The sequence below is a fragment of the Terrabacter sp. P2_E3 genome (assembly GCF_056403915.1).
Window position 1 is genome coordinate 113,180 of record NZ_JBFUEN010000002.1, and the last position, 112,920, is coordinate 226,099.

Annotated in this window: 102 protein-coding genes, 3 tRNA genes and 1 pseudogene (2 of these 106 only partly in view); 60 read left to right on the plus strand and 46 right to left on the minus strand. The window is 71.7% G+C overall.

Annotated features, from left to right (window positions below):
* From AC1DW8_RS02305 to AC1DW8_RS02315, 3 genes are all read left to right on the plus strand, one after another.
* Positions 1 to 2,308: the 3' portion of a winged helix-turn-helix domain-containing protein gene (locus AC1DW8_RS02305; RefSeq protein WP_478091561.1), read on the plus strand. 722 nt of this gene lie to the left of the window's left edge; only the last 2,308 of its 3,030 coding nucleotides appear in the window; the start codon falls outside the window, past its left edge; its stop codon occupies positions 2,306 to 2,308.
* Between the two features lie 110 nt (positions 2,309 to 2,418).
* The gene (locus AC1DW8_RS02310; protein ID WP_056771338.1) at positions 2,419 to 2,625 is read left to right on the plus strand and encodes a hypothetical protein; all 207 of its coding nucleotides are present in this window, start codon (positions 2,419 to 2,421) and stop codon (positions 2,623 to 2,625) included.
* 110 nt (positions 2,626 to 2,735) lie between these two features.
* Positions 2,736 to 3,761: a lysylphosphatidylglycerol synthase domain-containing protein gene (locus tag AC1DW8_RS02315; RefSeq protein WP_478091565.1), complete on the plus strand. Its 1,026-nt coding sequence runs from the start codon at positions 2,736 to 2,738 to the stop codon at positions 3,759 to 3,761.
* Here AC1DW8_RS02315 and AC1DW8_RS02320 read toward each other — a convergent pair.
* Positions 3,736 to 5,541, minus strand: coding sequence for an SLC13 family permease (locus tag AC1DW8_RS02320; protein WP_478091567.1), 1,806 nt, complete (start codon positions 5,539 to 5,541; stop codon positions 3,736 to 3,738). The two genes, AC1DW8_RS02315 and AC1DW8_RS02320, sit on opposite strands and share 26 nt — an antisense overlap.
* Positions 5,542 to 5,659: 118 nt before the next feature.
* Between AC1DW8_RS02320 and AC1DW8_RS02325 the strand changes: the two genes are divergently transcribed.
* Entirely contained in the window at positions 5,660 to 7,177 is a 1,518-nt protein-coding gene (locus tag AC1DW8_RS02325) for a leucyl aminopeptidase family protein (RefSeq protein ID WP_478091570.1), read from the plus strand.
* Between the two features lie 83 nt (positions 7,178 to 7,260).
* The gene (locus AC1DW8_RS02330; RefSeq protein ID WP_478091572.1) at positions 7,261 to 8,700 is read left to right on the plus strand and encodes a carboxylesterase/lipase family protein; all 1,440 of its coding nucleotides are present in this window, start codon (positions 7,261 to 7,263) and stop codon (positions 8,698 to 8,700) included.
* Positions 8,701 to 8,754: 54 nt separating this feature from the next.
* Here AC1DW8_RS02330 and AC1DW8_RS02335 read toward each other — a convergent pair whose 3' ends face one another.
* From AC1DW8_RS02335 to AC1DW8_RS02375, 9 genes are all read right to left on the minus strand, one after another.
* Positions 8,755 to 9,204, minus strand: coding sequence for a pyridoxamine 5'-phosphate oxidase family protein (locus tag AC1DW8_RS02335; RefSeq protein ID WP_442275276.1), 450 nt, complete (start codon positions 9,202 to 9,204; stop codon positions 8,755 to 8,757).
* A gap of 59 nt (positions 9,205 to 9,263) precedes the next feature.
* The gene (locus AC1DW8_RS02340; RefSeq protein WP_056771317.1) at positions 9,264 to 9,662 is read right to left on the minus strand and encodes a nitroreductase family deazaflavin-dependent oxidoreductase; all 399 of its coding nucleotides are present in this window, start codon (positions 9,660 to 9,662) and stop codon (positions 9,264 to 9,266) included.
* A 55-nt stretch (positions 9,663 to 9,717) separates the two neighbouring features.
* Positions 9,718 to 10,266, minus strand: coding sequence for a copper chaperone PCu(A)C (locus tag AC1DW8_RS02345; RefSeq protein ID WP_056771314.1), 549 nt, complete (start codon positions 10,264 to 10,266; stop codon positions 9,718 to 9,720).
* 116 nt (positions 10,267 to 10,382) lie between these two features.
* Positions 10,383 to 12,002 (minus strand): LCP family protein, encoded by a 1,620-nt coding sequence (locus AC1DW8_RS02350; RefSeq protein ID WP_478091575.1) that lies wholly within the window; start codon positions 12,000 to 12,002, stop codon positions 10,383 to 10,385.
* Between the two features lie 149 nt (positions 12,003 to 12,151).
* Positions 12,152 to 12,490: an ANTAR domain-containing protein gene (locus AC1DW8_RS02355; protein WP_056771306.1), complete on the minus strand. Its 339-nt coding sequence runs from the start codon at positions 12,488 to 12,490 to the stop codon at positions 12,152 to 12,154.
* 343 nt (positions 12,491 to 12,833) lie between these two features.
* Positions 12,834 to 13,577 (minus strand): response regulator, encoded by a 744-nt coding sequence (locus tag AC1DW8_RS02360; protein WP_478091577.1) that lies wholly within the window; start codon positions 13,575 to 13,577, stop codon positions 12,834 to 12,836.
* Complete coding sequence (locus AC1DW8_RS02365; protein ID WP_478091579.1) at positions 13,553 to 15,337, minus strand: GAF domain-containing sensor histidine kinase; 1,785 nt, start codon at positions 15,335 to 15,337, stop codon at positions 13,553 to 13,555. Before AC1DW8_RS02365 ends, AC1DW8_RS02360 begins: the two co-directional genes overlap by 25 nt.
* Positions 15,338 to 15,539: 202 nt before the next feature.
* Positions 15,540 to 16,043 carry a pyridoxamine 5'-phosphate oxidase family protein gene (locus AC1DW8_RS02370; RefSeq protein WP_478091581.1) on the minus strand — a complete coding sequence of 168 codons (504 nt, stop codon included), beginning with the start codon at positions 16,041 to 16,043 and terminating at the stop codon, positions 15,540 to 15,542.
* Between the two features lies 1 nt (position 16,044).
* Complete coding sequence (locus AC1DW8_RS02375) at positions 16,045 to 16,692, minus strand: hypothetical protein (RefSeq protein ID WP_478091584.1); 648 nt, start codon at positions 16,690 to 16,692, stop codon at positions 16,045 to 16,047.
* A gap of 297 nt (positions 16,693 to 16,989) precedes the next feature.
* Here AC1DW8_RS02375 and AC1DW8_RS02380 point away from each other — a divergent pair, with 297 nt between their 5' ends.
* Positions 16,990 to 17,400 (plus strand): universal stress protein, encoded by a 411-nt coding sequence (locus AC1DW8_RS02380; protein ID WP_162263858.1) that lies wholly within the window; start codon positions 16,990 to 16,992, stop codon positions 17,398 to 17,400.
* 3 nt (positions 17,401 to 17,403) lie between these two features.
* On the opposite strand, the gene AC1DW8_RS02385 is transcribed toward AC1DW8_RS02380, so the two are convergent.
* The 5 genes from AC1DW8_RS02385 to AC1DW8_RS02405 all read right to left on the minus strand — a co-directional run bounded on the left by AC1DW8_RS02385 (position 17,404) and on the right by AC1DW8_RS02405 (position 23,145).
* Positions 17,404 to 18,267 (minus strand): glycosyltransferase family 2 protein, encoded by an 864-nt coding sequence (locus tag AC1DW8_RS02385; RefSeq protein ID WP_478091587.1) that lies wholly within the window; start codon positions 18,265 to 18,267, stop codon positions 17,404 to 17,406.
* A gap of 50 nt (positions 18,268 to 18,317) precedes the next feature.
* Complete coding sequence (locus AC1DW8_RS02390) at positions 18,318 to 19,439, minus strand: glycosyltransferase (protein ID WP_478091589.1); 1,122 nt, start codon at positions 19,437 to 19,439, stop codon at positions 18,318 to 18,320.
* Positions 19,436 to 20,518, minus strand: a complete 1,083-nt coding sequence (locus AC1DW8_RS02395; protein WP_056822209.1) for a glycosyltransferase — start codon at positions 20,516 to 20,518, stop codon at positions 19,436 to 19,438. Before AC1DW8_RS02395 ends, AC1DW8_RS02390 begins: the two co-directional genes overlap by 4 nt.
* Positions 20,506 to 21,600 carry a glycosyltransferase family protein gene (locus tag AC1DW8_RS02400; protein ID WP_478091595.1) on the minus strand — a complete coding sequence of 365 codons (1,095 nt, stop codon included), beginning with the start codon at positions 21,598 to 21,600 and terminating at the stop codon, positions 20,506 to 20,508. Before AC1DW8_RS02400 ends, AC1DW8_RS02395 begins: the two co-directional genes overlap by 13 nt.
* A gap of 186 nt (positions 21,601 to 21,786) precedes the next feature.
* The gene (locus AC1DW8_RS02405; protein ID WP_478091597.1) at positions 21,787 to 23,145 is read right to left on the minus strand and encodes a cation:proton antiporter domain-containing protein; all 1,359 of its coding nucleotides are present in this window, start codon (positions 23,143 to 23,145) and stop codon (positions 21,787 to 21,789) included.
* 245 nt (positions 23,146 to 23,390) lie between these two features.
* Here AC1DW8_RS02405 and AC1DW8_RS02410 point away from each other — a divergent pair, with 245 nt between their 5' ends.
* Entirely contained in the window at positions 23,391 to 24,146 is a 756-nt protein-coding gene (locus tag AC1DW8_RS02410) for an ANTAR domain-containing protein (protein WP_478091599.1), read from the plus strand.
* Between the two features lie 36 nt (positions 24,147 to 24,182).
* Here AC1DW8_RS02410 and AC1DW8_RS02415 read toward each other — a convergent pair whose 3' ends face one another.
* Complete coding sequence (locus AC1DW8_RS02415) at positions 24,183 to 25,019, minus strand: sigma-70 family RNA polymerase sigma factor (RefSeq protein WP_478091601.1); 837 nt, start codon at positions 25,017 to 25,019, stop codon at positions 24,183 to 24,185.
* Between the two features lie 154 nt (positions 25,020 to 25,173).
* Here AC1DW8_RS02415 and AC1DW8_RS02420 point away from each other — a divergent pair.
* Positions 25,174 to 25,611 (plus strand): annotated as a pseudogene (locus AC1DW8_RS02420) (SDR family oxidoreductase); the annotation flags it as partial.
* Positions 25,612 to 25,623: 12 nt separating this feature from the next.
* Here the strand turns inward: AC1DW8_RS02420 and AC1DW8_RS02425 are convergent.
* The 7 genes from AC1DW8_RS02425 to lysX form a co-directional block, all read right to left on the minus strand.
* Positions 25,624 to 25,995 (minus strand): hypothetical protein, encoded by a 372-nt coding sequence (locus tag AC1DW8_RS02425; RefSeq protein WP_056822192.1) that lies wholly within the window; start codon positions 25,993 to 25,995, stop codon positions 25,624 to 25,626.
* Positions 25,996 to 26,055: 60 nt separating this feature from the next.
* Positions 26,056 to 27,237: a zinc-dependent alcohol dehydrogenase gene (locus AC1DW8_RS02430; RefSeq protein WP_478091603.1), complete on the minus strand. Its 1,182-nt coding sequence runs from the start codon at positions 27,235 to 27,237 to the stop codon at positions 26,056 to 26,058.
* 44 nt (positions 27,238 to 27,281) lie between these two features.
* Entirely contained in the window at positions 27,282 to 28,964 is a 1,683-nt protein-coding gene (locus tag AC1DW8_RS02435; RefSeq protein ID WP_478091605.1) for an alpha-amylase family protein, read from the minus strand.
* On the minus strand, positions 28,961 to 29,974 hold the full coding sequence (locus AC1DW8_RS02440; protein WP_478091607.1) for a TIGR03885 family FMN-dependent LLM class oxidoreductase: 1,014 nt from the start codon (positions 29,972 to 29,974) through the stop codon (positions 28,961 to 28,963). Before AC1DW8_RS02440 ends, AC1DW8_RS02435 begins: the two co-directional genes overlap by 4 nt.
* A 145-nt stretch (positions 29,975 to 30,119) precedes the next feature.
* Positions 30,120 to 31,019: an SGNH/GDSL hydrolase family protein gene (locus tag AC1DW8_RS02445; protein ID WP_478091609.1), complete on the minus strand. Its 900-nt coding sequence runs from the start codon at positions 31,017 to 31,019 to the stop codon at positions 30,120 to 30,122.
* 91 nt (positions 31,020 to 31,110) lie between these two features.
* A complete protein-coding gene (locus AC1DW8_RS02450) occupies positions 31,111 to 32,226 on the minus strand; it encodes an alpha/beta hydrolase (RefSeq protein ID WP_478091611.1) in 1,116 nt (371 codons plus the stop codon).
* Positions 32,217 to 35,582, minus strand: a complete 3,366-nt coding sequence (lysX, locus tag AC1DW8_RS02455) for a bifunctional lysylphosphatidylglycerol synthetase/lysine--tRNA ligase LysX (RefSeq protein ID WP_478091613.1) — start codon at positions 35,580 to 35,582, stop codon at positions 32,217 to 32,219. The genes AC1DW8_RS02450 and lysX overlap by 10 nt, the downstream gene beginning before the upstream one ends.
* Before the next feature lie 246 nt (positions 35,583 to 35,828).
* Between lysX and AC1DW8_RS02460 the strand changes: the two genes are divergently transcribed.
* Genes AC1DW8_RS02460 through AC1DW8_RS02470 form a run of 3 tightly spaced genes read left to right on the plus strand, consistent with a single transcriptional unit; the run spans position 35,829 to position 39,930 of the window.
* Positions 35,829 to 37,352, plus strand: a complete 1,524-nt coding sequence (locus AC1DW8_RS02460; protein WP_478091615.1) for an FMN-binding glutamate synthase family protein — start codon at positions 35,829 to 35,831, stop codon at positions 37,350 to 37,352.
* Positions 37,349 to 39,070, plus strand: coding sequence for a thiamine pyrophosphate-dependent enzyme (locus AC1DW8_RS02465; RefSeq protein WP_478091617.1), 1,722 nt, complete (start codon positions 37,349 to 37,351; stop codon positions 39,068 to 39,070). The genes AC1DW8_RS02460 and AC1DW8_RS02465 overlap by 4 nt, the downstream gene beginning before the upstream one ends.
* Positions 39,071 to 39,072: 2 nt before the next feature.
* Complete coding sequence (locus tag AC1DW8_RS02470) at positions 39,073 to 39,930, plus strand: class II glutamine amidotransferase (protein ID WP_478091619.1); 858 nt, start codon at positions 39,073 to 39,075, stop codon at positions 39,928 to 39,930.
* 3 nt (positions 39,931 to 39,933) lie between these two features.
* Here the strand turns inward: AC1DW8_RS02470 and AC1DW8_RS02475 are convergent, their stop codons facing one another.
* Positions 39,934 to 40,527: a TetR/AcrR family transcriptional regulator gene (locus AC1DW8_RS02475; RefSeq protein WP_478091622.1), complete on the minus strand. Its 594-nt coding sequence runs from the start codon at positions 40,525 to 40,527 to the stop codon at positions 39,934 to 39,936.
* 97 nt (positions 40,528 to 40,624) lie between these two features.
* On the opposite strand from AC1DW8_RS02475, the gene AC1DW8_RS02480 reads away from it, so the two are divergent.
* The gene (locus AC1DW8_RS02480; RefSeq protein ID WP_478091624.1) at positions 40,625 to 41,179 is read left to right on the plus strand and encodes an NADPH-dependent FMN reductase; all 555 of its coding nucleotides are present in this window, start codon (positions 40,625 to 40,627) and stop codon (positions 41,177 to 41,179) included.
* Positions 41,180 to 41,279: 100 nt separating this feature from the next.
* Here the strand turns inward: AC1DW8_RS02480 and AC1DW8_RS02485 are convergent, their stop codons facing one another.
* The gene (locus AC1DW8_RS02485; RefSeq protein WP_478091626.1) at positions 41,280 to 41,810 is read right to left on the minus strand and encodes a MarR family winged helix-turn-helix transcriptional regulator; all 531 of its coding nucleotides are present in this window, start codon (positions 41,808 to 41,810) and stop codon (positions 41,280 to 41,282) included.
* A 74-nt stretch (positions 41,811 to 41,884) separates the two neighbouring features.
* Here AC1DW8_RS02485 and AC1DW8_RS02490 point away from each other — a divergent pair, with 74 nt between their 5' ends.
* From AC1DW8_RS02490 to AC1DW8_RS02500, 3 genes are all read left to right on the plus strand, one after another.
* Positions 41,885 to 42,070, plus strand: coding sequence for a hypothetical protein (locus AC1DW8_RS02490; protein ID WP_056771240.1), 186 nt, complete (start codon positions 41,885 to 41,887; stop codon positions 42,068 to 42,070).
* A 133-nt stretch (positions 42,071 to 42,203) separates the two neighbouring features.
* Entirely contained in the window at positions 42,204 to 42,530 is a 327-nt protein-coding gene (locus AC1DW8_RS02495) for a hypothetical protein (protein ID WP_056771237.1), read from the plus strand.
* 43 nt (positions 42,531 to 42,573) lie between these two features.
* Positions 42,574 to 43,818: a D-arabinono-1,4-lactone oxidase gene (locus AC1DW8_RS02500; protein ID WP_478091628.1), complete on the plus strand. Its 1,245-nt coding sequence runs from the start codon at positions 42,574 to 42,576 to the stop codon at positions 43,816 to 43,818.
* Between the two features lie 28 nt (positions 43,819 to 43,846).
* On the opposite strand, the gene AC1DW8_RS02505 is transcribed toward AC1DW8_RS02500, so the two are convergent.
* The gene (locus AC1DW8_RS02505; protein ID WP_056771230.1) at positions 43,847 to 44,326 is read right to left on the minus strand and encodes a MarR family winged helix-turn-helix transcriptional regulator; all 480 of its coding nucleotides are present in this window, start codon (positions 44,324 to 44,326) and stop codon (positions 43,847 to 43,849) included.
* A gap of 206 nt (positions 44,327 to 44,532) precedes the next feature.
* Here AC1DW8_RS02505 and AC1DW8_RS02510 point away from each other — a divergent pair, with 206 nt between their 5' ends.
* Complete coding sequence (locus tag AC1DW8_RS02510; RefSeq protein WP_056771227.1) at positions 44,533 to 44,724, plus strand: BldC family transcriptional regulator; 192 nt, start codon at positions 44,533 to 44,535, stop codon at positions 44,722 to 44,724.
* Here the strand turns inward: AC1DW8_RS02510 and AC1DW8_RS02515 are convergent.
* Together AC1DW8_RS02515 and AC1DW8_RS02520 are read right to left on the minus strand one after the other, a co-directional pair.
* Complete coding sequence (locus tag AC1DW8_RS02515; RefSeq protein WP_478091631.1) at positions 44,721 to 45,971, minus strand: AGE family epimerase/isomerase; 1,251 nt, start codon at positions 45,969 to 45,971, stop codon at positions 44,721 to 44,723. The two genes, AC1DW8_RS02510 and AC1DW8_RS02515, sit on opposite strands and share 4 nt — an antisense overlap.
* Positions 45,972 to 46,029: 58 nt before the next feature.
* Positions 46,030 to 46,572, minus strand: a complete 543-nt coding sequence (locus AC1DW8_RS02520) for a MarR family winged helix-turn-helix transcriptional regulator (protein ID WP_056772636.1) — start codon at positions 46,570 to 46,572, stop codon at positions 46,030 to 46,032.
* Positions 46,573 to 46,663: 91 nt separating this feature from the next.
* Between AC1DW8_RS02520 and icmF the strand changes: the two genes are divergently transcribed.
* Together icmF and AC1DW8_RS02530 are read left to right on the plus strand one after the other, a co-directional pair.
* The gene (icmF, locus tag AC1DW8_RS02525; protein ID WP_478091633.1) at positions 46,664 to 49,933 is read left to right on the plus strand and encodes a fused isobutyryl-CoA mutase/GTPase IcmF; all 3,270 of its coding nucleotides are present in this window, start codon (positions 46,664 to 46,666) and stop codon (positions 49,931 to 49,933) included.
* A gap of 30 nt (positions 49,934 to 49,963) precedes the next feature.
* Positions 49,964 to 50,725 (plus strand): helical backbone metal receptor, encoded by a 762-nt coding sequence (locus tag AC1DW8_RS02530; protein WP_478091635.1) that lies wholly within the window; start codon positions 49,964 to 49,966, stop codon positions 50,723 to 50,725.
* An 88-nt stretch (positions 50,726 to 50,813) separates the two neighbouring features.
* On the opposite strand, the gene AC1DW8_RS02535 is transcribed toward AC1DW8_RS02530, so the two are convergent.
* The 3 genes from AC1DW8_RS02535 to AC1DW8_RS02545 form a co-directional block, all read right to left on the minus strand.
* Entirely contained in the window at positions 50,814 to 52,061 is a 1,248-nt protein-coding gene (locus AC1DW8_RS02535) for a cupin domain-containing protein (protein WP_478091637.1), read from the minus strand.
* Positions 52,061 to 52,333: a hypothetical protein gene (locus AC1DW8_RS02540; protein ID WP_020143298.1), complete on the minus strand. Its 273-nt coding sequence runs from the start codon at positions 52,331 to 52,333 to the stop codon at positions 52,061 to 52,063. The genes AC1DW8_RS02535 and AC1DW8_RS02540 overlap by 1 nt, the downstream gene beginning before the upstream one ends.
* 97 nt (positions 52,334 to 52,430) lie before the next feature.
* On the minus strand, positions 52,431 to 53,252 hold the full coding sequence (locus AC1DW8_RS02545) for an MBL fold metallo-hydrolase (RefSeq protein ID WP_056822151.1): 822 nt from the start codon (positions 53,250 to 53,252) through the stop codon (positions 52,431 to 52,433).
* A 59-nt stretch (positions 53,253 to 53,311) separates the two neighbouring features.
* Here AC1DW8_RS02545 and AC1DW8_RS02550 point away from each other — a divergent pair, with 59 nt between their 5' ends.
* The gene (locus AC1DW8_RS02550) at positions 53,312 to 54,208 is read left to right on the plus strand and encodes a hypothetical protein (RefSeq protein WP_056822149.1); all 897 of its coding nucleotides are present in this window, start codon (positions 53,312 to 53,314) and stop codon (positions 54,206 to 54,208) included.
* A gap of 27 nt (positions 54,209 to 54,235) precedes the next feature.
* Here AC1DW8_RS02550 and AC1DW8_RS02555 read toward each other — a convergent pair whose 3' ends face one another.
* Entirely contained in the window at positions 54,236 to 55,612 is a 1,377-nt protein-coding gene (locus tag AC1DW8_RS02555) for an AI-2E family transporter (RefSeq protein WP_235508486.1), read from the minus strand.
* Positions 55,613 to 55,750: 138 nt separating this feature from the next.
* Here AC1DW8_RS02555 and AC1DW8_RS02560 point away from each other — a divergent pair.
* From AC1DW8_RS02560 to AC1DW8_RS02585, 6 genes are all read left to right on the plus strand, one after another.
* A tRNA-Thr gene (locus tag AC1DW8_RS02560) sits at positions 55,751 to 55,823 on the plus strand.
* A 59-nt stretch (positions 55,824 to 55,882) separates the two neighbouring features.
* Positions 55,883 to 55,959: transfer RNA gene (locus AC1DW8_RS02565), tRNA-Met, on the plus strand.
* A 170-nt stretch (positions 55,960 to 56,129) separates the two neighbouring features.
* The gene (rpmG, locus tag AC1DW8_RS02570) at positions 56,130 to 56,300 is read left to right on the plus strand and encodes a 50S ribosomal protein L33 (protein WP_020143294.1); all 171 of its coding nucleotides are present in this window, start codon (positions 56,130 to 56,132) and stop codon (positions 56,298 to 56,300) included.
* 112 nt (positions 56,301 to 56,412) lie between these two features.
* Entirely contained in the window at positions 56,413 to 56,859 is a 447-nt protein-coding gene (locus tag AC1DW8_RS02575) for an FAS1-like dehydratase domain-containing protein (protein ID WP_478091642.1), read from the plus strand.
* Positions 56,859 to 57,329 (plus strand): MaoC/PaaZ C-terminal domain-containing protein, encoded by a 471-nt coding sequence (locus AC1DW8_RS02580; protein WP_478091644.1) that lies wholly within the window; start codon positions 56,859 to 56,861, stop codon positions 57,327 to 57,329. The genes AC1DW8_RS02575 and AC1DW8_RS02580 overlap by 1 nt, the downstream gene beginning before the upstream one ends.
* 17 nt (positions 57,330 to 57,346) lie before the next feature.
* Positions 57,347 to 58,420, plus strand: a complete 1,074-nt coding sequence (locus tag AC1DW8_RS02585) for a UDP-N-acetylmuramate dehydrogenase (protein ID WP_478091647.1) — start codon at positions 57,347 to 57,349, stop codon at positions 58,418 to 58,420.
* Positions 58,421 to 58,508: 88 nt separating this feature from the next.
* On the opposite strand, the gene AC1DW8_RS02590 is transcribed toward AC1DW8_RS02585, so the two are convergent.
* From AC1DW8_RS02590 to AC1DW8_RS02605, 4 genes are all read right to left on the minus strand, one after another.
* Positions 58,509 to 59,192 carry a hypothetical protein gene (locus tag AC1DW8_RS02590; RefSeq protein ID WP_478091649.1) on the minus strand — a complete coding sequence of 228 codons (684 nt, stop codon included), beginning with the start codon at positions 59,190 to 59,192 and terminating at the stop codon, positions 58,509 to 58,511.
* Between the two features lie 125 nt (positions 59,193 to 59,317).
* Positions 59,318 to 60,346 carry an adenosine deaminase gene (locus tag AC1DW8_RS02595; protein WP_056771186.1) on the minus strand — a complete coding sequence of 343 codons (1,029 nt, stop codon included), beginning with the start codon at positions 60,344 to 60,346 and terminating at the stop codon, positions 59,318 to 59,320.
* A gap of 92 nt (positions 60,347 to 60,438) precedes the next feature.
* Complete coding sequence (locus tag AC1DW8_RS02600; RefSeq protein ID WP_056771184.1) at positions 60,439 to 60,960, minus strand: DUF5709 domain-containing protein; 522 nt, start codon at positions 60,958 to 60,960, stop codon at positions 60,439 to 60,441.
* On the minus strand, positions 60,957 to 62,339 hold the full coding sequence (locus AC1DW8_RS02605) for an aspartate aminotransferase type Ic (protein WP_478091652.1): 1,383 nt from the start codon (positions 62,337 to 62,339) through the stop codon (positions 60,957 to 60,959). The genes AC1DW8_RS02600 and AC1DW8_RS02605 overlap by 4 nt, the downstream gene beginning before the upstream one ends.
* 258 nt (positions 62,340 to 62,597) lie before the next feature.
* Here AC1DW8_RS02605 and AC1DW8_RS02610 point away from each other — a divergent pair.
* The 7 genes from AC1DW8_RS02610 to AC1DW8_RS02640 all read left to right on the plus strand — a co-directional run bounded on the left by AC1DW8_RS02610 (position 62,598) and on the right by AC1DW8_RS02640 (position 68,994).
* A tRNA-Trp gene (locus AC1DW8_RS02610) sits at positions 62,598 to 62,670 on the plus strand.
* A 116-nt stretch (positions 62,671 to 62,786) separates the two neighbouring features.
* The gene (secE, locus tag AC1DW8_RS02615; RefSeq protein WP_056771177.1) at positions 62,787 to 63,056 is read left to right on the plus strand and encodes a preprotein translocase subunit SecE; all 270 of its coding nucleotides are present in this window, start codon (positions 62,787 to 62,789) and stop codon (positions 63,054 to 63,056) included.
* Positions 63,057 to 63,135: 79 nt separating this feature from the next.
* On the plus strand, positions 63,136 to 64,014 hold the full coding sequence (nusG, locus tag AC1DW8_RS02620) for a transcription termination/antitermination protein NusG (RefSeq protein WP_478091656.1): 879 nt from the start codon (positions 63,136 to 63,138) through the stop codon (positions 64,012 to 64,014).
* 97 nt (positions 64,015 to 64,111) lie between these two features.
* A complete protein-coding gene (gene rplK / locus AC1DW8_RS02625; RefSeq protein ID WP_056771171.1) occupies positions 64,112 to 64,546 on the plus strand; it encodes a 50S ribosomal protein L11 in 435 nt (144 codons plus the stop codon).
* 149 nt (positions 64,547 to 64,695) lie between these two features.
* Positions 64,696 to 65,412 (plus strand): 50S ribosomal protein L1, encoded by a 717-nt coding sequence (gene rplA, locus AC1DW8_RS02630; protein WP_056771168.1) that lies wholly within the window; start codon positions 64,696 to 64,698, stop codon positions 65,410 to 65,412.
* A gap of 227 nt (positions 65,413 to 65,639) precedes the next feature.
* Entirely contained in the window at positions 65,640 to 67,523 is a 1,884-nt protein-coding gene (ggt, locus tag AC1DW8_RS02635) for a gamma-glutamyltransferase (RefSeq protein ID WP_478091660.1), read from the plus strand.
* 214 nt (positions 67,524 to 67,737) lie between these two features.
* Positions 67,738 to 68,994, plus strand: coding sequence for a choice-of-anchor P family protein (locus tag AC1DW8_RS02640; RefSeq protein ID WP_478091662.1), 1,257 nt, complete (start codon positions 67,738 to 67,740; stop codon positions 68,992 to 68,994).
* A gap of 93 nt (positions 68,995 to 69,087) precedes the next feature.
* Here AC1DW8_RS02640 and AC1DW8_RS02645 read toward each other — a convergent pair whose 3' ends face one another.
* On the minus strand, positions 69,088 to 70,029 hold the full coding sequence (locus AC1DW8_RS02645; protein ID WP_478091664.1) for a DUF3152 domain-containing protein: 942 nt from the start codon (positions 70,027 to 70,029) through the stop codon (positions 69,088 to 69,090).
* A gap of 319 nt (positions 70,030 to 70,348) precedes the next feature.
* On the opposite strand from AC1DW8_RS02645, the gene rplJ reads away from it, so the two are divergent.
* Complete coding sequence (gene rplJ / locus AC1DW8_RS02650) at positions 70,349 to 70,936, plus strand: 50S ribosomal protein L10 (protein ID WP_056771162.1); 588 nt, start codon at positions 70,349 to 70,351, stop codon at positions 70,934 to 70,936.
* Positions 70,937 to 71,005: 69 nt separating this feature from the next.
* Positions 71,006 to 71,392 (plus strand): 50S ribosomal protein L7/L12, encoded by a 387-nt coding sequence (rplL, locus tag AC1DW8_RS02655; RefSeq protein ID WP_056771157.1) that lies wholly within the window; start codon positions 71,006 to 71,008, stop codon positions 71,390 to 71,392.
* Between the two features lie 308 nt (positions 71,393 to 71,700).
* On the opposite strand, the gene AC1DW8_RS02660 is transcribed toward rplL, so the two are convergent.
* The 3 genes from AC1DW8_RS02660 to AC1DW8_RS02670 all read right to left on the minus strand — a co-directional run bounded on the left by AC1DW8_RS02660 (position 71,701) and on the right by AC1DW8_RS02670 (position 74,693).
* Positions 71,701 to 72,828, minus strand: a complete 1,128-nt coding sequence (locus AC1DW8_RS02660) for a pyridoxal-phosphate-dependent aminotransferase family protein (RefSeq protein ID WP_478091667.1) — start codon at positions 72,826 to 72,828, stop codon at positions 71,701 to 71,703.
* The gene (locus tag AC1DW8_RS02665; RefSeq protein ID WP_478091794.1) at positions 72,828 to 74,210 is read right to left on the minus strand and encodes an FAD-binding oxidoreductase; all 1,383 of its coding nucleotides are present in this window, start codon (positions 74,208 to 74,210) and stop codon (positions 72,828 to 72,830) included. Before AC1DW8_RS02665 ends, AC1DW8_RS02660 begins: the two co-directional genes overlap by 1 nt.
* A 114-nt stretch (positions 74,211 to 74,324) precedes the next feature.
* A complete protein-coding gene (locus tag AC1DW8_RS02670) occupies positions 74,325 to 74,693 on the minus strand; it encodes an RNA polymerase sigma factor (RefSeq protein ID WP_478091670.1) in 369 nt (122 codons plus the stop codon).
* A gap of 133 nt (positions 74,694 to 74,826) precedes the next feature.
* Between AC1DW8_RS02670 and AC1DW8_RS02675 the strand changes: the two genes are divergently transcribed.
* Positions 74,827 to 76,053, plus strand: coding sequence for a hypothetical protein (locus AC1DW8_RS02675; protein ID WP_478091672.1), 1,227 nt, complete (start codon positions 74,827 to 74,829; stop codon positions 76,051 to 76,053).
* Here the strand turns inward: AC1DW8_RS02675 and AC1DW8_RS02680 are convergent.
* Positions 76,029 to 76,505, minus strand: a complete 477-nt coding sequence (locus tag AC1DW8_RS02680) for a DUF4178 domain-containing protein (RefSeq protein ID WP_056822115.1) — start codon at positions 76,503 to 76,505, stop codon at positions 76,029 to 76,031. The genes AC1DW8_RS02675 and AC1DW8_RS02680 overlap by 25 nt on opposite strands.
* 150 nt (positions 76,506 to 76,655) lie before the next feature.
* On the opposite strand from AC1DW8_RS02680, the gene AC1DW8_RS02685 reads away from it, so the two are divergent.
* The 13 genes from AC1DW8_RS02685 to AC1DW8_RS02745 all read left to right on the plus strand — a co-directional run bounded on the left by AC1DW8_RS02685 (position 76,656) and on the right by AC1DW8_RS02745 (position 90,089).
* Entirely contained in the window at positions 76,656 to 77,624 is a 969-nt protein-coding gene (locus AC1DW8_RS02685) for an ABC transporter ATP-binding protein (protein ID WP_056771142.1), read from the plus strand.
* 1 nt (position 77,625) lies between these two features.
* Positions 77,626 to 78,396, plus strand: coding sequence for an MlaE family ABC transporter permease (locus AC1DW8_RS02690; protein ID WP_056752740.1), 771 nt, complete (start codon positions 77,626 to 77,628; stop codon positions 78,394 to 78,396).
* Between the two features lie 10 nt (positions 78,397 to 78,406).
* The gene (locus AC1DW8_RS02695) at positions 78,407 to 79,270 is read left to right on the plus strand and encodes an ABC transporter permease (protein WP_255358369.1); all 864 of its coding nucleotides are present in this window, start codon (positions 78,407 to 78,409) and stop codon (positions 79,268 to 79,270) included.
* Positions 79,267 to 80,598, plus strand: coding sequence for an MCE family protein (locus AC1DW8_RS02700; RefSeq protein WP_082619362.1), 1,332 nt, complete (start codon positions 79,267 to 79,269; stop codon positions 80,596 to 80,598). Before AC1DW8_RS02695 ends, AC1DW8_RS02700 begins: the two co-directional genes overlap by 4 nt.
* Positions 80,595 to 81,626, plus strand: coding sequence for an MCE family protein (locus tag AC1DW8_RS02705; RefSeq protein ID WP_056771134.1), 1,032 nt, complete (start codon positions 80,595 to 80,597; stop codon positions 81,624 to 81,626). The genes AC1DW8_RS02700 and AC1DW8_RS02705 overlap by 4 nt, the downstream gene beginning before the upstream one ends.
* Positions 81,623 to 82,654 carry an MCE family protein gene (locus tag AC1DW8_RS02710; protein ID WP_442296097.1) on the plus strand — a complete coding sequence of 344 codons (1,032 nt, stop codon included), beginning with the start codon at positions 81,623 to 81,625 and terminating at the stop codon, positions 82,652 to 82,654. Before AC1DW8_RS02705 ends, AC1DW8_RS02710 begins: the two co-directional genes overlap by 4 nt.
* The gene (locus AC1DW8_RS02715) at positions 82,654 to 83,868 is read left to right on the plus strand and encodes an MCE family protein (RefSeq protein WP_478091677.1); all 1,215 of its coding nucleotides are present in this window, start codon (positions 82,654 to 82,656) and stop codon (positions 83,866 to 83,868) included. Before AC1DW8_RS02710 ends, AC1DW8_RS02715 begins: the two co-directional genes overlap by 1 nt.
* Positions 83,865 to 85,103, plus strand: a complete 1,239-nt coding sequence (locus AC1DW8_RS02720) for an MCE family protein (protein ID WP_478091679.1) — start codon at positions 83,865 to 83,867, stop codon at positions 85,101 to 85,103. Before AC1DW8_RS02715 ends, AC1DW8_RS02720 begins: the two co-directional genes overlap by 4 nt.
* Complete coding sequence (locus AC1DW8_RS02725; protein WP_056771124.1) at positions 85,100 to 86,398, plus strand: MCE family protein; 1,299 nt, start codon at positions 85,100 to 85,102, stop codon at positions 86,396 to 86,398. The genes AC1DW8_RS02720 and AC1DW8_RS02725 overlap by 4 nt, the downstream gene beginning before the upstream one ends.
* Before the next feature lie 24 nt (positions 86,399 to 86,422).
* Positions 86,423 to 87,094 carry a hypothetical protein gene (locus AC1DW8_RS02730; protein WP_056771121.1) on the plus strand — a complete coding sequence of 224 codons (672 nt, stop codon included), beginning with the start codon at positions 86,423 to 86,425 and terminating at the stop codon, positions 87,092 to 87,094.
* Positions 87,078 to 87,893 (plus strand): hypothetical protein, encoded by an 816-nt coding sequence (locus tag AC1DW8_RS02735; RefSeq protein ID WP_478091682.1) that lies wholly within the window; start codon positions 87,078 to 87,080, stop codon positions 87,891 to 87,893. The genes AC1DW8_RS02730 and AC1DW8_RS02735 overlap by 17 nt, the downstream gene beginning before the upstream one ends.
* A 160-nt stretch (positions 87,894 to 88,053) precedes the next feature.
* Entirely contained in the window at positions 88,054 to 89,016 is a 963-nt protein-coding gene (locus AC1DW8_RS02740) for a nitrilase-related carbon-nitrogen hydrolase (RefSeq protein ID WP_478091684.1), read from the plus strand.
* A 62-nt stretch (positions 89,017 to 89,078) separates the two neighbouring features.
* Positions 89,079 to 90,089: an agmatine deiminase family protein gene (locus AC1DW8_RS02745; RefSeq protein ID WP_056823724.1), complete on the plus strand. Its 1,011-nt coding sequence runs from the start codon at positions 89,079 to 89,081 to the stop codon at positions 90,087 to 90,089.
* Positions 90,090 to 90,194: 105 nt separating this feature from the next.
* Here the strand turns inward: AC1DW8_RS02745 and AC1DW8_RS02750 are convergent, their stop codons facing one another.
* Positions 90,195 to 90,707, minus strand: a complete 513-nt coding sequence (locus AC1DW8_RS02750; protein ID WP_478091686.1) for a DUF4282 domain-containing protein — start codon at positions 90,705 to 90,707, stop codon at positions 90,195 to 90,197.
* 499 nt (positions 90,708 to 91,206) lie between these two features.
* On the opposite strand from AC1DW8_RS02750, the gene rpoB reads away from it, so the two are divergent.
* The 8 genes from rpoB to tuf all read left to right on the plus strand — a co-directional run bounded on the left by rpoB (position 91,207) and on the right by tuf (position 105,916).
* The gene (gene rpoB / locus AC1DW8_RS02755) at positions 91,207 to 94,689 is read left to right on the plus strand and encodes a DNA-directed RNA polymerase subunit beta (protein WP_056822101.1); all 3,483 of its coding nucleotides are present in this window, start codon (positions 91,207 to 91,209) and stop codon (positions 94,687 to 94,689) included.
* A gap of 121 nt (positions 94,690 to 94,810) precedes the next feature.
* The gene (locus AC1DW8_RS02760; protein ID WP_020143258.1) at positions 94,811 to 98,707 is read left to right on the plus strand and encodes a DNA-directed RNA polymerase subunit beta'; all 3,897 of its coding nucleotides are present in this window, start codon (positions 94,811 to 94,813) and stop codon (positions 98,705 to 98,707) included.
* A 207-nt stretch (positions 98,708 to 98,914) separates the two neighbouring features.
* On the plus strand, positions 98,915 to 100,471 hold the full coding sequence (dacB, locus tag AC1DW8_RS02765; protein WP_056771108.1) for a D-alanyl-D-alanine carboxypeptidase/D-alanyl-D-alanine endopeptidase: 1,557 nt from the start codon (positions 98,915 to 98,917) through the stop codon (positions 100,469 to 100,471).
* A gap of 34 nt (positions 100,472 to 100,505) precedes the next feature.
* Positions 100,506 to 101,135: a hypothetical protein gene (locus tag AC1DW8_RS02770; RefSeq protein ID WP_082619361.1), complete on the plus strand. Its 630-nt coding sequence runs from the start codon at positions 100,506 to 100,508 to the stop codon at positions 101,133 to 101,135.
* A 384-nt stretch (positions 101,136 to 101,519) separates the two neighbouring features.
* Positions 101,520 to 101,894 carry a 30S ribosomal protein S12 gene (gene rpsL, locus AC1DW8_RS02775; protein ID WP_020143255.1) on the plus strand — a complete coding sequence of 125 codons (375 nt, stop codon included), beginning with the start codon at positions 101,520 to 101,522 and terminating at the stop codon, positions 101,892 to 101,894.
* Positions 101,894 to 102,364 (plus strand): 30S ribosomal protein S7, encoded by a 471-nt coding sequence (rpsG, locus tag AC1DW8_RS02780; protein WP_020143254.1) that lies wholly within the window; start codon positions 101,894 to 101,896, stop codon positions 102,362 to 102,364. Before rpsL ends, rpsG begins: the two co-directional genes overlap by 1 nt.
* A 133-nt stretch (positions 102,365 to 102,497) precedes the next feature.
* Positions 102,498 to 104,615, plus strand: coding sequence for an elongation factor G (fusA, locus tag AC1DW8_RS02785; RefSeq protein WP_056771105.1), 2,118 nt, complete (start codon positions 102,498 to 102,500; stop codon positions 104,613 to 104,615).
* A 104-nt stretch (positions 104,616 to 104,719) separates the two neighbouring features.
* Positions 104,720 to 105,916, plus strand: a complete 1,197-nt coding sequence (gene tuf / locus AC1DW8_RS02790; RefSeq protein WP_020143252.1) for an elongation factor Tu — start codon at positions 104,720 to 104,722, stop codon at positions 105,914 to 105,916.
* 274 nt (positions 105,917 to 106,190) lie between these two features.
* On the opposite strand, the gene AC1DW8_RS02795 is transcribed toward tuf, so the two are convergent.
* The 4 genes from AC1DW8_RS02795 to AC1DW8_RS02810 all read right to left on the minus strand — a co-directional run bounded on the left by AC1DW8_RS02795 (position 106,191) and on the right by AC1DW8_RS02810 (position 109,578).
* Positions 106,191 to 107,021, minus strand: coding sequence for a class I SAM-dependent methyltransferase (locus AC1DW8_RS02795; RefSeq protein ID WP_056771102.1), 831 nt, complete (start codon positions 107,019 to 107,021; stop codon positions 106,191 to 106,193).
* A 62-nt stretch (positions 107,022 to 107,083) separates the two neighbouring features.
* On the minus strand, positions 107,084 to 107,575 hold the full coding sequence (locus tag AC1DW8_RS02800; protein ID WP_056771099.1) for a hypothetical protein: 492 nt from the start codon (positions 107,573 to 107,575) through the stop codon (positions 107,084 to 107,086).
* A complete protein-coding gene (locus tag AC1DW8_RS02805) occupies positions 107,572 to 108,720 on the minus strand; it encodes a WXG100 family type VII secretion target (protein WP_478091704.1) in 1,149 nt (382 codons plus the stop codon). The genes AC1DW8_RS02800 and AC1DW8_RS02805 overlap by 4 nt, the downstream gene beginning before the upstream one ends.
* A 108-nt stretch (positions 108,721 to 108,828) precedes the next feature.
* Positions 108,829 to 109,578: a DUF2785 domain-containing protein gene (locus AC1DW8_RS02810; protein WP_056771093.1), complete on the minus strand. Its 750-nt coding sequence runs from the start codon at positions 109,576 to 109,578 to the stop codon at positions 108,829 to 108,831.
* A gap of 409 nt (positions 109,579 to 109,987) precedes the next feature.
* Between AC1DW8_RS02810 and AC1DW8_RS02815 the strand changes: the two genes are divergently transcribed.
* From AC1DW8_RS02815 to rpsJ, 4 genes are all read left to right on the plus strand, one after another.
* Positions 109,988 to 110,491: a hypothetical protein gene (locus tag AC1DW8_RS02815; RefSeq protein WP_157623280.1), complete on the plus strand. Its 504-nt coding sequence runs from the start codon at positions 109,988 to 109,990 to the stop codon at positions 110,489 to 110,491.
* A gap of 68 nt (positions 110,492 to 110,559) precedes the next feature.
* Complete coding sequence (locus AC1DW8_RS02820; protein WP_056771089.1) at positions 110,560 to 111,864, plus strand: M18 family aminopeptidase; 1,305 nt, start codon at positions 110,560 to 110,562, stop codon at positions 111,862 to 111,864.
* A 127-nt stretch (positions 111,865 to 111,991) separates the two neighbouring features.
* Complete coding sequence (locus tag AC1DW8_RS02825; RefSeq protein WP_200961744.1) at positions 111,992 to 112,390, plus strand: thiol-disulfide oxidoreductase DCC family protein; 399 nt, start codon at positions 111,992 to 111,994, stop codon at positions 112,388 to 112,390.
* A 329-nt stretch (positions 112,391 to 112,719) separates the two neighbouring features.
* Positions 112,720 to 112,920: the 5' portion of a 30S ribosomal protein S10 gene (rpsJ, locus tag AC1DW8_RS02830; protein ID WP_009775966.1), read on the plus strand. 108 nt of this gene lie beyond the right edge of the window; 201 of the gene's 309 nt are visible here — the first part of the coding sequence; its start codon is at positions 112,720 to 112,722; the stop codon falls past the right edge of the window.

The window sequence follows — 112,920 nt, forward strand, 5'->3', positions numbered from 1 at the left end:
GGAGGGGTGGGCGGCCGGAGTCGCCCTGGCGGCCGTTTCGCTGGCGCGCGGCCGCGACGCCGACGCCTTCCTCCGCGAGTTCGCACGGAGCCACCGCGCGATGTCGGGCTACCTCGTCGAGGAGGTGCTGGCGAGCCTCGACGAGGAGGTGCGTGACTTCCTCGTCTCGACCTCGGTCCTCGAGGACCTCACGCCCGACCTCGCCGCCGCCGTGACCGGGCGCGACGACGCGGGTGCGCTGCTCGAGGCGCTCTCGTCGGACAACGCCATGGTCACCGCCGACCGGGTCGGGCCGCCGACCTATCGCTACCACGTGCTGCTGCGCAGCTACCTCGGCGCGATGCTCGAGTCCCGCAGCCTCCGAGGTGCCCGGGAGGTCCACGCCCGCGCCGCGCGGTGGTATGCCGCCCACGACGTCCCGGGACGGGCGCTGCGTCACGCCGAGGCGGCGGGGGATCTCGACCTCATGAGCGACGTGATCCACCACCACGCGCTCCACCTGCTGCTCGACGGCCGGGCCGCCGACATCGATGCCGCCGTGCGCACGGTCCCGATCGGTGACCCCGTCATGACCGCGGTCGCAGCCCTCGCGAGCCTCGACCTGTCGGACCCGGAGGCCGCCCGGATCCAGCTCGTGTCCCTCGCGACGCAGCCCGACACATGGCTCGCGGGCGAGGCAGATGGTGCCCAGGCCGACGTCGAGCCGGCGCCCGACGGCACCGGGCAGGACGATCCCGGTGCGCTGCCCCTCGAGCGTCTGCTGGCGGTCGGCCTCCGCTGGCTCTCCTTCGTCGGTGACGACGTGGGCCGACGCTCGGTCGCTGACACGGCAGCGCGCCTCGGCGCCCAGCCCAGTGGCGACGAGAGGGTCGCCGACGGGCTGGCCGCCGAGCTGTCCTCCACCTTCCGGACGTGGTCGGGCAGCCGGTCCACGCGCGGCCACGTCGTGCCTCCCCTCGACGATCCCGTCGCGAGCCCTCTTGTGGGAGAGAGGCTTTCGGAGCGGAGTCGGCAGACGGGTCGCGTGCCCCATGAGCATGCGCGGGCAGACCTCGACCTGCTCGACGAGCTGACGAGCGGTGGCGTCCTCTTCGGCGCCGGACGTCTCGACGACGCCCGGACGGCCTACGGTGCGGCCCTCGGGACCGCCCGCCGTGCCGGGCACCTGCTGTCCGCCCTTCAGGCCATGGTCGGGCTCGCGTCGGTCGCGGCCGGCAAGGAGGACCTCGTCGAGATGACGGCATGGTCCGAACGCGTGCTCGCCGAGGCGCAAGGCACGCCGTGGGCCCTGTCGCCCCGGCTGCTGCCCGCCCATGTCTTCGCGGCGTGGGGCGCCCATCAGGTCCTCGACATCGCGACCGCGCGGGACCGCAACGTGACCGCCCTCGCGCTGATCGCCGAGGTCTCGTCGATGATGCCCGCGCCCGCGCCCGCGCCCGGGGAGGGGGAGTCCGGTGACGACGCCTACACGACCGCGGCACGCGGCCTCGAGCAGCTGGGTCGGCTCGCGCGGATGCTCGAGGCCGACCTCGATCTCGAGGAGGCCGCGGACGAGCCCGGTGCCCGGCAGGACGTGGTCACCCGGGTCATGGCCGGAGCCAGGGACGTGTCGCGACTGTCGATGACCGCGGACCTCGCCGTGGGCGAGCTGTCCCGGGCGCATCGGATCGTGCTGCTCGCAGGCTTCCCGCGACTCGCCCTCGAGGTCGAGCAGCTGAGCGCCGGGCTGCCCGGGTGCGAGGTCGAGGTCGCCGTCATGTCGGGGGTGCGCCACCTGTGGGACGGCGACGACGCCGCTGCCCGATCGGCGGTCGCGCCCCTGCTCGCGGTCGACCCGGCGGTGCTTCCCCTGCGCGCGGCGGTCACGGCGCACCTCGTCAAGGCGGTGGTGGCCCACCGCAACGCCCAGGCCACCGTCGCGCACGAGGGACTCGTCGTCGCCCTCACCCGAGCCGCTCCCCAGCACGCGCTCCGGACCGTGCTCGAGGTCGCGCCCGAGGTCGCCGAGATCCTCGCCGTCGGTGCGGGACGGTTCGGCGAGCTCGAGCCGTTCGCCCTCGAGCTGCGCGAGCACTCCCGTCAGGCTCCGGACCTGCGGCCGGAGCCGCTGCTCGACGTCGCCCTCAGCGCCCGCGAGCTGAGCCTGCTGCGCGAGCTGCCGTCGCTGCTCACCGTCGCCGAGATCGCCGACGCGCGGGCCGTGAGCCGCAACACCGTCAAGACGCAGATGCGCTCGCTCTTCCAGAAGCTCGGTGTCGGGTCGCGCCGCGACGCGGTGGCCGCAGCGCGCCGCCTCGGGCTCCTCTAGGTCGCCGGCAGGTCGAGGTCACCCGCCCGGGGTGACGCGACGACGCACCCGGACCGGCACGATCGGATCAAGAGCCTTCGGCATCCGGTCCGACCCGCGAAGGGGGCGGCGTGCGCTACGAGTTCATCCTGGCCGAGCAGATCCCCGAGGTCGCCCGCGCGGCCTTCCCGGAGCTCGACGAGTCGACCGTCCAGGTCGGCGCGCTGGGCTCGGTCATGTACGGCGACGTCGTCGACGCGCCGCACCTGCACGGCATCCTCGACCGCTTCCAGGACCTCGGCTTCACGCTCCTCGAGCTGCGGCGACTCCCGGACTAGCGCCGGTGACCCAGGAGCCCGTGGGGGACTCTGCGGTTGGCCCCCCTGAGCCATGGCGGTCCGAGCAGCCGCAGGAGCCGCCGTCGCGAGCCGAGCGGTCGCTGCGGTCATTGCGTCGGCGGGCGCTGCTCGTCGGTGCCCTGCGGATCGGCCTGACGCTCGTCGCGCTGTGGTGGTTCTCCCGCGTCGTGCGACGCGTCAACTGGTCGGCCGTGTGGGACGCCGTCACCGGCCTGGCTCCGGTCCAGGTCGTGGCGTTGCTGTGCGTCGTCGCGCTGCGTCAGTGCCTCAACGCCGGCCCGCTCGCGGTCTTCGTGCCGTCCCTCGGACTGCGCCGGGCGGTGTCGAACGACCTGTCGGCCAACCTCGTCGCGACGGTCGCACCCCCACCGGGCGACGTCGTGCTGCGCCTCGCGATGCTCCGGTCGTGGGGGATCCCGTCCGCCGAGGGCATCGCCGGCATCTCGCTCAACACCCTGACCTACTACGTCGCGCGCTTCGGCGCGCCCGTCCTCGGGCTGGGACTGGCCGCGGTCGCGGGACAGGCCGAGCCGGCATACGTCTGGACTGCTGTCTCGAGCGGCGCGGTCAGCCTCGTCGTCGTCGCGGGGCTCGCCATCGCGTCGCGCGGTGAGCGGCCCGCCGCGCGTGCCGCTGGATGGGTCGGCCACCAGCTGCGGCGCGTCACCCCGCGGGTCGATCCCGCGGCGTGGTCGACCCGCGCCACCGAGTTCGTCCGGCAGGCCGGCGACGTGCTGCGCCGCGGCTGGGGCCGGGCCATGGCCTGCCAGGTCGGGCTGGTCCTCAGCGAGGCGCTGCTGCTCGTGCTGTCGCTGCGCTTCGCGGGCGTGCCGGCGCTCGTGGCCCCCACCGTCACCATCGTCGTGGCCCTGCTCGTCAGCTACCCCCTCACGGCGCTGCCCTTCGGCGGCGTCGGGGTGCTCGACGCCGCCGTCATCGCCATCCTCGGCCTGGAGCAGGGACCGTTCGAGACGAAGGCCGTCGCCGGGCTCGTCGTCTTCCGCGTGTGCTGGATGCTCGTTCCGCTCGCACTCGGAACCGTGACGGTCACGCGGTGGCGGCGCGCCCACGTCGCCGAGGCGGCAGCCGTCAGAAGCGCCACACGAGGGGAATGACGATGACGGCCACGACCAGCCACAGGAGCAGGACCGGCAGACCGAGGCGCCAGTAGTCGCCGAAGCGGTAGCCGCCCGGGCCCATGATCATCATGTTGGCGGGCGTCGCGATCGGGGTGAGCAGCGACGCGGCCCCGGCGACCGCGACGAGCATGAGGACCGGGAGCACCGAGACGCCGGTCTCCTGGGCCGCTGCGACCGCGATCGGCACGACGATGAGCACCGTCGCGGTGTTGCTGACGACCTGCCCGACGACCGCGGTGAGGCCGAAGAGCGCGACGAGGAGGAGGTAGGGCCGGCCCTCGCCCACGACGTCGATGAGCCCCCTGGCCACGAGGTCGGCCGCGCCGCTCGTCTCGATCGCGGTCGACAGCGGGATGAGGCCGCCGATGAGCACGACGGTCTGCCACGAGACGGCGCGGTAGGCCTGGTTGACGCTGACGACCCTCGTCAGCACCATCGCGGTGGCCGCGGCGAGGCCCGCGATCGCCGGCGGCACGAGTCCCAGTGCGAGCAGGACGACCATGACGAGGAGGACGGCGATCGCCCGGCCCGACCGTGGACCGAGCGGAACTGCCTGTCGCCGAACGAGATCCGGGGAGTCGACCAGGAGCACGTCACGGTCGTGCACGAGCTCCTCGATCGACGTCCACGTGCCGTGCAGCAGGAGGCTGTCCCCGGCCGTCAGCTCGTGCGGCGTCGCACCCAGGTCCTTCCCGAGCCGGCGGATCCCGAGCACGACGAGGTCGCTGCCACGCATCTGGCCGGGGAAGGACGTCTCACCGACGAGTGGCGAGCGTGGAGGGACGACGACCTCGGCCACGCCCACCTCGCGGTTCATGATGCCGGCCGACTCGACCGTGACCGGTCGCATCGCGACGGCGAGGCGCAGCTCGGGCACGAGGCGGCTCACGGCATCGCTCGCCCCGCTGACGACGACGACGTCGTCGTCCCCGACCGGGGTCGCTCCCGTCACGGCGTGACCGCCGGCACTCTGCACGCCGATGAGGGTCACCCCCGGGTATGCCGCGAGGTCGAGTCTCGACGCGGGCACCCCGACGACGGGCGACCCCGGGCGCACCCGGAGGCGGTAGAAGCCGTCGTGGAGCTCGTAGTAGGCGGCGAGCCGGCTCGCGTGCCGACCGAGGTCACGGACCGGCTGGGAGGAGGACCGGCGGGGCAGCACCCGTGGCCCGAGCAGGACCCCCAGCGTCACCGTGCCGATGACGAGGGGGAGGCCGACGACGGCGAAGTCGAAGAAGCCGAACGGCTCGACACCGGCGTCGACGGCAGCGTTGGAGACGATGACGTTGACCGGGCTGCCTGTCAGGGCGAGGAGGGATCCGGCGCTCCCGGCGAAGGCCATCGGCATGAGCATGAGCGAGGGCGACCGCCGGATCCGGGTGGCGAGCACGAGAACCATGGGCAGGAGGGCGGCGACCGAGCCGTTGAGGGTGATGACGGCGGTCAGGACCGCGCACAGACCGAGCACCGCGACCATGAGGCGCACCGCTCCGTCACCGACGACGTCGATGAGCCGTTGGCCCGCCCACGTCGTCACACCGGCCGAGTCGATGGCCTCGCTGACGACGAAGAGGGAGGCGATGAAGACGACGACCGGGTCGCCGAACCCGGACAGGGCCGTGTCCGCGTCGACGAGTCCCGTCGCGTAGAGCGCGAGGCAGGTGAGGACCGCCACCCCGCCCACGGGCAGGCGGTTCCAGATGAAGAGGACGACGGTCGCCGCGAGGACCACCAGGCTCGTCGTCGCGGGGCTCATCGCCCCATCGTCCGTGCCGGGAGGGGTGGTGCGGTCACCCACGACGGGTGAATCGGTCGCGGGGGCGGCGCGGCCATGCTCGGAAGGACCAAGACCAACGTCTCCGGAAGGAGTCGGCGTGAGCACTCCTGCCATGCGCACTCTGGATCCCATCCCGTCGACCCGGTCGTCCGTCACGGTCGACGTCGTCACCGACCTGCCCGGAGCCGACGAGGTCGGGGCGGTCGCGGTGCCGGTGGCGGAGGGCGCCGAGCCGCCGGCCGACCTCGGGCAGGACGCGGCCGCCCTCGGCGCCGCCGGCTTCACCGGCAAGCGCGGGCAGACGATCGTGATCCCCAGCGGTGGCCGAGCCCTCGTCGCCGTCGGCATCGGGGCGGTCGACGACATCGACGAGGCTGCGGTGCGTGACCTCGCCGCGACCTTCGCCCGGGCCGTGCCCCTGCACACCCGCCTCGCGGTCGAGCTGCCCGACCGGGAGATCGGCCTGTCGCCGGCCGACTTCGCCCGCGCCGCCACCGAGGGTGTCCTCCTCGCCCGATGGCGCTTCCGGATCAGCGAGACCGACGACGAACCAGTCCTCGAGCGGCTCGTCCTCATCGCCCCCGCCGAGCACTCCGAGGCCGTCGTCGAGGGCGTCCGTCGTGGTGAGGTGCTCGCGCGAGCGGCAGCGGTCGGCCGCGACCTCGCCAACTGTCCTGCCGCGGCGCTCACCGCGACCCGCATGGGTGAGGTCGCACAGGAGCTCGGCCCCGACGCCGGACTGGACGTCGACGTCGTCGGCCTCGACGAGCTCGTCGAGATGGGGTGCGGCGGGCTGCTCGGGGTCAACCTCGGCAGCGTCGAGGAGCCGCGCATGGTGCGTCTGCACTACGTGCCGGAGGGCGAGTCGCGCGGGCACCTCGCCCTCGTGGGCAAGGGCATCATGTACGACTCCGGCGGCATCAGCCTCAAGCCGAGCGACGAGTCGCACGCGCAGATGAAGAACGACATGACCGGTGCTGCCACGGTGCTCGCCGCCATGACCGCGCTGCGTGCCGTCGGCTGCCAGACCGAGGTGACCGGCTACCTCATGTGCACCGACAACATGCCCTCCGGCTCGGCGCTCAAGCTCGGCGACGTGCTCCGGATGCGCAACGGCAAGACCGTCGAGGTGCTCAACACCGATGCCGAGGGACGTCTCGTCATGGCGGACGCGCTCGCTCTCGCCGTCGAGCTCGACGTCGACGCCATCGTCGACATCGCCACCCTGACCGGTGCGTGCCTGCGGGCCCTCGGTGTCGACATCGCCGGTGTCATGGGCAACTCGGACGCGCTCGTCGACCAGGTCCGGGCAGCGGGGGCGGTGGTCGACGAGCCGGTCTGGCCGCTGCCGCTGCATCGCCGCTACCGGTCGCAGCTCGACTCGCCGATCGCCGACATGACCAACCTCGGCGGTCCGAACGCCGGCCAGATCACGGCGGCCCTCTTCCTCGAGGAGTTCGTCGGCGACAAGCCGTGGGCCCACATCGACATCGCGGGCACGGCACAGCTGCCGGAGGCCAGGGGCTGGCGCAACAAGGGGGCCACCGGCTTCGGGAGCCGGCTGCTCATCGAGCTCGCCTGCGCGTTCGAGAGGCCGGCCACGCCCGGCACGTGAACGCCGTCCGTGCCGCTCCGGCGCGGACCGACCCCGGCGAAAAGGGCTGGCCCCGCGGCCCGGGTCGCGGCGACAATCGTCGGGTGGACATCGACGTCGGGGTCACGGGTGGCGTCGTGCGCGGCGCCACCGAGGACGGCCTCGCCGTCTTCCGCGGCATCCCGTACGCCGCCCCGCCCGCTCCCTTCGCAGCCCCCGGACCGGTGCGGCCCTGGGCCGGCACCCGCCCGGCCCGCGCGTTCGGTCCACCGCCGCCGCAGTCGGCCGCCTTCGGCACGGACGCCCTGACCGACGAGGGCGACGACTGGCTGACCGTCAACGTCTGGTCGCCGGGGCTGGGGCGCCGGTCACCCGTCATGGTCTGGATCCAGGGAGGCGCCTACCTCTTCGGCACGTCCGGCCTGCCTGAGTACGACGGGGGCCTCCTAGCGCGCGGCGGGGTCGTCGTCGTGACCTTCAACTACCGGGTCGGCCTGGACGGTTTCGGCTGGGTCGACGGCACGCCGGCGAACCGTGGCCTGCTGGACCAGGTCGCCGCGCTCGAGTGGGTGCGCGACAACATCGGCGCCTTCGGCGGCGACCCCGAGCGGGTCACGGTCTTCGGCCAGTCCGCGGGTGGCGGTTCGGTGGCGGCGCTGCTCGCCATGCCCCGCGCCGCCGGGCTCTTCCACCGGGCCGTCGCGCAGAGCCTGCCCGGCACGTTCTTCACCCCTCGGTTGGCCGCCGACATCACCCGGGCCTGCGCGGCCGAGCTCGGACTGGACCCCTCCGAGCTGCCGGCGGCCGACCCCCGGACCCTGCCCGCAGCCGCCGATGCCGTGGCGGCGACGATGGGGCTGCACGCGGACCGCTGGGGGCGCGCGGCCCACGCACACGTCCCCCTGGCGCCGGTCGTCGACGGTGACGTGCTCCCGACGACCCCGTGGCTCGGGCTGACCGGGCGGGTCGAGCTGATGGTCGGCCACACGCGCCACGAGCAGCGGCTGCTCACGGCGCTGAGCGGGCAGCTGGGCGCGATCACCGAGGCGCAGGCCGTCGAGGCGGCCGAGATCTTCGGCCCCGACCCGGGGCGCTACCGCGAGAGCTTCCCCGACCCCGAGGAGCTCTACGACGTGGTGCGGTCGGACTGGCTCTTCCGGATGCCGTCCCTGCACCTCGCCGAGGCCCAGCTGGCCGCGGGTGGCCGGGTCCACCTCTACGAGCTGACCTGGCCGGCACCCGGCATGGGCGGGGTCCTCGGGGCCTGCCACGGGCTGGACGTGCCGCTCGTGTTCGGCACCCTCACGGCCGGTCAGCCGGCCCTGCTCATCGGCCACCCCACGGCGGAGGCCGAGGCGGTGTCCGAGCAGATGCGGAGCGCGTGGACGGCGTTCGCGACGAACGGCGACCCCGGGTGGCCCTCCTTCGACACCGGAGCGACGCGACTGTTCGATGCCGAGCCGGAGGTCACGAGCTATCCCGAGCAGGTCTCCCGCCGGATCTGGAGCGAGCCGCCTCAGGTGCTCGACCTGGCCCAGGTGTAGTCGGGTCCGGCGAGGCACGCCTGGGGCCCCGTGGGTGACGTCGCCGCCACCCGGTCACGCCGACGGAGGCGCCGTCCACCGTCGGCGGACGGGCATCTCCTCGTCGGTGTACTCCGTGGCCACGGCCTCCGCGACCGAGCACGCATAGTGGACCAGGCCGTATGCCGTCTGGCTCGGGCGCGCCACCACTGCGGGGTGCGAGGGAGCGAGCTCTTCCAGCGAGCCGCGTGCCATGAACTCCCCGTGGTCGCCGGTGTGGTCGTCCCACGGCTGCGCCGTGTGGAACGCGTACCGCGGGTCACGTCCCACCTCGCGGAGCCTCGGGCTGGTGTCGCGGAACGACACACACAGCAGCCCGGCCGCGAGCCACGGGGACACCGGGTGCACACGTGGGCCACCGTCGAGCCGCAGCGTGGCCAGGTAGACGATCCGACCCGCCATCCGCTCCCGAGCGAAGGCCGCGAGATCTGGTTCGGCGTCGGCGAACTCAGCCCACGTGGCCACGGCGGTCGCCGGCCCCTTCGTCGGTCCGGATCACGAGCGGCCGTCGACCGGTCGTGGGGTCAGTGGTCGGAAGAGTCATCGACCGTGAGCACGATGAGCGGGCTGTACCGGAGCATCTCCGGCACGTCCGTGCGCCGCCAACGTCTGGCGGCAGCCTCGATGAAGGGCCGGCGCTCGTCAGGGTCCGTGACGACGCGCGCCGTGGCGGGCACGTCGACGACGACCGACTGCTTCAGGTGGACCACGACGTGGGGGTCGGCCTCGATGTTGTGGATCCAGTCGCGCGTCCGGTCGGCCCGGGGCATCCCGGTGATGAAGAGCTGCCCGTTGTCATGGTGCAGAAAGATCTCGATACGCCGTCGTCGGCCGGTGCGCCGGCCTGTCGTCGTGAGGTCGATGAGCTGGCTGCGGGTCAACGCAGCCCGGGTGGCCTCACCCGGTGAGTGGTCGGGGTCCATGGCGCGATCCTCTCGACTGAGCTCGGCGCTCGCGGGTCTGGCGGGTCGGCCCCGGTCAGCTCGTCGCCGGTGCCACGGGGGAGACGGGCGAGACGGTCGGCAGACCGAAGCCGTCGACGAAGACGTTGACCGTGACGCTCCCGGCCTTCTCGAAGCGGAAGGTCACGGGCAGGAGCCGACCGGCCCGCACGTCGAGCTTGAGGTCGACCATCTCGAGGTGGAGGCCGCCGGGGTACTGCAGCGAGACCACCCCGTTGGCGGGGACGTCGACCTGGACGGGGCCCTCGGGCCCGTCGGTGCCCTGGCGCGTGATGACCTGGCTGGCGTAGGCGGTGCTCACGGCCACGAGCCGGTCCGCGGTGGCTCCGTCGTTGGCGAGCGTGGTGAAGAGCCCCGTGTTCGAGCCGGTGAGCAGCTTCCGGTCCTCCGGGGCGTCGATGCGCGTCGCGAGGAGCCGGAGGGAACCGACTTCGGCGTTGACGCTCGTGCCACGCGCCGGGTTGGTGATGCGCGCCTGCACGGGGTCCGGCTGCGAGGTGCACGCAGCGAGCGGGACGACGCTGACCGACAGGAGCGCGGCGACGACGATCGGGCTGGTCCTCATGGCCGTCACGCTAGGCGGGCCGCGCGTCGGGCGATTCCCCCGTCGAGGGTGATCCTCAGGCGGTGGAGGTGGTCGCCGGTGCGGGCGGACCCGGAGCCGCGGGCTCCGGGTCCGCCTCAGCACTGCGCGTACGGCGTCGTCGTCGGGCTCGGCGTCGCGGGGGTGCGCGGCGTCCGGGTCGCCGCGCCCGTGCCGCCCGCGGAACCGGGCGTCGTGGACGTCGGCGTCGGCGTCTTCGCCGGCTTCGGCGCGGCGATCCCCTTCCTGACGAGGGCGCGGACCTTGGCGTAGTCGGGGTCCCACGGCTTGATGCCGTCGTCGAGGGTCAGCGTCACACTGTTGACCTTGGCCTTCTGCACCCGCTCGACGAGGTCGACGAAGGCAGGCAGGCTCCGGGCCGGGATGTCGGTGTAGATGTTGTCGCGCGCGATGCGGGCCAGCTGGGGGTACTGCGCCACCATCTCGGCCGGGTTCACCTGCCCGACGATCGCCTGGACGACGCACCGCTGCCGGGCCTGCCGGAACGTGTCGCTGTCGGCGGCACGCGAGCGGGCGTACCAGAGCGAGTGCCACCCGTCGAGGTGCTGGCGCCCGGGCGTGAACCACGCCTTGACGCCGACGATGCGCTGGTCGGCGGTCACGCGCCCACCGATCGGCAGCGGGCCGCCCGTGCCGGCGTTCTTGACGTTGATGTCGAGCCCGCCCATGGCGTCGATGAGCAGCGAGAAGCCCTTGAGGTCGATGACGACGACGTGGTCGATCGTCAGCCCGACGATCTGCTGGACGGTGCCGCGGATCTCCTCCCGGCCCGGCACGACACCCTTGGGGTAGGCGCCCGGGTGGTCGACGGCATACGTCTCCGCCTCGCTGTAGAGGTTGGTGAGCATGCACTGGCCGGTCGCGCCGGGCTCGTTCTGGGCGCAGGACCGCTCGGGCGAGCCGAAGTGTCCGGACGGGTAGCGGGCGCGGAGGGGGCTGCCGGGGGCGAGCGGCGCCTTGAGCAGGTTGCGGGGCATCGAGATGAGCGTCGTGCGCCCGGAGTGTGTGTCGATGCTCGCGACGATCATCGAGTCCGTGCGGGTGCCGATGCGGTCGGAGCCCGCGTCGGAGCCGAGCAGCAGGAGGTTGACCCGGGCCTGCTCGGCCCACGGGTCGTCGCCCTCGACGACCCTCGCGCCCACGCCCGGTCGCGACGGCGGCGCCGAGAAGACGACCTCGACGGTGTCCTGGGTGATGAGGGCGTAGTCCGCGGCGGTGAAGGCCCCGCCGCCGACGACGAGCACCATGAGCGTCGTGAAGGCGGCGAGCAGGCCGGTGCGGCCGCGGTCGAGCGTGCCCGGTCGCGCCTGGACGGCCGTGAGGACGATCGACGCGCACCAGACGAGGCCCCAGAGCGCGATGACGACGACGGCTCCGCGGAGCAGGTCGGGCCTGGCGACGACCGTGAGCGCAGCACTCGTGACGCCCTGGGTCAGCACGGCGTACGCCGCCCCGGCGACCGCGGCCAGGGTGATGCCGAGGATGGTCCAGCCGACCCAGCGGCTGCGGGTCTGCGTCAGCCCGGCGCCCGGCAGGACGGTGCCGAGGGCGGTGAGACCGAGTGCGCGGCGGAAGCCGGACCCAAGCTCACGGCGCACCTGGCTGCGACCCCGCTCACCCGGCTCACCCGGCCCGGCCGCGGCCGGTTCCGGCGCGTCCTGCGGCCGCGGCTCGTGCGCAGCGCCGTCCGGCTGCATCCTGCTCCTCCCGGCCTGGCCACGTGCGCAGGTCACCGATCGACATCATGCCTCTCGGAGGCGCCCAGCAGAAGCACCTCGGCGAAAGGCTCATCCCGAGGGAGGGACGGGGACGTGCCGGGGTGCCGGCGGGGCGGCGGCCCCGCGGGTCACGACTGATCGATGCGCCCCGTCTCGACGACCTCGAGCGCGAGCACGTGCAGCTTGACGTTGCGCGCCATGCTGGCCCTCCGGAGCTCGTCGAACGCCTGCTCCCGCGTCACGCGACGCAGCGCCATGAGGATGCCGATGGCGGCGCCGATGTCACGGCTGTGGGCGAGGGCGGCCTCGAGCTGGAGGGCGCGTGACTCGGCGGCGTCGAGGCGCTCGAGCGCCTCGAGGAGGTAGGTCTCGACCGCGGTCAGCTGCTCGTCGGCGTCGTCGGACGCCCCGAAGACCGTGTCGACCCCGTGTCTGGGCGAGGTGCCCGCCACGACGTGTGGCTCCATGCGAAAACTCCTACTGGTACCCCGCCGGCGGCCTTTGCTCGACCGCGATTGGCGCGCGTCAAGCCTAGGGGACCGGTCCGACAGATGGGGTCGAGCGGGTGGGGCGTCCGGTTCGTCCGGTACGGCGGGACACGAGGCGGGCGACTGACGCGGCTCTCGCTGGGTACTCGTCACCCGGCGCCATCGTCGCTCTTCAACCAGCCAGGGGCGGCGGTGACGTCGCCGGCGGGACCGGCGCCGGAGGTGCAGCGAGACGGCACCCGCTCGGGGGATCGGGTGCCGCCTCACCCACACCATCGCGGCCCGCGTGCATCCGTTACAGCCTTCGGCTCGGCGTATGCCGTCACCTGCGTTCGTGGTGCTCCGCGCGTTCCGTGCCGTGCTGGGCGCCGTAGACCGCGGCCTGGGTGCGGCGCTCGAAGCCGAGCTTGGCGAGCAGGCCGGACACGTAGTTCTTGACGGTCTTCTCGGCGAGGTGCAGGCGGACGCCGATCTGGCGGTTGGTCAGTCCCTCGGCGATGAGGGTGAGGATCTCCTGCTCCCGGTCGGTCAGGGTCCCGGTGCGCGAGCCCGGTCGCGCCGACCCGACCCGCCCCGACGGGTGCTCACCGCCGCCGTCCGCGGAGTCGGCGCCCTGGGGTCGGCGGATCCGCTCGAGCAGGCGCTCGACGAGTGCCGGGTCGATGAGGGAGTGGCCGGCGGCGACGTGCGCGACCGCCTCGGTGAGGGACGTGCCGCGGATCTGCTTGAGCAGGTAGCCCGAGGCCCCGGCCATGACCGCGGCGAAGAGGGCGTCGTCGTCGTCGTAGGAGGTGAGGATGAGACAGCGCGTGCCGGGGCTGCTCACCTGGACCTCGCGGCACACGTCGATGCCGCTCCCGTCGGGGAGCCGAGCGTCGAGCAGCGCCACCTGGGGGGCGAGCGTCGGGATGCGTCGCAGGGCCTCGGCGGCGGTGCCGGCCTCCCCGACGACCCGGAAGCCGTCGTGCGACTCGAGCAGGTCGATGAGCCCTCGGCGGACGATCTCGTGGTCGTCGAGCAGGAAGACCGTGATCGGCGTCGTCACGGGGTCAGCAGGGCGGTCCATCTCAGCACCGTCTCCCTCTCGTCGGTCGTCATCGTGCAGTCCCCGCCGCGGTCGTGGGCGCGCTTCGTGAGGTTGTCGAGGCCGCGGTGCCGTCGCTCGGGCGGGCGCGTGGTCCGTCCGGCGCCGTCGGTGGCGTCGGCGGCGTCGGTGGCGTCGCGGTCTGCCGGTGTCCCCGAGCTGCCGCGGCGCGTGCCGTCGGCCCCCGCGCCCCGCGTGGCCGGGCCGTCGTCGGTCACCTCGACCGTGACGGCCTCCGCCGTGACGGCGACACGGACGGAGACGGCGGAGCACCGCGCGTGCTTGACGACGTTGGTCAGCGCCTCGCGGAGGACGGCCGTGACGTCGTGGAGCAGCACGGGGTCGATGACCGTCGCGACCGGCCCGTCGAGGCTCAGGGTCGGCTCGACGCCGAGACCTGGGGTCGCGGCGGCGACCACCTCGAGCAGCACGGCGCGGGCGTCGAGCGACGACGGGGGTTCCTGCAGCTCGAAGATCGAGGCCCGGATCCGTCGGATCGTCTCGTCGAGGTCCTCGACCGCTCGGCCCAGGGCCCCGCGGACCGTCGTGTCGGCGGTCCGCTCGGTGACCGCCTCGAGTGACAGGGCTGTCGCGAAGATGCGCTGGATGACGTGGTCGTGCAGGTCGCGGGCGATGCGGTGGCGGTCCTCGAGCACCGCGATGCGCTCCTCGTCGGCGCGGCCGTCGGCGAGCTCGAGTGCGAGCGCGGCGTGGGTCGCGAGCTGCTCGGCCATCTCGACGTCGGCACGGGTGAACGGGCGGCTCCCGACCCGTCGGGCGACGACGACGGCGCCGCGCACCCCGGCCTCGCCGACGAGCGGACAGGCCATGGCCGGCCCGCCCGACCCGGCCTCGGCGACCGAGACGAGGGTCGGGTCGGCCGGCCCGGACGCCTCGGCGAGGACCGCCCGACGCTCGCGCATCGCCGTGCCGGCCAGCGAGGGACCGGAGCGGTATGCCGTTCCGACGAGGCCGTCGGCACCCACCCCGCGCGCGACCCCGACGACGAGGCGGACGGCATACGCCAGGGGTTCGCCGGCGTCGGCGAGGGCGGCGTCGGTCTCGCGGTCGGGGAAGTCGAGGGTGACGACGTCGGCGTCGGCGAGGCGCAGCACCGCGTCGGCGATGCGGACGAGGACCTGCTCGCCGAGGCCGGGCCGGAGCAGGTCGCGGCTGATCTCGGCCGACGCCCGCAGCCACTCCTGGCGTCGTCGCGACTCCTCGTAGAGGCGAGCGTTCTCGATGGCCACACCGGCGCTCGCGGCGAGGGCGACGACGAGGTCCTCGTCGTCGGACGAGAAGTCCGAGCCGTCGACGCGCTCGGCCAGGTAGAGGTTGCCGAAGACCTCGCCCCGGGAGCGCACTGGCACCCCGAGGAAGCCGTGCATCGGAGGGTGCCCGGCCGGGAATCCGACGGACCGCGGGTCGTCGGAGATGGCGTGCAGCCGGATCGGCTCCGGCTCCTCGATGAGGGCTCCGAGCACGCCGCGCCCGGTGGGCAGGTGGCCGATCAGCTCGACCACCTCGGCGTCCATGCCCGAGTGGATGAACTGCTCGAGCCGGCCGTCGATCCCGATGACCCCGAGCGCGGCGTAGCGGGCGCCGGCGACGGCGCGTGCTGCCTCGACGATTCGGCGGAGCACGGCAGGGAGCGCGAGCTCCGAGACGACGGAGCGGTTGGCCGCGAGCAGCCCGCGCAACCGGTCCTCCGCCGAGCCGGTCGAGCCCGTCGAGGCTTCCACGCCTGCCGTGGGTGCCGAAGCGCCCGGGCCAGATGCGCCGGCCGGGCGGGGCGACGGGACACGCTCGACCATCAGCGTGTCGTCCGCCCCGACACGGCGGCCGTCCGCGCCCGTCGGCCGGTCGCGCGCGTCGCCGTCATCACCCAAGGCTAGGCCCGCGCGGCTGCGCCGGTGGCTCGTTGTCGCAGGACGGGGCGGGCCGTCAGCGGGCACTGCGTCGCGCGGCGGACGGCACGCGCTGCGATCCGAAGGAACGACCGGTGATCCGCTCGACGCTGATCCCGATGAAGACGTTGCGCACGCCACCGGCCCACGGCTCGGCACCCTCGACCGTCCACAGGTGCGTGAGCAGCGCGGGTGACGCGACGGCCTGGGCGCGACCGCGTGCGATGACGCTCCACCCCGTGTGTGCCATGTCGTCGAGGTCGTCGACCTCGAAGACCACCTGGGTCGGCCGCACGAGCTCCGAGAGCACGCCGAAGGGCGAGGTCCGGAAGACGATGAGGTCGGCCGCGCACGCATAGCTGACGGGGAAGATCTGGGGGCCGTGGCCGGCATTCCACCCGATGCGCCCGACGTTGCGGGACTCGAGCAGGGCCTGGCACTCGGTCGGGGTCAGGTCGGCATAGTTGATGCGTCGGCTCGACCGCTGCCCGTGGTCCGCGTGGTCCGCACTCTCGCCGGCCGGCCGGCCGGTCGTCGTCATGTCAGGACCTCGGCGTCGGCCCGGCCGAGGCCAGGCGCTGGGGGTGGTGGATGCGGCCTGAGTCACGTCCCACGGGCCGTCCGAGCTCGACGGCGCTGACCGGGCGCGGCTCGGGAGTCACGGCGCGGAGCATCGCTCGGCACCGGTCGAGCTCGGCACGCACCCGGGCCAGCTCGGTGCGCACCTCGAGGAAGTGCACGAGGTGGTCGCCGACGCTGCGCGCCCACGCGTCGACGGCACGCCAGTCGGCGCACCACGTCATCGGGATGGTGGACCGGCCGTCCTCCGGTCCCGCCTCGGCGCCGGCGCCCGGCGGCTCCGTGGGCCGGACGGGGACCGACGGCCGGCCGCTCCAGTGGCTGACGTGCAGGTGGTCGACGGCGACGACGAGGTCGAAGCCCTCCGTCGACGTGATCGCGACGCACGGGCGGCACGTGACGCGGTGCCCGGCGCGCGAGAGCTCATCGGCGATCGACGCGGCGATGGCCTCGTCGATCCCCGCGGTCGTCGCCGCGAACGAGGACGACGATGGGGGCGTGGCCGGCGCGCCCGTGGCCACTCCGGTCGGGAGGACGCCCGTGGCGTACGACTCGGGCGCCGCCTCCGGCGGGGGTGGTGGGGTCGAGTAGGTGATGAGGACGGTGCACATGGTGCTCTCCCTGGTCGGCGGCGCCGGGCACGGCGCTGCATCGATGGTGCGCGCCGGTGGGCGGGTCATGACACGGCCGAAGGTCGCCAGGGGCCGGGACCAAGGTCCCGGATCGGACAGGACCGATGCATCTGTCGGCAGTCCGGTCCGCGGCAGACGCTGGACCCAGAGGTGAGCACCATGGACGAGACGAGACAGCGCGACCCAGGTCCGGCGCGCCCCGGGGCGGCACGTGTGGCGACACGGCCCGCTGGGGCGCGGGGGGCTGACGCGCCTCGGCCGAGGGGCAGGATCGTCGTGGGGGTTGACGGCTCGAAGCAGAGCAGGGCCGCGCTGCGCTGGGCCTGTGCTGACGCCGACGCCAAGGGGGCCGTGGTCGTCGCGGTCGCGGTGTGGCACCTCTACCCGCTGGCGCCGCCCGAGCGTATCGGTGCGTCGCCGTGGTGGTTCACGTCCGACCCGGAGGAGGCCACTCGCGCCTTCCTCGGGGAGGTCGTGGACGAGGTGGCCGACGACTTCCCGGACGTCGTCGTCGAGCAGAAGGTGCTCTCGGGGCATGCTGCCGAGCAGCTGATCAGCCTGTCCGCGGTCGCGGATCTCGTCGTCCTCGGGGCGACCGGGAGCGGTGGCTTCGCCGGCATGTCGCTCGGCTCGACGAGCCGGGCCGTCGTCGAGCACGCCCTCAGCACCGTGGTCCTCGCCCGCTGACGTTCAGCCGGGCGCGTCGCCGGTGACCTGCCACGTGCCGTCGGGGTCGCGCCGGGCGAGCCCCAGGGTGGCGAACGCGTCGAGCCACCCCTCCATCGGCCACCAGCCCCACCGGCGGGCGAAGCGGTTGGCGTTGGCGACGACGTCGTGCACGTGCTGGACGGGCGGCGAGCTCGTCGGATGGTGCTGGTGGTGTGCTGCGGCACCGCCGACCCAGAGCAGGCGCCCACCGGAGGCGCCGAGGCGCTGGCCGAAGTCGGTGTCCTCGCCGCCGTAGCCGACGTACGCCTCGTCGAAGCCCCCGACGGCGTTCCACGAGCGCACCGTCAGCGCGAAGGACAGGGACCAGAAGAGCCGCAGGTCTTCGGCAGGACGCACCTCGTCCGAGGCCAGGGTCGGCCGGGCCGGGTGCGGCGAGGCCAGGGCCGCGAGGTCGAGGTCGCGGTAGTCGCGTCCCGCCGGGACCGGTGGCAGGTAGGCCACCTCTCCGGAGAGGACCAGCGGTGCCACGCCCGGCCCGGGACTGCGCCGGTGCTCGTCGCCCAGCACGGCGGCATACCGCTCGACGAGCCGTGGTGACGGGATGCAGTCGACGTCGAGGAGCACGACCTGCTCGGCGCCGGCGCGGGCGGCGACGGCGACCCCGAGGTTCCGCGCCGCGGCGAGGGGAAGCCTTCCCTCGCGACGCGGCAGGCTCGCGACCCGCACGTCCCACGGCCCCGCCTGCGACCGGGCGAGCTGCTCGACCTCCGGGTCGTCCATCGCGACGACCACCTGCAGGTCCGGCAGCCGGGTCTGGCGACGCAGGCCCCACAGCTGGCGCGCGAGGTGCGTGTGCCGCCCGTGCACGATCGTCACCACGGCCACGCGGGGCGCCCTGCCCGCGGGCGTCACGGCTGTCGGTGGGAGGGCGGGTGTCACGACGCCGTGCGGATGTCGTCGCCGGTGCGGTCGTGGCGGTCGTGGCGGTCGTGGCGGGCGGCGAGCTCGTCGAGCCTGGCCGCTGCGGAGGCCGCCCCCTGACCGGTGGACCACCGGCGCCAGCCCTCTCCGCCGCGGTCGAGGGCCCGCTCGAGCAGGCCGGGCCAGGCCGTGGCGAGCGGCCAGGCGCGGACGCTGACCGCGGCCCCGAGCCGGTCGACGGCGGCGGCCGTCGCCATCTGCTCGTCGAAGGGGCGCGGCTGGGCCACGACGACGGCGGGACGGCGCGCCGCGGCGACCTCGGCGACGGCGTTCTGGCCGCCGTGCGTGACGACGACGTCGGCTGACTCGAGGTCGGCCCACAGGTCGGGCGACGGCGAGCCAGGGCCGCGCTCGACCCACTCCCAGCCCGGTGTCGCGGCCCGGGCGGCGGCCACCTCCGCTGCGGACGTCGACCGTCCGCCGCCGCCCCAGAGGACGAGGACGCGTCGCGGCGACGGCTCGTCGGGCTCCGGGCCAGACGGGCGAGGGCCGTCCGCCAACGCCTCGATGCCGCCCGCGGCCGAGCCGAGGGACGTGCGTCGACGCGACGGGACCCGGTCGTCGAAACGCGAGATGCCCCCGACCGCCCAGAGCTTGTCTCGCCACGACCCGGGCCAGTCGGTCGCATGGGCCGCCTCGGGCCACGGGGCGAGCAGGGCATCGGCGAGGTCGTAGGCGAGGACGTGGGCGCGGTCGGTGCGCTCTCCGGGCATCGCCAGCACGACGACCGGTACGCCGCACAGCCGGACGAGCGTCGCCACCTCCACCGACACGTCGACGACGACGAGCGAGGGCCGCGTCCGGTCGACCCACTCGGTCAGTGCAGCGGCACGGTGGGCCAGTCCGGCGTCGTGCCGCGGGACCCAGTGCAGCACGTCGCCCGCCGTGGGGTCGGCGCGGACGACCTCGCCGGCGGGCATCCGGTCGTCGCGGTCGAGCTGCAGCCACTCCGACGGCCATCCGTCGGGGGCCGGAAGGGAGCTGATCCCCGTGACGGGCGAGCTGAGGTGCTCGGCGACGGCCTGCAGGCGGGTCAGGTGGCCGAGCCCCTGGTGGTGGACGTACCAGCCGATCATGCGGCACCGGACATCGCGCTGAGGGACTCGTAGATTCCGAGGTAGCTCTCGACCATGCGGTCCACCGAGCAGGCGACGACGGCATGGGCCCGGCACGCAGCGCGGTCGAGGTCGACGGCTGCGGCCACGGCCTCGGCGGCAGCTGCGTCGTCGCAGTCGCGGGGGAGCAGCAGCCCGACGCCGGGCACGACGAACTCGCGCAGGCCACCGCGGTCGAGGGCCACGACCGGCGTGCCGCACGCGAGGGACTCCGCGGCGACGAGGCCGTACGGCTCGTCCCACTCCGGCGTCACGAGCATGGCCGCGCTCGCCCCGACGAGGGCGACGAGGCCGTCGGTACCGAGGTGGCCGACGTACTCGACGTCGTCGCCGAGCTCGCCCGCGACGTGCCGGGTGAAGTAGTCCGCGTCGCCGACCGGGCCCGCGAGGCGGAGCCGGCGGCCTGCCGCCCGTGCCATGGCGATGGCCCGGTGTGGTGCCTTCTCCGGCACGAGCCGGCCCACCCAGACGAGGTCCTCGCCGCCGGGTCCTTCGACCCATCGGTCGACGTCGACGCCGTTGTGCACGACGTGCGCCGGGGTGACGTGCGCCCACGACCGCGCGGTGTGCTCGCTCACGGCCACAAAGTGGCTGTGCCGCAAGGGGTTTCGTGACCGAGCGCCGATCTCGATCGCGGGCTCGAGCCACGGGGTCGGCGGAGTGTGCAGGGTCGTGAGCACGGGCGACGGCAGCGAGTCGGCCATGGCGACGGGCAGGTGGTGAAGGCTGTTGTTGTGCACGACCGCGACATCGGGACGTTGCTGGAGCGCCAGCATGACCTGCAGGTATGCGTGGTGCTCGCGCAGCCACGCCTCCGGCACCATCGACGCGTCGCTCCGGGCGGTGTGGCTCAGGCGCAGGGGCTCGACGTGGAGCGGGGTGGCCCCCAGCGCCGGGTCGCTGCCCGGGCCGGCGAAGAAGGACACGTCGACACCCTGTCGCCTCAGCCCTCGCACGAGGTGCCACGTCAGCGACTCCAGGCCACCGGCGAACGGCTCCGCGATGGGGTGCCTCGCGGCAGCGAGGATCACGACGCGCACGCGACACCCCGCTCCGCAGCGGCAGCCAGCACGGCGGCATACACCTGCTCGTGGGCGCGCGAGACGTCGTGGCGCTCGCGCCGGCGTTCCTCCGGCTCGGCCCGCCACGAGGGCCGCTCGTGGTACGCCCTCAGGAGGGTGTCCCGGAGCGTCGGGGCAGCGCCGCCCGCAACGGATCCCGGCGCGCCGTAGAGGAGGCACGGACGCTGGTCGGCGTAGTGGCCGCAGTCGGGGGCGACGACCGTCGTCCCGAGGTCGTGGCACGCCTCGAGCCAGCCCGAGTGCGTGCCGAAGCGGTAGGGCAGCACCGAGACGTCGAGGGACTGGAGGTAGTCCCACAGCTCGTCGTCGCTGAAGTAGTCGTGGACGCGCAGGTCGACGCCGTCGGTCGCTGCGAGCTCCCGGAGCCGGGGCTCGAGGTCGCTCGCGTGTCGGGGGCCGCCCGGGGTCATGACGTCGGTGTGGGCGTCGACGCGCAGCCGGGCGCCGGGCATCTCCGGCAGGGTGGCGACGATCTGCTCGATGACGGGTAGCGGGTCCATGCCCGCGCGCAGGCTCTTGGCGTGGACCCCGATGACGTAGCCGCGGTGCGGCACTCGGGCCCGGGACAGGCGCGGCTCCTCGACGACGTGCGGGTGGGGCACGACGAGCGCCTCGCGCCCCCACCGCTCGGCGATCTCCGCCGCGGCGCCGGGAGTGAGCGTGATGAGGGCGTCCGCCGCCTCGACAAGGACCCCGAGCTGCGCGTCGTGCAGCTCGCGCTCGTGGTGGTGCGGGTTGCGCAGGTCGTGAACGGTCAGCACGAGGGGCTTCCCGTGACGGCGCAGGCTCGAGGCGACCCGGGCGAGGTCGTCGGGTGACACGGCATCGAAGCCGAAGTGCACGTGCATGACGTCGAAGTCGGTGGCATGGGCGTCGACCCAGCCGGGCTCGAGCATCCGCGGCGGCCACCACTGCGCGTCGGGCACGTCGGCGCGGGGGCGGGGGTCCGCCAGCCGCGTCACCGTCGTGTCGCCGTCAGGAGGAGCGAGGTGACGGACGTAGACGTGGCCTGCGGGGACGGACGCGATGACGGGACTCAACCGGTTGCCTCTCGGTGCACGCCGCCCGACGCACCGAGGGAGGAAGAGGGGGCGCCGGCGCGGGTTCGGGGGGCCGCTGGGCTGGAGCCTCCAGCAGGCCCATACCCGGGTAGCGGCCCGGCCACACCGATCCGGTGGATCGTGCGCGGTATGCGGTGGTTTCGCCGGACCGGCGGGGGTATGCCGTCAGGCCGGCCCCGCCGCGCCGGCGCGCTCCCGCCGGCGCTCGAGGTAGCGCATGACGGGGGTGGCGAGGGTGCCGTGGACCATGACCGACAAAAGGATGGTGAAGGCGACCGTCGACCACAGCCACCGCTCGTCGGCGAAGGCGTGCTCGCCGGCCGCGAAAGCGAGGTAGTAGAGCGAGCCGATGCCGCGGACTCCGAAGAACGCCGTCGCGAGGGTCTCGCGGCGGCCGAGCCCGCCCGGGAGGTCGGCCGGGCGGGGGCGCAGCCGCAGGCTCGCCCAGCCGGACAGCGGACGGACGACGAAGACGAGGGAGACGGCGATGACGACGCCGCGCCAGTCGAGCTCGCCGAGCACGCCCTTGGTCATCGCCATCCCGAGCATGAGCAGGATGATGAGGGTCAGCAGGCGCTCGAGGCGCTGGACGACCTCGTGCATCGAGCGGTGGTAACGGTGGTTGCGCTCGGCGGCCCGCAGCGTCATGCCGCACGCGAAGACGGAGAGGAAGCCGTAGCCCCCGACGAGCTGGCTCAGCCCGTAGGTCATGACCAGCGCGGCGAGCGCGAGCAGTGGCTCGCCCTGCTCCGCGAGTCGCAACGACCGGCGCGGCGAGCGGAAGGCGACCTTTGCCAGGCCCCACCCGACGGCCACGCCGACGAGCACGCCGACGACGACCTTGCCGACGAGGTCCCAGGCCAGCCAGTGCAGACCCCACGACGAGAAGCTTCCGGCCGACGCGAGGAGCACCGCAGCCGTGACGAAGGGGAACGCGAGCCCGTCGTTGAGGCCGGCCTCGGACGTCAGGGCGAAACGGACGTCGTCCTGCTCGTCGACGGGCTCCCCGAGGGCCTCGCCGTCGGCGCCGTCGTCATCGGCCTCGCCCGCGTGGCCCGAGCCGTCGACCCGCGGACCCTCCACCTGGACGTCGCTCGCAAGCACCGGGTCGGTCGGGGCGAGCGCGGCGCCGAGCAGCAAGGCCGCCGCGGGGGCGACGCCGAGACCCCACCCGAGCAGGGCCACCGACGCGATCGTCAGGGGCATCGCGATGGCGAGCAGCCGCCACGTCGGCGACCACGCGGCCCAGGCGGCGCGGCTGCGCCAGTCGAACGGGCGGTCGATCGCGAGGCCGACGCCCATGAGCGCGACGAGGATCGTGAACTCGGTGACCCGCTCGACCTGCGGCCGGATGACGACCGGGTCGAGGCGCATCCCCTCGGGCAGCGGCAGCAGCCCGATGGCCATGCCGAGGAGCAGGAGCACCATCGCGGCCGACACGGCATACCGGTCGAGGACGGCCGGGAGGACGGCTGCGAGGAACATCGCCAGACCGGCGATGAGGTAGATCAGGTTGATCGACATGACGACATGCGGGAGCTGCTCCTCGGGGTGGGCCTCATGATGACCTACCCGCGACGGTAGCCCTCCGGTCACCGGGACCATGATGCGTCTCGCGCGGACCGGCAACCGGTGGTCCCTCAGCCATGGGACGCTGTCCTCCTGGCGCCCGCAGGGTGCCCGACGACCAGCAGCAGCACCGACCCGTGGACCCCTCGCCCGCCGCGCACCGGTCCACCGTCGGCACGGACCGAAGGTGGGGTGGACCCGTGAGCGTGGACCAGCAGGCCGACGACGTCGTGCGCGAGATCGCCGAGACCTTCGCCAAGCTCGGCTCCGAGCTCGGCTCGATGGGGCCGACCGACACGCTGGACGCCGTCGCCCGCATCGCGGTCGAACGCGTACCCGGCGCCAAGTGGGCGAGCATCTCGAGCTACGTGCACGGCCGGTTCCGCACCGTCGCCGCCACCGACGACGTGGCCCGCCGGGCCGACGCGATCCAGTATGCCGTCGGGTCGGGTCCCTGCATCGACGCCATCATCGACGACGCCCTCTACCGCCCGCGGGACCTGCGCCACGACGGCAGGTGGCCGGAGTTCGGCACGAGGGTCTCGCGGGAGCTCGGGATGCGCAGCATGCTCTCCTACCGCCTGGGGCGGGAGGTCGGTGACGGCATCGACGGCCTCAACATCTACTCCGACGAGGTCGGCGGCTTCACCGAGCAGTCCGAGCTGGTCGGCCTGATGCTGGCCACGCACGGCGCGCTTGCTGCGGCGCTCTCCGCCCACCAGGAGCAGGTCGAGAACCTCCAGCGGGCGCTGCTGTCCAACCGCGAGATCGGCGTCGCGATGGGGGTGCTCATGACCCGACACCACGTGACGCGCGACCAGGCGTTCGGCCTGCTGCGGATGGCGAGCCAGAACTCCAACCGCAAGCTGCACGACGTGGCGCTCGAGGTGACCGACACCGGTGCGCTGCCCAGGATCACGGGCGACCGTCCGCGGCGGGCGCCCACCGCAGAGTGACGGCGTCGGCAGCCTCCGCTGCCTCCGCCGGGTCGCTCAGGAGGCGGTGCCCATCTCCGCGGCGGCCTCGGTGGGCGGGGTGGGTGTGACCTGCCCGGCGAGGTGGTCGTGGAGCCGGACGGTGATGCGCCGCAGGGTCCGGGAAACCTGCATCTGGCTCACGCCGCGCACCTCGCCGATCTCGCGCTGGGTCATGCCTTCGACGTAGCGCATGAGGAGCAGCTCGCGCTCGTCGTCGTCGAGCTCGGTCAGGGCCTCTGCGAGACAGACGCGGTCGTCCGCCCCAGCGAGGTCGTCGTCGTCCGCGGCGAGGAAGGCTGCGAGGCCTGGCCGCTCCTCGTCGGAGGGGCTGCAGTCGAGCGACAACGGGCGGAAGCCGGTGGCTGCGGTGGCCACCTCGCGGACCTCCTCGACGGACGCACCGACGGCCTGGGCGAGCTCTTCGTCCGTGGGGGTGGCGCCGAGCTCCTGCTCGAGACGGCCCCGGACGGACTGCAGGTTGGCGCGGAGCTCCTGGAGGCGTCGCGGCGGCCGCACGACCCAGCTGCGGTCACGGAACCATCGCTTGAGCTCGCCCGAGATGGTGGGCACGGCGTAGGCGGCGAATGACGGAGCATGGCCGGGTTCGTAGCGGCGGACAGCCTTGACGAGGGCCAGGCGCGCGACCTGCACGAGGTCGTCGTGCTCGACGCCACGCCCGTCGTAACGTCCGGCCATGGAGGCGCAGAGATCGAGGTAGAGGTGGACGATCTCCTCGACGATCGGCTCGGAGTCCTCCGGTGTGCGAGCGGCGGCGAGGCGGCGGAAGAGCTCGGACGTCTCGGCGTCACGCTCGGCGAACGACAGTCGGGGATGCAGAGGGTGCTGCGACATGACTCATCTCCGGATTCCGGTGACGGAGTCGGCGCTGTGATTGGACCGCTCAGACGACTCGACAGTGCCATGCAGGAGCCCCTTCGCGCAACGGTCCCTGCGGACAAACGTCAGGTCCGCGTCCGGTCGGCTGCCACAGCCGCTCGTGACGCCGGACGTCGCCATCAGCCACCTGCCGGCCGAGCAGCCCGACGCCGAGGACACCCTCGCCTGGATCGAGAAGGCGGGCCGCACGGGCGTCCTCGTGCCCGGAGACCTCGTCGAGCGCCAGGCCTACGACCCGTCACCCGGGCTGCTCGATTACGCAGCCACCAAGGCCGCGCTCAACAACCTCACCGTCAACCTGGCAGCCTCATTGGGCCCCAGGGGAATCCGTGGCAACGCGGTCGCGCCGGGTCCGATCTGGACGCCGTTGCAGCCGGCGCCGCGTGACAGCAGGAAGATCGAGAGGTTCGGCGCGGACACGCCGCTGGGACGCGCCGGTCGGCCTGGTGAGGTCGCTCCGGCATACGTCTTTCTCGCGTCCCCGACGGAGGCCAGCTACGTGTCGGGCACCGTCCTCGGAGTGACCGGTGGCGGCGCGGTCTTCTGAGCCCGGCGACGGTCAGCCGTCACGCTCCCACGGAGCCTCCTCACCCATCTTCGCGTAGTACTTCGCGAGGTGGCTCCGGACCCGGTCGCGGTCCTTGTCCGGCAGGTCGACCCCGCCTCGTGAGCCCTGCATGACCGCGGCAGCGGCCATGACCGCGCGCGGGACGGCCCTGAGACGCCCGTCGACCACGTCGGCGAAGAGGAGCTTGTAGGCCGTGAAGTTCGTCTTGCTGTCCGCGTCGTACCAGACGTGCGCGTCGCGGTACTTCTCGTTGGGCCCCTCCTCCGCGCCTGCCCACGCCCGCACCCGCTTCTCGGCGGCGTCGCCGTCCCACTCGCGGTCGCGGTCGGCGAGAGGAAGGTCCTGGAAGCTCGTCACGCTCATGAAGGCGTCTCCTTGTCGTGTGGTTGTCTGGGCTGTGGTTGGACCGGTGAGCCGTGTCGCTCAGGGGCGGAGGACGACCTTGAGGCATTCGTCCTGCTTCTCCTGGAAGACGCGGTAGAGGTCCGGCGCGTCCTCCAGGCTGCCGTGGTGGGTGGCGAGACTCTCGAGTCCCAGGACGTCGTCGTCCGTGCGGACGATGTCGAGGAGCTCGTCGCTCCAGCGGCGCACGTGGCACTGGCCCATCCGAACCGTCAGGCCCTTGTCGAAGAGCTCCATCCTCGGCATCGGGTCGGCCATGCCCCCGTAGACGCCGCTGATGGACAGGGTGCCGCCTCGGCGCACGGCTGCGACCGCGGTGTGCAGGGCCGCGAGCCGGTCGATCCCGAAGGTCTCGATCGCTCCGCGGGCGATGGGCTTGGGCAGGCGGCCGGCGCCCGCGATGACCTTCTCCGAGAACGGGTTTCCGTGGGCTTCCATGCCGACCGCATCGATGACCGCATCCGGTCCTCGACCTTCTGTCAGGTCCTTGAGGGCCCGCGCTACGTCGGTGTCGGACGCATCGATGACCTCGGCGCCGCGGGCCCGTGCCTTCTCGATCCGGTCGGGCACGAGGTCGACGCCGATGACCCGGCCGACACCCCGGTGCAGCGCCGACCGGACGGCGAGCTGACCCACCGGCCCCAGTCCCAGGACGGCCAGGGTGTCGTTGCCGTTGACGTCGGCGTACTCCACGGCCTGCCACGCCGTGGGCAGGATGTCGGAGAGGTAGAGGAAGCGCTCGTCCGGCATGTCGTCGGGGACGACGATGGGCCCGAAGTCGGCGTGCGGCACCAGGACCCTCTCCGCCTGACCGCCGGGCACCGAACCGTAGAGGCTCGTGTAGCCGAAGAGGCTGGCGCCCTTGCCGGAGTCGGTGTTCTGCGTCGTCTCGCACTGCGCGAACAGGCCGCGCTGGCACATCCAGCAGCGACCGCAGGAGATGTTGAAGGGCACGACGACACGATCGCCGACGGCGAGCGTCGCGACACCTGGACCGACCTCCTCGACGATCCCCATGAACTCGTGCCCGAGCACGTCCCCCGGCTTCAGGTACGGCGCTAGCACCCGGTAGAGCTGCAGGTCCGAGCCGCAGATCGCCGTCGAGGTGACGCGCACGACGGCATCGGTGGTGTGGGCGATGTCGGGATCGGGCACGTCGGTCACCCGGACGTCCTCGATCCCGTGCCACGTCAGCGCCTTCATGTAGCGGAAGTACCCGCGGTGGCCCGAGGGAAACGTCCGGGGCGTCAGAGGAGTGGATCCTCGCCCTCGCGGACGAGGAGCAGCCAGCGGTAGCCGTACGGCTCGATGTCGACCTCGACTGGCCCCGACGGCGGCACGGTGACGTCGGGACGGTCCCCGAGGACGTCGACGAGCCGGGAGCCTACGGGCAGGTCGGGCACGGTGAGGGGCACGATGGCGCCGTCCTCGCCGAGGTTGTGTAGCGCGACCATCGCCCAGTCACCGGAGCGGCTGACGTGCGCGAGGACGGCCGGCACCGGGTGGTCGAGCACCTCGACGGTCGCCCACCCGCTCTCGGGGAGCTGGCGGTAGCGTCGCGCCAGACGGCGGACGAACCACCACAGCGACTCCGGGTCGCGGCGCTGGTCGGAGACGTTGACGTGCTCCGGGCCCCAGACCCCGGAGGGCATCGGGCGGGTCAGGCGCTTCGGGGCGGCGGAGGAGAAGCCGCCGCTGGGTGTGGGCGTCCACTGCATCGGGGTCCGCACCGCGAGCCGACCCGGGACGTCAAGGTTCTCACCCATGCCGATCTCCTCGCCGTAGAAGAGCACGGGCGTGCCGGGCAGGGAGAACATGAGGGAGTAGGCGAGCCGCACCCTTCTCTGGTCACCGCTCACCATGGGCGGCAGGCGTCGTCGCAGTCCCCGGTCGTAGAGCTGCATCTCCGGATCGGGTCCGAAGGCGTCGAAGACCTCGCGTCGCTCCCGCGTGGTCAGCTTGTCGAGGGTGAGCTCGTCGTGGTTGCGCACGAAGCTGGCCCACTGGCTCGTCACGTCGAGCGGCGGGCGCTCGCGCAGGGCCTCGGCCAGCGGTCCGGCGTCTCCGCGGGCGAGGGAGAGGTAGAAGCGCTGCATCCCGATGAAGTCGAACTGCATGTTGAGACCGTCGCCGTCGTCACCGCCGAAGAAGCGCCGCTGCTCGGGGTAGGGCAGGTTGACCTCACCGAGGAGCACCGCGTCCCCGACGCGACGGGTGACGAACGACCGGACGTCGCCGAGGTAGCGGTCGGGGTTGAACGCGTCCGCGTCGTCGACGCCCGGCACCCCGTCGCGGGCGAAGAGGAACGGCACGGCGTCCACCCGGAAGCCCGACACGCCGAGCTCGAGCCAGAAGCCCAGCGTCCGGGAGATCTCCTCCTGGACAGCAGGATTCGCGACGTTGAGGTCCGGCTGGTGCTTGTAGAAGTGGTGGAGGTAGTAGTCGCCCGTCTTCTCGTCGCGCTCCCAGATGCTGTCCTCCTGGTCGGGGAAGACGACGTCCTTGGCGCTCGACCGGGGCTTCGTGCGGCTCCACACGTAGTAGTCGCGGTACGGGTCCTCACGGCTGCGCCGGGCGGACTTGAACCACGGATGCTGGTCGGAGGTGTGGTTCATGACGAAGTCGATGATGACCCGGATCCCGTGGGCACGGGCGGTGCGCATGAGCTCGACGAAGTCACCCAGTGTGCCGAGGCGTGGGTCGACGCCGAAGAAGTCGGTGATGTCGTAGCCGTCGTCCTTGCGGGCCGTCGGGTAGAAGGGCATCAGCCAGAGGCACGTCACGCCGAGGTCGGCGAGGTACTCGATGCGGTCGGTCATCCCGCGCAGGTCGCCCACCCCGTCGCCGTCGGAGTCCTGGAACGTCTCGATGTCGGCGCAGTAGAGGACGGCGTTCTTCCACCACACGTCACCCGTGTCGCTCATCCTCATCGGTCCTCCTCCCGTGCGCCCAGAGATGAGGCGCCCTGCGCCGCAGGGCTGGTCACCGACAGCTGAGGCAGCACGGAGGTGCCGAACGCCTCGATGAAGGGTGCCTGGTGCTGGCCGACGAAGTGCACGTAGAGCTCGTCCCAGCCCATGTCGACGTAGTCCTGGAGCCACTGCGCGTGGCGGTCGAGGTCGCCCGAGACGAGCACCGCCTCGCGGACCTGGTCCGGCGAGACCGTCTCGCCGATGAGGTCGAAGGCCTCGACCGTCTCGGTGTCCCACGCGACGGGAGGCCCGATCACGTTGCTGCGCCACTGGTCGTGGGCGACGTGCAGGGCCTCGTCCTCCGTGGGAGCCCAGCTCACGTGCACCTGCAGGCGGGCGGGACCGCGTCCACCGGCGTCGCGGTAGGCCGCCAGGACCGCGCGCAGCGTCTCGGGTGGTTGGTTCACCGTGATGAGGCCGTCGGCCCACCCGGCGTGACGTGCGGCCGTCTCTGCGGTCACCGCCGGCCCGACGAGGTCGGGCACGGGATCCGCGAGGGTCCAGAGCCGCGCCCGGTTCACCGACACGAGCCCGTCGTGGCTCACCTCCTCTCCGGCGAGGAGGCGACGGATGACGTCGACGCACTCGACGAGGCGGGCGTCACGGACCTCCTTGCGCGGCCACACGTCACCGGTCACCCGCTCGTTCGAGGCCTCGCCCGACCCGAGCGCGGCCCAGAAACGTCCGGGGAACATCTGTCCGAGCGTCGCGATGGCCTGCGCGGTGACGGCGGGGTGGTAGCGCTGCCCCGGCGCGGTGACGACGCCGAACGGGAGGGACGTGGTCGCCAGGGCCGCGCCCAGCCAGCTCCACGCGTACCCGGACTCGCCCTGCCGGCTGCTCCACGGCGAGATGTGGTCGGACGACATGGCCGCCGTGAAGCCGGCGTCCTGCGCCGCGCGGACGTCCCGGAGCAGCTGGGCGGGGTCGATCTGCTCGTGCGAGCAGTGGAAGCCGATGACGGTCATGCCTCCCCACGCAACCGCACCTGAGGGTGCGCCGTCAACGCCCAGTGGTCCGGCGTGCTTGCGGCTGTTGGGATCTCGACTGAACGGGTATGAGGCAAGATTTGTGTCGGTCCAGCCCACACTCCAGCCCCACTCCGGTCGACCCTCAGGACGCCCCACGCCACGCCGCGACCGCCCCCGCCGTGGCGAGCTCGTCCACGACGGCGGTCGAGAGCAGGGTGTGGCCGCTCGCGTTCGGGTGGTCACCGTCGTCGAGGAGGTCACCCGTCGGATCCCGGGTGCCCGAGGTGCCCTTGAGCGGGCTGTACGCGTCCACGTAGACCGCGCCCGTCGACGCGGCGACCTGGTGGACCGTGTCGTTGACCAGGCGGGTGAGCTCGTCGCTGCCGAGGACGAAGTCCTCGCCGAGAGCCCGGCCGACCGAGCCGTCGACCGTGACGTTCCAGTAGCCGAGCAGGGCGATCCGCAGGTCGGGACGGTGGTCGACGCGGCGGATCGCCGCGATGATCCGGGTCAGGCCGTCGCGCAGGCCGGCGACCGTGGCGGACCAGCAGTCCGACCCGGCGGCCGGGAAGCAGCCCTGGTCGTCGACCCGGTCGAGATCGAAGTCGTTGGCCCCCACCTCGACGAGGACGAGGTCGGCGTTCGCGAGGTGGCCACGGGTGGACGAGGAGCCGAGGTCGTCCTCGACGTCCGACGTGGTCCAGCCGCCGTTCGCGTCGTTGTGCACCACCCAGCCCCGGTGGGTCAGCGCGCCGAGCCGCTGACCGACCTGCTCGACGTAGCCGGTGCAGCCGCACGTCTCGGCCGACGGCACGGAGTCCCCGAGACCCACGAGCGTCAGCGGTCCGGACGGCGTCGTCTCGGAAGCGGACGGCGTCGCGGGAGCCGGGTCCACCGTGGTGGCAGACGCGTTCGGTGCCGCGCCGGGATCTCCCAGGAGGGTCGGCGGTCCGAGGCCGGGCACCACACCGCTCAGGCCCAGGGCGGCGAGGACGGCCAGGCCGAGCAGCGCCGCGACGAGGTGGCGAGGTCGCGGGCGCACCCCGCGCACCCCGCGCACCCCGCGCCCCCGGCGCCGGCCGCGGCCCGGGGGCCCGTCAGGGGCCCGGCCCGACGGCATACGTCGTCTCGGCTCAGGCACGGAAGCCCGGCAGGGTCTGGGCCAGCCACGCGAGGGCGGCCGGGACGTAGGGGGTGAACACCGAGTCCCGGTGGCCACCGTGTGCGAGGACGGTGCCCGTCACGTCGAGCGGGCTCCGGGCGACGCTGAGGAACTTCGACGTCGTGGGGTAGGACAACGTGTCCTCGCGGGAGGTGAGCACCCACATCGCCACCGGCGGCGGCGCGGTGTGCGCCATCGTCACGAGGTCGTAGCCGCGCTGGGTCGCGGTCGTCAGGGGGTCGTAGGCCGCACTGAAGTCCGGACGGAAGTAGCCGAGGAGCACGACGGCGGCGCCGAAGACGTCGGGGTGGCGCATCGACAGCGACGCTGCGCACCAGGCGCCGTAGGAGTAGCCGAGCGTGGCCCACGACGTCCGCGTCAGCGTGACCCGGAAGTGGTGCGCGGTCCACGCGGGGATGTCGTGGGCGAGCCACGTGTCCGTCTGCGGCTCTCCGACTCCGCCGTTGACGCACTCGGTGTCGAGGCTCGCCGGGGTGTCGATGCGCGGGACGACGACGATCGAGGGGGCCAGCCGGTGCTCGGCGGTCAGGGCGTCGACGGAGCTGAGGAAGTCGAGCTTGAGGAAGCCCTTCGGCCCGCTCGGGAAGCCGTGCAGGCCGAGGATGACCGGATACGTGCGCGAGGACCTCGGGTCGTAGCCGACGGGCAGGTGGACGTAGACCTGGCCCTCGGCGTTCGACCGCGTGTCGACGACCGTGTACGTCTGCAGCCGCGAGCCCGGCTGGGGGAGGGGTGGCAGCACGGCCGGGCTCGTGACGCCGCGGAGACCGGGACCGGCCACGGCGGCCGTGACGACCTCGGGGCTCGTCCCGCCGTGGTGCACCTGGACGGACGTCGAGCGTGAGCCGAAGAGGTCACCCCAGCTGGAGTAGAAGAGGTACTGGTCGTTGAGCGCGGCGCCTGCGAGGGCGAGGACGAGGATGTTGAGCAGCACGACCTGCACGCCTCGTACGACGGCGCGCGAGATGCCGGAGCCCCACCGGGGCAGGCCGGCGACGACCAGTCCGAAGACGACGAGCGCGAGCACGGAGAGCAGGACGACGGGGCCGGGATCGGTCAGCTCCATGCGGGGCTCGTCTCTCGGTCGGCCCGACGCGTGCTCATCGGACGCACGAACGGGAACGTCAGCACCGAGCGGATCGAGGTGTGGGTCAGGAGCATGACGAGCCGGTCGACACCGATCCCGAGACCTCCGCTGGGTGGCATCCCCAACTCGAGGGCGTGGAGGAAGTCCTCATCGACCTCCATCGCCTCGGGGTCGCCTGCAGCGGCCTTGAGCGACTGCTCGGTGAGCCGCGCCCGCTGGTCGACGGGGTCGGTCAGCTCGCTGTATGCCGTGCCGACCTCCATCCCCGCCACGACGAGGTCCCAGCGCTCGACGAGCCCGGCCTCCGTCCGGTGCGGCCGGGTCAGGGGCGAGGTCTCGACGGGGAAGTCGGTGTAGAAGGTGGGCAGCATCGTGACCGGCTCGACGAGCTCGGCGTAGAGCTCCTCGATGACGGCCCCGGCGCCCATCTCGGGGCGCACCGTGATCCCGTGGAGCTCGGCCAGGCCGAGCAGCACGTCGATGTCGGTGTCGACGGTGACCCGCTGTCCGACCGCGTCGGAGACCGCGTCGAGGACCTTCACCACCGGCCACTCCCCGCTGATGTCGACGAGGTCGACCCCCTGCGTGCCGTCGTCGTCGAGCGCGTCGAGCCCGTCGCGACGCGGACCCGGGACGGGCAGCGGGATGACCTCCCGGCCGTGGACGGTGCGTGCCGCGGCGCGGACGAGCCGCTCGGTGAGGTGGCGCATCGTCGTGTAGTCGGCGTGCGGCTGGTAGACCTCGAGCGAGGTGAACTCCGGGTTGTGCGTGGCGTCCGCCCCCTCGTTGCGGAAGTTGCGACCGAGCTCGAAGACGGGACCGAGTCCGGCGACGAGGAGCCGTTTGAGGTGCAGCTCGGGCGCGATGCGCAGCGACAGGTCGACGCCGTACGCGTTGATGAACGTCCGGAAGGGGCGCGCGCTCGCACCACCGTGGGTCGTGTGCAGCATCGGGGTCTCCACCTCCAGGAAGCCGGCGTCGCCGAGCGTCCTCCGGATCGACCCGACGACGGCCGAGCGGCTCCGGAGCAGCTCGACGTCGCGCGGGTGGACGAGCAGGTCGGTCGAGCGCCGGCGCGCCCGGGTTGCCGGGTCGTCGAAGGCGCGGAACGGGACGGGGTGCAGGCACTTGGCCTCCATCCGCCAGTCGTCGGCGAGCAGGCTCGGGGTGCCGGTGCGGGACCGGCCGGTCGTGCCGTCGACGCGGACGAGGTCGCCGACGTCGACGAACGAGGTGAGCCGGTCGAGGCATTCCCGGCCGAGGCGGGCCGCGTCGAAGATCACCTGCAGGCGTGACTCGCCGTCGACGAGGCTCGCGAAGGCGACGCCGCCGTGGTCGCGCACCTCCCTCACCCGTCCCACGACGGACAGCGTTCGTGGGGCCTGCCAGGCGTCCGGGCCGAGGGTGGCGATCGGGGTCGTCGTCACCGAGGCCGCGCCGACCGGGTAGGCGTCGACCCCGGCCGCGCGCATCCGGTCCAGGGCGGCGGCGCGGTGGCGGAACTGGTCGGACCGGCGCGGGCCGAGGCCCTCGACGTCGACGGGCGGCGCGCTGATCTCGGCCACCTGGGCGAGGTGCTCGGCGTCGAGCTCGGTACGGCCGGTGCGGACGTTGCGGATCGACGGGTGTCGCACGAAGCCCTCGGCCGCCCCGGCGGCGAGCGCGACCTGTGGGAGGGACACGGCGTCGTCGTAGCAGAGGAAGCGCGGCTGCCACGCCGGCTCGTACTTCTCGTTGGCCCGGTAGAGGCGCTCGAGCTGCCAGACGCGGTCGAAGAAGCCGAGGACCGACGCGCCCACCCGCGTCAGCGACCGGGACCCGAGCCGCTCGGCGTCCTCGAACACGGAGCGGAACATGCAGAAGTTGAGCGAGACCCGTGCCAGGCCGAGCCGGCGGGCGTGGGCGAGCAGCTCGCTCACCATGAGCTCCGTGACGCCGTTGGGGGCGTCTGGGGAGCGCCGCATGACGTCGAGCGAGACGCCTGAGCGTCCCCACGGCACGAGGGAGAGCACCCCGACGAGCGACCCGTCGGCGGCGTGGGCGGTCACGTGGAGGACGTCCCCGTCGGCGGCGTCGCCGCCGCGGCCGAGGGCCATCGAGAAGCCGCGGTCGGTCTCGCCCCCGCGCCACGCCTCGGCGCGGTCGGTGATCTCGGCGACCTCGTCGGCCCGCAGCTCGCGCTGGCGACGCACGCGGACCTCGAGTCCGGCTCGGGCCGCCCGCGCCACGGCGTGCCGGACCGGCGAGAGCGAGGCCCTCCGGAGGTCGAAGCGCGCGGGGTCGAGGATCGCCTCGTCCCCGAGGAGCAGCACGCGCATGCCCCCGGTGGCGGCGTACGCCCGGGCGCCGCGCTCGCTCGCGCCGACGACGGCCGGCACCCAGCCGAACTCGCGTGCCTCGGCCCGCCAGGCCTCGATCGCCGGTTGCCAGCTGTCCGGATGCCCGACCGGGTCGGCGCTCGCCAGGGAGACCCCGGCGACGATCCGGTAGGTGACGGCGGCCCGACCGTCGGGGGAGAAGACCGAGGCCTTGTCACGACGGGTCGCGAAGTAGCCGAGGGAGTCCTCGGCCCCGTCGCGGGCGAGGAGGCCGCGCAGCGCCACCTCGCGGTCCGGCGACCAGCGGCTGCGCGGGCGGGCCGAGGCGAGGAAGAGAGTGACGGCCGCGAGGATCGTCAGGCCGGCGCAGACCGCCACGACGTCGACGACCCAGGGTGGGACGAGCGCGAGGGTGCGGCGGCTCACACCCCCGAAGACGGCGAGCACGGTGTCGAGGAGGGGGTCGACCTGGGAGCGGGGAGCGCCGACGGCGCCGAGGAGCAGCCAGGCCACCCCGAGCGTCACGACGGAACCGACGGCGAGCGCAGCGAATGCGAGGCCCCACGAGCCACGCTGGAGCCGGCCGGTGAACTCGTGCCGGATCCGCCAGAGCCACCACAGGGCCAGGGCTGCGACGAGGGTCGAGACGATGTCGAGTCCGCGCCCGAGCTCGCCGCGACTCACCCACATCTCGGTCCGGGGGAGCCGTGCGGCCGGCACGAGCGCCACGAACCCGACGTAGATGCCCAGGACCTGGAAGACGGCGACGAACCACAGCCCGATCCGCTTGCGGCCCAGCAGCGCCCGAGTGGCCAGGGCGAGGACGACCACCGACACGAAGGTCGGGGCCACCGGCACGTTGAGGAGGCCGAAGATGCCCTCGGCGAGGAACGGGTGCGGTCGGCGTCGGGCCAGCAGGGTCAGCAGCAGTGCCACGAGGGTGGCGAGCGCGTAGAGGCCGGTGAGCAGTCGCGCGGGACGGTGCGATGCCGGCGCCCGCAAGGTTCGGGTGCCCATGTCGCAGACGATCCACCTGCGCGCTGGACGGTCGCTGGGCGTTGCCTGCGAACGGCCCCACAGGCCGCGCCCAGCCCACATCCAGTGTCGTACGGGCCCGACCGGCTCAGGAACCTCTCAGGTATGCGGTCCACCGTCGCGGGTAGGTCTCGGGTGGACGCGAACGTCGGAGTGCTCGTCCCGAACGGGCACCCGGGGCGAACGAGCACGGGTCGCGCAGGCGGCACGTCGGGCGAGGAGGCAGTCGTGGGTCGAAGCAGGTGGGTGGTCGGCGGAGCCGGGGCGGGTGCGGTCGGGCTCGCGGCCTGGGACCTCCTCCAGCGCAAGCACACGATCCTGCGGCGCTATCCCGTCGTCGGGCACCTGCGCTACCTCCTGGAGGACATCCGCCCCGAGCTGCAGCAGTACTTCATCGAGCGGGACTGGGACGGCCGCCCGTTCGACCGCGACACCAGGTCGGTCGTCTACGAGCGGGCCAAGGGCATCCATGGCGAGCGCCCGTTCGGCACCGAGCTCGACGTCAACGAGGTCGGCTACGAGTACCTCGTGCACTCCGCTGCGCCGGTCGACCCACCCGACGAGCCGGCCCGCGTCGTGGTCGGCGGCCCCGACTGCTCGAGGCCCTACTCCATGGCGCTGCTCAACGTCTCGGCGATGAGCTTCGGGGCCCTGTCCGCCAATGCGATCCGCGCGCTCAACCAGGGTGCTGCCCTCGGCGGCTTCGCCCACGACACGGGCGAGGGCGGCCTGTCGCCCTACCACCTCGAGCACGGGGGCGACATCGTCTGGGAGATCGGCACCGGCTACTTCGGTGCGCGCACCAAGGACGGTGACTTCGACCCGGCAACCTTCTCCGACAAGGCATCCGGCGACTCGGTCAAGTGCGTCTCCCTCAAGCTGAGCCAGGGCGCCAAGCCCGGCATCGGCGGGGTGCTGCCGGGGGCCAAGGTGACGAAGGAGATCGCCGGCATCCGCCAGGTGCCGCAGGGGGAGAAGTGCGTCAGCCCGTCGAGCCACCGCGTCTTCCGCACGCCGGTGGAGCTCATCGAGTTCATCGGCCGCATGCGTGAGCTGGCCGGCGGCAAGCCCGCCGGTTTCAAGCTCTGCGTCGGCTCCCGGGTCGACGTCCTCGCCATCTGCAAGGCGATGCTCGAGGTCGGCACGACGCCAGACTTCATCGTCGTCGACGGCTCCGAGGGTGGCACGGGTGCTGCGCCGCTCGAGTTCGAGGACCACGTCGGGATGCCGCTCACCCACGGCCTCATGACCGTGCACAACGCGCTCGTCGGCGTCGGCCTGCGTGACCGTGTGCGCATCGGCGCGAGCGGCAAGGTCGCGGCCGGCAACGACATCGTCAAGCGCGTCATCCAGGGGGCGGACTACACCAACTCGGCCCGCGCCATGATGATGGCCGCCGGCTGCATCCAGGCCCAGCGCTGCCACACCGACAAGTGCCCGAGCGGCGTCGCCACCCAGAACCCGCGCCGCGCGCGAGCGCTCGACGTCGGCGACAAGAGCGAGCGCGTCCAGCGCTACCAGCAGGCCACGGTCGACGAGGCGATGCGGATCATGGCGGCCATGGGTGTCACGGACCCCTCGCGCCTGACGCCGCACCACCTGCGGCTCAACGTGTCGGCGACCCGCAACCAGTCCTACGCCGAGCTCTACGACTGGCTCGCGCCGGGGCAGCTGCTGGCCGAGCCCCCGCGGGACTGGGCCCACGACTGGGCCGCAGCGAGCGCCGACCACTTCGGCGGGAGCCCGTCATGACCACCGTCGCCGAGCACATCATCACCTCGTTGGCGGACGCCGGGGTGACGCAGGTCTGGGGCGTCGTCGGCGACGCCCTCAACCCGCTGACCGACGCCATCCGCACGGAGGACCGCATCGAGTGGGTCGGGGTGCGCCACGAGGAGGTGGCGGCCTTCGCCGTCAGCGCCCAGGCGCAGCTGACCGGCACGCTCGGGGTGTGCATGGGCACGGTGGGACCGGGGTCGATCCACCTGCTCAACGGGCTCTACGACGCGAAGAAGTCGCACGCGCCGGTCCTCGCCATCTGCGGCCAGGTGCCGAGCCCCGAGATCGGGACCGACTTCTTCCAGGAGGTCGACAACAACGCCCTCTTCGCCGACGTCTCGGTGTGGTCCCAGACCCTGACCTCGGCGGGACAGCTGCCCTACCTGCTCGAGCAGGCCGTCAACGCGGCACAGTCGATGCGCGGCGTCGCCGTTCTGACGCTGCCGGGCGACGTCGGCGACCTCGCACTCGACAAGGGCGTGCGTCCCGCGACGTTCGCACCGACCGCGGTGCCGGCGCCAGCACCGGTCGCGCAGGTCGAGGCCGCCGCCGCCGCCCTCGCCGGTGACGTCCCCGTGACGCTCCTCGTCGGGTGCGGTGCGCGCCGGGCCCGCTCGCAGGTGCTCGAGCTGGCCGACGTGCTCGCCGCCCCGATGGTGCTCACGCTCAAGGCGAAGGAGGGACTCGAGCACGACAACCCCTTCGAGGTCGGCCAGTCCGGCCTCATCGGCAACCCCGCCGCCGCCAAGGCCATGGACGACTGCGACGTGCTCGTCCTCGTCGGCACCGACTTCCCCTACCGCGACTGGTACCCGACCGGCAAGACGGTGATCCAGCTCGACGCGCGCGGGGAGCACGTCGGCCGGCGCACCCCCGTGCAGCACGCCCTCGTCGGCGACGCCGCGTCGACGCTGGACCAGCTCCTGCCGCGCCTCCGCCGACGCGAGGACCGCGGGCACCTCGAGAGCGCGCGCACGGCATACGAGACGTGGCATGAACGTCAGCGCTCGTTGCTCGACCCGGAACACGACCGCACGCTCCTCGGGCGGGCCAGAGCCGTCCTCGACAACCCCGACGAGCGCATCCGGCCGGAGGCGGTGGCGGCCGCCGTCGACCGGCTGGCGCCCGACACGACGATCTTCACGAGCGACACCGGCATGTCCACCGCGTGGCTCGCCCGGTTCGTGACGATGCGTGGCACGCGTCGGCTCGTCGGCTCCTACAACCTCGGCTCGATGGCCAACGCGATGCCGATGGCGCTCGGAGCGCAGGCGCTCGACCGCACTCGTCCGGTCGTGGCCTTCGCCGGCGACGGTGGACTGATGATGCTGCTCGGCGACCTGCGCACCGCGGTGACCTATCGGCTGCCCGTCGTCGTCGTGGTCTTCGACAACGGGCGGCTCGGCATGGTCAAGCTCGAGCAGGAGCAGGGTGGGCTGCCGGAGTTCGGGACCGAGCTCGACAACCCCGACCTCGCTGCCGTCGCGGCGGCCATGGGTCTGACGAGCCGCCGGGTCACCGAGGCCGACGAGCTCGACGACGCCGTGACGTGGGCCCTCGCCACCGACGGCCCGGTGCTGCTCGACGTCGTGACCAACCCCGACGAGGTCGCGATCCCGCCCAAGCCCAAGCTCGCCCAGGGCTGGGGCTTCGCCATCGCCAAGGCCAAGGAGGCCGTGGAGAGCAGGTAGCCGTGTGTCGCCTCTTCGGGATGAGTGCCGGTCGCGCGCGGGTGTCCGCGACGTTCTGGCTCCTCGACGCCCCGGACAGCCTGAGTCGCCAGTCGCACCGCAACCCCGACGGCACGGGCCTCGGCACCTTCGACGAGGCCGGCCGCCCGGTCGTGGAGAAGCAGGCGCTGGCGGCCTGGGACGACGCGGACTTCGCGAGCGAGGCGAAGGAACGGCGCAGTGCGACCTTCGTGGCGCACGTCCGCCACTCGTCCGGCACCGGGCCGCGTCCCGAGAACACCCACCCCTTCGAGCTCGACGGCCGGCTCTTCGCACACAACGGTGTGGTCCAGGGGCTGCCCGGTCTCGAGGAGCACCTCGGCGCGGCGATGGCGACGGTGCGCGGCGACACCGACTCCGAGCGCCTCTTCGCACTCGTGACCGCCGAGACCGCCGCTGCCGGTGGGGACGTGGCCCTGGGGATGGAGCGTGCCCTCGGCTGGGTGGCCCGGCACCTGCCCGTGTATGCCGTCAACGTCGTCCTGACGACGCCCACCGAGCTGTGGGCGTGCCGCTACCCCGACACGCACGCCCTGTGGCTGCTCGACCGTCGGAAGCCCGTCGAGGTCCTGGACCACCGCAGTGACGCCGGCACGCGCGTCGTCAGCGACGAGCTGGCCGACGCACCGTGCGTCGTCGTCGCGAGCGAACGCCTCGACGACGACTGCGCGTGGCGGATGCTCGACCCCGGCGTCCTCGTCCGGGTCGGCCCCGACCTGTCGGTGACCGAGCGGGTCGTCGTCGACCCGGAGCCGCGGCACCGCCTGCAGCCGGCCGACCTCGGCGCGGCCGCAGCCTCGCAGCGACCGACCGGGAGGTGATGCTCAGCCGGCCTCGACGACGCGACGCACGAGGTCGGTCCAGGTGGCGAGGATGCGCTCGCGGGTGACGCCGGCCTCGAGCTGGGGCAGGACGAAGGTCACGTCGAGCGGGGCGAGGAGGGACAGGGCCAGGACCGGCAGGTCCCCGGTCACGTCGAGCTCGGCGAGCAGGTGGCGCACGTGGGCCACGAGGAAGGCGACCGCGGGCAGCGACCGGCCGTGGCGACCCGCTGCGGCGACCATGAGGTCGCCGCTGACGAGGGTGCGCTCGAGCCGGGACTCGCCGAAGGCGAGGAGCCGGTCGAGCGCGGGCGCGCCGGGCCCGAGGGGTGGTGGACCGGAGATGACCCGGCCCTGCCACCGTGCCTCGCCGTGGTCGAGGAGGGCCGACATCAGGCCGGCGCGGCTGCCGAAGCGACGGAACACCGTGCCCTTGCCGACGCCGGCCTCGGCGGCGACGGCATCCGTCGTCACGGCGTCGACCCCGTCGCGGTCGACGAGCCGGTGCGCGGCGTCGAGGAGGAGCTCGCGGTTGCGCGCCGCGTCACGCCGCTCGGGGCGGCGGTGCAGGTCGAAGAGCGGTGGCTCGGTGGACACGGTCGTGATCCTAGGTCGGACGACGGACCGTGCAGGGTGACCGCGATGACCTGCCGCCCTCGGGAATAGAAGCGGACCGCGGTCCGTTTGGTCCCACATGACCACTGCTGCCACCCCCCGCACGCGCGTCGCCGTCCTCGTCGGAAGCCTGCGCACCGAGTCCGTCAACCGTCGCATCGCCGAGTCGCTGCGCGACCAGGCGCCCGAGGGTGTCGAGATCGACATCATCGACGGCCTCGGCGCCCTGCCGTTCTACAACGAGGACATCGACGGCGACGACGTGCCTGCCACGGCTGCCCAGCTGCGCGAGAGCGTCGCGGGCGCCGACCGCGTGCTCGCCGTGACGCCGGAGTACAACGGCACCATGCCTGCCGTGCTCAACAACGCCATCGACTGGCTGTCCCGCCCCTACGGTCAGGGCGCCATCACCGGCAAGCCCTTCGCCGTCGTCGGCGCGACCCCGACCCCCTACGGCGGCAAGTGGGCCCACGACGACACCCGTCGGTCGGCAGGCATCGCCGGTGCCGTCGTGCTCGACGACGTCATCGTGTCGCAGACGACCATCGACACCGACGTGCTCGGCGACCCCCAGGTCTTCGGGCGACTGCAGGACGCGCTCAGCGCCCTCGTCGACCACCGACCCGCGGCCTGACCGCCTGCCCCACGTCCGACCTCCCGGCTCGCGACGAGCCGACGACCCGCTGGGCCCGGGACCGATGTCCGGGCCCAGCGGCATACCCGGGCAGTCGCGCTCAGTCGTTCGCCGTCGTGGCGGCGATGACCCGGGTCAGCGAGGCGTGCAGCGCCTGGAGGTCCTCGACCCGCACCCCGAGCCGCTCGACGATCTGCGGCGGCACGTCGAGCGCCTGCTCGCGCAGCCGCCGGCCGCGCGGCGTCAGGGTGATGGCGAGGGCACGCTCGTCGTCGGGGTGCCGGTCGCGCGTCACGAGACCTGCGGCCTCGAGCCGCTTCAGCAGGGGCGAGAGCGTGGCCGCTTCGAGGCTGAGGAGCCGGCCGATCTCGCGGACGGTGAGGGGTGACCGCTCCCAGAGGGCGAGCATGACGAGGTACTGCGGGTGGGTGAGCCCGAGGGGCTCGAGCACCGGGCGGTAGAGCCCGATGACGTTGCGGGCCGCCACGGCGAGGGCGAAGCAGACCTGCTGGTCGAGCTTGAGCAGGTCGTCTGGGGAGACGGGGGAGACGGGGGAGACGGTGGAGCCGGCGGTCTCCCCGGAGCGGGTGGTCGGTCGCGGCGTGGTGCGGGCGGTGGTGCTGCGGGTCATCGAGGCCTCGTCGTCGGGGTGGCGGGATCTGTGTACACTAACAGTTAGTGCACTAACTAACTGGAGGCAGCATCGTGTCGAGATCAACGCCCCGTGACGGACTCTCGGTCGGGTACCGCATCGGCTACCGCCTGCGCCTGGTCGCCCTGACCGTCTTCGGCCCGGCGCAGCTGGGCGAGGGCAACGACCCCACGGCCCGGCTCGCGCGCGAGCGCGCGGCGAAGGTCGCCGCGGCCCGGGCCGCCCGCGACGCACACTGACCCGGGCGATCCGAGCAGCTCCGGGCCGCTGCGGGCTGCGCGACCCGCGCGGCATCCGTTCGCGCACAACGGGCCTCACGCGGAGCCGACGGGAGTACCGTCGGGAGTGACGCATCGGACCCTGGAGGTGCCCATGGGTGATCGTGTAGGACTCATCGTCATGCTGGCCGTCGTCGTGATCCTCGTGATCGGCCTCGTCATCGTCGGGCCGCGTCGAGCCGGGCGCGACTCCAGCGAGTCGCTCAACAAGCATCGGGACGACACCGAGCAGGCGCGTCGCGACCACCCGGAGGGAGCCGAGCGCTCCCACCTCGTCGGCAACCCGCCCGTCGACACCATCACCGCCGACGGCTGGGGCGTGGCCCGTCCGGGCGAGGGTGCCGAGCCCGAGGAGCTGCCCGAGGACGTCCACCCCGAGCTCCACGAGGACCGCAGCCACCGCCGGCGTCACCAGGCCTGACACCGCTGACCTCGCCTCGGCCGCCGCGGGCAGACTGGGGGCCATGGCGGAGACGAACTGGGCCGGCAGCCACACCTACCGGTCCCCGATCGAGCGGGTGCGCTCGGTCGAGCACCTGCAGGAGCTCGTCGCGGCGGCCCCGCGCGTGCGCGCCCTCGGGTCGCGGCACAGCTTCACCGACCTGACCGACATCACGGACGCTGACCACGGCGTGCTCGTCTCGCTCGTCGACCTGCCGACCGCCGTGGTCGTCGACCCGACGACTCGCACGGCCCGCGTGACGGGGCACGCGGCATACGGCCAGGTGGCGACCCGGCTGCACGCGGCGGGATGGGCCCTCGGCAACCTCGCGTCGCTCCCGCACATCTCCGTCGCGGGTGCCGTCGCCACCGGCACGCACGGCTCGGGCACCGGGAACGGCTCTCTCGCAACGGCCGTCGCCTCCCTCGACCTCATCGGTCCCGACGGTGAGCGGCGCACCGTCAGCCGTGGCGACGCCGACTTCGAGGGCAGCGTCGTCGCTCTCGGTGCGCTCGGGATCGTCACCTCCGTCACCCTCGACGTCGAGCCCACCTACGACGTGCGCCAGGACGTCTTCACCGGCCTGTCGTGGGACGCGCTCCCCTCCGGGCTCGACGCGGTCACGAGCAGCGCCTACAGCGTCAGCCTCTTCACCCGGTGGGGCGAGGCGGGCCTCGACCAGGTCTGGCTCAAGAGCCGCGGCGAGCAGGCGCCGAGCGAGCCCTTGGGCGCGGTGCCGGCGACCACGACGATGCACATGCTCGACGGTGCCGACCCAGAGTCGGTGACGGCCCAGGGCGGCGTGCCGGGGCCGTGGCTCGACCGGCTGCCGCACTTCCGGATGGGCTTCACCCCGAGCCGCGGCGAGGAGCTCCAGAGCGAGTACCTCCTGCCCCGCGAGCACGCCCTCACCGCGATCGAGCGCCTCCGCGGCCTCCGTGACCTCATGGCGCCGGTGCTCCAGGTCTCGGAGCTGCGCACCGTCGCCGCCGACGGCCTCTGGCTCAGCGGCTCGCACGGGCACGACGTCGTGGCCGTGCACTTCACGTGGGTCCGCGACGTCGAGCGCGTGTATGCCGTCCTGCCGGCGGTCGAGGCAGCCCTCCTGCCGCTCGGGGCACGGCCGCACTGGGGCAAGTGCTTCGTCGCGGGCGTCGACGAGCTCGAGCCGCTCTACCCGCGGATGGCCGACTTCCGGTCGCTGCGGGCGAGGGTCGACCCGGAGCGCGTCTTCGGCAACGCCTTCCTCGACCGCGTCATCGGCTGAGTCACGACCGGTCCGGACGACGCCGCGCTCAGTGGCGCTTGCGGCGCCCGGGGCTCGACGTGTGCGAGGCGTCGATCCGGGTGGTGACCTCGCGCAGCGAGGCGGCGAGGGTCCCCAGCGTGGCGGCCACGTCGTGCAGGTCGTCCCCGGCGAACGCGTCGAAGGCCTGGGGCAGCCAGTCCCTGACCTCGCGGAGCCGGAGCACGCCCGACTCGGGGATCTCCACCGAGCTGCGCCGCCGGTCGTTCGGGTCGGGGACGCGTCGCACCATCTCGCGCTGCTCGAGGCGGTCGAGGAGCGTCGTCGTCGAGCTCGTCGTCAGGCCGAGGGCGGTCGAGAGCTCGGTCTGGCCCATGGGGCCACGGGCCAGGAGGTAGCTGATGGTCCGGCTCTCGTTGACCGTGAGGTCGAGACGCGCGGCCACCGCGATGCGGTAGCGCTCGCCGGCGAGGATCAGCTCTCTCAGGGCGACCGTCGCGTCGTCGCGGGCCTGGGCGCGGTGGCTCATGCGCCCAATCTACTGAGGCCATCTCGCTCGTTGGTCTGGTCGCTTGATTGTCGAATGAACTGTCCGTACCGTGACAGGTGTCGGGAGCCCGGCGACGACCGCCCCCAGGGCGAGCCGGGATCCGGGATCCTTCGGACTCGGGGTTGAGCAGCCAGCCCCGAGTCCGTGACCTCCACTGACGCTGCGATCGCGCGAGGCGGACTGACATGGACGGAAATGACACAGCGGTCGAGAGGCTGTTGACCCCGGCGGAGGTCGCGACGATCTTCCGCGTCGATCCCAAGACCGTCAGCCGGTGGGCACGGAGCGGCCGGCTCCACGCGCTGCGGACGCTGGGCGGACATCGCCGCTACCCGGAGAGCGAGATCTGGGCCCTCGTCGACCGCCAGCAGGACTAGGCGGTCCGAGCCGACCGGAGGTGCCCGTCCCGGAGGGCCCCGGCGAACGACGTGATCTCGCCGAGCGCGCCGACGAGGCACGCCTGGTAGGCGTGGTAGACGTCCGGGCGTCCCTGCCAGACGACGCTCGACGGCGCGAGCTCGGGTGAGAGCTCGTGGCGCCACGACCCCTGCTCGGGGTCGACGAACCACGCGTGGGCGTGCTCCCACCACCGGTCGTACCAGGCGGCATACGTCGGGTCGCCGGTCGCGAGGTGGAGCGTGCGGGCGGCGCCGATGGCCTCCGTGACGACCCAGTGCAGCCGGTCCCGCACGACGGGCCGACCCTCGAAGTCGGTCGTGTAGACGAAGCCCTCGTGCCCGTCGACGTCCCAGCCCTCGTGCACCGCGACGTCGAAGAGCGAGCGCGCCTCGTCGAGCAGCCATGCCGGTGCCTCGGCCCCGAGGGCGTGGCGCAGGTGCAGCGACAGCCTCGACCACTCGAGCAGGTGGCCGGGCGTCACGCCGAACGGGCGGAACTTGTCGGTCGGGCGCTCGCGGTTGTAGTCGGGGCGCGGCTCCCAGGACGAGTCGAAGTGCTCGGGGAGGCGGTAGTTCCACGAGCGGGCGAAGCCGTGCACGACGCGCTCGGTGATCCGGAGCGCGTGACCGAGCCAACGCGGGTCGCGCGTGACGTCCCACGCCGCGAGCAGGGCCTCGAGCGAGTGCATGTTGGCGTTGACGCCGCGGTAGTCCTCGAGGTCGGTCCACGTGCGGTCCCACACGTCGAGGGCGAGGCCGTCGGACTCCCGCCAGAAGCGCTGCTCGTAGGTCTGCAGCGCGCGGTCGAGCAGGTCGTCCGCCCCGGGACGCCGGGCGGCTGACGCGGAGGTCGCGGCGAGCACGACGAACGCGTGCTCGTAGGCCCGCTTGTCGGACACGTCGGGCGTGCCGTCGACGTGGACCGACGCGAACCAGCCACCGTGCTCGGGATCGTGGAGCAGGCCGCCGGGGGCGAAGGTCGCGACGCCGTGGTCGACGACCGCCTCGAACGACGTGTCGCCCTCGAGCACCGCCAGGGCGGCGACGTGGGTCATCCGTGCCGTGATCCACAGCTCGACACCGTATGCCGGGTCGAGCCTCCCGTCGTCGCCGAGCCATCCGAACCCGCCGCCGGGCCGCTGCGCGGCGCGCGCGAGCTCGCGCAACGACCGCCGCTGCTGCGCGAGCCGGTCGAGGTGGTCCGGGGGCGGCGGCGTGTCGGGCATGCCCCCAGTCTGCCGAGGTCGCGCCCCGGCCGCTGCCGGTCCGCGTAACGAACTGGGGTCAGAAGTCGCCCGCGTCGCGTCGCAGCCGCGTCAGGACGTCGACGAGCGAGCGGACGTCGGTGGCCCCGAGGTCGGGCTGCTCGAAGACCTCGGCGTTGAGGGCCTTGGTGGCCCGCTCCGCGAGCTCGCGGCCGGTCGGGGTGAGGGCGACGAGCATCGCGCGCCGGTCCTCGGGATGCGTCGAGCGCGTCACGAGCCCGGCGTCCTCGAGGCGGTCGACCGCGTTGGTCACGCTCGTGGGGTGCACCTGCAGGCGGCTGCCGATGACCTTCATCGGGAGCGAGCCGCGCCGGCTGAACCACAGGAGCATGAGCACCTCGTAGCGCGCGAAGGTCACCCCGAGCGGCCGGAGCGTCGCCTCGACGCGGGCGAGCACGATCTGGTGCGCCCGCATGAGCGAGGTGATGGCGGCCATCCCGTCGGCGGCCGGGCCCCAGCCCTGCTCGACCCACTGCTCCCGCGCCCGGGCGATCGGGTCGAAGCCGAGGCCGGACCCGGCGGCGACGCCGGCGCTCGTGCCGCCACCCGCTCCGGCGCTCATGCCGCCCGCGGCGTTGGTCTGCGCACTCATGGCGCCATCGTAGGACGCCGACGCGTTGACGTCCATTAGTAGGAAGTCCTACTATTTTTCCATGTCCGACGCAGCGAAGCGCGATCACCACCAGCCGTCCCACCACGTCCGCCTCGTCACGGCGAGCAGCCTCTTCGACGGGCACGACGCGTCGATCAACATCATGCGGCGCATCATGCAGACGCAGGGGGCCGAGGTCATCCACCTCGGGCACAACCGCTCGGTCCAGGAGGTCGTCGACGCGGCGATCGAGGAGGACGTCCAGGGCGTCGCCGTCAGCTCCTACCAGGGTGGGCACGTCGAGTACTTCGAGTACCTCGTGAAGCTGCTCGAGGAGAACGGCGCCGGCCACATCCGCGTCGTCGGCGGCGGCGGCGGCGTCATCGTCCCCGAGGAGATCGCGCGGCTGCGCGAGTCCGGCGTCACGATCTTCAGCCCCGAGGACGGCCAGCGCCTGGGCCTCGCCGGCATGATCAACACCGTCGTCGCCGACTGCGACTTCGACCCGTGGGAGCTCGGTGCGCCGGCGCTCGAGGCCGTGCTCGCCGGCGAGCGGGCCGCCGTGGCACGCGCCATCACCGGCGCGCAGGAGGGTGACATCGACGACGCCATGCTGTCGGGCATCCGCGAGGCCGCGGGCCGGCGTCGCGTGCCGGTCCTCGGCATCACCGGCACCGGCGGCTCCGGCAAGTCGAGCCTCACCGACGAGCTGATCCGCCGGCTGCGCCTCGACCAGCAGGACAAGCTGCGGGTCGCCGTGCTCGCCGTCGACCCGACCCGCAGCCGTGGCGGCGGAGCGCTCCTCGGCGACCGCATCCGGATGAGCTCGCTCGACGGCGACCGCGTCTTCTTCCGGAGCCTCGCCACGCGCGGCGGCTCGCAGGTGCCGACCCACCTCGATGACGTCCTCGACGTCGTGCGCGCCGCCGGCTTCGACCTCGTCATCCTCGAGACGCCGGGCATCGGCCAGGGCGACGCCGCCGTCATCGACTACGCCGACGTCTCCCTCTACGTCATGACGCCGGAGTTCGGCGCCAGCAGCCAGCTCGAGAAGATCGACATGCTCGACCGCGCCGACGTCGTGGCCATCAACAAGTTCGAGCGCCGCGGCGCCGAGGACGCCCTGCGCGACGTCGGCCGCCAGATGGTGCGCAACCGCGAGGCCTTCGGCAAGAGCCCGGCCGACATGCCCGTCTACGGCACCTCGGCGGCCACCTTCAACGACGACGGCGTCACCGCGCTCTACCAGCAGCTGCGCGAGCTGCTCTCGGAGAAGGGGATGCCCGTCGACGAGGGCGTGCTGCCGCGCGTCGCCACGAGGCAGTCCACCCGCATCGCGACCATCGTGCCCGCGTCCCGGGTGCGCTACCTCGCCGAGATCAGTGACACCGTCCGCGGCTACCACGAGGCCACCGAGCGGTATGCCGCCGCGGCCAGCCGGGTGCAGCGGCTCGAGTCGGTGCGCGGGGAGCTCGCGGCCGCAGCGGCGGCCGACGACGTCGACAGCGCCGAGAGCGCGGTCGACGCCGTCGAGGCCCTGCTCGACCACGCCCGCACCGACGTGCCGACCGACGTGGCGAGCGCGCTCGCCGACTGGCCCTCCGTCGTCGAGTCCTACTCCGGCGACGAGCAGGTCGTGACGATCCGGGGCACGGAGATCCGCAACACCCTGACCCGGGAGTCGTTGTCGGGCAACAAGATCCCCCGTGTCTCACTGCCTCGCTACCGCGACCACGGCGAGCTCGTCAGCTTCCTGCGCCGCGAGAACCTCCCCGGCTACTATCCCTTCACCGCCGGGGTCTTCCCGTTCAAGCGCGAGGGGGAGGACCCGGCGCGCATGTTCGCGGGGGAGGGTGACCCGTTCCGCACCAACCGCCGCTTCAAGCTCGTCTCCGAGGGGCAGCCGGCCACCCGCCTGTCCACGGCCTTCGACTCCGTGACGCTCTACGGCCGCGACCCCGACCCGCGCCCCGACGTCTACGGCAAGGTCGGCACCTCGGGCGTCTCCGTCGCCACGCTCGACGACATGAAGGCCCTCTACGACGGCTTCGACCTCGTGTCGCCGACGACGAGCGTCTCCATGACGATCAACGGTCCGGCGCCGACGATCCTCGCCTTCTTCCTCAACACCGCCATCGACCAGCAGGTCGACGCCTTCCGGGCGCGGGAGGGCAGGGAGCCCGGCGACGTCGAGCGCGAGGGGCTCACGGCCTACGCCCTCGCCAACGTCCGCGGCACGGTGCAGGCCGACATCCTCAAGGAGGACCAGGGCCAGAACACCTGCATCTTCAGCACCGAGTTCAGCCTCAAGATGATGGCCGACATCCAGGAGTGGTTCATCGAGCGGAAGGTCCGCAACTTCTACTCCGTGTCGATCTCCGGCTACCACATCGCCGAGGCCGGGGCGAACCCCATCAGCCAGCTCGCCTTCACCCTCGCCAACGGCTTCACCTACGTCGAGAGCTACCTCGCGCGCGGCATGGCGGTCGACGACTTCGCGCCCAACCTCAGCTTCTTCTTCAGCAACGGCATGGACCCGGAGTACTCCGTGCTCGGCCGCGTGGCCCGCCGCATCTGGGCCGTGGCGATGAAGGAGAAGTACAACGCGGGGGAGCGGTCGCAGAAACTGAAGTACCACGTGCAGACGTCGGGTCGCTCGCTCCACGCGCAGGAGATGGACTTCAACGACATCCGCACGACGCTGCAGGCGCTCATCGCGATCTACGACAACGCGAACTCCTTGCACACCAACGCGTTCGACGAGGCCGTGACGACCCCGTCGGAGGAGTCGGTGCGTCGCGCCCTCGCCATCCAGCTCATCATCAACCGCGAGTGGGGGCTCGCGATGAACGAGAACCCGCTCCAGGGCTCGTTCGTCATCGACGAGCTGACCGACCTCGTCGAGGCGGCTGTCCTCAAGGAGTTCGACCGCATCACCGAGCGCGGCGGCGTGCTCGGAGCCATGGAGACCGGCTACCAGCGTGGCCGCATCCAGGACGAGTCGATGCTCTACGAGCACCGCAAGCACGACGGCAGCCTGCCGATCGTCGGCGTCAACACCTTCCGCAACCCGCACGAGGGTGAGGTCCCCCGCACGGTCGTGCTCGCCCGAGGCACCGAGGAGGAGAAGCAGAGCCAGCTCTCGCGCGTCCGGGCGTTCCGCGCAGAGCACGAGGTCGAGGCGGCGGCGGCGCTCGAGGAGCTCAAGGCCGTCGCCATCGAGGGCGGCAACGTCTTCGACGTCCTCATGCGGGCGGCGCGGGTGTGCTCGCTCCAGCAGGTGACCGAGGCCTTCTTCGAGGTCGGTGGCCAGTACCGCCGCAACGTCTGAACCGCCGCAACCGTCGAAAGGCCACGAACCGTGCCGGTGACACTCGCCGACGACCTGGCGTATGCCGTGTCGTTCCCGACACCGCCACGCCGGGTCGTGTCGTTGGTGCCGTCGATCACCGAGGCGCTGGCGTCGACGTGCCCGGAGCGGCTCGTCGGCGCGACCGACTGGTGCACGCATCCGGAAGGTCTTGCGGTGCAACGGGTTCGGGGCACCAAGAACCCCGACCTCAGGGCCATCTCGGCTCTCGAGCCGGATCTCGTCGTGGCCAACAAGGAGGAGAACCGCGAGCTCGACGTCCGCCGGCTGCGGGCTGACGGCCTACCTGTCTGGGTCACCGACATCGAGACGGTGCCGGGGGCGCTGGACTCCCTCGAGCGACTCTTCGTCGAGGTGCTCGAGGTCGGCACGCCTGACTGGCTCGTCGCCGCGCGGGGCGAGTGGGGTGGGCCCGTGCCCGAGCCCGTCGTCGACGTGGCCGTGGCGATCTGGCGCGACCCGTGGATGGCCGTCGGGCGCGACACCTTCACCGGAGACCTCGTGTCGCGGCTCGGCTGGCGCAACGTGCTCGCCGACGACGCAGACCGCTATCCGCACGTCGAGGTGGCCGACCTCGACCGTGAGGGCGTGACCGTCCTGCTGCCCGACGAGCCCTACGTCTTCACGGCGGCCGACGGTCCGGAGGCCTTCACGCAGGCCCGCACGGCTCTCGTCAGCGGACGCCTGCTCACCTGGTACGGCCCGAGTCTCGTCGGTGCCCGGGCGATCCTGACTGCGGCCGGCACCGCCTGAGTCCCGGCACCGACTGACCCCTCGACCATCGCCATCCGGCACGACGAGGCCTCTCGACGGTTCAACCGTCGAGAGGCCACGTCGTGCCTCAGTCGTCGGCGACGACGAGCAGGCCGGAGAGCATCAGCCGACGAGCCAGCTCCAGCCCGACCATGTCGGCACGCAGCACGCCGCCTGCCACGAGCGCCACGAAGGTGCCGACGTCGCGCGACTCGACCGGGAAGTCGGCGAGGCGGCTGCGCAGCCGGGCCGGGCCGTCGCCCGAGGGCACGAGCCGCGCGGCCACGTGCGGCCGGAGCCGGAGCGTCGTCTCGGGACGAAGGGCCTCAGCGGCTGCCACCTGGGCAAGCGGGCTGATCGGTGCTGGACGCTGCGACCCGCGAGCGCGCGCCTCGAGGGCGTCGACGACCGTGGCCACGTCGATCTCGCCCAGGGCGCGTACGAGCGCTGCCCGCACGAGCTCGACGTCGGGGGCGATGGCCTCGTGGTCGAAGCCCGTCGGCGCGACGTCGAGCGAGGCGCGCACGCTCTCGTCGCGGCTGGCCTCGGCCAGCGCGATCGACACGAGCTCGTCGGCCACGTGACGTCGCGTCCAGACGTGGACGCCCAGAGTGAGGTGCGTGCTGACCCCGCCGAGCGCGGTGGCAGAGTGCACCCAGCCGCGCGGCAGGTAGAGGACGTCACCGGCACGGAGCGTGAACTCGTGGTCAGGTGCTCGACGTCCCGCCTCCTCGACCTCGGCACGGTGGTCGGTCCACGGCTCGTCGCGCAGCGGTGAGTCGTGCACCGGGGGCCGGACGCGCCAGCGTTTCTCCCCGGCCATCTGGAGCACGAAGACGTCGTGCACGTCGTAGTGGTCGCTGAAGCCGGTGTTCTGGCTGGGCGTGACGTAGGCGTTGGCCTGGACCGGGTGCCCCAGCTCCTCCGCGAGCTGCTGGGTGAAGTCGATGAGGGGCCCCCACGTGCGGTGCAGCCCCTGCAGGACGATGGTGGCACCGTCGGCGAAGAGCCCGAGCAGCTTGTCGTCGCTCACCTGGTCGGCGACGGATGCACCGACGCCTCCGCTCTGGGTGAACTCCCGGTCACCGAGGGTGCGGCCGTTCTGGGCGACCCGCAGGAAGGGGGCGCGCAGCCCGCGTCGGGAGACGAGCTCGTCGACGGAGCCCTCGCCGAAGAGGTCGAGCAGTCCGCCCGGCAGGTCGGCTGCCCTGGTGACGACCGGCGTGTGCGACCAGTGGTCCGTTGCGAACTCGTCGGCGGCGAAGGGGACGAGACGCGCGAGCGCCGAGCGCCCACGTTCGTGCGTGGGCACCCGGCTCGTCGTGCCAGCGGTCATCAGATCGAGCTGGTCGGGTCCGCTCCGGCCCCACCGTCGGCGCCACCGTCGTGGCTGCTCGTGTCGGCTCCGCCGTCAGCGGGGCCCTCGGTGTCGGCGCCACCGTCGGCGCCACCGTCGTGGCTGCTCGTGTCGGCTCCGCCGTCAGCGGGGCCTTCGGTGTCGGCGCCACCGTCGGCACCGCCGTCGTGGCTGCTCGTGTCGGCTCCGCCGTCAGCGGGGCCTTCGGTCGTCGGGTCGTCGCTCACGGGGTCCAGCGGGTTGTCGCTCATGGCTTCTCCTCCACGGGGTGTGGCGCGGCGCCGGACGACGCCGTCGAGGTGCACCTACCCACTGGACGCGTCGCGGGCACGACCTGGCGCCGCGTCCTCACGTCAGGTGGTCGAAGTCCCCCCGCGTCCACGCCGCGTGGCGGTCGGCGGACCGTCGCAGCATGGCCTTGGCCCCTGACGGCACGGCGGTGCCGAAGTTGTTGTAGAGGCGGTCGAAGTGCAGGGCCTCCAGCTGACCGGCAACGCGCTGGACGACGTTGCCCGACAAGGGGATCCGGTTCGGATAGCTGCGCATGAAGCTCATCGACCGACGGTCTGGGTTGGGGAAGACGGCATCGCCTGCCAGCAGCACCCCGCGTCCTTCGGCGCCCGCCGTCCACTCGACGACGGCCTGACCGCGGAAGTGCCCGCCGACGCGGTGCAGCGTCAGACCCGGTGCGACCTGCCGCTGCTCGTCATAGAGCTCGACGAGCGGGTCTCGCCGGCGCACCCACTCGGCGTCGGGCGCGGCCACGAGCACCGGGACGTCGCCGAGCGCCCGGGCCCACTCCGTCTGCACGCCGTACATGTGCGGATGGCTCGAGGCCACCGCGAGCGCGGGCCCGAGCGATCGCACGAGCTCGACCGCGGCGTCGTCGATGTAGCCGACGCAGTCGAAGAGGAGCACCCCCTCGGGCACGCGCACGACCATCGTCTGCTGCCCGATGCCGACCTCGGGCTCGGCGCGCAGCCCCCAGAGGTCGTCCTCGACCGCCTCGACGCGGATGCGCGTCCCGGCCTCCCGCAGCCGGTCCACCGTCGTCCAGCGCTGCCCCTGCTCGGGCACCCACTGCCGCTCGTCCTCGCAGACGGCGCACGCGTCCGGAGGCTCGGGCAGGTCATCGGTCTCGACGGCGCACGTCGCACAGATCCAGATCACGGCCCCAGCCTGCCCGTCCCGCGCGGGCCGCACCAGCGGGTTTGCGGGAGGATGCAGAGGTGATCCTGCACCTGCGCGCCGCCGTCGAGCAGCTGTATGCCGCCCCGCCCGCTCGCTTCACCCCGCTCCGTTCCGAGCTGGTGGCCCAGGCGAGGTCAGCGGGCGAGAAGGACCTCGCCGCCTCGGTGGGTGCCTTGCGCAAGCCGACCCTCGCCGCGTGGGCGGTGAACCACTTCGTGCGCGAGCACGCGGACGAGCTCGAGGAGCTCCGGTCGTTCGCCGAGCTGCTCCGTGAGGCCCAGCGCACCCTCGACGCCGACCAGCTGCGGCTGCTCGGCCGGGAGCGCGCCACCCGCGTCGACGCCATGGCCGACCGCATCGCCGAGGTCGCGGCCGAGGACGGCCAGAAGCTCGGCGCCGGTGCGGCCCAGGAGGTGCGCGAGACGCTGACCGCGCTCATCGCCGACGAGGACGCCGAGGCCTCGGTCCTCACGGGCGCGCTCGTCAAGGCGCTCAGCTACTCAGGATTCGGCTCGGTCGACGTGGCCGACGTCGTCGCCATCACGGACCCCGAGGAGCTCGGGTCGTCCGCGCCCGACCGCGCCCGACCGTCGCTCTCGGTCCTGCCCGGCGGGGGAGGAGGGGACGCCGTCGACCTCGAGGAGCGACGACGCAGCCGGCGCGCCGCCGAGCGGGCCCGACTCCAGTCGGCACTCGAGACCGCACGGGCCGACCTGCGGTCCGCCGACCGACAGGTGGCGGTCCTCACGGCCCGCCAGGAGGAGGTCACGGAGGGCATCGCCGACCTCGAGCGGCGGCTCGCGACGGCGAGGTCCCGGCTCGAGAAGGTCACGGGTGAGCTCGACGAGGCGGGCGGCATACGCAGTCGCCGTGAGGAGGAGGAGGCGACGGCCCAGCAGGCGCTGGACGCCCACGACGCGCACGACGGGGAGTGACGCGGCCGTCAGGGCATCGGGTGCGGGCTACGTCTTCGGGCCGGACGTGTCGTGCCGGGAGAACCAGTGGCGCAGCGTCGCGCGCAGACCCGTCGGCTCCGGCGCCGCCGCGGGCGTCGGCGGCTCGGGTGCCTTCGCCCGGGCTCCGGGCAGCACCGGGAGGCGGGCCGTGAAGGACGCGTGCTGGTGGTCGGCCTTCTGGCGCTCACCGGGCTGCGGCGCGGCGAGCTGGGGGAGCAGCTCGTACTTGCGCGAGTAGATGTCGAAGAGGGCGAGCATCAGCGCGGCCACGGGCACCGCCACGAAGGCCCCCGAGACGCCGAAGAGCGCCGCGCCGAACATCACGGCTGCGAAGGACACCGCGGGATGCACGTCGACGGCGTCGGCCGAGATGCGCGGCTCGATCGTCACGTTCTCGATCTGCTGGTAGACGAGGGCGAAGCCGAGCAGCGCCAGCCCCTGCCACGGCTCCGGTCCGACGAGGCCGACGAAGACCGGCAGCGCGATCGCGATGTAGGTCCCGATGGTCGGCACGAACTGGGCCACGAGGCCGGTCCAGATGCCGAGGGCCAACCAGTAGTCCATGCCGATGATGAGCATGAACAGGCTCGACAGTCCGCCGCAGATCCCGGCGAGCACGAGCCGGGCCGACACGTAGCCGCCGGTCTTGATCACCGCGAGGTCCCAGGCCACCCCGATGACCGCCTGCTGGCGCGGCGGGGCGAGCTGGGCGACCCAGCGACGCAGGCGCAGGCTGTCGGCGGAGAAGTAGAAGGTGAAGAAGAAGAAGGTGATCGACGAGAAGAAGGCGCCGAGCACGGCGGCGACGGCACCGATGAGGCCGCCGGCCACGCTGCCGGCCAGGGTGCTCAGGCCGCCGACCTCGCTCGTGAACTGGGCCAGCAGCTTGTCCGGGCTGAGCTCGACGCCGAAGGTCTCGTTGGCCCACGTCGTCGCACTCTCCACGAGCGACGGGATCGAGGCGACGAAGGTGGCCAGCTGGTCGGCCAGCAGGTTGCCGAAGGCGAGCATGAAGACGATGCAGAAGACGAGCACGCCGAGCATGACGATCATGGTCGCCATGCCGCGCCGCATCCGGCGCGAGAGCCGTGCGACGGCCGGCTCCATCGCGATCGAGGCGAGCATGGCCATGATGAGGGTGAAGATGACCGAGCCGCCGTCGTCGATGACGAACTTGCCGAGCGCGGCGATCGCGACGATGGCGACCGCGAGCCAGCCCGCGCGCCATACGCTGCGCCGGTCGAAGCGCACCTGCACGTCGACCAGGCGGGTGTCCACGTCACCGACGTCGGTGCCGGGCGGTGGGCCCCCGGACCCGACCGGTGGGTCCGGCGGTTCGGTGGCCGGACCCGGGTCGTGCTGGCCGTCGATGAGACCGCTCATGCCCTGATCCTCCCAGTTGGGACGCCGGCCGTCGGTCATCTGCTCGATTTCGTATCCGCGCCGCCGACCGTGTAGTCTCACCGTCGCACAACAGGTCGTCCTGAAGACGTTCTCGCAACGTTTCTCGGTGTCGGCCGCGCCCCAATAGCTCAGTCGGCAGAGCGTTTCCATGGTAAGGAAAAGGTCTAGGGTTCGATTCCCTATTGGGGCTCTGGTCGGTCGGTTCCCGGCCTCGTCGCTTCTGCGGCGGGCCGGGGGACGACAGCCCATGGCGGGGTAGCTCAGCTGGTTAGAGCGCACGACTCATAATCGTGAGGTCGCGGGATCGAGCCCCGCTCCCGCTACCACTTCCGCGCGCACCCGGTTCGATTTCTCGAATCATCGGGGTGTCGCGTAGCCTTGGACGTCGCGCCTGCGTGTCACCCCGGGATGCCGCCCGGAACGCGTGACGCGCCGCGCGACACCCGTCGCAAGACGACCGAACACCCAAAGTACGTTCCCGAAAGAGCAGGTTGCCGTGGCCAGCAAGAGCAGCGACGTCCGTCCGAAGATCACGATGGCGTGTGTGGACTGCAAGGACCGCAACTACATCACCAAGAAGAACCGTCGGAACAACCCCGACCGTCTCGCCATGAACAAGTTCTGCCCGAAGTGCGGCAAGCACACGGAGCACCGCGAGACCCGCTGAACCATCGCGTTCCTCGACGCTCCCTCGGCCATCGGCCGGGGGAGCGTCGTCGTTCCCGGACGCCCACCGGGTGGCGCGGGCGCCGGTCGGCAGCGGTCGATAGGCTGCCCGTATGCCGGTGAACTCAGACTTCCAGGGCCGGGTCTACCCGCCCACCGAGACCTATCGGGTCAGTGCCGCCAAGATCCGTGAGTTCGCCGAGGCCGTCGGCTCTGCCGACCGGGTGCACGTCGACGCCGAGGTCGCCCGGGCTCGCGGCTACGCCGACGTCATCGCGCCTCCGACGTTTGCGGTCCTCATCGCCCAGCAGTGCGACGGCCAGCTGATCCGCGACCCCGAGGCCGGCATCGACTTCTCCCGCGTCGTGCACGGCGAGCAGCGCTTCGTCCACCACCGCCCCCTGACGGCCGGCGACGCCGTCATCGGCACGCTCCACGTCGACACCGTGCGCGAGGCCGGCGGCCACGCCATGGTGACGACCCGCACCGAGCTCGCCACCGAGGCGGGTGAGGCCGTCTGCACGGCCACGTCGACCATCGTGATCCGAGGGGGCGAGTGATGAGCACCACTCCGAGCACTCCGAGCACTCCGAGCACGACGCCGGCGGCCGTGCGGTCCTTCTCCGAGGTCTCCGTCGGTGACGCGCTGCCCGCGACGACCGTCCACGTCGACCGGGCGCGCCTGGTCCAGTACGCCGGCGCCTCCCTCGACCGCAACCGCATCCACTGGGACGAGCCCTTCGCCAAGGCGGTCGGGCTGCCCGACGTCATCGCCCACGGCATGTTCACGATGGGCTCGGCGGTCACGCTCGTCACCGCCTGGGTGGGCGACGCCGGCCGCGTCGTCGAGTACGGCGTGCGCTTCACCCGCCCCGTCGTCGTGCCCTACGACGGCGGCGCCGACATCGAGGTCTCGGGCGTCGTCAAGTCCGTCGACCCCGAGACGAAGCGGGTCACCGTCGAGCTGACCGCCACCGCGGCCGGCGAGAAGGTCCTCGGCCGGGCGCTCGCCGTCGCGGTCCTCGACTGAGCCGGCCGGTCCACCGCGTGCAGGAGCAACACGACGTCCCCCTCTCGACCCTCACGACGATGCGGGTCGGTGGCCCGGCTGCGCGCGTCGTCACGGCCACGACCACCGACGAGCTCGTCGACGCGGTCCGTGAGGTCGACGACGCCGACGAGCCGCTGCTCGTCGTCTCGGGCGGCTCCAACCTCCTCGTCTCCGACGACGGCTTCGAGGGCACGGTCGTGCGCGTCGCCACGTCGGGCATCACGCCCGAGTCCGCCGACTACTGCGGCGGCGCCGTGGTCCGGGTGGCCGCCGGCGAGGTGTGGGACGACGTCGTGGCCCATGCCGTCGCGCAGGGATGGGCGGGCGTCGAGGGACTGAGCGGCATACCCGGTCTCACGGGGGCCACGCCCATCCAGAACGTCGGCGCCTACGGTCAGGATGTGTCGCAGACGGTCGCGCAGGTGCGCACGTGGGACCGGCAGGAGCAGGCCGTGCGCACCTTCATGAACGCCGACTGCGCCTTCACCTACCGCCACTCGCGCTTCAAGGGGCACTCGCGCTACGTCGTGCTCGACGTGGTGTTCCAGTTCGAGGTCGCCGACCTCAGCCGCCCGGTGGCGTATGCCGCCCTGGCGAAGGGTCTCGGGGTCGAGCTCGGCACGCGCGTGCCCCTCCAGGACGCCCGTGAGGCCGTCCTCGCGCAGCGCCGGTCCCGCGGCATGGTGCTCGACGACGCCGACCCGGACACGTGGTCGTGCGGGTCGTTCTTCACCAACCCGATCCTCAGCCGCCACGAGTTCGACGACCTCGTCGAGCGCGTGGGGGAGCGGCTCGGTTGGGAGGGGCCGACGCCGCCGCGCTTCCCCGAGCCCGACGGCCGGGTCAAGACGAGCGCCGCGTGGCTCATCGACCACGCCGGCTTCGCCAAGGGCTTCGGCCTGCCGGCGCCGGCGGCGCTGTCCACGAAGCACACCCTGGCCGTGACCAACCGGGGCGGTGCCACGACCGCCGACGTCCTCGCCCTCGCCCGGCAGGTGCGCGACGGGGTGCGCGACACCTTCGGCGTGACGCTCGTCAACGAGCCGGTCATCGTCGGCGACCAGCTCTGAGAGCAGTTCCGGCGAGCGCTCGATCACACGGCAAAGGCTCCGGTTCCCTTGGGAACCGGAGCCTTTCGCGTCAGACCGTGTGCAGTGACTACTTCGTCAGGACGACGGAGAAGGTCTTGGCCGGGATGTTCTTGTCCGTCGTGCTGACGGCGTAGGCCGGCCGGTTGAAGGCCAGGCGCAGGGCGGTCGTCGTTCCCTTGTCGACCTTGAAGAAGACCCACCCGCGGTCGCGCTCGTCGCGTTTCGTCGTGAGCAGCGGGTCGGCCTTGTACGCCTTGCCGAACTCGGCCGTGGGCGCGACGTTCTGCTTGGGGTTCGTCGCGATGAGCGTCAGCATCTTCGGGTCGAGCGACGCCGAGTAGCGCGAGCCGGCGGCGAACTCGACCTTGACCCCGACGATCTCGAAGGCCTCGGCCCCGACGGGCTGGTTCTTCGGGAACGGCAGGCCGCGCGAGACGCGCATGGCCGTGATCGTGTGGCCGAGCTGGGGGTCCTTGATGACGGCCTTGACGGTGCGCGTCGAGTACTTCACCGGGGCGGCGGTCGTCGGCGCGGCCGTGGTGGGCGCTGCGGTCGTCGTGGACGTCGTCGAGGTGCTCGTCGCGGCCGGGGTCGTGCCGGCCGGGGCCGTCGGGTCGGCGGTCACGGGCGACTCCCCGCTGCACGCCGCGAGCGCGACGACGGGGGCGACGAGACCGACCACGGCGAGTCGTCGCAGACGGGCGCCGGAGGCGGTCGATGGGCTGGTGGTGGCGGGGGCAGAAGTCTTCATCTCCCGACCAGCATGACCGGGCGCACCGATCCTGAGCAAACCCGGTGGGGATGGGCGAGGAGGCCGGCTCCGTGGGGAGCGGCCCGTTATGACCGGTTACGACCCGGTCCTGCGTGTGGTCGGTGTCACGCCGGCCCGGCGAGCCAGGCGTCCACGTCGGCGAGCGCGGCTTTGCGCAGGCGGTCGGGCATCCGGCTGCCCTCGAGGGAGCCGCGGGCGAGCGCGGCGAGGCCGTCGTCGTCGAAGCCGAGCTCTCGGGCCGCGGCGTACTGCGCGGCCAGGCGGGACCCGAAGAGGAGCGGGTCGTCCGCGCCGAGCGCCACGGGGATGCCGGCCTCGACGATCCGGCGCAACGGGACGTCGCTCGCGTCGGCGTAGACCCCGAGGGCGACGTTGCTGCCCGGGCACACCTCCAGCGTCACGCCGGCCTCGGCGACGGCGTCGAGCACCTGTGGGTCCTCGACGCTGCGCACGCCGTGCCCGATGCGGTCCGGGTCGAGGTGCTCGAGCGTCTCCATGACGGACTGGGCGCCGAGGAGCTCGCCGCCGTGCGGCACGAGAGCCAGACCAGCCCGCCGTGCGATGGCGAAGGCCGGCGCGAAGTCGGCGACGGCCCCGCGTCGCTCGTCGTTGGACAGGCCGAAGCCGACGACGTCGCCGGCCTCCTCGCCCGCGTGGTGGGCGGCGAGGCGAGCGAGCGTGCGGGCCTCGAGGGGGTGGCGCATGCGGCTCGCCGCGACGACGACGCCGACCCCGATGTCCCCCGCGGCCGACACGGCCCGTGCCTCGTCGAGCACGATCTCGAGCGCCGGCGTGATCCCGCCGACGAAGGGGGCGTACGACGTCGGGTCGACCTGGATCTCGAGCCAGCGTGACCCCTCGGCCGCGTCGTCGGCCGCGGCCTCGCGCACGATCCGGCGCATGTCGTCCTCCCCGCGCACACAGGACCGGGCGGCGTCGTAGAGGCGCTGGAAGCGGAACCAGCCGCGCTCGTCGGTGGCTCGGGCGAGTCGGGGCGGCCAGCCCGTCACGAGGGCGTCGGGCAGGCGGATGCCGTGCCGGGCGGCGAGGTCTCGCACCGTGTCGATGCGCATCGAGCCCGTGAAGTGCAGGTGCAGGTGCGCCTTGGGCAGGTCCTGCACCGCACGCGTCATGCGGGTCAGTGTGTCATCCGGTCCCGGGCGGCGCGGAGAGGCCACGGCGCGGCTGGTGCCGGGCCGTGGCCTCTCTGCGGGTCGGGCAGGACTCAGTCCTCGTCGGGCTCGTCAGCGATCTCGTCGACGATGTGCATCGCGGCCTCCTCGGCCGACGCGCCGGCCCCGTCGACGCCGACGTCGCTGGCCCAGGCCTGTTTCTCGTCGTCGTCGTGCGCGCCCTCGTCGTCGGCCACGAGGCGACCGGCGCGGGCGTCGCCCACCTCGTGGTCTCCGAGCCAGTCGTCCTCGGCGTCGATGGCGTCGGGGTCGTCGCCACCGACGCGGTCGCCGTCGAGGCCGCTCTCGTTGTCGGGCGCGCCGTAGGCGGAGTCGGGGTCCGGCACCTCCTGGCGGATGCGCTCGTCGATGGTCTCGTCGACGGACTCCTCGTAGGCGGTCGTGCCGTGGGCGGTGACGCCCTGCGGCCGGTCGTTGGGCGAGTAGCCGCGGTCGAGCACGTCCTCGAGGTCACCGTCGTCGAGGGTGTCCTCGGGCTGGAGCTGGTCCTCGTCGTCGACGCTGTAGGTCGTCAGCTCGTCGTCGATGGTCTCGTTGGGATCCTGGTCGCTCATCGCGAGGCTCCTTCGGTGGCGGTGTGCGAGGGGCTCGTGGCGTCCCCGGCCGACGGCGTCTCGCCGTCGCCCTCTGCCCCTACCCCCGCGGCGCGGTCCTGCGTCAGCTTCTCGGCGGCGGCGAGGGCGACGCACGTCGCGACGCCGGCCATGGCCGTGCGCACCTCGTCGAGCACGGGGAAGGTCGGGGCGAGGCGGATGTTGCGGTCGCGCGGGTCGTGGCCCAGCGGGAAGGACGCGCCCGCCGGCGTCAGCGCGATGCCGGCCTCCTTGGCGAGCGCGACGACCCGCGACGCGGTCCCGTCGAGCACGTCGAGGTTGACGAAGTAGCCCCCGGTCGGGTGGCTCCACTCGGCGATCTCGAGCCCCGCGAGGCCGCTCGTCAGAGCCTCGTCGACCGCCGCGAACTTCGGCGCGATGATCTCGCGATGCTTGCGCATGTGCGCACGCACGCCGTCGGCGTCGTGGAAGAACTCGACGTGACGCAGGTGGTTGACCTTGTCGGGACCGATGGAGCCCATCGCGAGGTGTCCGAGGTACCACCTCACGGTGGCCGCGCTCGCGGCGAGGACGGCGACTCCGGCGCCCGCGAAGGTGATCTTCGAGGTCGACGCGAACATGATCGGCCGGTTCGGGTGCCCGGAGGCGGCGGCGAGGCTGAGGATGTCGGCGCTCTTGGCCTCGTCCTCGGTGAGGTGGTGGAACGCGTACGCGTTGTCCCAGAAGATCGTGAAGTCGGGCGCCGCGGTCGGCATGGCCGCGAGGCGGGCGGCGATCTCCTGCGAGACGACGGCCCCGGACGGGTTGGCGTAGGTCGGGACGATCCAGATGCCCTTGACGCTCGGGTCGTCCTTGACGAGCGCCTCGACGGCGGCGATGTCCGGGCCGTCCGCGTGCATGTCGACGGTGACCATCTCGATGCCGAACGACGCGAGCATCGAGAAGTGCCGGTCGTAGCCGGGGACGGGGCAGACGAAGCGGACCTTCTCCTCCTGCGACCAGGGCCGCGGCGAGTCGACGCCGCCGAAGAGGAGGAAGTCGACGATCGTGCTGTACATCATCGTCAGGCTCGAGTTGCCCCCGGCGACGACCTGGCTCGGCTCGACCCAGAGCAGGTCGGCGAAGAGCTCGCGCAGCTCGGCGAGGCCCTCGAGTCCGCCGTAGTTGCGCACGTCGACCCCGGCCCGGTCCTTCGTCGCGGTCGGCAGGCGCAGGAGGTCGTCGGAGAGGTCGAGCTGCGCGGCGGACGGCTTGCCCCGCGTCAGGTCGAGCCTGAGGCCGCGGGACTGCAGGGCCGCGTAGGCTTCACGCTGCTCGGCGAGGAAGCCGGCCAGGTCGTCGTCGGACAGGGACGCGAGGGAGGTGCGCGGGTTCGTCACCTCTCGATCCTGCCACTGCGGCGCCCGGGTCGGGCGGCCGAGTCCGTATGCCGGGTCGCGCGGTTCCCGCCGCGGGCGCGGCAGGTGCCCGGAGGCCGTCCGAAGGGTCACCTGCGGGTGACGGGGGAGGGCCCGCGGAGGGGGTTTCGGGTCGGTTCGCGTTGGGGCGCATCCGTCCCGTATGATCGTCCCTCGGACGGCTTCGCTGGCCATGCTGACGCATGCCGTCCCGCCGTGGACACCCAACGTCCCCGGCGAAGGGCAATAGCTCAATTGGTAGAGCACTGGTCTCCAAAACCAGCGGTTGGGGGTTCGAGTCCCTCTTGCCCTGCGCATCCCAGTGATGTGGTCGTCGTGCAAGGCGGCACGCGGCTTCTGCCCTGACGTGGGACTCCACGGTCGGGGTGTGGCGCCCGCGGGCCGACACCCAGGCAGAAAGAAGGAATCGTGACGGAGACGAGCGCCAAGCGCGGGTCCGGCCGTGCCGACAAGGCTCGCGGCGGCAACCCCGTGTCGCGCCTCTTTGGCGCGATCAGCCTCTTCGTGCGCCAGATCCTCGACGAGCTGCGCAAGGTCGTGCGGCCGACGGGTCCTGAGCTCGTGCGCTACACGACCGTCGTGGTCGTGTTCGTCGTGATCATGATGGCGCTCGTGTCAGCGCTCGACTTCGGTCTGAGCCGGCTGGTCTCCTGGGTCTTCACCGGCTCGGCCACCTGAGGCACGAGCCCCGGCCCCCTCACGGGATGTCACTGCCGGCCGTCACGGCCGGTCCACGAGCAAGGAAGCAGGTCAGAGCGTGTCCGAGCAGTTCGCCCACGAGGGCGCCCCGAACGGCGAGAGCACCGAGAGCGACGTCGTCGACCCCGCGGTCGAGACCGACGACCTCTCGGCCTCCGACGTCGAGTCGGGTGCTGAGGACGACGCCACCGACTCCGACCTCGACACCGTCGCCGCGGAGACCGATGTCGAGACCGACGACGGGTCCGACGACGACGTCGACGCCGCCGTTGACTCCGAAACCTCCGAGACCTCCGATGACGACGAGCCGGTGGCCCAGGGCAGCGGCGACCCCGTCGCCGACTTCAAGGCCGACCTGCGCACGCGCTTCGGTGACTGGTACGTCATCCACTCCTACGCCGGCTACGAGAACCGCGTGAAGGCCAACCTCGAGACGCGCATCCAGACCCTCAACATGGAGGACTTCATCTTCGAGATCGAGGTCCCCATGGAGGAGGTCACCGAGATCAAGAACGGCCAGAAGAAGCAGGTCCGTCGCGTCCGGATGCCCGGCTACGTCCTCGTCCGCATGGACCTCACCGACGAGAGCTGGGGCGCCGTGCGCCACACGCCCGGCGTCACCGGGTTCGTCGGCAACGCCCACCAGCCGGTGCCGCTGTCGATCGACGAGGTCTTCACGATGCTCGCCCCGAACTTCGAGGCCGCTGCGGCCGCCGACGGCTCCGGCGCGTCGTCGGGCTCGAGCGCCGGCAAGGACGTGCGGGTCGTCGACTTCGAGGTCGGCGAGTCCGTCACCGTCATGGAGGGCCCGTTCGAGACCCTTCCCGCGACGATCTCCGAGATCAACCCCGACACCCAGAAGCTCAAGGTGCTCGTCTCCATCTTCGGCCGGGAGACTCCGGTCGAGCTCTCCTTCGCCCAGGTCGCCAAGATCTGATCGAGGGTCGTACGACCTCGTGCGGCTGACCGCACGAGGACATGCAACCGGGTCATCGCCCAAGGCGTCGGCCCAGCAACGCAGAAGGTAGGCAACCATGCCCCCCAAGAGCAAGAAGGTCTCCGGCTTCATCAAGCTGCAGATCCAGGCCGGTCAGGCCACCCCCGCACCGCCCGTCGGCCCCGCCCTCGGTCAGCACGGCGTCAACATCATGGAGTTCGTCAAGGCGTACAACGCCGCGACGGAGTCCCAGCGCGGCAACGTCATCCCGGTCGAGATCACGGTCTACGAGGACCGCTCGTTCACCTTCGTGACGAAGACCCCGCCGGCCGCCGAGCTCATCAAGAAGGCCGCCGGCGTCGCCAAGGGCTCGGGCGAGCCGCACAAGACCAAGGTCGCCAAGCTCTCGCGCGACCAGGTCCTCGAGATCGCCCGTCAGAAGATGGAAGACCTCAACGCCCACGACGAGGAGATGGCGGCGCGCATCATCGCCGGCACCGCCCGCTCGATGGGCATCGACACCGAGCTCTGACGAGCCCGGGTCACCAGACCTCGGGACGCCCGCCCTCCGCGTGAGGGCGGGCACCCCCCGAACCGGGCCACACGGCATACGGCCGTGAGGCCCCGTGGGAGACCAGCGCACGGTCGCACCACGACTCCACGAAGAAAGCAGGAGCAGTCATGAAGCGCAGCAAGAACTACCGCGCAGCCGCCGAGCTCGTCACGCCCGGCAAGGTCTACGCCCCGCTCGAGGCCGTCCGCGTCGCCAAGCAGACCGCCAAGGCCAAGTACGACGAGACCGTCGAGGTCGCCATGCGCCTCGGCGTCGACCCCCGCAAGGCCGACCAGGCCGTGCGCGGCACGGTCAACCTGCCGCACGGCACGGGCAAGACCGCCCGCGTCCTCGTCTTCGCCAACGGCGACAAGGCCGAGGCCGCCCGTGAGGCCGGCGCCGACCACGTCGGCTCCGACGACCTGCTCGAGAAGGTCCAGGGCGGCTGGCTCGACTTCGACGCCGTCGTCGCCACGCCTGACCTCATGGGCAAGGTCGGTCGTCTCGGCAAGGTCCTCGGCCCGCGTGGTCTCATGCCGAACCCGAAGACCGGCACCGTGACGATGGACGTCGCCAAGGCCGTCGCCGACATCAAGGGCGGCAAGATCGAGTTCCGCGTCGACAAGCACGCGAACCTCCACTTCATCATCGGCAAGGCCTCCTTCGACGAGACGAAGCTCGTCGAGAACTACGCCGCTGCCCTCGAGGAGATCCTGCGTCTGAAGCCGGCCAGCTCCAAGGGCCGCTACATCGAGAAGGCCACCGTCTCCACGACGATGGGCCCGGGCATCCCGCTCGACTTCTCCAAGACGCGCAACCTCCTCGCCGAGGAGGACCAGGCCTGACGGCCTGACCCACGCAGCGCAGAGCCCGTCACCCCTCTGGGGGTGACGGGCTCTCGTGCGTCTCCGACCGTCCTGGCTGGGGGCGCTCCCGGTGTTGACGCCACTCGCTCACCCTCGAGTGAGCGCCCCGTCCCAGTCGAGTGGCCTCGTGGTCACACCTGTCCCAGACCTCGGATCGGCGGGGTTCTCGGGGCGATCTGCGGCGTTTGCGCGGGTACGGTCGAAAGATGAGTCGTCACAGCGTATGCACCACGACACGTTCCCGATGGGTCCTCGGCGCTCTCGTCGTCGGGCTCCCTCTCTCCCTGTTGCCGGCCACGGCCGGCGCGCAGCCGGCGGTCGCGCCCGCCGCCGCAGCGGCTGACCGCGGCTGGCACGGCCAGCCCACCCCGCTGCCGAAGGTCCCCGTCATGACGGGCTCCGGGGGTGCCGTCAGCTCGGTCGACCGCGACGCCTCGCAGGTCGGCATCGACGTCCTGGCCCGCGGGGGCAACGCAGCTGACGCCGCGGTCGCGACCGCAGCGGCGCTCGGCGTCACGGAGCCCTACAGCGCCGGCATCGGCGGCGGTGGCTTCCTCGTCTACTACGACGCGCGCAGCAGGAAGGTCTCGACCATCGACGGCCGCGAGACGGCTCCGGCGACGTTCACCGACAAGACCTTCACCGACGCGGCCACGGGCAAGGCGATGGACTTCAACACCGTGGTGAACTCGGGGCTGTCGATCGGCGTGCCCGGCACGCCCGCCCTGTGGGCCAAGGCGTTGCGCGACCACGGCACGCTGTCGCTCAACGCGGCGCTCAAGCCGGCCGAGCGCCTCGCCGCCACGGGCTTCGTCGTCGACCAGACGTTCGCCGACCAGACGGCAGCCAACGCCGCGCGCTTCTCCGTGTTCCCCGAGACGGCGAAGGTCTTCCTGCGGGGCGGCCAGGCTCCGGCCGTGGGCTCCGTCTTCACCAACCCCGACATGGCCAGGGCGTATCGGACGCTGCGCACCCAGGGCACCGAGGCGCTGTATGCCGGGGCGCTCGGACGGGCGATCGTCGCCGAGTCCCGGGCGCCGCACACCAAGGCGGGTTCCTCGGTCATGGGCGGCCAGATGACGACGGCCGACCTGCGCGCCTACCGCGCCCTGACCAAGGCCCCGATCCACTCGCAGTACAAGGGCTACGACGTCTACGGCATGCCGGTCCCGAGCTCGGGTGGCATCGCGGTGGCCGAGATCCTCAACCTCGTCCAGGCCTACGAGGACCGCACGGGCGTCTCGACGTCCGACCTGTCGGACGTCGACTACCTGCACCGGTTCTCGGAGGCGTCGGCGACGGCCTTCGCCGACCGCAACCGCTGGGTGGGTGACGTCCCGGACGTTCCGGTCAAGGAGCTGACCGATCCTGCCTTCGCCGCAGAGCGCGCCTGCCTCTTCGACCCGATGAAGGCCCAGGCTCGTCCGATCCCGTTCGGCTCGCCCGACGGCGCCTACACCTCCTGCGCGCCCGGCACGGTCGCGCAGAGCGAGCCCTACGAGGGGCAGTCGACGACGCACCTGACGGCCACCGACCGTTGGGGCAACGTCGCGTCCTACACCCTGACCATCGAGCAGACCGGTGGCTCCGGCATCACGGTCCCCGGGTACGGGTTCCTGCTCAACAACGAGCTCACCGACTTCAACTTCACGCCGCTGACCCCGGGCGTCCCGGACCCGAACCTGCCCGGCCCCGGCAAGCGTCCGCGGTCGTCGATGAGCCCGACGATCCTGCTCGACGACGGCAAGCCCTTCCTCGCGGTGGGTTCGCCGGGCGGTGCCACGATCATCACGTCGGTGTCGCAGACGATCCTCGGCTACCTCGACCGCGACCTGTCGCTCGTCGACGCGATCGCGTCGCCGCGCCTCAGCTCGCGCAACGGCTCGAGCGAGGGCGCCGAGCCGACGATCCTCAGCGGTCCGACCGGTGCGGCGCTGACGGCGATGGGCCACAAGCTGGCATCGGCAGGCACGCCCAACGAGATCGGTGCCGTGACGGCGATCCGCAGCCTGCGCGGGGGCCTGTTCGAGGCCGCCGCGGAGACGACGCGCCGCGGTGGTGGCTCGGCCATGGTGGTGCACCCGCGCTGACCTGGAGCGCACCCACCCGGAGAGGCCGGTCCCGACGAGGGGCCGGCCTCTCCGGCGTCCGCTCCGGGGGTGCTTGAAATCGCAATAGCTCCAATACCACACCAACCTTGCGATTGACGCATCCAGCCCATAACACGCCGACAGGTCGGGTCGTTGACATGGGTACATCGGTCAGGGGATCGATGAGCAGGGCATCGATGACAGGAGCACGACCATGAACAGGAAACTCACGGCGATCCTCGCAGCAGCGGCCATCTCCACGATGGCCGCGCCCCTCGGTGCCGCACCGGCATCCGCAGCAGCACCGGCGACCGGAGTCTCGGCCCTCGCCTACGGCACCTACGTCGTGGTCGGGGGCCTCGTGCGTTCCGGGCCCACGGCCCTCGCCTCGATCGGCTGCACGACTGCCTTCGGCCACACGGCCACGGGATCCACGGCGGCAGTCACCGTCCCGGCGGCCGGGTCGGTGGGGTCGACGCGCACCTCGGCCGCGACCTCGACGACGACGACCTACAAGATCAGCCGTGCCACGGCGACCACCGGGGCGGTCGACCTCCTCGGCGGGCTCGTCCGAGCCGATGCCGTCACCGGTGCCAGCACGGCGACGTTGAGCACGACAGGCGTCTACAGCGGCGGCAACCGCGCCGAGCTGCTCGGCCTCAAGATCGGCGGGCGTGCCCTCAATGCGAACCCGGCTCCGAACTCGGCGATCACGCTGCGGACCTCGGCCGGGACCGCGCTCGCCACGGTCTACCTCAACACGCAGACCAAGGCGTTCTCCGGCAACGACTGGCGAGTCAGCACGACGGCCCTGCGGGTCGTCATCACCGCACAGAACTCCCTCGGCCTGCCGGTCGGGTCACGCATCGACGTCGGGGTCGCCAACACTTCCTTGTCGCGACCAGTGGTCGGGCTCGTCTCCGGTATGGGCTACGCCACGTCGGCCAACCTCGCCGACGGCGCCGTGTCCTCGAGCCGGACCGCTCTCGCGTACCCCCCGTGCACCGGAGGCTCGGGACGCGCGACGGTGGCCACGGCAGGGGTGCCGGGGGTGGTGTCCACCGGCACGACGACGACAGACGTGCTCTCCACCATCACGGCCACGTCGCGTCGCAGCCAGGTCAAGAGCACCATCGGTGCGCCTCGCGTGCTGAACGGCCTCATCAGCGCCGACACGATCGTCGCCGAGACCTCGGCGGTCCAATCGAGCGTGGGCGCCACCCCGGTGACCACCGACGCCTCGCGGTTCGTCGGGCTGCGCATCACCGGTCTGCCGTCCATCACCTCGACGGTCAAGCCCAACACGGTCATCACCGTGCCGGGGCTCGGCCGGGTCGCCCTGCACAAGGTGACCCGCACCGCGAAGTCGGTCGAGGTCGTCATGATCGAGGTCGTCACCGACCGCGTGCTGGGCTCGCTGCCGACGGGCTCCGTCGTCCGGGTCGGCTACTCCGCGAGCTCGCTGCTCTGAGAAGGCACCCATCGTGACGAGGCCGCGGTCGGCATCACCGGCCGCGGCCCGTCACCAGGGAGAGTGGGCGTATGCCGGCCGCGACGTGGGAGGTCAGGCCGGCTTCGGGGTCGGCCAGGGCCACGCCGTGCAGCCCTTGAGGCCGTAGGTCTGCTGCATCATGACCGGGGCCACCCTGCCCGGGCCGCCGCAGTAGGCGTGCGCGTGACCGATGCCGTGGCCGACCTCGTGGTTGACGAGGTAGGTGCGGTAGCCGGCGATGTCGCTGCCGTAGGCCTCCGCGCCGAGGACCCACCGGCGCAGGTTGAGCACCACCCGCCCGGAGTTGTGGCAGCTGACCTGGCCCCGGGTCTGCAGCGGCGCGCAGAGCCGGTCGGTCGTGTCGGGGCTCGCGAGCGTGATGCGCAGGTCGATGGTCGCGCCGCCCTTGGCGGCCGCGGCGGGGGAGACGTTGACGAAGCGGACGCCGTCCTTCGCCTGCCAGCCTCGCGGATCGGTCAGCACGCTCCCCACCGTCGTGGCCAGGTCCGCGGCCTTGATGTCGAGACCACCTTCGAGCTCCACGGTGTAGCGCACCGTGCGGCCGCTCGTGGGGACCGGGCGCAGGGCGGCCGCGGGCATGGCCACGACCGTGAACCTGCCGGACCCCGCCTGGATGACCGCGCCCTTGGCGTCCATGCCGTCGTCCTTGCCGTCGTTCTTCCCGGCGGCCGTCGCGTCGTCCGACGTCGTCGAGCCCGTGGTGCCTGCCGCACCGGTCGAGGGGGAACCGTCGACCTGCGAGTCGGTCGCGGCCTCGGGCACTCGCTCGACCTGGTCGATCGAGACCGCGGGTGCCGTCCCGGCCGTCATTGAGACCCGCGCGGCGCGTGAGACCGCACCCTCGGGGACCGGCTCGCCGGCGCCGGCTGACGTCATGACCCAGAGGTCGGCGGCCACGCACAGCACGACGGCCAGACCCGCCCACGTCCGGCGGCGGCGGATCGCCTGCCGCTCTGACGGGGTCGGGCGGCGGACTGCGCTGCCACTCGCCATGGGGGTCACGCTAGGTCACGTACCCGGTGTGGTGGGGGATCGTGCGTCGGACCCGCCGACAGGCCCCGGGCTCGATTTGGTCCGCAGCGGTCCAGCCCGTACTGTGGTCCACGACCAATGACCGCCGGTTGGAGGGCGTGGGCAACCACGATCTCCCGAAGGTTCCGCACGATGCGGGCAGCCAGCGCAGGACACTCAGCCTCACGGCATACCTCGAGTATGTCGCTGCGAGCCCCGAGCGCCCTGCGCCGGGGCTCTTTTCGTGCAGGCCCTCCGGGCCCCTTCGACAGGCGGCACCACGCAAGGGAAGGAGGCCCAGATGGCGAACTCCGAGAAGACGGCTGCCATTGCCGAGATCGCGGACAAGTTCCGTGAGTCCGGTGCGGCCGTTCTCACCGAGTACCGCGGTCTGACCGTGGCCCAGCTCTCGCAGCTGCGCACCTCGATCCGGGAACACGCCACCTACGCCGTGGTCAAGAACACGCTCACGGAGCGCGCCGCCAAGGAGGCCGGTATCACGGCCTTCGACGGTCACCTCCAGGGCCCGTCGGCCATCGCCTTCATCACCGGTGACCCGGTCGAGGCGGCCAAGGGTCTGCGTGACTTCGCCAAGGCACACCCCCTCCTCGTGATCAAGGCTGGCGTCCTCGACGGCAAGACCTTGTCCCCCGAGGAGATCACGAAGCTCGCGGACCTCGAGTCCCGCGAGGTTCTCCTGGCCAAGCTTGCGGGCGCCATGAAGGGCTCCCTCAACAAGGCCGCCTACCTCTTCGTCGCTCCTCTGTCGCAGACGGCCCGCGTGGTCGACGCCCTGCGCCAGAAGGTCGAGGCGCAGGGTCCCGCCACGGAGGCCGCTCCGGCCGCCGAGGCAACCACCGACGTCGCCGAGGGTGGCGACGAGAGCTGATTGCGCTCCTGCGCACCAGCTCGATTCAACAACACGCCACTCACGGCAATATCTAGGAAGGAAGCCACCATGGCGAAGCTCAGCACCGACGAGCTCCTTGACGCTTTCAAGGAGATGACCCTCATCGAGCTCTCCGAGTTCGTGAAGCAGTTCGAGGAGACCTTCGAGGTCACCGCTGCTGCCCCCGTTGCCGCGGTTGCCGCCGCTGCCGGTGGCGGCGCTGCCGCCGTCGAGGAGGAGGAGAAGGACTCGTTCGACGTCGTTCTCACCGCCGCGGGCGAGAAGAAGATCCAGGTCATCAAGGAGGTCCGCGCGCTCACGAGCCTCGGCCTCAAGGAGGCCAAGGACCTCGTTGACGGCGCCCCCAAGCCCGTCCTCGAGGGTGTCGACAAGGCTGCGGCCGAGAAGGCCAAGGAGCAGCTCGAGGGCGCCGGCGCGTCCGTCGAGCTCAAGTGATCTGACCCGGCTCTGCCGGGATCACTGCTCTACCGCGAAGGCGGGTCCGACCATCTGGTCGGGCCCGCCTTTCGCTTGTTCTGGGTGCGGTCCCGGCTGGGTGGGCGCGACGCGCGGCGGCGCTCGCGGCGTGGAGCGTCGGCGGGCGTATGCCGGCACGCTCGCTCCCAGCGTCAGCGCCCGCCGCCGATGCCGCGACCACCGCCACGCCCCGCGCCCTTGTGCACGCTCGCTCCCAGCGTCAGCGCCCGCCGCCGATGCCGCGACCACCGCCACGCCCCGCGCCCCTCGAACCGGGGGAGGCTGCGTCAGGTGGCGTGGGCCAGGGCGTCCCTCAGGGCGGCGAGGACGAGGGCGACGCGGTCGGGGCGCGCGTTGTGGCCCATCAGGCCGATGCGCCAGACGGTGGAAGCGAACTCGCCCACGCCGGCGCCGATCTCGAGGTTGTGGCGCTCGAGGAGGTAGGCGCGGACGGCGGCGGAGTCGACCCCGTCGGGTACGCGGACCGTCGTCAGCTCGGGCAGGCGAGAGCCCTCGGCGGCGAAGAGGGCGAGGCCCATCTCCTCGAAGCCGTCCTGGAGGAGGCGGCCGGCCTCGGCGTGGCGGTCCCAGACCTTCTCGAGGCCCTCGTCGGCGATGCGCTGGAGGCCTGCATGGAGGCTCGCGACCATCGCGGTCGGCGCCGTGTGGTGGTAGGTGCGCTTGCCCGAGCCGGAGGCCTCACCGACGTAGCCGCCGAGCAGGCCGAGGTCGAGGTACCAGGACGACGGCTTCTCGACGCGGCGCTCGAAGGCGCGGTCGCTGATGGTGAAGGGAGCGAGGCCGGGCGCGACGCCGAGGCACTTCTGGGTGCCGGCGTAGCCGATGTCGATGCCCCAGTCGTCGGCGCGCAGCTCGATCCCGCCGATGCTGGTGACCGCGTCGACGAGCAGCAGGGCGTCGCCCTTGACCGCGCCGAGGGCGGCGATGTCGGAGCGGACCCCGGTGGACGTCTCGGCATGGACTGCGGCGATGATCTTCGGCGACGGGTGGGCCGCGGCGACCCGCTCCGCGTCGACGGGTGTGCCCCACTCGTGGTCGACGCGGACGACCTCGGCGCCGTGGCGGCCCGCGACGTCGACCATGCGCTCCCCGAAGAGCCCGTTGACGGCCACGACGACGACGTCGCCGGGGGAGACGGTGTTGACGAAGGCGGCCTCCATGCCCGCTGACCCGGTGGCCGAGAGCGGGAGGGTGCGGCGGTTGTCGGTGCCCCAGGCGTACCGGAGCAGGTCGCACGTCTCGTCCATGATCGCGAGGAAGTCCGGGTCGAGGTGTCCGAGCAGAGGTGCTGCGAGGGCGAGGGTCGCCTCGGGGTAGGGGTTGCACGGACCGGGACCGAAGAGGTGCCGGTCGGCGATCGAGCGGCGGGTCGTGACGGGCGGGGTCGTGGTCATCAGAATCCTGCTCCGGGGTTGAGGATGCCCTGCGGGTCGAGGGCGTTCTTGATGCGGTGGGTGAGGGCCATGACGTCGGCCCCGAGCTGCTCGGGCAGGGCCGCGCGCTTGAGCCGGCCGACGCCGTGCTCGCCGGTGATGGTGCCGCCGAGCCCGATCGCGAGGCTCATGACCTCCGAGAAGGCCTGTGCCGCACGGGAACCGGCGTCCATGTCGCCCGGCGGATAGACGATGACGGGGTGCGTGTTGCCGTCTCCGGCGTGGGCCACGACGGGGATCTCGAGGTCGTGTCGGCGCGAGATGTCGGCGATGCCGGTCAGCAGGTCGGGGAGGCGCGGCACCGGCACGCCGACGTCCTCGAGCATGATCGCGCCTCGCCGCTCGATGGCGACGATGGCGGCTCTACGGGCCGCGACGAACATCTCGCCCTCTGCGGCATCCGTCGTCGTGAAGCACTCGCGCGCGCCGCCATCCCGGCACAGCCGCTCCATCACGGCGATCTCCTCGCCGCGGGCCGCACCGGGGGCGTCGGACTGCGCGAGCAGCATGGCACCGGCCTCGCGGTCGAGCCCCATGCTGCGGTGGTCCTCGACGGCGTTGACCGACGCCCGGTCCATGAGCTCCATCATCGACGCGCGGAGGGTGTTGCCGATGGCGACGACCACCCGCGCGGCGTCCTCGACGGTGTCGAAGGTGGCCACGAGGGTGGCGGGCGGCGCCTGCGCGGGGACGAGCCGCAGCGTCGCCCGGGTCACCACGCCCAGAGTCCCTTCGCTGCCGACGAAGAGCTTGACGAGCGAGAGGCCTGCGGTGTCCTTGACGCGCTGGCCGCCGAGGTGCACGAGCGTCCCGTCCGCGAGGACGACGTCGAGGCCGAGCACGTAGTCGGTCGTCACGCCGTACTTGACGCAGCACAGGCCGCCCGCGTTCGTCGCGACGTTGCCGCCGATCGAGCAGATCTCGAAGGACGACGGGTCGGGCGGGTACCAGAGCCCGTGCTCGGCGGCCGCCTGCTTGACCTCGACGTTGAGGGCTCCGGCCTCGACGACCGCCGTGCGCGTGGTCGGGTCGATCTCGACGGCCCGCATCCGCTCGAGACTCAGCACGATGCAGCCGTCGACGGCGTTCGAGCCCCCTGAGAGCCCGCTGCCGGCACCGCGGGGCACGACGGGGACCTCGTGCTCCCCGGCCCAGCGCACGGTGGCCTGCACGTCGGCCGCGCTCGACGCGCGGACCACGGCGAGCGGCACACCGGCTCCGGCGTCAGCCGTGTAGTCGAAGCGGTAGGCCGCCACGCTGTCGGGGTCGGTCAGCAACGCGCCGGGCGTCAGGGACTCGGCGAGCCCCTCGAGGGCGCGCAGGTCCGGAGCGTCCTTGCTCACTGTCGTCACCGGTCCACCGTAACCACGACCGCTCGTCCGGCGCGTCCCGGGCGAGGAGATGGCGTATGCCGTCCCGCCGGCTCGCGCGTCAGCGACCCTGTCGCGCGGGCTCGTTCACCGGCTCACCGTGACGGTCTCGGTCGCGGCGGCGTCGGAACCGGGTGACCGGACGACGACGGTCGTGCTCGTCACGGTCGCGCCCACGGTGTGGGTGACGGTCGACATGAGCGACGGGGTGGAGGTCGTGGTCGACACGTCGGCGCCGGTGATCGTGAGGGTCAGCGAGGCGACGACGTCGCGGCTGTCGGCGCAGTACGCGAACGGCGCGGACACCTCGGCGCCACCGGCCCAGCGGCGGTGCACCTTGACGAGGGCATCCTGGACGAGGTCCTCGGCCCGGGCGCCGTCACCGCAGAGCAGGTGGGCGTAGCGCAGCAGCGCCGGCCCTCGGCTGCGCACGAAGTCCTCGAACGACGCCTCCACGACCTGCCTCCCTGTCCGGCGCGTGCTCGGCACACGCTCCTCCGACACTGTGACGCACCGAGGGGCCGGATCTGCTGCGGCCACACCCCGCCGATCCGTCGATCGGTCGACCGGTCCCGGTAGGTTTGCCCGCATGGGATGGCTGTCGCGCACCTTCAGGCCCGCTGCTGACGACGACGCGGACACCGCTGCCGAGCAGGCGCCCCCCGTTGACCCCAACGCGCCCGAGGTTGCAGCGGTGCCCGCGGCGCCGACGATGGCCGCCCAAGCGCACAGCCCGGCCGCCGCGCCCGGCACTGCTGCGGCAACCAGCCCTCTCGGGGCACCGACCGCCTCGACCCGCACGGCGCCTCCGACCCCGACGGCGGCCCCGATGGCCGACGCCTCGAGCCCGACGGCCGGCGCCTCGAGCCCGACAGGACGCTACGGGCCCCTCGTGTGCGTGACGCGCTTCGACAGCGCGCCGCCCGAGCTGGAGTGGCAGCTGCCGCTCAACGGCGAGCTGTACCGGCTCATGCCGGGCTCCGACCGGCCGGACTACTCGCTGCTCGTCCTCGAACGCCCGCTGCACTTCTACCCCCGGGACGGGTTCGACCTGCGTCGCGTCGAGCCGGACCAGCAGGTGCAGGACCGCAAGGGTCGGACGATGGTGCGCGTGCACGCGCTGCTGCTGTGTGCGCGCTTCGTCGGCCAGCAGCTGCACCCGGGCATGGCCGACCTCGCCGTCAACCTCGCCTACGTCATCGACAACTCGCTGGCCCGCGACGCCGAGGTCGACTTCGCCAAGATCCAGTTCGCCGCGATCGGCTTCCTCAGCGAGGGCCACGCCCCGCGAGCCACGGCAGAGCCGGCCAGCGAGGCCCCGTCGACGCCCTTCACCGATCCCGTCACCGATCCCGTCACCGATCCCGTCACCGATCCCGTGGACGAGCCGGTCACCGAGTCGGTCACCGAGCTCGCCACGGAGCCGAACCCGCCGACCCCGCCGGTCACGTCGGGCGCAGCGGCTGGCGGACGGCATACGCCACCCACGCGGCTCGACGGGCTGCTCGACGAGCTGGCGACGACCCTGCGCCGCGGCGTCGAGGAGCAGCGGGGCGCGCCGGTCCAGCGGATGACCGCAGCCCTGACGATGGACGCCGACCACCGACTGACCGGGCTGTCGGGCAACGCCGACGGCCAGGCACCCGTGCCCAGCCCCGAGACCTTCGGCCGGATCGCCGACGTGCTCGCCCGCCTCGCGGACCTCGAGGGGGCCGACCGCGTCGCCGCGGTCACCCTGCGCGTCGACGGGGACCTCGTGGCCCACGAGGTCACGGCCACGCACGACGGAGGTCAGTCGCCGGCGACCTCGCGGTAGCCGCGCACGCGTGCCGGGTCGGCGAGTCGACCGACACTGATCTCCCACATGCCGCCGTCGAAGCTCTCGTAGACGAGGACGGCATCGGGTGCGTCCGTCGCGACGAACTCGACGAAATCGCACGTGCCCCGGACGCCCAGACCCGTGTCACCCTCGGCCGTGTAGGTGAGCGACCCGGCCTCGAGCAGCGTCCAGTCGCGGCCGTCGAGACTCATGCCCCCGTGGTCCGGGTCGCCGAAGAGGTCGTCCCGGGTCCGCCAGTGGATGACGCACCCGGCGCCGCGCGGCTGCAGCGAGAGCCACTCACGCGGGCCCGACGAGGTGATGCAGTGCTCGCCCCACCGAGTGCCGCCGAGGTCGAACCGGACGGTCCCGACGACCCGGTACGTGCTGCCCTCGACCTCGAGCAGAGCCCCCGGTGCGACCTGTGACGGCCGCAGTTCTGCCCGCATGCATCCTCCTGGCTCCACATGACTCGCACAGGTTAACCGCGGGGGAGCCGCCTGACCGGGAGAACCCGACTGGCGCGTAACTTCCGCCCGGCGCCCTCGTTTCCCCCGTAGCCGAGTCGAGACGGCCAGGAAGACATAGGTGGATGCCACATGGGTGTGGAGATCGCGGTGCAAGGTCTGACCAAGACCTTCGGTTCGCAGACGATCTGGCGGGACGTGACCCTCACGCTTCCCGCGGGAGAGATCTCGGTCATGCTCGGGCCCTCGGGCACCGGCAAGTCCGTCTTCCTCAAGACGCTCGTCGGCCTGCTCAAGCCGGATGCCGGTTCGATCGTCATCAACGGACGTGACCTGACCCGCCTGCGCGAGGCCGACCTCTACGAGGTGCGCAAGCTCTTCGGCGTCCTCTTCCAGGACGGCGCCCTGTTCGGCTCGATGACCCTCTACGACAACGTCGCCTTCCCGCTGCGCGAGCACACGAAGAAGACCGAGGCCGAGATCAAGCGCATCGTGACCGAGAAGATGGACCTCGTCGGTCTGTCCGGTGCCGAGGGCAAGCTCCCGGGAGAGATCTCCGGCGGCATGCGCAAGCGCGCCGGGCTGGCCCGGGCGCTCGTGCTGGACCCCGAGATCCTCCTCATCGACGAGCCGGACTCCGGTCTCGACCCGGTGCGCACGAGCTACATCAACCAGCTCTTCGTCGACCTCAACGCTCAGATCGACGCGACGTTCCTCATCGTCACGCACGACATCAACACGGCCCGGACGGTGCCCGACAACATCGGCCTGCTCTACCACAAGCACCTCGCGATGTTCGGGCCGCGCGAGATGCTGCTCAGCTCGGAGGAGCCCGTCGTGCGGCAGTTCCTCAACGCACAGACGATCGGCCCGATCGGCATGTCGGAGGAGAAGGACGCCGACGAGCTCGCCGCCGAGTCCGGTCAGGAGCTGCCGCCCCTGCCGCCGATCGCCCTCCAGCTCCCGACGAGCGACGGCAAGCCGCGTCGCGCGGAGCGGCCTGCCGGCGGCTGGTGCCGCGACAACGGCATCACGCCGCCGCCCGGCTCCTTCGAGTCGCGCAACGCCGGCATCCCCGGTGTCCGGGCGGGGGTGAGCTGACGTGGCCGCACCCCTCACGGGCGCCCTGCGCCAGTCCGGCTCGCTCTTCGCGCTCGCCCTCGACGTGTTCCGGGCCCTGCCGAAGCGCCCGTTCCAGGTCAAGGAGTTCATCCAGCAGGCGTGGTTCATCGCGAGCGTGACGATCCTGCCGACCGCCCTCGTCTCCATCCCGTTCGGCGCGGTCATCGCCCTCCAGCTCGGCACGCTGACCCGCCAGCTCGGCGCCCAGTCCTACACCGGCGCTGCGAGCGTCCTCGCGGTGCTGCGCGAGGCCAGCCCGATCGTCACGGCCCTGCTCATCGCCGGCGCGGGCGGCTCGGCCATCTGTGCCGACCTCGGCTCGCGCAAGATCCGCGAGGAGATCGACGCCATGGAGGTGCTCGGCATCAGCCCGATCCAGCGCCTCGTCGTGCCCCGGGTGCTCGCCTCGATGCTCGTCGCGGTCCTGCTCAACGGGCTCGTGTCGGTCGTCGGCGTCGTCGGCGGCTACGTCTTCAACGTCATCGTCCAGGGCGGCACGCCGGGCGCGTACATCGCGAGCTTCACCGCGCTGGCCCAGCTGCCCGACCTCTGGACCGCCGAGATCAAGGCCCTGATCTTCGGTGCCATCGCGGCCGTCGTCGCGGCCTACAAGGGGCTCAACGCGGGCGGTGGTCCCAAGGGCGTCGGCGACGCGGTGAACCAGAGCGTCGTCATCACGTTCATGCTGCTCTTCGTCGTCAACTTCGTCATCACGGCTGTGTACTTCCAAGTCGTCCCGCAGAAGATCTGAGGAGAGGGCGATGGCGACCAAGACCCAGAACCGGACTCGACCGGGCTCGGAGCGGCTGCTCCACCTCGCGAGCCGGCCCTCCCGCGCGCTCGACTCGCTCGGCGAGCAGATGCGCTTCTACGTGCGCTCCCTCGCGTGGAGCGGACGCACGATCCGCCGGTACAAGAAGGAGGTCATCCGGCTGCTCGCCGAGGTCTCCCTCGGCACCGGTGCGCTCTCGGTCATCGGCGGCACGGTGGGTGTCATCGCCTTCCTCGCCTTCTTCACCGGCACCGAGGTCGGCCTGCAGGGCTACTCCTCGCTCGAGCAGCTCGGCACCGGGGCCTTCACGGGCTTCTTCTCGGCCTACCTCAACACGCGTGAGATCGCCCCGCTCGTCGCGGGACTGGCGCTCGCGGCCACGGTCGGCTGCGGATTCACCGCCCAGCTCGGCGCCATGCGCATCTCTGAGGAGGTCGACGCGCTCGAGGTCATGGGCATCCCGTCGCTGCCGTTCCTCGTCACGACCCGCATGATCGCCGGCTTCATCGCCGTCATCCCGCTCTACGTCCTCGGGCTGCTCAGCTCGTATGCCGCCACACGCTTCATCTCGACGGCGTACTTCGGGCAGTCGGAGGGCACCTACGACCACTACTTCCACCTGTTCCTGCCACCGGGTGACGTCTTCTGGTCGTTCGCAAAGGTCATGGTCTTCGCGGTCGTCATCATCCTCATCCACTGCTACTACGGCTACACCGCGTCGGGCGGCCCGGCCGGGGTCGGCGTCGCCGTCGGCACCGCGGTGCGCACGTCGATCGTCGCCATCAACATCGTCGACTTCTTCCTCTCCCTGGCCATCTGGGGCGCGACGACGAGCGTGAGGATCGCCGGATGAGCGACACCAGTCCCGGCCCGCTCACCCAGCTGACGCGGTGGCGCATCGGCGTCAAGGCCTACGGCATCGTCTTCCTCCTCGTGCTGGCGCTGCTCGTTGGCCTGGCCATCGCGTCCTTCCAGAAGCGCTTCACGCCCGTCGTCATGGTGACGCTCGAGACCGACCGCCTCGGCAGCCAGCTGCAGGAGAGCTCCGACGTCAAGCTGCGCGGCCTGCTCGTCGGCGAGGTGCGCCACGTCGAGGCCACCCCCACGGGAGCGCGTCTGGAGCTGGCGCTCCAGCCCGACGAGGTTGCCAAGATCCCGTCCAACGTCAGTGCACGGCTGCTGCCCAAGACGCTCTTCGGCGAGCGCTACGTCGACCTCGTGACGGCCACGTCGAACGCCCGGCCCATCGAGGCGGGGGACACCATCCCGCAGGACCGCAGCCGGGTGTCCATCGAGCTCGAGACGGTCCTCGACAACCTCTACCCGCTGCTGCGCACCGTGCAGCCGGCCAAGCTCGCGACCACCCTCAACGCCCTGTCGACGACGCTCGACGGTCGCGGCGACCAGATCGGCCGCAACCTCGTGCTCGTCGACCGCTACCTCAAGGCGCTCAACCCCAGCATGCCGACGATCCGACAAGACATCTCGCTGCTCGCCGACACCGCCGACCTCTACGCCGGCGTCGCGCCCGACTTCTTCCGTCTGACCGAGTCGCTGCGCGTCACGAACAAGACCATCGTCGAGAAGGACCAGCAGCTGGCGGCCTTCCTCGTCGGCACCGCAGGATTCGCCAACGAGGCGGCCGGCTTCCTGCGCGACAACGAGCAGCGCATCATCCAGGTCGGCCAGGTCAGCAAGCCGACGCTCCAGCTGCTCGCCGAGTACTCCCCGATCTACCCGTGCGTGGCCTCGGGCCTGGTCAACTGGCTGCCGCGCGCCAACGCGGCCTTCGCCGGCGGAACCTTCCACATCACCCTCGAGGTCGTGCCTCCCCGACAGCCGTACAGGCCGGGTGAGGAGCCCCGTTGGGACGACAAGCGCGGACCCCACTGCTACGGCCTGCCCACGCCCGACGGTTCTCAGGCGAACCCCTTCGCGGGCAACCACTTCGACGACGGCACCCAGCCCGCGAGCGACGCGACGCCCTTCTCGGCCGTGCCCCAGGCACTGCTCGGCGACGCCTCCGCGGCCGACTCCGGCAGCGCCGGCACGGTCGACGAGCAGCGCGTCGTCGGGGCGCTGCTCGGCCACGGCGGACAGCCGTCCGACGGCGGCGAGAGCGGCATCCAGACCCTGCTCGCCGGGCCGATGATGCGCGGCACGGTGGTGAGCACCCGATGAAGGTCAAGGGCTCACTCATCAAGCTCATCGTCTTCGCGGCGGTCACGCTCTTCGCGACGAGCATTCTCGCGCTGACGATCGCCAACATCCAGCTCGGCTCCAAGGCGACCTACACGGCCGTCGTCACCGACGCGACGGGTGTCATCGCCGGGCAGGACGTCCGCATCGCCGGTGTCAGGGTCGGCGAGGTGACCGACGTCCGCGTCGCCCACGACGCGACGTCCGAGGGCGCCACGGCCGAGATCGACTTCTCGGTGCTCAAGAGCTCGGTGCTGACGCAGGGCACCGAGGTGACGGTCAAGTACCGCAACCTCGTCGGCCAGCGCTACCTCGCGCTGAGCCAGGGCACCGGCGCCCCCGCCCCGCTCGCCGACGGCTCGACGATCCCGCTCTCGCGCACCCACCCCGCGCTCGACCTCACCGTCCTCTTCAACGGCTTCAAGCCGCTCTTCGCCGCGCTGTCGCCCAGCGACGTCAACGAGCTCTCGGGCCTGCTCATCCAGACGTTGCAGGGGGAGGGCGGCGACGTCAACACCCTGCTCGCCAAGACGGCCAGCCTCACGTCCGCCATCGCCGACCGCGACGCCGTCATCGGCCGCACCATCGACAACCTCAACACCGTGCTCGGCACCGTCGACGCCCACGACCAGCAGCTGCTCTCGCTCATCGACCAGCTCCAGCGCTTCACGAGCGGGCTCGCGGCCGACCGCGAGACGATCGGCCGTTCGCTGTCCGGGATCAACACCCTCTCGGCCGAGACCGCCGACCTGCTCGTCTCGACGCGCCCGCTCATCAAGGACGACGTCTCCCAGCTGCGCACGCTGGCCACGACGCTCAACAAGCCGGCCAACGTCAAGGAGTTCGAGGACTTCATCACCGGCGCGCCGGGGCGCATCGCCACGCTGACGCGCACGGCGACCTACGGGTCGTGGTTCAACTTCTACCTCTGCAAGTTCGACACCAAGAGCCCGATCCTCCCGGGCGTGAGCCCCACCTACGACGTCTCGTCAGCGAGGTGCGAGTCATGAGCATCCCCTTCCGAGAGCGCAACCCGGTCCCGATCGGTGCGATCGGCCTGCTCGTCATCGCGGTGGTGCTGTACCTGGCGTTCAACGCCTCCAGCCTTCCGCTCATCGGCGGCGGGACGGCATACAGCGCGGCCTTCTCGGAGGCCGGCGGCATCAAGCCCGACGACGACGTGCGCATCGCCGGGGTCAAGGTCGGCAAGGTGACCGGCGTCGACCTCGAGGACGGCCACGTCCGCGTCGACTTCACCATCACCGAGGACGCGAGCTTCGGCCCGCAGACCGGTGCCTCGATCCGGATGAAGACGATCCTCGGCGAGAAGTACGTCGCGCTCGACCCCAAGGGGCAGGGCCAGCTCGACGCCGACGCGCAGATCCCGGTCTCGCGCACCGTCAGCTCCTACGACGTCATCAACGCCTTCCAGGACCTCACGACGACGACCGAGCGCATCGACACCGACCAGCTCGCGAAGTCCCTGACGGTCATCGCCACGGAGTTCAAGGACAGCCCGCAGTACGTCAAGGCCACGCTCGACGGCCTCTCACGCCTCTCCCGCACGGTGGCGAGCCGCGACGCCGAGCTCGGCTCGCTGCTCCAGCGAGCCAACAGCGTCACCGGCCTCGTCCGCAGCCGCAACGAGCAGGTCAGCACGCTCATCCGGGACGCCGACCTGCTGATGGTCGAGCTCGTCAAGCGCCGCGACGACATCCGCACGCTCTTCCGCAACACCTCGGCGCTCGCCAAGCAGCTGACCGGCCTCGCCCGCGACAACCGGGCACAGCTGAAGCCGGCCCTCGCCCAGCTCGACACGACGCTCGCCATGCTCCAGAAGCACGACGCCGACCTCCAGAAGACGATTCAGGCGATGGCGCCCTTCACGCGGGTCTACGCCAACACCCTGGGCACCGGACGCTGGTTCGACACGTGGGTCTCCAACCTCGTCGTGCCGGTCGGCACGCCCGGGCTCGCCCTGCCCGGCACGAAGTTGCCCGACCTGCTCCTTCCCGGCACCTCCGGAGGTGGTCGCTGATGCCTGCGCGCCAAGGATCCCGTATGCCGTTCGGCCGGCTGCACGGCCCCGCCACCGTGCTCGGCAAGGTCGTCAGCGGCCTCGTCGTCGTCGCGCTCGTCGCGGCCGGCATCGTCTTCTGGCCCCGCCAGGGCCAGACGTCGGTCAGCGCCGACTTCACGCGCGCCGTCGGTCTCTACCCCGGATCCGACGTGCGCATCCTCGGGGTCAAGGTCGGCCAGGTCGACACCGTGACGCCCGAGGGCGACCACGTGCACGTCACCTTCAGCTACGACGACAAGTACCCCGTTCCCGCCTCGGCCAAGGCCGCGATCGTCGCGCCGTCGCTCGTCTCGGACCGCTACGTCCAGCTGCTCCCCGTCTACGAGGCGGGCCCGGCGCTGGCTGCCGGGACGCGAATCCCCTTGGAGCGCACGGCAGTTCCGGTCGAGCTCGATCGTGTGTCGCAAAGCCTCGACGACCTCATGGTGGCGCTCGGTCCCGACGGGGCCAACAAGGACGGTGCGCTCAACGAGCTGCTGCGCACCTCTGCCGCCAACCTCGACGGCAACGGCGACAAGATCAACGGCACGGTGCACGACCTCTCGACCGCGCTCTCGACCCTGTCCGGCAGCCGCGACGACCTTTTCGGCACGGTGAAGAACCTCCAGTCCTTCACCTCGATGCTCGCGACGAACAACGCGCAGGTGCGGCGGCTCAACACCGACCTCGCGACCGTGGCGACCCAGCTGAGCGAGGAGCGGGAGAACCTCAAGGCGACGCTCGAGAGCCTCGGGGTCGCGGTCGACGAGGTGTCGGGCTTCGTCTCCGACAACCGGGCGCTGCTCAAGAGCAACCTCGACCGGGCGGTCACCGTCACCAACGCCTTCGCGAAGAACCGTCAGGCCCTGGCCCAGCTCCTCGAGAACGCCCCGGTCGCGCTGTCGAACCTCCAGAACGCCTACCACCCCGAGACCGGCACCCTCGACACCCGCAACAACGCCAAGGGCTTCGACGACCCGCTGCTGCTCGTGTGCTCGATCCTCACCGGCCCGACGCACACCGGCAACACCAAGCTGTGCGACTCCCTCAAGAAGGCGTTGCTGCCGAAGCTGCCCACCCTGCCGTCGCTGCCGAGCGGCACTGCGCTGCAGGGCACTCCGCAGTCGAGTGGCCTCGTCAACCTGCGCGGCGCCGACCCCACCCTCGGCGGACTGCTCGGAGGCTCCCGATGACGTATGCCGTCCGCTCCCGTTCCCGACGCCGGTCCGCCGTGGTCGTGCTGGCCTCCCTCGCTCTCGGGGGCTGCAGCGCCTACGACCTCCCGCTCCCGGGTGGCGCCGGCACCGGCGACGACTCCTACACGGTCACCGCCGAGTTCGCCGACGTGCTCGACCTCGTGCCGCAGTCGTCGGTCAAGGTCAACCAGGTGACCGTGGGGTCCGTCGAGGACATCCAGGTGACCGGGTGGACCGCGACGGTCCGGCTGCGGCTCCCCGGCAACGTCGTGCTGCCCGACAACGCCACGGCCGAGCTCAAGCAGACCTCGCTGCTCGGCGAGAAGTACGTCGCGCTGGCAGCCCCCACCGACGTGCCGGCCCAGGGCCGCCTCGGGCAGGGCGACCGCATCCCGCTGTCGCGCACGAGCCGTAACCCCGAGGTCGAGGAGGTCCTCGGCGCGATGTCGTTGCTGCTCAACGGTGGTGGTGTCGCACAGCTGAAGACCATCGAGGCCGAGCTCAACAACGCCCTCCGCGGTCGCACCGGCGACGTCAAGGACCTCGTCACGCAGCTCAACACGTTCGTCGGGGGACTCGACGCCCAGAAGGGCGAGATCGTCCGGGCCATCGACAGCATCGACCGGCTCTCGTCGACCCTGGCCCGGAACCAGGCCAAGATCGCCGCGGCACTGGACGAGCTGCCCAAGGGCCTGAAGATCCTCGCCGACCAGCGTCGGCAGCTGACCGCGATGCTGACGGCGCTGCGCGACCTCGGCGAGGTCGGCACCCGGGTGATCCGAGGGTCGCGCGCCGACCTCGAGGCCAACCTCCGGGCCGTGAGCCCGATCCTGCGCCAGCTCAACAAGGCCGGTGATGACCTGCCGAAGAGCTACCAGCTGCTCCTGACCTACCCCTTCCCCAACAACGCCCAGAACACGATCAAGGGTGACTTCACGAACCTCTGGGCCACCCTCGACACCAACCTCGACACCATCGCCGGCAACCTCGGCGTGGGGAAGCTCCCGAACCTCCCGGGCATCCCGGGGGTGCCGCTGCCCTCCGTGCCACTGCCGTCGGTGCCGGTGCCCTCGGTCCCGCTCCCGAGCGTCACCGTCCCCTCGGTGCCCGGGGTGCCCCTGCCGACGACGCTGCCGGGCGGCCTGCTCGGCTCGAGCCGGCCCGGCTCCGGAGCCGGCACCGCCGACGCGGCGTCGTGGTCCACGCTCTTCCCCACGGGAGGCTCCCGATGATCACCCGCACCGTCCGACTCCAGCTGGCCGCCTTCGCCCTGCTGTCCATCACCCTCGTCGCGATCCTGTCGGCCAACTACGTCGGTCTCACCGACAAGATCGCCGGCGGCAGCTACGTCGTGTCCGCCGACCTCGCCCAGTCGGGTGGCATCTTCGTCGGCGCCGAGGTCACCTACCGGGGCGTCACGGTCGGCAAGGTCGACGGGATGCGCCTGTCGGGCGACGGCGTCGTCGTCGACGCGCGCCTCGACCGCGGCACCGAGGTCCCCAAGGACACCAAGGCCGTCGTCGAGAACCGCTCGGCGGTGGGAGAGCAGTACCTCGACCTCCAGCCCCGCACGCCTCGGGCGCCCTACCTCGCCGCCGGTGACGTCATCCCGCGCGACCGGACCGCGTTCCCGCTCCGTATCGACCAGCTGCTCCAGCACGTCGACGACACCGTGTCGTCGGTGCCGCGCGACGCCCTCGTGACCACGGTCGACGAGCTGGCCGAGGCGTTCAAGGGTGGCGGCTCCGACCTGCAGCGGCTCATCGACTCGGGTGACGCCCTGACCACGGCCGCCTCCGAGGCGCTCCCCGAGACGACCCGTCTCATCGACGACGGACGGATCGTCCTCGACACGCAGGTCAAGAGCGGCGACGACATCCGCACCAGCGTGTCCGGCTTCGCGAACGTCGCCGACGCGCTCCGCCAGGCCGACCCCGACCTGCGCGTCGTCCTCGACCGAGGGTCCGTCGCGGTCGAGCAGCTCGACGCCCTCATCTCGGAGAACAAGCAGAGCCTGGCTGCGCTCCTCGCCAACTTCATCACCATCGGCAACGTGACGACGGCCCGGCTCGACGGCATCGAGCAGCTGCTCGTCACCTACCCCGACGTCGTGACGGGTGGCTTCAGCGTCGTGCCCGGCGACGGCACCGCGCACTTCGGGCTCGTGCTCAACGTCGACGACCCCAAGGCGTGCGAGGCCGGCTACGAGGGCACGACGAAGGTCGACCCGCACCGCACGACGGGCCTGCCGCCCGTCAACCTCGACGCGCACTGCGCGGCCTCTCGTGGCTCGGGCGTCAACGTGCGCGGGGCCCAGAACGCCCCCAAACCCACCCGAGGGGGGCAGAGCGGGCAGAGCTACCCGATGTCCTTCGGGGCGACCCCGGTCGCCCTCGGCAACCGGGCCGTGACCTCCGGCAGCCCTGAGTCGTTGTCAGTCCAGTCGCCGGTCGCTCCGGCCGGTGGCGACGAACGGACCGACAACGGCACGAGCTGGCTCTGGATGATGCAGGAGGCGCTCCGTTAGCCGGTGACGGAAGGAAACCCCTCGATGACGATGGTCACCACCCGATCGGAGACCGAGCGACCGCCGCGATCCCAGCGGTCGCCCGAGAGCTCCACCGACCGCGAGCCCGATGAGCTCGACGAGCGCCACGAGCCTCATGACCCCACTGACGCCGCGGTGGGCTCCGGTCCCCCCGACGCGCCACGTGCGGGCCTTAGGGGTGTCCGCACGTGGCGCCCCACCCCGCGCCTGCTGTGGATCGTCACGGCCGTGCTGCTGCTCGCGGCGGTCGCCGTCGCGGCGACGTTGGGGCGCACCGCGTGGCAGCAGCAGCGCGACGCCGACAACCGCGCCGCTGCGCTGGCCGCCGGGCGCCAGATCGCCGTCAACTTCGTGACGATGAACGCCACGACGTTCGACGCCGACACCCAGCGCGTCCTCGACGACTCGACCGGGGCCTTCCGCAAGGAGTACGCCTCCACGCTGGCCCAGCTCAAGCCCGTCGTCACGGCCAACAAGACCGTCTCGACCGTCGAGCGGGCCGAGGCCTCGCTCGTGTCAGGCGACGACGACTCGGCCAAGGTCATCGTGGGGGTCGTGGCGCCGACCTCGAACGCCTCGACCCCCAAGGCCGAGAAGAAGACGTACCGGCTCCGCCTCGACCTCGTGAAGGTCGGCGACGCCTGGAAGGTGAGCACCCTTGACTTCGTCAGCTGACCCCCGCCGTCCCTTCGCAGCGTCGGCCGCATCCGCCGCGAGCCCGCGCAAGCGCGTAGCAGGTGCCCGCCGACGGTCCTCCGGCGCCGGAGCCCCCGCGACCTCGACGATCGTCCTCGACCGGGGCCCGTCCACCACCGACGAGAGCCTTGCCGGTCCCTTCGCAGGTGACACCGCCGGCACCACCACGACCACCACCACCAGCACCGGCGACCGGGAGGCAGTGGCCGTCGAGCGCCGGGTGGGCCCGACCGGCGCACAGGAGGTCGACGCGGACGACGCGCAGACAGAGGCCGCCTCGCGCTCGCGCGGCTCCGCCGGGCTCTGGGCGTCCGCCATCGGCGCCACCCTGGCGCTCGCCCTGCTCGCGGCCTCGCTCGTCTACGGCCTGCGCCCCGGGGTGTCCGACACCGACCGGACGGCCGCGGTGGGTTCGGCGCGGACCACTCTGGAGAGCCTGCTCAGCTACAGCGGCTCCGCGTTCGACAAGCACATCGGGGAGGTCACCCCGCAGCTGGCCTCCCCCTTCAAGGACCAGTTCGCCAAGGTCGCCGCCACCGACATCAAGCCGATGGCCGTCAAGAACGACGCCACCGTCCAGGCCAAGGTCTACGACGCAGGCGTCATGGATGCCGACGGCGACGGCGGCGAGGGGACGACCGTGCGGGTCATGGCGTTCGTCAACCAGGCCACGACCACCAAGGCCCAGCAGGCACCTGCGATCGACCAGAACCGGGTCATCGCCACGATGCGGAAGGTGGGCGACCGCTGGCTCGTCAGCGAGCTGTCCGCCTTCTGACGGGGGAACGAGGGGGGAAGGTCCCGGGCGCCCGAGAGGTCGTCCGGGACCGAGCGGCCCACGGCGGCGTGCGCGACGCTGCACCCCGGGAGGTGCCGGGGACGGGCACCGGGCGTCGTGGCCCGGACCGCCCGCTGGGCGCTGCGGCATACTGCACGCTGTGAAGCTCATCCAGGCCAATGGCGTCCCAGAGTCCCTCGCCCGCGTCGACCAGCCGGAGGCCACGCCCGTGCGCGTCGGCGTCGTGCAGCACGAGTGGGTCGACGACCCCGCGGCCCTCGTCGAGGCCCTCCGCGACGGCATCCGTGCGGCCGCCGAGGCCGCCGCCACCATCGTGTTCCTGCCCGAGCTGACCCTGTCGCGCTACCCGGCCGACACCCTGCCCGAGGGCACACCGTCCGCGACTGCCGAGGACCTCGAGACGGGTCCCACGGTGACGTTCGCCCGCGACGCGGCCCGTGACTTCGACGTCCACGTCCACGCCTCTCTCTACGAGCGTGCCGACGAGGGCGACGGGCTCGGCTTCAACACCGCGGTCGTCGTGGCCCCGAGCGGGGAGGTCGTGGCCCGCACCCGCAAGACCCACATCCCCGTCACGGCCGGCTACTACGAGGACAAGTACTTCCGTCCCGGCCCTTCCGAGGATGCGTATCCGGTTGTGGCACTGGGCGACCCGTCGCTCAAGCTCGGTCTGCCGACCTGCTGGGACGAGTGGTTCCCCGAGGTCGCCCGTCTCTACTCGCTCGGCGGCGCCGAGGTGCTCTGCTACCCCACGGCGATCGGCTCCGAGCCCGACCACCCGGACTTCGACACCCAGCCCCTGTGGCAGCAGGTCATCGTCGGCAACGGCATCGCCAACGGCCTCTTCATGGTCGTGCCCAACCGCTTCGGCACGGAGGGGCTCATCACCTTCTACGGCAGCTCGTTCATCTCCGACCCGTACGGCCGCGTCCTCGTCCAGGCCCCCCGCGACGAGGCCGCCGTCCTCGTCGCCGACCTCGACCTCGCGCAGCGTCGCGACTGGCTCGAGCTCTTCCCCTTCCTCGCCACCCGTCGTCCCGACTCGTATGCCGCCCTGACCGCCCCCGTGCGCGAGGAGCACCGTCGCGAGGTGACGCCGTGACCGACACCGCCGTGACCGACGCTTCTGCGGCGGAGGCCGGTGGGGGAGGGCCCGGCTGGGTGATGCCGTCCGAGACCGCCCGGCACGACCGCACGTGGATGGCGTGGCCGAGCCAGGGCTACACGCTCGGCGAGACCACCGAGGAGGTGGCCGCTGCGCGGCGCACGTGGGCCGCGGTCGCCAACGCGGTCGTCGAGTTCGAGCCCGTGCGCATGGTCGTCGTCCCCGCCGACCTCGAGGTGGCCGCCGGCCACCTGCACCCCGACGTCGAGCTCGTCCCGGCCGCCCTCGACGACGCGTGGATGCGCGACATCGGCCCGACCTTCGTCCGCTCGGCCGACGGCTCGCGGCTCGGGGCGGTCGACTGGGTCTTCAACGGCTGGGGCGCGCAGTCCTGGGCCACGTGGGAGCACGACGCCCGGATCGGTGCCTTCGTCGGCGGCCTGTCCGGGGCCGAGGTCGTCGGCTCGTCCCTCGTCAACGAGGGCGGGGGCATCCACGTCGACGGGCTGGGCACGGTGCTGCTGACCGAGACCGTCCAGCTCGACCCTGGCCGCAACCCGGGGCTGGCGCGCAGCGATGTCGAGGCGGAGCTCGCCCGCACCATCGGCGCCACGACGTGCATCTGGCTGCCGCAGGGCCTGAGCCGCGACTACGACGAGTTCGGCACCCGGGGCCACGTCGACATCGTGGCCACCATCGCGAGTCCGGGCATCGTGCTGCTCCACGAGCAGCAGGACCCCTCCCACCCCGACCACGCGGTGTCGCGCACCCTGCGCGAGCTGCTCGAGGAGGCGCGGGACGCTCGTGGCGAGCGGTTCGAGGTCGTCGGCGTGCCGGCTCCGCGCACCCTGGCCGACGCCGAGGGGCCCGTCGACTGGTCCTACATCAACCACCTCGTCGTCAACGACGGCGTCATCGCCTGCACCTTCGGGGACGAGCAGGACGAGGTGTCCCTCGGTGTGCTCGCCGACGCGTACCCGGGCCGACGGGTGGTCGGCGTCGACGCGCGACCGCTCTTCGACCGTGGCGGCGGCATCCACTGCATCACCCAGCAGCAGCCCTCCCTCTGAGGCGGTTGCACACTCCCGTCCGACGGGAGCCCCGGAACGCCGAGTGGGCACGTCCCCACGGGGACGTGCCCACTCGACGTGGTGGTGCGGCCGTCGCCCGGGCGCTCAGGCCTGGGGGAGGCGCTTGTGGATGTCCTCGCTCATCCGGACGACCGACAGGTAGAACTCGAGGGTCATGCGGATGACGGCGAGGTAGATGATCACGAAGATCGGACCGAGGATGAGCGCGGCGAGACCGGTCCCGACGCTGTTGGCGAAGCCGGCGAAGACGAAGATGAGCCAGCTCGCGACGAGCGCGACGGTCGCCAGCAGGTAGACGAAGCGCACGAGGATCGGCGTGACGAAGTTCGTGAAGCTGAAGTCGAAGAGGGCCGTGAAGAAGCCGGCCCCTTCCCGCGCGGGGTCGGGGATGCTCGACATGCCGCTCGGTCCACCCGCCGGCGCCACGGGCGGCGGCGGGGGAGGCATGCTGCCGCCCACAGGTGCGCCGGCGGCGCCGGGTGCGCCAGGTGCCCCCGGTCCGGGCGAGGCGGGCTGGCTGCTCGGGATCGGCGTGGTGGGGTCGCTCCCGGCGGGCTGGTTGAAGGACGGTTGCTCGGGCGGGTTCGGATCGGACATGGCTTCCCTCTCGGAAGGAGACGTCAACGGATCTCTGGCGTGCTCCATGCTAGGGCGGAGGCCCTCCCGACGGTCCTCATCGAGGCCGGCCGCCGCCGTGTTCGTGCAGGTCAGCGGAGTTCCGGGCGGTCCTCGGCGGCGTGTCGCGACGCGCCTGCGAGGGCGAGGGTCTTGACGTCCGGCCCGCGGAGGGCCATATTCGTCGCGTTCGCATCGCGAGCTCCCGGTCCGGGGGGCGTGGCAGGTCACGTCGAGGGCGCCCGGTCGTTCGAGACCGGGTGGGCACCTCGGGAGACGATCTCCGTCCCTTGACCCGGCTGGACACTCCTGCCCTTTACCGGTAGGCTAGGCCTTTGCGCTGCCCATGCCCACCCTTCGCGACCTCGGTCAGGCCCAACACCATGCCATCCGGCATCCGGTATGACCTCGGGACCCGCGAGCGGAGCCATGCGGCAACGCGGATCTGAAGATTCGAAAAAGGCCCGTGGAAGGACCCTCCTTGGCTGCCTCGCGTACTGCGACGAACATGTCCACCGCACAGACCCCTTCGGGACGTCTGTCCTTCGCGAAGATTCGCGAACCACTCGAGGTCCCCGACCTCCTGGCGCTTCAGACGGAGAGCTTCGACTGGCTGCTCGGCAACGAGCGCTGGCAGGCTCGCGTCGCCGCGGCCAAGGCCGAGGGACGCACCGACGTCCCGGACCGGTCCGGGCTCGAGGAGATCTTCGAGGAGATCTCCCCGATCGAGGACTTCAGCGGCTCGATGTCGCTGTCGTTCCGCGACCACCGCTTCGAGGAGACCCGCAAGACGATCGAGTCGTGCAAGGAGCGCGACCAGACGTACGACGCACCGCTCTTCGTCACCGCCGAGTTCATGAACGCCCAGACGGGTGAGATCAAGAGCCAGACGGTCTTCATGGGCGACTTCCCGCTCATGACCGAGCGCGGCACCTTCATCATCAACGGCACCGAGCGTGTCGTCGTCTCGCAGCTCGTCCGCAGCCCGGGCGTCTACTTCGAGCGCACGCCCGACAAGACGTCCGACAAGGACATCTACACGGCCAAGATCATCCCGAGCCGCGGCGCCTGGCTCGAGTTCGAGATCGACAAGCGCGACATGGTCGGCGTCCGCGTCGACCGCAAGCGCAAGCAGTCGGTCACCGTCCTCCTCAAGGCCCTCGGCTGGACCGAGGCCCAGATCCTCGAGGAGTTCGGCGAGTTCGAGTCGATGCGCCTCACCCTGGAGAAGGACCACACCCAGGGCCAGGACGACGCGCTGCTCGACATCTACCGCAAGCTGCGCCCGGGCGAGCCGCCGACCAAGGAGGCCGCGCAGACCCTGCTCGACAACCTCTACTTCAACGGCAAGCGCTACGACCTCGCCAAGGTCGGCCGCTACAAGGTGAACAAGAAGCTCGGTCTCGACGCCTCGATCAACGACTCGACCCTGTCGATCGACGACATCGTCAAGACGATCAAGTTCATCGTCACGCTGCACGACGGCCAGGACTCGATGAAGGGCGTCAAGAACGCCGAGGAGATCGACGTCCGCGTCGAGGTCGACGACATCGACCACTTCGGCAACCGTCGCCTCCGCTCCGTCGGCGAGCTCATCCAGAACCAGGTCCGCACGGGCCTGTCGCGCATGGAGCGTGTCGTCCGCGAGCGCATGACGACGCAGGACGTCGAGGCGATCACCCCGCAGACCCTGATCAACATCCGCCCCGTGGTGGCCTCGATCAAGGAGTTCTTCGGCACGTCGCAGCTCTCGCAGTTCATGGACCAGAACAACCCGCTCGCGGGTCTGACGCACAAGCGTCGCCTGTCCGCGCTCGGCCCGGGTGGTATCTCCCGTGACCGCGCCCAGATGGAGGTCCGTGACGTCCACCCGTCGCACTACGGCCGCATGTGCCCGATCGAGACGCCGGAAGGCCCGAACATCGGCCTCATCGGCTCGCTCGCGTCCTACGGTCGCATCAACGCGTTCGGCTTCATCGAGACGCCGTACCGCAAGGTCACCGGCGGTCACGTGACCGACGACGTCGACTACCTGTCCGCCGACGAGGAGGACCGCTACGTCGTCGCCCAGGCCAACGCGCCGCTCGACAAGCAGAACAACTTCACCGAGGACCGCGTGCTCGTGCGCACCAAGGGTGGAGAGGTCGAGCTCGTCCCCGGCGACGAGGTCGACTACATGGACGTGTCGCCGCGCCAGATGGTCTCGGCCGCGACCGCGATGATCCCGTTCCTCGAGCACGACGACGCCAACCGTGCCCTCATGGGCGCCAACATGCAGCGTCAGGCCGTCCCGCTCGTCAAGAGCGAGGCGCCCATCGTCGGTACCGGCATGGAGTTCCGCGCCGCCCTCGACTCGGGCGACGTCGTCCGTGCCGAGAAGGCCGGTGTCGTCCAGGAGGTGTCGGCTGACCTCGTCACCGTCGCCAACGACGACGGCACGTACCAGACGTACCGCATCGCCAAGTTCGCGCGCTCCAACCAGGGCACGAGCTACAACCAGGTCGTCGTCGTCAACGAGGGCGACCGTCTCGAGGCCGGTGGCGTCATCGCCGACGGTCCCGCGACCGAGGGTGGCGAGATGGCGCTCGGGCGCAACCTGCTCGTGGCGTTCATGTCGTGGGAGGGCCACAACTACGAGGACGCGATCATCCTCAGCCAGCGTCTCGTCCAGGACGACGTCCTCTCCTCGATCCACATCGAGGAGCACGAGGTCGACGCCCGCGACACGAAGCTCGGCCCCGAGGAGATCACCCGGGACATCCCGAACGTCTCCGAGGAGGTCCTCGCCGACCTCGACGAGCGCGGCATCATCCGCGTCGGCGCCGAGGTCCGTGACGGCGACCTGCTCGTCGGCAAGGTCACGCCCAAGGGCGAGACCGAGCTGACGCCGGAGGAGCGCCTGCTGCGCGCCATCTTCGGTGAGAAGGCCCGCGAGGTCCGCGACACGTCGCTCAAGGTGCCCCACGGCGAGACCGGCACGGTCATCGGCGTCAAGGAGTTCCGTGCCGACCTGGGCGACGACCTGCCGCCCGGCGTCAACCAGCTCGTCCGCGTCTACGTGGCCAACAAGCGCAAGATCACCGACGGTGACAAGCTCGCCGGCCGCCACGGCAACAAGGGTGTCATCTCCAAGATCCTCCCGGTCGAGGACATGCCCTTCCTCGAGGACGGCACGCCGGTCGACGTCGTGCTCAACCCGCACGGTGTTCCCCGTCGTATGAACCTCGGCCAGATCCTCGAGCTGCACCTCGGCTGGGCCGCCTCGCGCGGCTGGAAGATCGAGGGCAGCCCGGAGTGGGCCAAGGAGATCGCGCCCGACGCGCACGAGGCCCCTGCGGGCACGCGCGTGGCGACGCCGGTCTTCGACGGTGCCTCCGAGGACGTCGTCACGGGTCTGCTCGACTCGACGCTCAAGACGCGCGACGGGGTTCGCCTCATCGACGCCTCGGGCAAGACGCGCCTCTTCGACGGCCGCTCCGGCGAGCCGTTCCCGGAGCCCGTCGCGGTCGGCTACATGTACATCCTCAAGCTCCACCACCTCGTCGACGACAAGATCCACGCTCGTTCGACCGGTCCGTACTCGATGATCACCCAGCAGCCGCTCGGCGGTAAGGCCCAGTTCGGTGGCCAGCGCTTCGGTGAGATGGAGGTCTGGGCCCTCGAGGCGTACGGCGCCGCCTACACGCTCCAGGAGCTGCTGACGATCAAGTCGGACGACGTTCCCGGCCGCGTGAAGGTCTACGAGGCCATCGTCAAGGGCGAGAACATCCCCGACTCGGGCATCCCGGAGTCGTTCAAGGTCCTCCTCAAGGAGATGCAGTCCCTGTGTCTCAACGTCGAGGTCCTGAGCAGCGACGGCACCACGATCGAGATGAAGGAGTCCGACGAGGAGGTCTTCCGCGCGGCGGAGGAGCTCGGCATCGACCTGAGCCGGCGTGAGCCGTCCAGCGTCGAAGAGGTCTGAGAAGGCCACCTAACGACAAGCGGTGCGTATGCCGCTGGGCCCGCTCAGCGGCATACGCCCCCTCGTCAACGAACACCACTCAGACCAAAGACTTAACGAGAGTTACGAGAGAAGGAACCACGTGCTCGACGTCAACTTCTTCGACGAGCTGCGCATCGGCCTCGCCACCGCGGAATCCATCCGCCAGTGGAGCCACGGCGAGGTCAAGAAGCCCGAGACCATCAACTACCGCACGCTCAAGCCCGAGAAGGAGGGCCTGTTCTGCGAGCGCATCTTCGGCCCCACCCGGGACTGGGAGTGCAACTGCGGCAAGTACAAGCGTGTCCGCTTCAAGGGCATCATCTGTGAGCGCTGTGGCGTCGAGGTCACGCGCGCCAAGGTGCGCCGTGAGCGGATGGGCCACATCGAGCTCGCCGCCCCCGTCACCCACATCTGGTACTTCAAGGGTGTCCCGAGCCGCCTCGGCTACCTGCTCGACCTGGCCCCGAAGGACCTCGAGAAGGTCATCTACTTCGCGGCCTACATGATCACGTCCGTCGACGAGGACCAGCGCCACGCTGACCTGCCGTCGCTCGAGGCGCAGATCCAGGTCGAGAAGAAGGAGATCGAGAACCGCCGCGACGCCGACGTCGAGTCGCGCGCGCAGCTGCTCGAGCGCAACGTCGCCGAGCTCGAGGCCGAGGGTGCCAAGGCCGACGCGAAGCGCAAGGTCCGCGACCAGGCCGAGCGCGAGATGAACAACATCCGCAAGCGTGCCGACCAGCAGGTCGAGCGCCTCGAGCAGGTCTGGGACCGCTTCAAGAACCTCAAGGTCCAGGACCTCGAGGGCGACGAGATCCTCTACCGCGAGATGCGTGACCGCTTCGGTCTGTACTTCGAGGGCGGCATGGGCGCCGCGGCGATCCAGAAGCGCCTCGAGTCCTTCGACCTCGACGCCGAGGCGGACCTCCTCCAGGAGATCATCGCCACCGGCAAGGGCCAGAAGAAGACCCGTGCGATCAAGCGCCTCAAGGTCGTCAACGCCTTCCAGATGACGACGAACCACCCGTCGGGCATGGTCCTCGACGCGATCCCGGTCATCCCCCCGGACCTGCGCCCGATGGTGCAGCTCGACGGTGGCCGCTTCGCGACCTCGGACCTCAACGACCTCTACCGTCGCGTCATCAACCGCAACAACCGCCTGAAGCGCCTGCTCGACCTCGGTGCCCCCGAGATCATCGTCAACAACGAGAAGCGCATGCTCCAGGAGGCCGTCGACAGCCTCTTCGACAACGGCCGTCGTGGTCGCCCGGTCACGGGCCCCGGCAACCGTCCGCTCAAGTCGCTGTCCGACATGCTCAAGGGCAAGCAGGGTCGTTTCCGCCAGAACCTTCTCGGCAAGCGCGTCGACTACTCCGGCCGTTCGGTCATCGTCGTCGGCCCGCAGCTGAAGCTGCACCAGTGCGGTCTGCCCAAGCAGATGGCGCTCGAGCTCTTCAAGCCGTTCGTGATGAAGCGTCTGGTCGACCTCGACCACGCGCAGAACATCAAGTCGGCCAAGCGCATGGTCGAGCGTGCTCGCCCGGTCGTGTGGGACGTCCTGGAAGAGGTCATCACGGAGCACCCGGTGCTGCTCAACCGCGCACCCACGCTGCACCGTCTCGGCATCCAGGCGTTCGAGCCGCAGCTCGTCGAGGGCAAGGCCATCCAGATCCACCCGCTCGTCTGCTCGGCCTTCAACGCCGACTTCGACGGTGACCAGATGGCCGTCCACGTGCCGCTGTCGGCAGAGGCGCAGGCCGAGGCCCGCATCCTCATGCTGTCGAGCAACAACATCCTCAAGCCGGCTGACGGTCGCCCCGTGACCATGCCGACCCAGGACATGATCACCGGCATCTACCACCTGACCGACGCGGTCGACGGTGGCGGCATCGGTGCGGGTCGCGCGTTCTCGTCCCCCTCGGAGGCCCGCATGGCCTTCGACCGTGGCGAGATCCTGCTCGGCTCGGCGATCAAGCTGCGCCTGACGGACGCGGTGCCCCCGGCCGGCTTCGAGCTGCCCGAGGGTGTCGAGGCCGGCGAGGACGGCATCGTCAAGAGCATCACGCTCGAGACGACGCTCGGCCGCGCGATCTTCAACGACACGCTGCCGCTCGACTACCCGTTCGAGAACCGCCCGGTCGACCGCAAGCGCCTCTCGGCGATCGTCAACGACCTCGCGGAGCGCTACTCCAAGGTCCAGGTCGCCGCGTCCCTCGACGCCCTGAAGGAGGCCGGTTTCCACTGGTCCACCCGCTCGGGCTGCACCGTCGCCATCTCCGACGTCACGACGCCGGACAACAAGACGGCGATCCTCGAGGGCTACGAGACGAAGGCCGCCAAGGTCCAGACGCAGTACGAGCGCGGTCTCATCACCGACGACGAGCGTCGTCAGGAGCTCGTCGAGATCTGGACGCAGGCGTCCAACCAGGTCGCCAAGGAGATGGAGACCAACTTCCCGCGCACGAACCCCATCTACCGGATGGTGTCCTCGGGTGCTGGTGGTAACTGGTTCCAGATCCGTCAGATCGCCGGTATGCGTGGCCTCATGGCCAACCCGAAGGGCGAGATCATCCCGCGCCCGATCAAGGCGAACTTCCGTGAGGGCCTCACGGTGCTCGAGTTCTTCATCTCGACGCACGGTGCCCGTAAGGGTCTGGCCGACACGGCTCTTCGTACCGCCGACTCGGGTTACCTCACGCGTCGTCTCGTCGACGTGTCGCAGGACGTCATCATCCGTGAGGACGACTGTGGCACCGAGCGCGGCCTCAAGCTGCCGATCGCCCAGGTCAACGAGACCACGGGCACCCGGTCGCCGAGCGAGGTCGTCGAGGCCTCGGTCTACGCCCGCACGCTGGCCGAGGACGTCGTCGTCGACGGCGAGACGCTCGCCGTGGCCGGCATCGACCTCGGTGACGTCGTCATCGACGCGCTGTACGCGGCGGGTGTCGACGAGGTCCGGATCCGTTCGGTCCTCACCTGCGACAGCAAGGTCGGCACGTGTGCGGCCTGCTACGGCCGGTCGCTCGCGACGGGCAAGCTCGTCGACATCGGCGAGGCCGTCGGCATCATCGCGGCCCAGTCGATCGGTGAGCCCGGCACGCAGCTGACGATGCGTACCTTCCACACCGGTGGTGCGGCCGCCGCCGACGACATCACCCAGGGTCTGCCGCGTGTCGTCGAGCTCTTCGAGGCGCGGACGCCCAAGGGTGTCGCCCCGATCGCCGAGGCCACCGGCCGCGTCGAGATCGAGGACACCGACAAGGCGCGTCGCGTCCTGCTCACGCCGGACGACGGCTCCGAGCAGCACGCCTACCCGGTGAGCAAGCGTTCGCGCCTGCTCGTCGGCGACGGTGACCACGTGACCGTGGGTGACAAGCTCGTCCAGGGCGCGATCGACCCCAAGCAGGTCCTTCGCATCCTCGGCCCGCGTGCCGCCCAGAAGCACCTCGTCGACGAGGTGCAGCGGGTCTACCGTCAGCAGGGTGTGTCGATCCACGACAAGCACATCGAGGTCATCGTCCGACAGATGCTGCGTCGCGTGACGATCATCGAGGCCGGCGACGCCGACCTGCTGCCCGGCGAGCTCGCCGAGCGTGGTCGCTTCGAGGAGGAGAACCGCAAGGTCATGGCCGAGGGTGGGCGTCCGGCTGCCGGTCGTCCCGAGCTCATGGGCATCACCAAGGCCTCGCTCGCGACCGAGTCGTGGCTGTCGGCCGCGTCCTTCCAGGAGACGACCCGCGTGCTCACGCAGGCCGCCATGGAGGCCAAGTCCGACCCGCTGCTCGGCCTCAAGGAGAACGTCATCCTCGGAAAGCTCATCCCTGCCGGCACGGGTCTGCCCCGCTACCGGAACGTCAAGGTCGAGCCCACCGAGGAAGCCAAGGCCGCGATGTACTCGCTGCCGAACTACGACGCCTACGACTACGCAGGCTTCGGTTCGGGCACCGGCGAGGCCATCCGTCTCGACGACGAGGCTCTCGGTCTCGACCAGTTCTGACCGGTCCCGTCCGCCGCGCGAGCGGCGGACGACGACCACCACGTATGCCGCTGGGCCGGCTCCCCGACCGGGGAGCCGGCCCTCGGCGTATCCGGGACGGGCGGTTGGTTTCAGCGCGCCGGAAACGGACAAATCGGACTAGTCTCTCGGGCGAGGTGAGAGTCCGGCGGCGCCAGGGCCGGCCGGCGACACCCTCGGGAGGTCGTCATGTTCGGAGCTCCTCGTTCGCTCAAGGTCGTCCGCGGCTCAACCGGCCCGCGTCGGGCGGTGCGCTGGCCGTTCCTCCTCGCGGTGGTCATGCTCGCCGTGGCCGCGCTCGTGGCGACGGCCCCACCGGGTTCCGGCGCCACCGTCTACTCAGCGCGCGACGCCGCCCTGCGCCGCGAGGTGGGCCGGCTCATGACCGACCCGAGCGTGACGGCCTCGACGGCGCACGTCGGAGTCGTGGTGGCCGACGCCTCCACGCGTACGCCGGTCTACGTCCGCTACGCCAACACCCCGCTCGCGCCGGCGTCGACGCAGAAGACGTTCACCGCCGCGGCGGCGATGTACACCCTCGGCAGCGGCTACCGCTGGCGCACCGACGTCTACGCCCCGTCGGCGCCGAACGGGGGAGTGGTCTCACGGCTCTACCTCAAGGGCAGCGGCGACCCGACGCTGCTCGAGCGCGACCTGACGTCGCTGGCGAGCTCACTGCGGGCCAAGGGGGTCACGCGGGTCACGGGTGACGTCGTCGGCGACGCGTCCGCCTTCGACGAGGTGCGTTACAACCCCTACTGGTCGACGTCGTACGCGTCGGGCTACTACGCCGCGCAGGTGTCGGCCCTGACGCTGGCACCCGACACCGACTACGACGCCGGCACCGTCATCGTCACCGCGACGCCCGGCACGAGCACCGCGAGCGCGCCGCGGCTCACCGTGACGCCGGCGTCCGCGGCCTCCCACGTGCGCCTGGTCAACAGGTCGCGCACCTCCGCCACCGGGTCCGCGACCACGATCTCGGTCGCCCGAACGGCAGGCACCAACACGCTGACCGTCACCGGCCAGGTGCCGCTCGAGCACTCGGCGGCCAAGAAGTGGGTCACCGTCGACGACCCCGCCCTCATGACCGCGCGTGCCCTGCGCGCGCGGCTCGTGGCCGCTGGCATCCGGGTCGACGGGACCGCCGTGCGTGGGAGGACGCCGGTCGGTCAGGCGCTGCTGGCACGGCACGCGTCGATGACCCTGGGGCAGCTGCTCGTGCCGTTCCTCAAGCTGAGCAACAACGGTCATGCCGAGGCCATCACGAAGACCCTCGGGGCCCGGTCAGGGCGCCCGGGCAGCTGGGCCGACGGCACGAAGGCGCTGCGCGACTACGCCGCTCGCATCGGGATCCCCATCGCGGGCCTGCGGTTCGTCGACGGCTCGGGACTCGCCCGGGCCGACCGCCTGACCCCCAACCAGCTCGCGAGCCTCCTCGACAAGGTCCAGCGCACGTCGTGGTGGCCCGCCTTCCGTGCCGCGCTGCCGGTCGCGGGGGCCGACCCGGTCCGATGGACCGGCGGGACCCTGGCGAGCCGCATGCGGGGAACCGCGGCTGCGGGCAACCTGCGCGCCAAGAACGGGAGCCTGACCGGCGTCACGTCTCTCGCGGGCTACGTCACGGGCGCTGACGGCCGCCGCTACGTCTTCGTCATGATGAGCAACTACTCCGCCACCTCGCCGCGACCGGTCGAGGACCGTCTCGGCGTGCTGCTCGCGCGCTGGCGCATGACCAACCGCTGAGCCGCGAGACCTGCTGCCTCGGTAGGGTGGTCGCATGACCGAGCCCACGGCCGACGTGCCGAACGCGCCCGAGACCGCCGAGCCCGCGGCGACCGAGCCCACCACCGACGCGCCTGGTGTCGAGTCTGCCGCGGAGCCCGCTGCCGGCCCGGCCGACCGTCGCACGGACGAGAGCGACAGCGGTCCCGCACCGACGATCATCGTGCTCACCGAGGAGGCGCTCAAGCCCGTCGACGTCGACAAGATCATCGGGCTGCACGAGGACGACGCGCCGACCTACCGGGTCCTCGTGCCCGCCGACACGGAGCGCAACCTGCTCAGCTCCTTCCTCAACCACCTCAGCCTCTTCGAGATGCGTGAGGCGCTCGACTCGCTGCGGCCTGTGGACCGGAGCGAGGCCCACACCGATGCCGACACCGCGCTGTCGACGACGCTGGCCGAGTTCGGGGGCCACGACGTCGTCGCGACCGGCGAGATCACCGCCGACGACCCCATGCCGACGCTCGTCGAGGAGGTGGCCCGCCTCGGCGCCCTCGAGGTCGTCGTCGTCACCGAGCCGCACGCCGTCGAGGACACCTTCCACACCGACTGGGCCTCCCGGGCCCGGGAGGCCCTCGGCGTGCCCGTGCTGCACATGTACGCCGGTGACTGGCGTCTGGGCTGACCGGGCGCGTCGGTGCCGTGCCGAGGTGCGCGCCGGACGGCATACCGCATCGGCCCCGTGGGGGCCGGTCTAACCGATTTGGTCGGCGTGCCGCGCCCCGGTACGCTTGAACACTGTGTCTGAGGCACGTACTCAGGCATGCGCGATGACGGCCTCGGTGCCCTGTCCGCCCGCTCACCGCGGGACGTGACATCACTGCGGTCCAGAGCACACCTTTCGCCGGGCAACCCTTCCCACCGACGGCCTCCCGGCCGTCGTGAAGCAGGGGAGTGCAGGGGGAAGTACCGGTTCCGACACACCCGACCTCGGGGGTCGAGGGGCCGAACAGTCAAGGAGCCGCCCGCCAGGGCGACTGACCACGAGCAACGTTATGGAGTAACCAGGTTGCCTACCATCAACCAGCTGGTCCGCAAGGGCCGCCAGGACAAGGCCAGCAAGGCCAAGACCCCGGCGCTCAAGGGTTCGCCCCAGCGCCGCGGTGTGTGCACCCGCGTGTACACCACCACCCCCAAGAAGCCGAACTCTGCCCTCCGCAAGGTCGCCCGCGTGCGCCTCAGCTCGGGCATCGAGGTCACGGCCTACATCCCCGGCGTCGGCCACAACCTGCAGGAGCACTCGATCGTGCTCGTGCGTGGTGGTCGTGTGAAGGACCTCCCGGGTGTGCGTTACAAGATCGTCCGCGGCACGCTCGACACCCAGGGTGTCAAGAACCGCAAGCAGGCTCGTAGCCGTTACGGCGCGAAGAAGGAGAAGAGCTGATGCCTCGTAAGGGACCCGCTCCGAAGCGCCCGCTCGTCGTCGACCCGGTCTACCAGAGCCCGCTCGTCACGCAGCTCGTCAACAAGATCCTCCTCGACGGCAAGAAGTCGATCGCCGAGATGATCGTCTACGGCGCCCTCGAGGGTGCTCGCCAGAAGACCGGCACCGACCCCGTCGCCACGCTCAAGCGTGCGCTCGACAACGTCAAGCCGGCCATGGAGGTCAAGAGCCGTCGCGTCGGTGGCGCGACCTACCAGGTGCCGATCGAGGTCAAGCCGAACCGCTCGACCACGCTCGCCCTCCGCTGGCTCGTCGGCTACTCGCGGCAGCGTCGCGAGAAGACGATGACCGAGCGCCTCATGAACGAGATCCTCGACGCGAGCAACGGCCTCGGTGCCGCTGTCAAGCGCCGCGAGGACACGCACAAGATGGCCGAGTCCAACAAGGCCTTCGCGCACTACCGCTGGTGACCCAGCGGTCCGGTCGGTATGCCGGGGAGCTCGCTCCACGGCATACCGCCGGGCACGCGCCCGCCCCGTCACATGACGGGGCCCACGGCGCCCACGATTTTCACTCCACGACGAATGAGACGAGAAACCTGACGTGGCACTCGACGTCCTGACGGACCTCAACAAGGTCCGCAACATCGGCATCATGGCGCACATCGACGCTGGCAAGACCACGGTGACGGAGCGCATCCTCTTCTACACCGGTGTCAACCACAAGATCGGTGAGACCCACGACGGTGCGTCGACGACCGACTGGATGGAGCAGGAGAAGGAGCGCGGCATCACGATCACGTCTGCCGCCGTGACCTCCTTCTGGGAGGGCACCCAGATCAACATCATCGACACCCCCGGACACGTGGACTTCACGGTCGAGGTCGAGCGCTCGCTGCGCGTCCTCGACGGTGCCGTCGCCGTGTTCGACGGCAAGGAGGGTGTCGAGCCGCAGTCCGAGACGGTGTGGCGTCAGGCCGACAAGTACGACGTGCCGCGCATCTGCTTCGTCAACAAGATGGACAAGCTCGGCGCCGACTTCTACTTCACCGTGGCGACCATCAAGGACCGCCTCGGTGCGGAGCCGCTCGTCATGCAGCTGCCGATCGGTGCCGAGAACGACTTCCTCGGTGTCATCGACCTCGTCTACATGCGTGCCCTCGTGTGGCCCGGCGACGCCAAGGGCGACGTGACCATGGGTGCCAAGTACGAGATCGCCGAGATCCCTGCCGACCTCCAGGCGAAGGCCGAGGAGTACCGCATGGCCCTCGTCGAGCGCGTCGCCGAGTCCGACGACGAGCTCATGGAGAAGTACCTCGGTGGCGAGGAGCTGACCCCCGAGGAGCTCAAGGCCGGCATCCGCAAGCTCACGGTCAACTCCGAGCTCTACCCGGTCTTCTGTGGCTCCGCGTTCAAGAACCGCGGCGTCCAGCCGATGCTCGACGCCGTCGTCGACTACCTCCCGTCGCCGCTCGACGTGCCGCCGATGATCGGTCACAAGCCGGGCGACGAGGCCGTCGAGCTGACCCGTGCGCCGTCCACCGAGGAGCCCTTCTCCGCGCTGGCGTTCAAGGTCGCGACGCACCCGTTCTTCGGCACGCTGACCTTCATCCGCGTCTACTCGGGCCACATCAGCTCGGGCACGAGCGTCATCAACTCGACCAAGGGCCGCAAGGAGCGCATCGGGAAGCTCTTCCAGATGCACGCCAACAAGGAGAACCCCGTGGAGGAGGCCCTCGCCGGCCACATCTACGCGGCCATCGGCCTCAAGGACACGACGACCGGCGACACGCTGTCGGACATCAACGAGCAGATCGTGCTCGAGTCGATGACCTTCCCGGACCCCGTCATCCAGGTCGCCATCGAGCCCAAGACCAAGGGCGACCAGGAGAAGCTCGGCACGGCCATCCAGAAGCTCTCGGCCGAGGACCCGACCTTCCAGGTCCACCACGACGAGGACACCGGCCAGACGATCATCGCCGGCATGGGCGAGCTGCACCTCGACATCCTCGTGGACCGCATGAAGCGCGAGTTCAAGGTCGAGGCCAACGTCGGCAAGCCGCAGGTGGCCTACCGCGAGACGATCCGCCGCGCCGTGCTCAAGTACGACTACACGCACAAGAAGCAGACCGGTGGCTCGGGCCAGTTCGCCAAGGTCCAGGTCAGCTTCGAGCCCCTGGGCGAGACCGAGGACGGCTCGATGTACGAGTTCGTCAACGGTGTCACCGGTGGTCGCGTCCCGCGTGAGTACATCCCGTCGGTCGACGCCGGCATCCAGGACGCCATGCAGTACGGCGTGCTCGCCGGGTACCCCCTCGTGGGCATCAAGGCGACCCTGAACGACGGCGCCTACCACGACGTCGACTCCTCGGAGATGGCGTTCAAGATCGCCGGCTCGATGGTCCTCAAGGAGGCCATCAGGCAGGCGGACCCCGTCCTGCTCGAGCCGATGATGGCCGTCGAGGTCCGTACGCCCGAGGACTACATGGGCGACGTCATCGGTGACATCAACTCCCGCCGTGGCCAGATCCAGGGCATGGAGGACATCAGCGGCGCCAAGGTCGTCAAGGGCCTCGTCCCGCTGTCCGAGATGTTCGGCTACGTCGGCGACCTGCGCTCCAAGACGCAGGGCCGCGCGAGCTTCTCCATGGAGTTCGACTCCTACGCAGAGGTCCCCAAGGCCGTTGCCGAGGAGATCATCAAGAAGACCCGCGGGGAGTGACTGCGGGACATCCCGTAGTCTCTTCCATCGGAAACCACCCCAACAGCGCCACGTCCTGCCCTGGTCGTACGGCGTAACACGAGATAGTCCTGAGGAGGACCACAGTGGCGAAGGCAAAGTTCGAGCGGACCAAGCCGCACGTCAACATCGGCACCATCGGTCACATTGACCACGGCAAGACGACGCTGACGGCTGCGATTTCCAAGGTTCTGCACGACAAGTACCCCGACCTGAACCCCCAGTTCGCGTTCGAGGACATCGACAAGGCTCCCGAGGAGCGCCAGCGCGGTATCACGATCTCGATCGCGCACATCGAGTACCAGACGGAGGGTCGTCACTACGCCCACGTCGACTGCCCGGGCCACGCTGACTACGTGAAGAACATGATCACGGGTGCGGCTCAGATGGACGGCGCGATCCTCGTGGTCGCCGCCACCGACGGCCCCATGCCGCAGACGAAGGAGCACGTCCTCCTGGCCCGCCAGGTCGGCGTCCCCTACATCGTCGTGGCGCTCAACAAGGCCGACATGGTCGACGACGAGGAGATCCTCGAGCTCGTCGAGATGGAGGTCCGTGAGCTCCTGTCGCAGTACGAGTTCCCGGGCGACGACCTCCCGGTCGTGCAGGTCTCGGCGCTCAAGGCGCTCGAGGGCGACGAGAAGTGGGGCCAGTCGGTCCTCGACCTCATGGACGCCGTCGACAACTCCATCCCGGAGCCCGAGCGCGACGTCGACAAGCCGTTCCTCATGCCCGTCGAGGACGTCTTCACGATCACCGGTCGTGGCACCGTCGTCACCGGTCGTATCGAGCGCGGCATCCTCAAGGTCAACGAGGAGATCGAGATCGTCGGCATCCACACCGGTCCGCCGGCCAAGACGACCGTCACGGGCGTCGAGATGTTCCGCAAGCTCCTCGACGAGGGTCGCGCCGGTGAGAACGTCGGTCTGCTCCTTCGTGGCACGAAGCGCGAGGACGTCGAGCGCGGGCAGGTCATCTGCAAGCCGGGCTCGATCACCCCGCACACGGACTTCGAGGCTCAGGTCTACATCCTCTCGAAGGACGAGGGCGGCCGTCACACGCCGTTCTACGACAACTACCGTCCGCAGTTCTACTTCCGTACGACGGACGTGACGGGTGTCGTGCACCTGCCCGAGGGCACCGAGATGGTCATGCCCGGCGACAACACCGACATGACGGTCGAGCTCATCCAGCCGATCGCCATGGAGGACGGCCTCAAGTTCGCCATCCGTGAGGGTGGCCGCACGGTCGGCGCCGGTCGCGTCACCAAGATCATCAAGTGATCTGACGCAGCACCAGCTTCACCTGCAGTTCCGGTAGGGCCCGTTCCGCTTCGGCGGGGCGGGCCCTACCGCTGTCCCGAGGGCACGCGGTCGCGGAACGCCCGACGGCCGGAGCGGCGTGGAGCGTCGGCGGCCGCTACCAGCGTCACTGCGCTTTCGTATGCCGTCGGCCGTCGGCCGCCGCCGATGCCGCTCGCGCCGTCGAGCGTCCCGCTCCTCGGTTCCGTATGCCGCGGGCACCCTCGGGCGCGCACGGCTGCCTCTCGCTCGGAGGTCAGGGTCTGGTGGCGGTGGTGTAGCGGACCTGTTGGGTGAGGTGCAGCTGGTCGTCGTCGCCCCGGTCCGCTTCCAGGGCGGTTGCGATCAGGGCCATGGCGTCCGGGAGCTCGCTGTCGGGGACGGAGGCCCAGAACTGGCGCATGCCGAGCGTCATCGTCCAGGCGCGCCAGGCGGCGGCGTCCGGGAGGGTGACGTCGAGCGGCTCGTCGTGGCTGTCGACGTCGGTGGCTCCTGCGGACTCGAGGAGCGCGGTCACCGAGTCCGTGGTGGCGAAGGGGCCGGTCCGACCGGTGGTGCGGGCGTCGAGCACCTGGGGCGGCGCATACGCCATGAGCACGGCCTCGGCGGCCGTCCAGGCAGGGTCGGTGGGACCGAAGGTCGACAGGCCGAGACGACCGCCGGGGCGCAGGAGGGCGATCCAGCCGCCGAGGGTCTCGGCGGGCTGGGGGTCGAAGAAGAGCACGAGAGACGCGGTGACGACGTCGAAGGTGTCGGGCGGCATCGTGTCCGGGGTGGCCTCACCCGTCCGGGTGTCGAGGGTGCTGACCGCTCGGGTCTCGGCCTCGGTGCGCAGCTGGTCGAGCATCGCGGCGGAGAGGTCGACCGCGGTGACGTGGCCGGTTGGCCCGACGGCGTCGACGAGCGGGAAGGTCGCGGCTCCGCGACCCGCGCCGACGTCGAGGGCGCGGTCACCGGGGCGGGGCGAGGTCAGCTCGACGAGGCGGGCACCGATGGGCCCGAACCACGGCACGCCGCTGCGGTCGTAGCCGGGAGCGAGCTGGTCGAAGAGCGCGGCGACGCCGGCGCGGCGTTCGGAGGGGTCCATGGCCCGATGGTCCTCCTCGCGGGGGCCGGCCGGCAGGTTGCGCGGCCGCCGATCCGGAGGAGCTACTGGCCGAGGGCGACGAGGACGACGGTGTCGGAGTCGGCGGCGAGGTAGGCCTTGGCGCGGAAGGATCCCTGGGCGAAGAGCGCGTCGAGCGAGGTAGAGCGGAGCAGCTGACCCGACGGCAGGGCGGAGCGGACGCCGTCCTCGACGTCGGGGGTCTCCGTGGTGGGCTCCGGGGAGGCTGCGCGGAGGGTGGTCGCCGTCTCGGGAGTGACCTCGACGACGGCGTCGATCCAGTACGTCGACGGTCCCGGTGCGTCGCCGCCGAGGGTCCCCGACATCCACGTCGCGGAAACCGGCGTGCCGAGCGCGCTGAAGCGCCTGGTCAGCGGCTCGAGGTCGGTGCGCACGTCTCCGGTGCCGGTCTTGGTCGCGCTGCTCACGGTGCTCCTCGTGCGGTCGGTGGCGGGGGTGGGGTCGGTGCTGCACCCCGCGGTGACGGTGACGGTCAGTGCGGCCGCGAGCGCGGCCAGGGCGGGGCGGGTCCTCATCGGCTGCTCCCTCGTTCGTCGGCTCGGTCCTCCCGACCCAGGCCCGGGGTGCGCTCGACATCCCCCGGTCCCACGTCGATGCTCGGCGGCGGCGAGCCGACCGGCCACGTGATCGTACGCGTGACGTCGCCGCTCGACGGGAAGGGCTTGGCCCAGCCGATCTCGGTGAAACGCCCGTTCTCGTTGTCGCCGGCGCCGCTCGCGATGTCGGACTGGTCGGGGTTGAAGTTGTAGTGGTCCTCGGCGTGCACGGTGACCTGCATCGAGACCTGGCCGTTCAGGGCGGTGACGTCGGCGCTGCTCCACTGCTGGTAGCCGCCGATCGTCTTCTGCCAGTTCTCGGTCGTCGGGTAGGCGGTCGCCGGGTGGGCGCCCCCGGTGATGCTGAAGTGCGAGTTGCCGTTGCGGACCATCTCGTCGACGGCCGCGGCGGTGCGGGCGACCTCCGAGTTGACGTTGGCCGCGATCGACGGGTCCTCCTGGTAGCCCTCCTCGTAGTCGAACCGCATCGGCTCGCCGTTGTTGTCCCAGTAGTGGGCATACATCGCCGTCGCGTCGTCGAGGTCCGACTTGACGATGCGGCCACCCTCGAGCTTCGCCATCCACTCGAGCTTGGCGATGTGGTCGTGCCAGTTCGAGTCCTTGGAGCCGTACTCGAACCCCTCGTCCCACTCGATGTCGGGCTTCGTCGGCTCACCGAAGTCGTAGCCGTCGACGGGGCCACCCGTGCCCGTCGTGGCAGGTGGCGGAGGAGAGGACGGGGTGGGCGCGGGTCCCGGCGACGGTGAGGGCGTGGGACCGAACGACATCGGGACGCCGGCGCCGAAGGGAACTCCGCCTGCGGTGCCGCCGGATCCGCTTGTCCCACCGCCGTTCCCGCTGGTACCGCGCTGCTTCGCGGCGTTCTCGCGCAGCTTCGCGCCGAGGCCGTGCAGGGCGCGCTCCAGTGCGTCGATGCTGGGGGCGGACGACCGCCAGTCGCCACGGAAGGAGTCGAAGTCCCTTCCGCCCCAAGCGGTTCCGAGCGCGCCGAACGCGTGGTCGACGGCGTTGCGTACCGCCCGGCACTCGCCCGCGAAGCGGTCGAGCTCGCCGGCGCTGCGATCGAGGACGTCAGGATCGGCGCCCTTCTTGTACACGACCACGGCTGATGCCCTCCCCGAGCTGTCGGCGTCCGTGGCGACCGAGGCGTGGCCGCTCCCCAAACCCTAGGCAGGGTGGGCCGGCTCGGCCAATGGGGAGCTCTCCCCGTCTCAGGCGGTCCGCGGCCGCCAGAACCACGGCGTCACATCGGCCAGGAGCGAGGCGATCTCGCGTCGGACCGGCTCCGCGTGCGGCACGGCGACCGGCTCACCGTCCCGGAGCACCTGCTCATCGAGGGCCACGTGCAGCGAGCGCAGCGTCCGCATCGTGTTGCTCGCCTCGGCGGGCACCGGGCCCGGAGATCCCGCTGCGAACATCGCGCGGGAGTGACCGAGCCACCCGATGGCCGTGGCCTCGTCGACGTCGTCGCGGGTCAGCACGAGGGCGATCGCGCAGGCGAGCCGATCGTCCTCCTGGTCGCGCCACACGGACGTCGTCGGTGCGACGAGCCGAAGACCCAGGGCGTCGAGCAGGGCCGCGGGGTCGCCGACACCGGCGGCGCCACACGCCCCGAAGAAGTCGGCGCCGTGCGCGACGGCGTGCACCCACCCGAGGACGGGGTCGTGCCCCCGGAGGTCCTGCTCGGAGACGTACCACCGGGTGACGTCCTCGACCCAGCCCTGCTCGAAGTCGCCGGCGGAGACGAGCGCGGCGAGGACGAGCGGCGCGAAGGCGCGCGCCTCCACCCGTGAGTGGTCGAGCCGCTCGAGCATCTCCACGGCGAGCCACGAGCGGTCGTCCGCGCCGAGGGCGCCCTCCTGCACGAGGCGCGCCAGGGCGGCATACGCCCTGTCGTCCCGCACCGCGGGGTCGGGGGAGGCCAGGTCGTCGACGAGGGAACGCAGCGTGGTCTCGGGCATGCGGGCGATCCTGCCACTCGCCCCCACGGCGTGGCCGCGCCGACGTTCGTTGCCGCCGGTGCGCCGATGCCGTATGACTGGCCGCAGGGTCTCGACAGGGGAGAGGGTGTCGGCGCGCCGCACCCGCCGTCCGGCAGGTGGCAGGGGATCCGGCCGTGGGAGAGGGAGCCGGTGGGCCTCGGTGCTCGGCGTCGTGCTGGCGCTCTCCGTGTCCGGGTGCGCCAAGGACGGCGGTTCCGCCTTCACCCTGCCTCAGGCGGGATCGCCAGCAGGTCCGTCGACCGGTGACCTGACGCCCCGGGCACCGACCGACCCAGGCCCGACCACCCCTTCGCCCGCCACGCCGGCCGCGACCGTGGCCACGGCGACGTCGGACCCTGCCGCGCCGGTGGTCGTCGCGGGTCGCGTCATGGCTCGGAGGGCGGGCCTGTCCTTCGAGGTGCCGGACGGGTGGCAGGCCATCGACCCGTCGTCCGCCACTCGCGCCGGAGCCTCCGTGCTGCCGGACTCGTTCCGGACGCTCGCCGAGCAGTCCGGGATGACCGCGGACGAGTTCATGAGGCGGGTCGGCACCGCCATCGACGTCATGGTCATGGGCCGCCCGCGCCACGGGTTCGCCGACAACGTGTCCGTCATCCCGACACCCGGCACCCGTCTGCCGAGTGCCGCCGACCTGCGCTCCCAGCTGGAGCTGGCCGGCGCCTCGGTCGACCGCGTCGACCGCACGACGACGGCGGTCGGCGAGGCCCTCGTCGCGAAGTCGCGGGTGCCCCTCGCGACGATGATCGTCGCGAGCCGGTCCCTCGCCGTCCAGCTGGACGGGCACGTCACCTACATCACCGTCTCGGCCTCCGACTGGGATGCCGCCGACGCCATCGCCGACGGCATCCTGCGGACCCTGCGCCGCGCCTGACCCCGCGCGCCCCCTCCGGCCCGGCCCGACCCGAGCCGCCGGCCGACCGGCGGATAGGGTCGGGAGCCATGGCGCACTCGTTCGACACCGACACCGAAGCCCAGGGCCTCATCGACTACGTCGACGCCTCACCGACGCCGTTCCACGCGTGCGAGCAGGCGGCGGCGCGGCTCGTCGCGGAGGGCTTCACCGAGGTCGTCGAGACCGAGCCGTGGCCCACCGAGCCGGGCCGGCGCTACCTCGTGCGGGGCGGGTCGCTCATCGCCTGGGACACCACCGGCGCGCACGGGGCCGGGGCCGGTCCCGCGGCGGGCTTCCGCGTCGTCGGGGCCCACACCGACAGCCCCAACCTGCGCGTCAAGCCCAACCCGGACCACGCGCGCGCCGGCTGGCAGATGCTCGGCATCGAGCCCTACGGCGGCCTCATCCTCAGCTCGTGGCTGGACCGCGACCTCGGACTCGCCGGCCGGGTCGCCGTGCGCGGCGCCGACGGCGTCGAGTCGCGGATCTTCCACGGGCGGGACGCGCTGCTGCGCGTCGCGCAGCTCGCCATCCACCTCGACCGCACCCAGAACGAGGCGCTCACCCTCAACAAGCAGGCCCACATGGAGCCGCTCTGGGGCGTCGGCGACGAGCCCGGCGACTTCGTCGGCTACCTCGCCGAGCAGGTCGGGGTCGACCGCGAGGACGTGCTGTCGTGGGACGTCATGACCCACCCGGTCCAGCCGTCCACCCGCCTCGGTCGGGCGCGGGAGCTCATCGCGGCCCCGCGCCTCGACAACCTCGCGACGTCGTATGCCGGTGTGCGGGCGCTGCTCGACGCCGTGGCCACCGAGCCCGCCCACGTGCCGGTCCTCGTGCTCTTCGACCACGAGGAGATCGGCAGCACGTCCGAGCGCGGCGCCACCTCGACGCTGCTGCCCTCGGTGCTCGAACGCATCGTCACGGCCGGCGGCGGCACCCGCGACGACTACTGGCGCGCCCTGGCAGCGACGGTCATCGCGTCCGGCGACATGGGCCACGCCACCCACCCCAACTACGCCGACCGCCACGAGCCGATGCACCAGATCCGCGTCAACGGCGGACCCGTGCTCAAGGTCAACACCAACCTGCGCTACGCGACCGACTCGGTCGGTGCGGCGGCGTTCCGCCTCGCCTGCGAGCAGGCCGGCGTCCCCATGCAGACCTTCGTGACCCGCAGCGACCTGCCGTGCGGGTCGACGGTCGGGCCGGTGACGTCGTCCCTGACGGGCGCGACGACCGTCGACTTCGGGGCGGCGGCCCTGTCGATGCACAGCACGCGCGAGCTCATGGGGGCCGAGGACCCGGCGATGTATGCCGGAGCGCTGAGCGCGTTCCTCGCCCCCGCCTGAGCACGCGGCGGGGGAGTCGCAGCACGCTCCCGCGGGACGGTCCGTGGCCACCCGGGCGCGACGGCATACGTCCTCGGCCGGGGTGGCTCCGTGCGGACCTGCTGCTGCGGGGTGCGATGATCAAGGCGTGGAGACCACGCTCGTCGTGCCGGACCGGCCGACCCTCGTCTACGACGCCGACTGCGGGTTCTGCACGCGCAGCGTGCGGTTCATCGAGCGATGGGTCGACCGGCGCCAGCGCTACGACGTGCGTCCCTGGCAGTCGCTCGACCTCGCCGCAGTGGGACTCACCGCGCAGGACTGTGACGAGGCGGCCCAGTTCATCACCGCCGACGGCCGCGTCCTATCGGGTCACCGCGCGATCGCGAGCGCCGCGACCCACGGCGCCCCGGCCTGGCGACCTGCCGGCCACCTCCTCATGGCGCCGGGGATCTCGTGGGTGGCCGCCAAGGCCTACCGCTGGGTGGCCGCGCACCGGCACCAGCTGCCGGGTGGCACCGCCGCGTGCGCCCGCCCTGCCGCCTGACGACGCGCCACGTGCACGGCCCTGCAGTGACGGCCCGGCTCGATTTGATAGTGCGGTGCGCGCTCTGGCACACTGTTCAGGTTGCTTGACGCGCGTCGCTGACCCATGTCGGTGCCGCCGCCCCTTGAGAGCCTCCTGACGGGGACTCGCCCGGACTCCTCTCGGAGGCCCGAGGGAAGCGCAAGTTACCCGGTTCGGCCGGGCAATCCACACGAAAGTGGCACTCAGGTGCGCACCTTTCACCGCGAAGCGGGCGCGACACGCCCGACCTCGGGGGTCGGATGGCCAAGGGAACCGGTAGTCAGAAGCGAGAGAGAGACGTTCATCAGATGGCGGGACAGAAGATCCGCATCCGGCTGAAGTCGTACGACCACGAGGTCATCGACAACTCGGCGCGGAAGATCGTTGACACAGTGACGCGCGCCGGCGCGACCGTGGTGGGACCCGTCCCGCTGCCGACGGAGAAGAACGTCTTCGTCGTCATCCGGTCGCCGCACAAGTACAAGGACAGCCGCGAGCACTTCGAGATG

What these genes read in the sequence shown, in the direction of transcription:
- AC1DW8_RS02695 (WP_255358369.1), top strand. Translation starts at nt 78,407, where the DNA reads ATGGCGACCAAGACCCAGAACCGGACTCGACCGGGCTCGGAGCGGCTG.
- dacB (WP_056771108.1), top strand. Translation starts at nt 98,915, where the DNA reads ATGTTCGGAGCTCCTCGTTCGCTCAAGGTCGTCCGCGGCTCAACCGGC.
- AC1DW8_RS02390 (WP_478091589.1), bottom strand. Translation starts at nt 19,439, where the DNA reads ATGATCGGCTGGTACGTCCACCACCAGGGGCTCGGCCACCTGACCCGC.
- AC1DW8_RS02440 (WP_478091607.1), bottom strand. Translation starts at nt 29,974, where the DNA reads ATGACCGTCATCGGCTTCCACTGCTCGCACGAGCAGATCGACCCCGCC.
- AC1DW8_RS02540 (WP_020143298.1), bottom strand. Translation starts at nt 52,333, where the DNA reads ATGAGCGACAACCCGCTGGACCCCGTGAGCGACGACCCGACGACCGAA.
- rplJ (WP_056771162.1), top strand. Translation starts at nt 70,349, where the DNA reads ATGGCGAACTCCGAGAAGACGGCTGCCATTGCCGAGATCGCGGACAAG.
- AC1DW8_RS02435 (WP_478091605.1), bottom strand. Translation starts at nt 28,964, where the DNA reads ATGAGGATGAGCGACACGGGTGACGTGTGGTGGAAGAACGCCGTCCTC.
- AC1DW8_RS02320 (WP_478091567.1), bottom strand. Translation starts at nt 5,541, where the DNA reads ATGAGCCCCGCGACGACGAGCCTGGTGGTCCTCGCGGCGACCGTCGTC.
- AC1DW8_RS02370 (WP_478091581.1), bottom strand. Translation starts at nt 16,043, where the DNA reads ATGACGACGACCGGCCGGCCGGCCGGCGAGAGTGCGGACCACGCGGAC.
- AC1DW8_RS02770 (WP_082619361.1), top strand. Translation starts at nt 100,506, where the DNA reads ATGACCGAGCCCACGGCCGACGTGCCGAACGCGCCCGAGACCGCCGAG.
- AC1DW8_RS02415 (WP_478091601.1), bottom strand. Translation starts at nt 25,019, where the DNA reads ATGTCGCAGCACCCTCTGCATCCCCGACTGTCGTTCGCCGAGCGTGAC.
- AC1DW8_RS02660 (WP_478091667.1), bottom strand. Translation starts at nt 72,828, where the DNA reads ATGACCACGACCCCGCCCGTCACGACCCGCCGCTCGATCGCCGACCGG.
- AC1DW8_RS02340 (WP_056771317.1), bottom strand. Translation starts at nt 9,662, where the DNA reads ATGGACCCCGACCACTCACCGGGTGAGGCCACCCGGGCTGCGTTGACC.
- AC1DW8_RS02795 (WP_056771102.1), bottom strand. Translation starts at nt 107,021, where the DNA reads ATGGACCCCTCCGAACGCCGCGCCGGCGTCGCCGCGCTCTTCGACCAG.
- AC1DW8_RS02575 (WP_478091642.1), top strand. Translation starts at nt 56,413, where the DNA reads ATGCCGGTGAACTCAGACTTCCAGGGCCGGGTCTACCCGCCCACCGAG.
- AC1DW8_RS02820 (WP_056771089.1), top strand. Translation starts at nt 110,560, where the DNA reads ATGGCGCACTCGTTCGACACCGACACCGAAGCCCAGGGCCTCATCGAC.
- AC1DW8_RS02590 (WP_478091649.1), bottom strand. Translation starts at nt 59,192, where the DNA reads ATGAAGACTTCTGCCCCCGCCACCACCAGCCCATCGACCGCCTCCGGC.
- AC1DW8_RS02355 (WP_056771306.1), bottom strand. Translation starts at nt 12,490, where the DNA reads ATGGAGCCACACGTCGTGGCGGGCACCTCGCCCAGACACGGGGTCGAC.
- AC1DW8_RS02495 (WP_056771237.1), top strand. Translation starts at nt 42,204, where the DNA reads ATGGGTGATCGTGTAGGACTCATCGTCATGCTGGCCGTCGTCGTGATC.
- AC1DW8_RS02425 (WP_056822192.1), bottom strand. Translation starts at nt 25,995, where the DNA reads ATGAGCGTGACGAGCTTCCAGGACCTTCCTCTCGCCGACCGCGACCGC.
- AC1DW8_RS02720 (WP_478091679.1), top strand. Translation starts at nt 83,865, where the DNA reads ATGACGTATGCCGTCCGCTCCCGTTCCCGACGCCGGTCCGCCGTGGTC.
- AC1DW8_RS02800 (WP_056771099.1), bottom strand. Translation starts at nt 107,575, where the DNA reads ATGAGGACCCGCCCCGCCCTGGCCGCGCTCGCGGCCGCACTGACCGTC.
- rpsG (WP_020143254.1), top strand. Translation starts at nt 101,894, where the DNA reads ATGCCTCGTAAGGGACCCGCTCCGAAGCGCCCGCTCGTCGTCGACCCG.
- AC1DW8_RS02480 (WP_478091624.1), top strand. Translation starts at nt 40,625, where the DNA reads ATGACCACTGCTGCCACCCCCCGCACGCGCGTCGCCGTCCTCGTCGGA.
- rplA (WP_056771168.1), top strand. Translation starts at nt 64,696, where the DNA reads ATGAAGCGCAGCAAGAACTACCGCGCAGCCGCCGAGCTCGTCACGCCC.
- AC1DW8_RS02515 (WP_478091631.1), bottom strand. Translation starts at nt 45,971, where the DNA reads ATGCCCGACACGCCGCCGCCCCCGGACCACCTCGACCGGCTCGCGCAG.
- lysX (WP_478091613.1), bottom strand. Translation starts at nt 35,582, where the DNA reads ATGGGCACCCGAACCTTGCGGGCGCCGGCATCGCACCGTCCCGCGCGA.
- AC1DW8_RS02405 (WP_478091597.1), bottom strand. Translation starts at nt 23,145, where the DNA reads ATGTCGATCAACCTGATCTACCTCATCGCCGGTCTGGCGATGTTCCTC.
- AC1DW8_RS02645 (WP_478091664.1), bottom strand. Translation starts at nt 70,029, where the DNA reads ATGGCGAGTGGCAGCGCAGTCCGCCGCCCGACCCCGTCAGAGCGGCAG.
- rplK (WP_056771171.1), top strand. Translation starts at nt 64,112, where the DNA reads ATGCCCCCCAAGAGCAAGAAGGTCTCCGGCTTCATCAAGCTGCAGATC.
- AC1DW8_RS02700 (WP_082619362.1), top strand. Translation starts at nt 79,267, where the DNA reads ATGAGCGACACCAGTCCCGGCCCGCTCACCCAGCTGACGCGGTGGCGC.
- AC1DW8_RS02600 (WP_056771184.1), bottom strand. Translation starts at nt 60,960, where the DNA reads ATGAGCGACCAGGATCCCAACGAGACCATCGACGACGAGCTGACGACC.
- AC1DW8_RS02715 (WP_478091677.1), top strand. Translation starts at nt 82,654, where the DNA reads ATGCCTGCGCGCCAAGGATCCCGTATGCCGTTCGGCCGGCTGCACGGC.
- AC1DW8_RS02595 (WP_056771186.1), bottom strand. Translation starts at nt 60,346, where the DNA reads ATGACGCGTGCGGTGCAGGACCTGCCCAAGGCGCACCTGCACCTGCAC.
- AC1DW8_RS02815 (WP_157623280.1), top strand. Translation starts at nt 109,988, where the DNA reads ATGGCTCGGAGGGCGGGCCTGTCCTTCGAGGTGCCGGACGGGTGGCAG.
- AC1DW8_RS02680 (WP_056822115.1), bottom strand. Translation starts at nt 76,505, where the DNA reads ATGCGGGCAGAACTGCGGCCGTCACAGGTCGCACCGGGGGCTCTGCTC.
- AC1DW8_RS02675 (WP_478091672.1), top strand. Translation starts at nt 74,827, where the DNA reads ATGGGATGGCTGTCGCGCACCTTCAGGCCCGCTGCTGACGACGACGCG.
- AC1DW8_RS02535 (WP_478091637.1), bottom strand. Translation starts at nt 52,061, where the DNA reads ATGACCGCTGGCACGACGAGCCGGGTGCCCACGCACGAACGTGGGCGC.
- AC1DW8_RS02345 (WP_056771314.1), bottom strand. Translation starts at nt 10,266, where the DNA reads ATGAGGACCAGCCCGATCGTCGTCGCCGCGCTCCTGTCGGTCAGCGTC.
- AC1DW8_RS02580 (WP_478091644.1), top strand. Translation starts at nt 56,859, where the DNA reads ATGAGCACCACTCCGAGCACTCCGAGCACTCCGAGCACGACGCCGGCG.
- AC1DW8_RS02750 (WP_478091686.1), bottom strand. Translation starts at nt 90,707, where the DNA reads ATGTCCGATCCGAACCCGCCCGAGCAACCGTCCTTCAACCAGCCCGCC.
- AC1DW8_RS02810 (WP_056771093.1), bottom strand. Translation starts at nt 109,578, where the DNA reads ATGCCCGAGACCACGCTGCGTTCCCTCGTCGACGACCTGGCCTCCCCC.
- AC1DW8_RS02450 (WP_478091611.1), bottom strand. Translation starts at nt 32,226, where the DNA reads ATGGAGCTGACCGATCCCGGCCCCGTCGTCCTGCTCTCCGTGCTCGCG.
- AC1DW8_RS02430 (WP_478091603.1), bottom strand. Translation starts at nt 27,237, where the DNA reads ATGAAGGCGCTGACGTGGCACGGGATCGAGGACGTCCGGGTGACCGAC.
- ggt (WP_478091660.1), top strand. Translation starts at nt 65,640, where the DNA reads ATGAGTCGTCACAGCGTATGCACCACGACACGTTCCCGATGGGTCCTC.
- AC1DW8_RS02500 (WP_478091628.1), top strand. Translation starts at nt 42,574, where the DNA reads ATGGCGGAGACGAACTGGGCCGGCAGCCACACCTACCGGTCCCCGATC.
- AC1DW8_RS02685 (WP_056771142.1), top strand. Translation starts at nt 76,656, where the DNA reads ATGGGTGTGGAGATCGCGGTGCAAGGTCTGACCAAGACCTTCGGTTCG.
- AC1DW8_RS02520 (WP_056772636.1), bottom strand. Translation starts at nt 46,572, where the DNA reads ATGAGCGCCGGAGCGGGTGGCGGCACGAGCGCCGGCGTCGCCGCCGGG.
- AC1DW8_RS02555 (WP_235508486.1), bottom strand. Translation starts at nt 55,612, where the DNA reads ATGAGCGGTCTCATCGACGGCCAGCACGACCCGGGTCCGGCCACCGAA.
- AC1DW8_RS02465 (WP_478091617.1), top strand. Translation starts at nt 37,349, where the DNA reads ATGACCACCGTCGCCGAGCACATCATCACCTCGTTGGCGGACGCCGGG.
- rplL (WP_056771157.1), top strand. Translation starts at nt 71,006, where the DNA reads ATGGCGAAGCTCAGCACCGACGAGCTCCTTGACGCTTTCAAGGAGATG.
- icmF (WP_478091633.1), top strand. Translation starts at nt 46,664, where the DNA reads ATGTCCGACGCAGCGAAGCGCGATCACCACCAGCCGTCCCACCACGTC.
- AC1DW8_RS02485 (WP_478091626.1), bottom strand. Translation starts at nt 41,810, where the DNA reads ATGACCCGCAGCACCACCGCCCGCACCACGCCGCGACCGACCACCCGC.
- AC1DW8_RS02510 (WP_056771227.1), top strand. Translation starts at nt 44,533, where the DNA reads ATGGACGGAAATGACACAGCGGTCGAGAGGCTGTTGACCCCGGCGGAG.
- AC1DW8_RS02725 (WP_056771124.1), top strand. Translation starts at nt 85,100, where the DNA reads ATGATCACCCGCACCGTCCGACTCCAGCTGGCCGCCTTCGCCCTGCTG.
- AC1DW8_RS02705 (WP_056771134.1), top strand. Translation starts at nt 80,595, where the DNA reads ATGAAGGTCAAGGGCTCACTCATCAAGCTCATCGTCTTCGCGGCGGTC.
- AC1DW8_RS02375 (WP_478091584.1), bottom strand. Translation starts at nt 16,692, where the DNA reads ATGTGCACCGTCCTCATCACCTACTCGACCCCACCACCCCCGCCGGAG.
- AC1DW8_RS02730 (WP_056771121.1), top strand. Translation starts at nt 86,423, where the DNA reads ATGACGATGGTCACCACCCGATCGGAGACCGAGCGACCGCCGCGATCC.
- AC1DW8_RS02350 (WP_478091575.1), bottom strand. Translation starts at nt 12,002, where the DNA reads ATGCAGCCGGACGGCGCTGCGCACGAGCCGCGGCCGCAGGACGCGCCG.
- AC1DW8_RS02710 (WP_442296097.1), top strand. Translation starts at nt 81,623, where the DNA reads ATGAGCATCCCCTTCCGAGAGCGCAACCCGGTCCCGATCGGTGCGATC.
- AC1DW8_RS02360 (WP_478091577.1), bottom strand. Translation starts at nt 13,577, where the DNA reads ATGGACCGCCCTGCTGACCCCGTGACGACGCCGATCACGGTCTTCCTG.
- AC1DW8_RS02505 (WP_056771230.1), bottom strand. Translation starts at nt 44,326, where the DNA reads ATGAGCCACCGCGCCCAGGCCCGCGACGACGCGACGGTCGCCCTGAGA.
- AC1DW8_RS02745 (WP_056823724.1), top strand. Translation starts at nt 89,079, where the DNA reads ATGCCGTCCGAGACCGCCCGGCACGACCGCACGTGGATGGCGTGGCCG.
- AC1DW8_RS02640 (WP_478091662.1), top strand. Translation starts at nt 67,738, where the DNA reads ATGAACAGGAAACTCACGGCGATCCTCGCAGCAGCGGCCATCTCCACG.